Here is a 115,343-nt window from a genome sequence, read left to right on the forward strand (position 1 = left end):
TGGAAGGTCGGCGCCACGTGCTTCAGCGACTCGACCTCCAGGTTGGCGATCGCCTTGCCCGAGACGTCCGGCACGGACATGCCCAGAAGCAGCGAGTAGATGTAGTTCCCGACGACGACGTTCTTCCCGAAGTCGGTCGTCTGCTCCGCATAGTTGCTGTCCATGTGGAGGGGGTGGTGGTTCATCGTCAGGAGGCAGAAGAGGTGGTCGTCGTACTCGGTGACCGTCTTTCCGGGCCAGTGCTTGTAGACGTCCCCGACGGTGAACTCTTCGTAGGTGCGGCCGAACTGCATATCAGGCCTCCGGGGCTTCGAACTTGGAGGTACGGGTCATGCCCGCGGCGCGCCCCTTGCCGGAGATGACGAGCGCCATCTTGCGGCTCGCCTCGTCGATCATCTCGTCGCCGAGCATCGCCGAGCCCTTCTTGCCGCCCGCCTCGGACGTGTAGAAGTCATAGGCGTCCAGGATCAGCTCGGCGTGGTCGTAGTCCTCCTGGGAGGGCGAGAAGACCTCGTTGGCGGCGTCGACCTGGCCGGGGTGCAGGACCCACTTGCCGTCGAAGCCGAGCGCGGCGGCGCGGTTCGCGACCTCGCGGTAGCCGTCGACGTTCTTGATCTGGAGGTAAGGGCCGTCGATCGCCTGGAGGTTGTTGGCGCGGGCTGCCATCAGGATCTTCATCAGGATGAAGTGGTAGGCGTCGGCCGGGTAGCCGGGCGGCTGTTCGCCGACGACCAGGGACTTCATGTTGATGGACGCCATGAAGTCCGCCGGGCCGAAGATGATCGTCTCGACGCGCGGTGACGCCTGCGCGATCGCGTTGACGTTGTTGAGGCCCTGCGCGTTCTCGATCTGCGCCTCGATGCCGATCTTGCCGACCTCGAAGCCCATCGTCTTCTCGATCTGCGTGAGCAGGAAGTCCAGCGCGACGACCTGGTCGGCGGTCTGCACCTTCGGCAGCATGATGCAGTCGAGGTTCTGGCCCGCGCCCTCGACGACCGTGACGACGTCGCGGTACGTCCACTCGGTCGTCCAGTCGTTCACGCGCACGACCCGCGTCTTGCCCGTCCAGTCGCCCTCGTTGAGGAACTTGACGATGGTGTGCCTGGCCTCGGGCTTGGCGAGCGGCGCGCAGGCGTCCTCCAGGTCGAGGAAGACCTGGTCGGCGGGGAGGCCCTGGGCCTTCTCCAGGAAGCGCGGGTTCGACCCCGGTACCGCGAGACAGGAGCGACGCGGGCGGAGACGGTTGATGGGCGCGGTCATGCGGGGACCTCCAGAGGGTCGAGCTTGTTCGCTTTCCGGATCTCGTCGACGATACGGCCGATGATCTCGGTGATACCGAAGTCCTTGGGGGTGAACACGGCGGCCACACCCGCCGCCTTCAGGTCCTCGGCGTCGCTGTTGGGGATGATGCCGCCCGCGATGACGGGGATGTCGGGCGCGCCCGCCTCGCGCAGGCGCTCCAGCACGTCCGGCACGAGCTGCGCGTGCGAGCCGGAGAGGATCGAGAGGCCCACCGCGTGCACGTCCTCGGCGAGGGCGGCGTCGACGATCTGCTCGGGCGTGAGCCTGATGCCCTGATAGACGACCTCGAAGCCGGCGTCACGCGCACGCACCGCGATCTGCTCGGCCCCGTTCGAGTGTCCGTCGAGGCCCGGCTTGCCGACCAGGAAGCGCAGCTTGCCCGTGCCGAGATCGGCGGCGGTCCTTGAGACCTTGTCGCGGACGAGGGCCAGCGGCGTGCCCGCCTCCGCGGTGACGGCCACCGGAGCGCTGGAGACGCCCGTGGGAGCCCGGAACTCCCCGAAGACCTCCCGCAGGGCGCCGGCCCACTCCCCGGTCGTCACACCGGCGCGTGCGCACTCCAGAGTGGCCTCCATGAGGTTGCCGGTGCCCGCGGCGACCTCTTTGAGCTTCTCCAGGGCCTTGCAGGGGCGCGGGTGGTTGAACGGCGGCTGGTAGCGGGTGTCGCGCCAGGTGCCGAGCGCCTTCACGACGCGGTTCTCGACGGCCGGGTCGACCGTCATGATCGCGGTGTCCAGGTCGGATGTGAGCGGGTTCGGTTCGGTCGACTCGTAGGCGTTGACGCCGACGATCTTCTCCTCGCCCGACTCGATGCGGGCCCTGCGCTCGGCGTGCGAGGAGACCAGCTGCGACTTCAGGTAGCCGGACTCGACGGCGGCCATCGCGCCGCCCATCTGCTCGATGCGGTCCATCTCGGCGAGCGACTCCTCGACGAGGGACTCCACCTTGGCCTCGATGACGTGGCTGCCGTCGAAGATGTCCTCGTACTCCAGGAGGTCGCTCTCCAAGGCGAGCACCTGCTGGATGCGCAGCGACCACTGCTGGTCCCACGGCCGGGGCAGGCCCAGGGCCTCGTTCCACGCGGGAAGCTGCACGGCACGCGCGCGTGCGTCCTTGGAGAGCGTGACGGCCAGCATTTCGAGGACGATGCGCTGGACGTTGTTCTCGGGCTGCGCTTCGGTCAGGCCGAGGGAGTTGACCTGCACGCCGTAGCGGAACCGGCGCTGCTTGGGGTTGGTGATGCCGTACCGCTCGCGTGTGACACGGTCCCAGATGCGGCCGAACGCCCGCATCTTGCACATCTCCTCGACGAAGCGGACGCCCGCGTTCACGAAGAAGGAGATACGGGCGACGACATCACCGAACTTCTCCTCGGAGACCTGCCCCGAGTCGCGCACGGCGTCGAGCACGGCGACGGCGGTGGACATCGCGTAGGCGATCTCCTGCACCGGAGTGGCCCCGGCCTCCTGCAGGTGGTAGCTGCAGATGTTGATCGGGTTCCACTTGGGGATGTGCGCCACCGTGTACGTGATCATGTCGGTGGTGAGGCGGAGGGAGGGCACCGGCGGGAAGACGTGCGTCCCGCGCGAGAGGTACTCCTTGACGATGTCGTTCTGCGTCGTCCCCTGGAGCTGCGTGATGTCCACGCCCTGCTCCTCCGCGACCACCTGATAGAGCGCCAGAAGCCACATGGCCGTGGCGTTGATCGTCATCGAGGTGTTCATCTGGTCCAGGGGGATGTCCTGGAACAGCCGCCGCATGTCGCCCACGTGCGAGACGGGGACACCGACCCGGCCGACCTCACCGCGGGCGAGGATGTGGTCCGGGTCGTAGCCGGTCTGCGTGGGCAGGTCGAACGCGACCGACAGGCCCGTCTGACCCTTGGCGAGGTTGCGCCGGTACAGCTCGTTGGACGCCTCGGCCGTGGAGTGACCGGCATAGGTCCGCATGAGCCACGGCCGGTCCTTCTGACGCTCTGTCATGTGCGAACCCTCAGCCCTCAGACGTTACGGAAGCGGTTGATGGCGTCGATGTGCTGCGCGCGCTTCTCGTGGTCGCGCACTCCCATGCCCTCGCGGGGGGCGAGGGCGAGGACGCCGACCTTGCCCTGGTGGAGGTTGCGGTGCACGTCATAGGCCGCCTGGCCGGTCTCCTCCAGGGAGTAGACGCGGGAGAGGGTGGGGTGGATCTTGCCCTTGGCGATGAGGCGGTTGGCCTCCCAGGCCTCGCGGTAGTTCGCGAAGTGCGAGCCGATGATCCGCTTCAGGGACATCCACAGGTAGCGGTTGTCGTACTCGTGGTTGTAGCCCGAGGTCGAGGCGCAGGTGACGATGGTGCCGCCCTTGCGGGTGACGTACACGCTCGCGCCGAAGGTCTCGCGGCCCGGGTGCTCGAAGACGATGTCCACGTCCTCGCCGCCGGTCAGCTCGCGGATGCGCTTGCCGAAGCGCTTCCACTCCTTGGGGTCCTGGGTGTGCTCGTCCTTCCAGAACTTGTAGCCCTCGGCGTTGCGGTCGATGACCGCATCCGCGCCCATGGCCTCACAGATGGCGGCCTTCTCCGGGCTGGACACGACACAGATCGGGTTGGCGCCGCCGGCCAGGGCGAACTGGGTGGCGTACGAACCGAGTCCGCCGCTCGCGCCCCAGATCAGGACGTTGTCGCCCTGCTTCATGCCGGCGCCGTTGCGCGAGACGAGCTGGCGGTAGGCGGTGGAGTTCACCAGGCCGGGGGATGCGGCCTCCTCCCAGCTCAGGTGGTCCGGCTTGGGCATCAGCTGGTTGGACTTGACCAGGGCGATCTCGGCGAGTCCGCCGAAGTTGGTCTCGAAGCCCCAGATGCGCTGCTCGGGGTCGAGCATCGTGTCGTTGTGGCCGTCCGAGGACTCCAGCTCGACGCTCAGGCAGTGCGCGACGACCTCGTCGCCCGGGTTCCAGGCGTTCACGCCGGGCCCGGTGCGCAGCACGACGCCCGCCAGGTCGGAGCCGATGATGTGGTACGGCAGGTCGTGGCGCTTGGTGAGCTCGCTCAGCCGGCCGTAGCGCTCCAGGAAGCTGAAGGTGGACACCGGCTCGAAGATCGAGGTCCACACGGAGTTGTAGTTGACCGACGAGGCCATCACGGCCACCAGGGCCTCGCCCGGCCCGAGTTCGGGCACCGGCACGTCGTCCAGGTGGATCGACTTGCGGGGGTCCTTGTCGCGGGTCTCGAGCCCGGCGAACATCTCCGCCTCGTCCTTGTGCACGGTGATCGCGCGGTACGAGTCGGGGAGCGGAAGAGCGGCGAAGTCGGCGGGAGTGGAGTCCGGCGACTGGATCGCGTCCAGGATTTCCTTCACGGTGATGCCTCCGGCGAAGTGCGGGCCCCCTTTGAGGGGAGCACGCTCTTGAGGGTTACGTCGGGTGCTGCTGGTGCAGGTGGGGGTGTGCCGTCGGTTCGGCGAAGGTGGTGCTCGGCAGCGCTTGGTGTGGCGCGGGAGGTTGCCTGTGACGCAGGCGTCCGGGCGCACGAGCCGTGGCTTGTGGGGACAGCCGGCGTACGGAAGTTCTCTGCACGCCGGCCGCCCGGACAACATCAACGTATGACACCGCGTGCCAGTCGGCAAGACACTGAGTGCCATCAATTTTTGATGGATGATCGATCAGTGCAGGTCAGAGGGTGTGGCGGCATGACGAAGGGGGCGCTACCCGTGGGTAGCGCCCCCTCAAAAGCCCAGGACGAAAGGGCGGAAAACGGAATCTACGCCTCGCGCAGCGCCTTCTCGATCGTCCGCATGATCTCGTCCAGCGGTGCGTCCGTCCGGGCCACGGTGACCAGCACATCGCCCCCGGTGCTGACCGAGGCCGCCGGAGCGGTGGTGGTGTCACGGCCCGCCCCGATGCCCGAGCCGAAGGTCCTGCGGACGATGGCGAAGGCGTGGTCCAGTTGGGTCTCCACGTCGCCCTGGCCGCCCGCACGCAGCCACCGGCGCAGGACGTGGTTGTGCGCGGTCACCACCGCGGAGGCCGCCACCTCGGCGAGCAGCGGGTCGTCGTTGCCGTCGTGGTGCGCCTGCTCGTCGAAGTGGCCCAGGAGGTAGCGCGTGAAGAGCCGTTCGTAGCGGGCCACGGAGGCGATCTCCCGCTCGCGCAGCGTGGGCACCTCGCGGGTCAGGCGGTAGCGCTCGACGGACACGGCGGGCGAGGCCGCGTACATCTTCATGACTTCCTTGATGCCCCGGCACACCGTGTCGAGCGGGTGCTCGTGCGGCGGCGCCGCGTTCAGGACCGCCTCGGCACGGATCAACGTGTCGTCGTGGTCCGGGAAGATCGCCTCTTCCTTGGAGCGGAAGTGCCGGAAGAAGGTCCGGCGTGCGACACCGGCCTGCGCGGCGATCTCGTCGACCGTCGTCGCCTCGTACCCCTTGGACGCGAAGAGCTCCATCGCGGCCGCCGCCAGCTCCCGGCGCATCTTGAGGCGTTGGGCGGCGGCGCGGCTGCCGGCCGCGCTCTCCGGAGCGTCGGGCGTAGCGGGCGTACGTGAGGACTTGGCGGCCTTGGGCATGACCCGAACGTACTGCATATGCGCAGCCGAGTGCGCCTGTGGGACGGGGCCGCGCGACGGCGGGACGGGGCCGCCCGACGGTTCGAGCAGCCCGCCCCAGTCCGTGCGCGGTCTTCCGTCGGGCGCGCTCCCGTCCGCTTCCGGCCTACCGTCGGGCATATTCGCGGAAGCCGCGGCCGGTCTTGCGGCCGAGGCAGCCCGCGGCCACCAGGTGTTCGAGCAGGGGGGCGGGGGCCAGGCCCGGGTCGCGGAACTCGCGGTGCAGGACCTTCTCGATGGCGAGGGAGACGTCCAGGCCGACGACGTCCAGGAGCTCGAAGGGGCCCATGGGGTAGCCGCCGCCGAGCTTCATCGCGGCGTCGATGTCGTCGAGCGTCGCGTAGTGCTCCTGGACCATCTTGACCGCGTTGTTGAGGTAGGGGAACAGGAGCGCGTTCACGATGAAGCCCGCGCGGTCGCCGCAGTCCACCGGGTGCTTCTTGATGGTCGCGCAGACCTGGCGGACCGTCGCGTGCACGTCGTCGTCCGTGAGGACCGTGCGGACCACCTCGACCAGCTTCATCGCCGGTGCCGGGTTGAAGAAGTGCATGCCGATCACATCGCCCGGACGCGAGGTGGCACGGGCGCAGGCGACGACCGGCAGGGACGAGGTGGTGGTCGCCAGGATCGCCCCCGGCTTGCAGACCTTGTCGAACGCCGCGAACAGCTGCTGCTTGATCTCCAGGTCCTCGGCGACCGCCTCAAGGGCCAGGTCGACATCGGCGAACGCGTCGTACGTACCGGCCGGCGTGATCCGGTCCAGTGTCTTGGCCGCGGTCTCCGCCGTCATCCGCCCCTTGTCGACGGAGCGCGAAAGCGACTTGGCGATACGGGACTTGGCCTTCTCCGCCTTCTCCTCGCTGCGCGCGGCGAGCACCACGTCGTAGCCGGCCTTGGCGAAGACCTCGGCGATGCCGGACGCCATGGTCCCGGAGCCCGCGACACCGACCGAGCGGATGGTGCGCCCGCCGCCCTGTCGCCCGTCCTCCGGCGGGGTCAGCGCGTCCCGCACGACGACCGAACTGCCGGGCTGCTCGTACGAGTAGAAGCCGCGCCCCGACTTGCGTCCGGTCAGGCCCGCCTCGCTGAGCTGCTTGAGGATCGGGGCGGGCGCGTGCAGGCGGTCGTGGGACTCGGAGTACATCGCGTCCAGGACCGTGCGGGCGGTGTCGACGCCGATCAGGTCGAGCAGCGCGAGGGGGCCCATCGGCAGGCCGCAGCCAAGGCGCATCGCGGCGTCGATGTCCTCGCGCGAGGCGTACTTGGCCTCGTACATCGCCGCGGCCTGGTTGAGGTAGCCGAAGAGCAGGCCGTCGGCGACGAATCCGGGCCGGTCGCCGACCGCCACGGGCTCCTTGCCGAGCGCGTACGCGAGGTCGGTCACGGAGGCGACGGCCGCGGGCGCGGTCAGCACGGACGACACCACCTCGACGAGCTTCATCGCCGGGGCCGGGTTGAAGAAGTGCAGGCCGAGCACGCGCTCGGGGCGCTGCGACTCGGCGGCCAGGCGGGTCACGGACAGCGCGTTCGTGCCGGTCGCGATGATTGTCCCGGGGCGCACGACGCCGTCCAGCTCACGGATGATCTGCTGCTTGATCTCGTACGACTCCGGGGCGACCTCGATCACCAGATCGGCGTCGGCCGCTGCCTGCAGGTCGGTGAAGGTGCGGACCCGGGCGAGCGCGTCACGCCGCTCGTCCTCGGTGAGCTGCTCACGGCGCACGGCCCGCGCGGTGGACGACTCGATGGCGGCGACGGCCTGGGCGCCCGCTGCCTCGCTGATGTCGATGCCGATGACCTCGCGTCCAGCGCGGGCCAGGACCTCGGCGATGCCGGTGCCCATCGTGCCGAGACCGATCACGGCGACGGTGTTCAAGGGAGTGTCCATGCGTGGACTCCAGGAAGTGAGTGACGACTGAGGGGTGCACGCGGTGCGCGGCAACGGCGGCGCGGCGTACGGGAGGAGAGCTGCTGTGTGTCGTGACCGGGCGGCGAAGCGCGTACGCCCGTGAGGAGTCGACGGGCTCTGTCCCGGAGCCGCCGTACTGGGTGGAGCTGAGGTGCTCTGATCACCGAACCGACAAGCACTCGCTCGCATCGGCTGCGTCACCAGGCCGCTGCGAGTTCAGGTACTGCTGACGGGGAGTGTGCCCCGCTCACTTGAGATTAACCGGCGAGTAACGAGCGCGCCAGTCCCCAGGGTTTGTGATCTACATCGCGGATAAGCTCCCGTCATGGACGTGGAGTTGCGCACGGTGACGGAACGCTTACGCCGCGAGGCGGGAGTCTCGGAGAGTTACGAGAGGCTGGTCGCGACCGGCGATGTGGAGGAACTGGCGGAGGTGCTCGCCGCGGCGGGTCAGCCACTGTGGGCACGGGAGCTCGCGGCGGTCCGTCTCGGCGCCGCCGGGGACAGCCGGGCCTTCGAGTCCCTCGTCCTGCTCCTCAACCACCGTGATCCATCGCGCTGTGCGGCCGCCGCGTACGCCCTGGCCAGGCTGGGTGATCCCCGTACGGCACGGGCGGCAGCCGCCCTGGCCACCAATGAGCTGCGGGTCGCCTACGCCCTGCACCCCGTGCGTCTGCTCACCGAGCTGCGCGCGCCCGAGTCGGCGCCCGCCCTCATCACCACGCTGAAGCGCAGACTCGCCCCGCACGACCCCTACGGGAAGATCGCGCTGGCGTGCGTGGAGGGCCTCGGCGCACTGGGAGACCCACGGGCCCGCCCCGTCCTCACGGAGGCCTGCGGCTACCCACGTCTCGCGGCGGCGGCATCAGCGGCCCTGGCCCGGCTGCCGGGCTAGCGTCCTAGAGGACGGCGTACGCCTCGATCTCCATCAGGACCTGCGGCGATACCAGCGCGGAGACCTGGACCGCCGATGCGGCGGGGAGGCGGGCCGGGTCAAGGTACGTGTCCCGGGCGGCTCGTATGGCGGGCATGTACGCCATGTCCGTGACGTAGTACGTCAGCTTCACGACGTCCCGGAAGCTGCCGCCCGCGGCCACGAGGCAGTGCCACAGATTGTCGAACACCTGCCGTGCCTGCGCCGCCGGGTCGTCCTCGCCGACGAGCTGTCCCTCCTTGTCCAGGGGGAGTTGGCCGGCTATCGCCACGAAGCGGCCCGTGCCCATCACCACGTGCGTGTATTGGGTGGCGGGGAAGACGCCGTCGGGGGCGTTGATGTGGGTCAGTTGGCTCATCGCACCATCCTGGACCATGGGTTCAGAGCAGGGTGAGCTGCGTGCCGCCGGGTGGTGCGGGCTCGGGGGGCTCCGGGGTGGGGATGCGGCGGGTGGTGCTGGTGCGGGTGGGGCCGATGCCGAACTCCTCGGCCAGTTCGTGCACTTGGCGGGTGATCCGGCGCTGGTACCACTTGGGTGCGTAGGCGCCTTCCGCGTACAGCCGCTCGTAGCGCCGCACGAGATACGGGTGGTGCTGTTCCAGCCAGGCCATGAACCACTCGCGCGCTCCGGGCCGCAGATGCAGCACGAGCGGCGTCACGGACGTCGCCCCCGAGGAGGCGATGGCCCGCACGGTCGCCCGTAGCTGCTCGGGCCTGTCCCCGAGGAACGGGATCACCGGCGCCATCAGGACCCCGCACCCGATGCCGTGATCCGTCAGCGTCCGTACGACGTCGAGGCGTCGCTCCGGGGCGGGCGTACCCGGCTCCACGGTGCGCCACAGTTCCTGGTCGATGAAGCCCACCGAGACCGAGATGCCGACGTCCGTGACGTCGGCGGCCTGCCGCAGCAGGTCGAGGTCCCGCAGGATCAGCGTGCCCTTCGTGAGGATGGAGAAGGGGTTCGCGTGATCGCGCAGGGCGGCGATGATGCCGGGCATCAGGCCGTAGCGCCCCTCCGCCCGCTGATAGCAGTCGACGTTCGTGCCCATCGCGATGTGCTCGCCGTGCCAGCGGGGCGAGGCGAGGCGGCGGCGCAGCAGGTCGGGGGCGTTGACCTTGACCACGATCTGGCTGTCGAAGCCGAGCCCCGTGTCCAGGTCCAGATAGCTGTGGGTCTTGCGGGCGAAGCAGTACACGCACGCGTGCGTGCAGCCCCGGTACGGGTTCACCGTCCATTCGAAAGGCATGCGGGACGCCCCGGGCACCCGGTTCACGATCGTTCTTGCCCGGATCTCGTGGAAGGTGATCCCACGGAACTCAGGGGTGTCGAAGGTCCTCGTGGTGACCGCGTCCGCGCCGAACAGCGCGGCATCCGCGGCACCCCGTGAGGGCCCGTCGGCGAGGTTCTCCCAGCGCATGACGCCTCCTCGGTAGCACTGACCACAGAATAGAACATACGTTCCCTTGATCGTGCGACCCGGTGGCGGCCCGGTGGCGGCCCGGCCCCTCGGCGACCCCGATTTGGGGGCCCGGTACGCAGGGTGGTTGGCTTCCGGGGATCACCCTGAACAACCGAGTGCTGGAGGAAGTGCCATGGCGCAGGTCGAGGCGACCACGGAGCGGATCATCGCGGCGCAGCCGGAGGACGTCTTCGACGCGCTCGCCGACTACGAGGGCACGCGTCCGAAGATCCTCTCGGAGCACTTCAGCGAGTACGAGGTGCGTGAGGGCGGCGACGGCGAGGGGACGCTCGTCCACTGGAAGCTGCAGGCCACCAGCAAGCGCATCCGGGACTGCCTCCTCGAGGTGAGCGAGCCGACCGACGGGCAGCTCGTCGAGAAGGACCGCAACTCCTCCATGGTCACCACCTGGACCGTGACCCCGGCCGGGGAGGGCAAGGCGCGCGTGGTCGTCACCAGCGTCTGGAACGGCGCCGGCGGCATCGGCGGCTTCTTCGAGAAGACCTTTGCCCCCAAGGGGCTCGGGCGGATCTACGACGAGGTGCTCGGCAAGCTCGCCGCCGAGGTCCAGAAGTAGGACCACAGCTGACCGGCCCTCAACTCCGGTAGCCCATAAGGGTTGTTGTCACGCTCACCGTTTCGAGTGGTTTTCTGTTCGGGCCAGTTGTACGGCGTAGGGCTCCCACCGGCGCATACGTGTGCCGGACCCCGCGCAGGGGCGACTCGTCGCGCTTGCTCGCAGTTGTCGCGTAATGCGAGAAATGCGGCGCAGGCGCGACGAGGGGAGCAGGACGTGGGCGGCACGACGCTGGTGAAGGGCGCCGAGCAGGGGGACGTGGCGGCGGCGGTGGCGCCCCCGGGGATCGACGAGGCGCCACCACCTCAGGAGCATGTGTCGGCGACGGCGGGCCTCAGTCCCGGGCGCGTCCGCATGGTCTTCGTCGGACTCATGCTCGCCCTGCTGCTCGCCGCTCTCGAGCAGATGATCGTCGCCACCGCGCTCCCGAAGATCGTCGGAGAGCTGCACGGCCTGGACAAGATGTCCTGGGCGATCACCGCCTACCTGCTCACGTCCACCATCGGTCTGCCCATCTACGGCAAGCTCGGGGACCTCTTCGGGCGCAAGGGCGTCTTCCAGTTCGCGATCCTCATCTTCATCATCGGCTCCGCGCTCGCCGGTTGGTCGCGCACGATGGACCAGCTCATCGCCTTCCGCGCCATCCAGGGCATCGGCGCGGGCGGCCTCATGATCGGCGTACAGGCGATCATTGCGGACATCGTCCCGCCCCGGGAGCGCGGCCGGTACATGGGCCTGATCGGCGCCGCGTTCGGCCTCGCGTCGGTCGCGGGGCCCCTGCTCGGCGGGTTCTTCACCGACCACGTCACCTGGCGCTGGTGCTTCTACTTCAACGTCCCCTTCGGCCTGGTCACCTTCGCGGTCGTCAGCTTCGGCCTGAAGCTGCCCAAGCCCACCGCGAAGGCCCGACTCGACGTGCTCGGCGCGCTGTTACTCGCCTCCGCCTCCACCTGCCTTGTACTCCTGACCAGTTGGGGCGGCACCGAGCACGCCTGGGGTTCGCGCGTGATCCTGGGGCTCGCGGCCGGGGCCGTCGCCTCGGTCGTGCTCTTCGTCGTCGCCGAACACTTCGCCGCAGAACCGATCATCCCGCTGCGCCTGTTCCGCGATTCCGTCTTCAACATCACCGGCCTCGTGGGCGTGGTCGTCGGCATCGCCCTCTTCGGAGCGGCCAGTTACCTGCCGACCTTCCTCCAGATGGTGGACGGCGCGAGCGCCACCGAATCCGGCCTTCTCATGCTGCCGATGATGGGCGGCGTCGTCGGCGCCTCGATCCTCTCCGGCCAGCTCATCAGCCATACAGGGCGCTACAAGATCTACCCGGTCATCGGCGGCATCCTGTCCGTCATCGGCATGTGGCTGCTCTCGCGGCTCGAAGCCGACACGCCCCGGCTGCACTACAGCATCTGGATGGCCGTACTGGGCGCGGGCGTCGGCCTCGTCATGCCGGTGCTCGTCCTCGCCGTGCAGAACGCGGTGCGCCCCTCCGACCTCGGCACCGCCACCAGCGCCAACAACTACTTCCGGCAGATCGGCGGCAGCGTCGGCGCCGCGATCTTCGGCACGCTCTTCGCCGACCGGCTCGCGGACTCGCTCGCCGACCGCATCCCGGCCGGAGCCGGACTTCCCGACCCCGAGGCCATCACCCCGCAGCTCGTCCACGCCATGCCGCCCGCGCTGCGCGACGGCTACATCCAGGCGTACGCCGACGCGATGCCCCGGATCTTCCTCTACCTGGTGCCGGTGCTCGCCCTCGGCATGCTGATCACCTTCTTCCTCAAGGAGACTCCCCTGTTGTCCAGCGCAGCGTCCCAGGACGCCCCCACGGCCGAGCCCACGCCCATCCCCCAGGCCCGCACGTCGTACGCCGCGGGGGTGCCCGTCTGCGGCACCGTGCAGCATCCCGACGGCACCGTCGTGCCCCGCGCCGCACTGACCCTCATCGACGTCGGGGGCCGGCAGATCGGCCGCGGCGCGAGCGGCGATGACGGGCGGTACGCGCTGTCCACGCCGGGCTCGGGCTCGTTCGTCCTGATCGCCGCCGCGGGCGGCCACCAGCCGCAGGCCGTCACCGTCACCGTCGGCGAGCGCCCGGTGGAACTCGACGTGGTGCTCGGCGGCGCCGGACGCCTGGCCGGCAGCGTGGTCACCGCCGACGGCACACCGGTCAGGGACGCGGCGGTCACCCTCACCGACGTACGCGGAGAAGTCGTCGCCACCACCCGCAGCGGGCGCGAAGGCGGCTATGTGATCACGGAGTTGGTGGCCGGCGAGTACACCCTGGCCGCCAGCGCACCCGCCTTCCGGCCGGCGGCCCTGCCCGTCAGCGTGCAGGCCTCCCGCGAGACCCGGCAGGACGTCGAGCTCGCGGGCGGAGCCGTCCTGCGCGGCACCGTGCGGGCCAGCGGCGGGCGGCCCGTGGAGGACGCCCGCGTGACACTCCTGGACGCGGCGGGCAACGTCGTGGACACCCTCACGACCCGGGAGGACGGCACCTTCCGGTTCATCGACCTCTCGTCCGGCGAGTACACCGTCATCGCCGCGGGTTACCCGCCGGTGGCCACCGTGCTCCAGGTCGCGGGAGGGGGGCGCACGGAGCGGGATCTGCAGCTCGGCCACGAGGACTGACCGCCGGAGGCGCCCCGTGCGTCCCAATTCCCCTATTGCCCCGCACGGCAACCTGTGGCGGTCGTACGGTGGTTGGGGCGGCACAGGCCTTCGCGGTGCCGCCGGAAGGAGCGTTGGCCATGGAATACGGCACCCCGGACGGGCCGGTGGCGCAGCATGCCGTGGCCGGCCGGATCCCGCTCGCCGTGGTCGTGATCGACGGCGCGGGCCTCGTGTCGCACTGGAGCACCGGTGCGCGCAAGCTGTTCGGGTACGCCAAGGAGGCGGCCGTCGGAAGCCCGGCGGGCGATCTGCTTCCGGTGGCGGGCGCGATCCCCGAGGGCCACGCGGACTTCGGTGAGTACGACGGCCTCGGCCCCGACCTGGAAACCTCCCTCGACGGACGCATCTCCTACCCGGCCGCCGGGCGCGCACGGCTCTCCGTGCCCGGCGGCGAACACCACCGCGTGGACGTCCTGTGGTGGGCCTACCCCCTCGTCGGCCCCGGACCGGAGCGCCTGCTCGTGCTCGCGGCGGACGCCGACCGCCTCGCCGACGACGACCGTGAGCCGGGCCAGGTCGAGCGGATAGCGCCGGGGTTCGCCCTGCACACCGACTTCCCCGGAGCGGACGAACTGGCCGGCCGGCTGCCCGAGATCCTGCCCAGCATGAGCGTGGGCGAGAGTTCCCGCATCGTCGCGCAGATCCTCGAACTGGGCTATCCCGTCCTGGAGTACAGCAAGCACGACCGCGTGCCCGTCACCCCCGACTGGGGCGTGCCGCGCCGCGCCGAGCGCACAGCACGCAGGCTGCGCGCCCAGCGGGCCGCGGCCGAGGGCCTCACGCCCCGCCCCGTCGCCTCCGACGAGGCCGATGACCTCGAATACGCGGCGGTGCGCGAGCACCTGGAGTTCCTGAACGAGGTCAGCGGCCGCATCGGCTCCTCCCTCGACCTCTCCCGGACGATCGTCGAGGTCAGCCGGGCCGTCGTGCCGCGGTTCACGGACGTCGCGGGCACGTATCTGCGCGAACAGGTCGTCGCGGGCGAGGGCTTCCCCGAAGGGCCGCCGGACGAGACCACGATGTGGCACCGGGTCGCCCTGGAGCACACGGACGAGCCGGGCCGCTGGGACGACGTCGTACCCGTCGGCGAATCCATGCCCTTCCCGTCGCACACGCCGTTCTTCCAGTGCATGACCTCCGGTGATCCGGTGCTCGTGCCGCGCATCACCGAGGAGATGGGCAACGCGATCGCCTCGCAGTTCGAGAAGCGCGACATCCGCCCGCTCATCAACCACCGCTCGATGCTCGTCGTACCGCTGAAGGCCCGCAATGTGGTGCTCGGATTCATGATCCTGCTGCGCCACCGGGAGCGGCCCGTCTTCAACGACATGGACCGCGTCACCGGCGCCGAACTCGCCGCCCGCGCGGGCCTCGTGCTCGACAACGCCCGCATGTACACCTACCAGGAGAGCGTCGCCGACACCCTCCAGGACAGCATGCTGCCGCACATCGAGCCGCGCATGACGGGCTGCGACATCGCCACGCGCTATCTGCCGGGCACGCTCCTCGGCCGGGTCGGCGGCGACTGGTTCGACTCCGTGAAACTGCCCGGGTCGCGCACCGCCCTTGTCGTCGGCGACGTAATGGGCCACGGTCTCAACTCGGCTGCGATGATGGGTCAGTTGCGCACCGCCGTGCAGACCATGGCCGCCCTGGACCTGCCGCCCGCCCAGCTCCTGCGCAACCTCGACGACCTGGCACAGCGACTCGGCGAGCACTACCTCGCGACGTGCCTGTACGCGGTCTACGACCCCATCGCGAGCGAGCTGCACCTCGCCAACGCGGGCCACATCCCGCCCGTGCTCGTCCGCGCCGACGACGGCCGCAGCGAACTCCTCGACCTGCCCACCGGGGCACCCATCGGTGTGGGAGGCGTGCCCTTCGAGGCGGTCACCGTCCGCGTGGCGCCCGGCGACCGGCTCCTGATGTGCACCGACGGCCTCGTCGAGGTCCGCGGCGAGGACATCGGCGTCGGCCTCGCCACGCTCACCGAGTCCGCGGCCCACCCGGCCGCCTCCATGGACGCCGCCTGCGACGCCATCATCCGGGCCCTCAACACGCGCGGCGGCCGCAAGGACGACGTGGCGCTCCTGATGGCACGCCTGAACGGCGTCGCGGACGAGGACGTCGCGAGCTGGCGGCTCGCACTCGACCCGAGCGAGGTGAGCAGGGCGCGCGAGCTGGTCCGCGACCAGCTGGGCGCCTGGGCCCGGGACACCCTCGCCGAAACCGCCCAGCTCCTGGTCAGCGAACTTGTCACCAACGCCGTACGGCACTCGCGCGGCGGTCGCGTCGAACTCCGCCTCGTCCGCTCGGGGGCCACGCTGATCTGCGAGGTCGAGGACGACGACCACACCCTTCCCACGCTCCTGAACGCGGGCCCCGGCGACGAGTTCGGGCGCGGACTGCGGATCGTCACCGTGCTCGCCAAGGAGTGGGGCACCAGCCGTACGGCCTCCGGGAAGACCGTGTGGTTCGAACTGGGGCCACCGCGCAAGTGATTGATGGCGCCGGTGACTTGTCCATGCTCCCCGGCCGCGATAGACCGATCTTGCCGTCGGCTTCGGCGGTCGTCGTCGCACCCTGGGGAGCTGGGCATGAGCGTCACGAGTCGGTACAGGGAGGCCTGGGAAGGGTTCTGGCGGGAGGCTCCCGGCGAACCCGGGGCGGTCTTCTGGGACGCCGAACCCGCGCTCACCGTCGGCATCCACCTCGCCCTCTTCGAACCGCACCTGGTGGCTGCCGGCCTGCCCGTCGTCGACCTCGGCTGCGGCAACGGCACCCAGACCCGCTTCCTGGCCGACCGCTACCCACGCGTCCTGGGCGCCGACCTGTCCGCCGCCGCCCTGCGGCACGCACGGAACGCCGACCCGGCGGGACAGGCGGAGTTCCGGCAGGTCGACGCCGCGGAGAAGGCGGAGGCGGAGCAACTGCACGCGGAACTCGGCGACGTGAACGTCTATATGCGCGGTGTGCTCCACCAGTGCGATCCCGCCGACCGCCAGTCGCTCGTCGACGGCATCGCGGCGCTGGTCGGCGAGCGCGGCAGAGCGTTCGTCGTCGAGCTCGCCGAGGCCGCGGGGGCGGTCCTGAAAGGCCTCGCCCAGAGCGCCGAGGGCCCGCCGCCGAAGCTGGCTCCGGTGTTCGCGCACGGCATCGCGCCGGGTGAGGTCGCGGACGCCGCGGTGCCGCAGTACGTCGCCGCGGCGGGTCTCACGGTCCTCGCGAGTGGCGAACTCCCGCTCGCGACAACCGAGTTCACGGCGGCCGGCACGCGGATCGAGTTGCCGTCCAAGTGGCTGGTGGTGGGCCGCGCGGGGTGAACAGGGCCGCGCTGCTCGGGCTGGGCGGACCCGACGTGCCGTACCGCGTGCGCAACGGCACCCCGGCCGAGGGCGCCGATCTGGTGGCGGAGTGGCGGGTCCTGGAGCCCGCCTGGCGCACCTTCTTCGTCCCATCCGGGTCTTGAGCGTCCGGTCCAGCTGGGTGCGGAACTGGACGTACGAGCGGGGAGCCGACGGCAAGCTGCACAAGACGGAGACGTTCCGCTTCGGCCCCGCCGAGATGAAGGACCCCCTGCAAGCTCTGAGGGGTAACGGGCAGCGGGCCTGGCGGCTCCGTCCGCCGACGTGCCGGGGGCTCGCCGGCGTGTCAGGATCGCGGGCAGGGGCTCGTACGCCGATGGGGTCGCGCCATGCCGAGCGATGCAGCCAGCAGCCGAAGCCCGCGCCCGCGCTGGGCCGGCTGGGCCGACGGGCTGCCGCCGGCGTCGGGAGCCGTGGTCATGGCCACCGCCATACTCTCCGTCGGGCTGCACCTGCTCGGCGTGGAGTGGGCATCGCTGGCGCTGCTCGTGATCGCGGTGCTGGTCTGGGCGTTCCTCGCCACCGTCTTCGTCACGCATCTGCTGACCGAGCGGGACCGCTGGCTCCGCGAGACCGACACCGCGCCCGCCCTGACCGCCGTCGCCGCGACCGCCGTACTCGGCACCCGCCTGTCCCTGCTCGGCCACCAGCCGGTGTCCGTGGCGTTGCTCTGCCTCAGCGTGCTGCTCTGGCCCGTCCTGATGTCCCACGTCATCCGCCACTGGCAGAGCAAGGTGCCGGGCGCCGCCTATCTGGTGTGCGTGGCCACCCAGGCCATCGTCGTCCTCGCCGCCACCGTGGCCACCGCCGACCGGCAGGCATGGCTGATGTGGCCCGCCCTCGTCCTCTTCGCCATCGGCGTCGCCCTGTACGCGGTGGTGCTGCTGCGCTTCGACTTCCGCCAGCTCGCCACCGGCAGGGGCGACCAGTGGATCATCGCGGGCGCCATGGCCATCACCGCCCTCGCCGGATCGAAGCTGGTCGCCGCCGCCGTGCCGGACGGCGTTCTGCGCTGGGCCACCCCGGCCCACGACGCACTGCGCGTCATCACCCTCGTCGCGCTCGGCGTCGCCTTCGCGTGGTACGCGCTGCTCGTCGTCTGCGAACTGCGGTGGCCACGCCTCCACTACGACGTACGCCGCTGGGCCACGGTCTTCCCCCTCGGCATGACCGCCGTCGCCGCGCTGTCCACCGCCACGGCCACGGACGTTCCGGCGCTCTGGACTTGCGGAAAGGTGCTGCTCTGGGCAGCGCTCGCGGTCTGGGTCGTGGTGGCGGTCGCCGCGGTCCGCACGACGCACGACGCCACCGAGCCGCCCATCTCGGCCGGCGTCAGCCGGCCACGGTGACCCCCTTCAGCAGCCTCTGGCGACCGGCGCGCGACGCGGGTGTCGACGGATCTGGTCCAGGAGTTGACGAACGCGTAGCGTGAGGCCGCATGAAGATCCTGATCAGCGCAGACATGGAGGGGGCCACCGGCGTCACGTGGCCGGCCGACGTGCTGCCCGGTACGCCGCAGTGGGAGCGGTGCCGTTCGATGTTCACCTCGGACGTCAACGCCGCCGTGCTCGGCTTCTTCGACGGGGGCGCCGACGAGGTGCTCATCAACGAAGCGCACTGGACCATGCGCAACCTGCTCCTCGAGAACCTCGACGAGCGGGCCGAGATGCTCACCGGGCGGCACAAGTCCCTCTCCATGGTCGAAGGCGTCCAGCACGACGACGTGGACGGCATCGCCTTCATCGGCTACCACGCGGGCGCCGGCATGGAGGGCGTCCTCGCGCACACCTACCTCGCCAACTCGATCACCGGAGTGTGGGTCAACGGCGACCGGGCCAGCGAAGGGCTGCTGAACTCCCATGTCGTCGCCGAGTACGGGGTGCCCGTCGTCCTCGTCACCGGCGACGACCTGGCCTGTGAGGACGCTCTCGGCTATGCGCCCGGCGCGCTGAAGGTCGCCGTCAAGGACCACGTGTCGCGGTACGCGGCGGTCTGCCGCACCCCGCGGCGGACCGCGTCCGACATCCGGGCCGCGGCGAAGGAGGCGGCGCCGCTCGCGGTGCGGCACGAGCCGGTCCAGGGCGGACCCTTCACCGTAGAGCTCGAGTTCGATGCCGAGCACCTGTCGATGGCGTCCACCGTGGTGCCGGGCGTGCGGCGCACCGGCGAGCGGAAGATCGCATACACAAGCGAAACCATGTACGAGGGCATTCGTACGTTCAAGGCGGTCACGACGATCGCGTCGGCGGCCGTGGAGGAGCAGTATGGCTGAGGGGCAGGAACAGCCGGGGCATCGGGCCACCGGACACGTCGACGAGCAGGCGCTCGACGAGGTCGTCCGGTTCACCTCCGACCTCATCCGCATCGACACCACCAATCGGGGCGGCGGTGACTGCCACGAGCGGCCCGCCGCCGAGTACGCCGCCGAGTGCCTCGCCGGAGCCGGGCTCGAACCGAGGCTCCTGGAGCGGACACCGGGCCGCACGAACGTGGTCGCACGCATCGAGGGCACGGACCCCTCGGCGGACGCGCTCCTCGTGCACGGTCACCTGGACGTCGTGCCGGCCGAGGCCGCGGACTGGAGCGTGGACCCCTTCTCGGGGGAGGTCCGCGACGGCGTCGTATGGGGCCGTGGCGCCATCGACATGAAGAACATGGACGCGATGATCCTCTCCGTGGTGCGCGGCTGGGCGCGCGCGGGAGTGCGGCCCCGGCGGGACATCGTGATCGCGTTCACCGCCGACGAGGAGGCGAGCGCCGAGGACGGGTCCGGCTTCCTCGCCGATCAGCACGCGTCACTCTTCGAGGGGTGCACGGAAGGCATCAGCGAGTCGGGTGCCTTCACCTTCCACGACGGCCGCGGCAATCAGCTCTACCCCATCGCGGCGGGGGAGCGCGGCACCGGCTGGCTCAAGCTGACCGCGCGCGGCAAGGCGGGCCACGGCTCGAAGGTGAACCCCGAGAACGCCGTGAGCAAGCTGGCCGCCGCGATCTCCCGCATCGGGGAGCACCGCTGGCCGGTGCGGCTCACACCGACGGTCCGGGCCTCGCTGAACGAACTGGCCGCGCTGTACGGGGAACACGCCGACCTGGACGTGCCCGGATTCGACGTGGACGCGCTCCTGCTGAAGCTCGGCCGGGCCGCCGACCTGGTCGCGCCGACCGTCCGCAACAGCGCCAACCCGACGATGCTGCACGCCGGTTACAAGGTCAACGTGATCCCCGGGGAGGCCGTCGCCTACGTGGACGGCCGGTATCTGCCCGGTGGCGAGGAAGAGTTCGCCGCCACTCTTGACCGGCTCACCGGAGTGGACGTCGACTGGGAGTTCCACCACCGTGAGGTGGCGCTGCAGGCGCCGGTCCGCTCGTCGACGTACGCGAAGATGCGGGCGGCCGTCGAGGAGTTCGCACCCGAGGGGCGGGTCGTGCCGTACTGCATGTCCGGCGGCACGGACGCCAAGCAGTTCTCGCGACTCGGCATCACCGGCTACGGCTTCTCGCCGCTGAGGACACCGGAGGGCTTCGACTACCAAGCGCTCTTCCACGGAGTCGACGAGCGCGTTCCCGTCGACGCCCTGCACTTCGGAGTCCGTGTGCTCGACCGCTATCTGAGAACGGCCTAGGGAACACAACCGATCATGGGGGAAGAGAAGGACATGATGGAGACCCAGGCGTACGGATCATGGCCGTCGCCCATCGACGCGGTGCTCGCCGCGGCCCACGACGGCTCCCCGGCGCACGTGGGCTTCGTCGGGGACGAGGCATGGTGGACCGAGCCGAGGCCCGCAGAAGGCGGCAGGCGCGCCCTGGTGCGGCGGCGCCCGGACGGCACGGAGGAGTCCGTGCTGCCCGAGCCGTGGAACGTGCGCAACCGGGTCATGGAGTACGGGGGGCGTTCCTGGGCCGGGGCCGTCGGACCTGACGGGCCGCTCGTCGTGTTCGCCGACTTCGCGGACCAGCGCCTGTACGCGCATGCGCCCGACACTCCCCAAGCCGCGCCGCGCCCGCTGACCCCGCTCTCCGACGTGGGCGGCGGCCTGCGGTACATCGACCCGTGCGTGCACCTGGACCGGGGCGAGGTCTGGTGCGTCCTGGAGGAGTTCACGGGGGAGGGGCCGACCGACGTACGCAGAGTCGCCGTCGCCGTGCCGCTCGACGGCTCGGCGGCCGGTGACCGCGCGGCGGTGCGTGAACTCTCCGACGACCGGCACCGGTTCATCACCGGGCCGCGCCTCTCACCGGACGGTGCGCGCGTGGCGTGGATCGCCTGGGACCACCCCCGGATGCCGTGGGACGGCACGGAGCTGCTGGTCGCCGAGGTCCGTGCGAACGGCACGTTCGGCGCCCCGCGGGTCTTCGCGGGCGGCCCGGAGGAGTCGATCGCGCAGGTCGAGTGGGCCCCTGACGGGCGACTCCTCTTCGCGAGCGACCGCACGGGATGGTGGAACCTCTACCGCGGTGACGCGTCCGACGGCGGGAGTTTCTCGTCGGGAGTACCGCTCTGCCCGCGCGAGGAGGAGTTCGGCGGCCCTCTGTGGCAGGTCGGATCCAGCTGGTTCGCGCCCCTGGACAGCGGTCTCGTCGCCGTCGTGCACGGCAAGGGCGCCACCGCGCTCGGCGTACTCGACCCGGAGACCGGCGAGGTGGTCGACGCCGCCGGCCCGTGGACGGAGTGGGGTGCGGCCGTCGCCGTGAACGGCACCCGCGCCGTCGGAGTCGCGGCGAGCCCTCGCAGCGCGTACGAGGTCGTGGAGCTGGACACCAGCACCGGCCGGGCCCGCGTGATCGGCGCCGCGCACGACGACCCGGTGGACACCGCGTTCTACCCCGAGCCGCGCATCCGCACCTTCAGCGGCCCGGCGGGCCGCGAGATCCACGCGCACGTCTACCCCCCGCACCACCCGGCCCGCATGGCTCCCGACGAGGAACTCCCGCCGTACGTGGTGTGGGTGCACGGCGGGCCCACGGACCGCTCCCCTCTCGTGCTGGACCTGGAGATCGCCTACTTCACCTCGCGCGGCATCGGCGTCGCCGAGGTCAACTACGGCGGCTCGACCGGCTACGGCCGCGCGTACCGCAACCGCCTGCGCGAACAGTGGGGCATCGTCGACGTCGAGGACTGCGCCGCGGTCGCCCTGGCCCTGGCCGACGAGGGCACCGCCGACCGCGACCGTCTCGCGATCCGTGGCGGCAGCGCGGGCGGCTGGACCACGGCCGCCTCGCTGACCACGACGGACGTGTACGCCTGCGGCACGATCATCTACCCCGTGCTCGACCTCACCGAATGGGCCGCGGGCGGCACCCACGACTTCGAGTCGCGGTACCTGGACTCGCTGATCGGGCCGTTCGACGAGGTGCCCACGCGCTACGTGGAGCGTTCGCCCGCGGAACAAGCGGACCGGGTCACCGTGCCCTTCCTGCTGCTCCAGGGGCTCGACGACGTGATCTGTCCGCCCGAACAGGCCGAGCGTTTCGTCTCCGAACTGCAGGGGCGCGGTGTGCCGCACGCCTACATCGCCTTCGAGGGCGAGGGGCACGGGTTCCGCCGCGCGGACACGCTGATACGGGCCCTTGAGGCCGAACTCTCCCTGTACGCCCAGGTGTTCCGCCTGAAGCTGTCCGGTGCCGCGCCCACCTTGGAGCTCGCCAAGTGAAGTCCCTGACGCGTCCCGCGCGGCTCACCCCCGGTGCACGGGTCGCCGTCGTGGCGCCCAGCGGTCCCCTTCCGGAGGAGCGACTCCAGACGGGCCTCGACATCCTGCGCGGCTGGGACCTGGAACCGGTCGTCATGCCCCATGTCCTGTCCGTGGACGGGGAGTTCGGCTATCTCGCGGGCACGGACGCCGACCGTGCCCGCGACCTCCAGGAGGCGTGGTGCGACCCCTCCGTCTCCGCGGTGCTCTGCGCGCGCGGCGGCTATGGGGCCCTGCGGATGGTGGAATCGCTGGACTGGGCGGCGATGCGGGCGGCGGGCCCCAAGGTGTTCGTCGGCTACAGCGACATCACCACGCTGCACGAGGCGTTCGCGGCGCGGTTGGGCCTCGCGACGCTGCATGGTCCGATGGTGGCGGCCCTCGACTTTCTCAAGAGCGCCCGCGCGCAGGAGCACTTGAGGGCCACGCTCTTCGCGCCCGAGCAGGTCCAGGTGATCGCGTCGGGCGGGGCCGCGCTCGTGCCCGGCCGCGCGCGGGGCGTCACCCTCGGCGGCTGCCTCTCCCTGCTCGCTGCGGACGTCGGCGCCCCTGAGGTGCGTGCGTCGGCGCGGGGTGGGCTGCTGTTCCTGGAGGACACAGGCGAGGAGGCGTACCGCATCGACCGCTACGTCACGCAGCTGCTGCGCGCCGGGTGGCTGGAGGGGGTGCGCGGGGTGGCGCTCGGCTCGTGGGTGGACTGCGATCCGTACGACACGGTGCGGGCGCTGCTGCTCGACCGGCTCGGCGGCCTCGGGGTGCCCGTCGTCGAGGAGTTCGGGTTCGGGCACTGCGACGGGGCGCTGACGATTCCGTTCGGGGTGGCGGGTGAACTCGACGCGGGGGCAGGGACGTTGACGCTCGACGAACCCGCGCTGATGTGAGGCCGCGCTCCCGCGGTCAGCGCTGAATTTCCGTCAATTCCTGCCGAGAAACTCCTGTCACGAGCGTTGACCCGCACCTGACACGTGTCACAGCATGATCCTGGCCGGTTACTTACCGGTCGGTAGTCGGCTGTCGGCCGTCCTCAGCGTGGAGGTCTCGTGTCCCGTCGTACCGCACCCCGTCGTGCCCGCTCCCGCTCCCGCTCCCGCGCGCCGCTCGCCCTCGCCGTCGGCGCCGCGCTGGCCGCGCCCCTGGCCGTCGCGGTGCCCGCGCCCGCGAGTGCCACCGGTCAATTCACCGTGACCCCGCTGAAGTTCACGGTCGAGGCGGGCGGCAGGAACTGCACCGTCGACGCGGACCTCTACCGCCCCGCCGGAGTGGACGCCGCGCACCCCGCGCCCGCCGTCATGAGCACGAACGGCTTCGGCGGCAGCAAGTCGGACGGCGGGACGGCGGCCACCGGCAAGGCCTTCGCCGAGCGCGGCTATGTCGGACTCGTCTACTCCGGGCTCGGCTTCGGCAAGTCCGGCTGTCTGATCTCCCTCGACGACCCGAAGATCGACGGCAAGGCGGCATCCGGACTCGTCGACTTCCTCACGGGCAAGCGGGCGGCCGACGACGGCACGACGGTCGACTACGTCGCCAAGGATGCCGGGGCCGATCCACGCGTCGGCATGATCGGCGGCTCCTACGGCGGAGCGATCCAGCTGGCGACGGCCGCGGTGGACCACCGGGTCGACGCCCTCGTACCGATGATCACCTGGAACGACCTGGGTTACTCGCTCGACCCCAACAACGCGTCCGACCGCAGCGTGCCCGGCGCAGCCAAGTGGCAGTGGATGAACGGCTTCTACCTCATCGGCGAGGGGCAGCCGCTCCTCGAACCGAGCCTCGATCCCTCCCGCATCAACTCCCTCACCTGCCTGCACTTCGTCACCAAGGCCTGCGAGACGATCCGTACGCTCAACTCGGGCCGCTATCCCGCCGACAAGACCAAGGCCCTCCAGGAGTACGCGCGCAGCGTCTCGCCCGTCTCGTACCTGCCCCAGGTCAAGACGCCCACCCTGCTGATCCAGGGCCAGACCGACAGCCTCTTCAACCTCAACGAGGCGCAGGCGACGTACGAGACGCTCAAGGCGCAGGGCACCACGACGAAGATGATCTGGCAGTCCGGGGGCCACAGCGGCGGCCTGGCCGACGCGGCGTCCGGTGAACTCAACCTTTCCGAGGGCAACTTGGAGACCAGCTACGTCGGCAAGCGCGTCCTGTCGTGGTTCGACCGCTACCTCCGGCAGAACAAGGGTGCCGACACCGGCCCCGCCTTCGCCTACCACCAGGACTGGGTCCCGGCCGGCAGCGGACCGAACGGCTCCTACGCGACCGCGTCGAAGGTGCCCGCCCTCAGCCAGAAGCTGTATCTGTCGGGGGACGGCAAGCTCGTGGACGCCCGCAAGAAGGTCGCGCGCGGCAGCCGTGAGTACCGCAACTGGCTGATCCCCACCAGCCACTCCGAGAGTTCCCTCGCCGGTCTGATCGGCCTGCCCGACCCCGCACCGCGCGACACCAAGGGCACCTACCTCGACTGGACGACCCAGCCGCTGACCGCCGCCACGGACATGGTGGGCTCCGCGAAGGCCACCCTCAAGGTCGTCTCGCCGAGGACCGAGCGGGTGCAGAACTCCGGTGACGCGGCCGACAAGCTCGTCCTCTTCGCGAAGCTGTACGACGTCGCGCCCGACGGCAAGAAGACGCTGGTGCGCCGGCTGGTGGCGCCGGTGCGCGTGCCGGACGTGACGAAGCCGTTCACCGTGTCGCTGCCGGGGATCGTGCACCGGTACGAGGCGGGGCACAAGCTGCAGTTCGTGGTGGCGGCGAGCGACGACGCGTACGGGGGCAACAGGGGAGTGAAGCCGGTGACGGTCACCAGCGCCCCCGAGGACACCGGGGTGATCGAGCTGCCCGTGGTGGGCTGACCGGGCATCCGGGCTCACCCGTACGGCCCCCGCCCCCGCCCCCGGCGGGGCATCCACCGCGCGCAAACCGGTCCAGCTGCCCATGCTGGACCGGGGGAGGCCGGTCGAAGCTCCGAGGGAAGGTCCACGTATGAGTCCCAGCAGCTCCACGGGCGGCGCGCAGGGCGGCTCGGGCGGCCGCGGAGGCGTCATGACGCCCGGCAGGATCGCCGTCCTCGTGATCGCCGCCCTCACCCTGGTCTTCATCTTCGAGAACACCCGCCACACCAAGATCAGACTCCTGATCCCCGAGGTGCCGATGCCCCTGTGGGTGGCACTCCTCGGCACGGGCCTGATCGGCGCGCTGTGCGGGGCGTACTTCATGCGGCGACGGAAGTGAGGACGGGGCACGGGCCGGCCGGCGAGCGCTGGGCGCTGACCGCCGCGGAATAGCCGAACCGTGGGGCCGGCGCGTGTCTTTGCGTAATTCTGATCGCGATAGCCCCTGGTCGGGACGGCGTCGAGCGTGTTCCATGGTGATCGTGACGACCACCGTGCGACGTGACGTACTGACGCTGCCCGCGGCCCCGTTGGGCCCCGAGAATCCGCTGCCGCCGTTGCGGCCGCTCCGTGAGGTGCACACGCTGGACGAGCGCGGCAGAGAGGGGCTGCCGCGCGACATGGCGCGGCAGCTGGGGTATGCGCCGTTGCGCGGTGTCCTGCCGACGCGGGTGCTCGACGGGTACGGACGCGAGCGGACCGACACGGCGCTCGACAGCCTGGTCATCGAGAACGACCGGCTGCGCGCCACCGTCCTGCCGGGCTACGGCGGCCGTGTCCACTCCCTCTTCCACAAGCCGACCGGCCGTGAACTCCTCTACCGCAACCCGGTGTTGCAGCCCGCCGCCTTCGCGCTCAACGGCGCCTGGTTCTCCGGCGGCATCGAGTGGAACATCGGCGCCACCGGCCATACGACCCTGTCCTGCGCGCCCCTGCACGCCGCGCGCGTGACGGCGCCCGACGGCGGCGAGATGCTGCGCCTGTGGGAGTGGGAGCGGCTGCGGGACGTGCCGTTCCAGGTGGACCTGTGGCTGCCCGAAGGCTCCGACTTCCTCCACGTCGGCGTGCGGGTCCGCAACCCACACGAAAAGGCGGTGCCGGTCTATTGGTGGTCCAACATCGCAGTGCCCGAGGAGCACCGCGTCCTCGCCCCGGCCGAGGAGGCCTGGCACTTCGGCTACTCGGGCGTGCTGCGCAAGGTTCCGGTGCCGGAGACCGACGGGGTGGACCGGACCTATCCGCCGCGCAGCGAGTACGCCGCCGACTACTTCTACGACGTACCGGACCGCACGCGCCGGTGGATCGCCGCGCTCGACGACGACGGGCACGGCCTCGTCCAGACGTCGACCGACCTGCTGCGTGGCCGCAAGCTCTTCGTGTGGGGTTCGGGCGCGGGCGGCCGGCGCTGGCAGGAGTGGCTGACGGAGCCGGGCACCGGTGGGTACGCGGAGATCCAGGCGGGCCTGGCGCGGACCCAGCTGGAGCACGTACGCCTCGACGCGGAGGGCGAGTTCGCCTGGCTGGAGTCGTACGGGCCACTGTCGGCGGACCCGGCCTCGGTGCACGGTTCGGACTGGCGGGCCGCGCGCGAGGAGGTCCAGGTGCGGCTCGCGGACGCGCTGCCGCGCGGTGCCGTGGAGGAGGCGTACGACGCCTGGCGGCCGTGCGCGGACACCGAGCCCGGTGAGGTCCTGTCCACCGGGTCCGGGTGGGGCGCGCTCGAAGTCCTGCGTGCGGGCCACAAGTTGCCGGGCACGCCGTTCGCGGAGTCGACGCTCGGCCCCGAACAGGAGCCGTGGCTCGAGCTGTTGCACTCCGGCGCCGTCCCCGAGCCGCGCCGCGTGGCGCCGCCGGGGCCGACCCTGGTGGCCCGGCACTGGCGGGACATGCTGGAGACGGCGCCCGCGCGGCCGGTGGCCGAGTACCACCTGGGTGTGGCCCAGTGGCACGCGGGCGACCTGGCCCAGGCGGTGCGCAGCTGGGAGCGCGGCCTCGAACTCGCCCCGTCCCGCTGGCCGTTCCTCCGGTGTCTCGCGGTCGCCGATCAGGACGCGGGCCACTTCGAGCGCGCCGCCGACCGGTACGCGGAAGCCTTCGACGACCTGTGTCAGGAGCGGCGCGACGACGGTGTCCTGTGGACGTCCGCGGGCGCCGCCCTCGGCAGGGAGGCGATAGCCGTTCTGCTCGCGGCCGGGCGGACGGCGGTGGCGCGCGGAGTGTGGGAGCGCCTGCGTCCCGAGACGCGGGCCGAGGGCCGCTTCCGTCTGGTGGAAGTCCAACTGCTCGTCGCGGAGGGGGAGAAGACGCGGGCGCGGGCGATATTCGACGAGGGTTTCGAGGTGGCCGACCTGCGCGAAGGCGCCGAGATTCTCGGCGAGCTCTGGCACGCGGTGAGCGACGACCCGCTGCCGGCTCGGTACGACTACCGGATGCGGGCCGCTTCGGGGGAGTGAAGACCCCCGTGGGGGGCGGGGGCAGTCGCCCGCCCCCCACGCACACGTCCTGGTTACGCCAACTCACCGTTCCTGGCTACGACATGACCGCCGTGCACCACCATGTCCCGCTGCGGCATGTCCACCAGGACCTGCGGCAGGCACTCCCCGCGCACGAGGATGAAGTCGGCCGGGGCGCCGGGCTTCAGGTCCGCGTGGTCGAGGCCCATCACGTCGGCGCCGCCGTGCGCGCCCACGTTGTAGCAGTCGGCGAGCTCGGCGTCGAGGCGGACGTCGGTGACCCAGCCGAGGATGTGCGCACGGTGCAGCATGTCGGCGTTGCCGAACGGGCTCCACGCGTCACGCACCCCGTCCGAGCCGAGCCCCACCCGCACCCCGTGCTCGCGCAGCTTCGCGATCGGCAGGACCAGCGACTCGTTCGGCGCGACGGTGGTCAGGGAGATGTCCTGCTCGCCCAAGTCGGCCGCCATTCGGCCCAGTTCGGTGTCGGAGAGGTTCGGCAGGCAGAAGACGTGGCTGACCGTGACCTTGCCGCGCAGCGAGAGCGCGCGGGTGCGGTCGATGATGGCCCGCAGCACCTTCGTACCCTTCTCGTCGCGGTCGTGGAGGTGGATGTCCACGCCGACCCCGTGGCGGTCCGCGAGGCCGAAGACCAGGTCGAGCTGTTCGTCCATCGCGTGGTCGAAGCTGATCGGGTCGATGCCGCCGACGAGGTCGATCGCGCCGGAGCGGGCCGCTTCCTCCAGGAGCTCCGCCGTGCCCGGGGTCCGGACCACGCCGTGCTGCGGGAACGCCACGATCTGCACGTCCAGGGCGTCCCGCAGCCGCTCACGGGCCGCGTTCACGCCTTCGACGCCGGCCAGGTCGTAGGCGGGCGCCACGTCCACGTGGGCGCGCATCGCGCGGGTGCCGCGGGTCACGGCGTGCGCCATCAGACCGTAGGCGCGCTCGCCGACCGGCCGTGACTGGCTCTTGAAGATCTCCACGTCCTGGGCGCAGTAGTCGGCGATGCCGCTCGCGGGCTTCCGCGTGACCCAGTCGCCGCCCCACGTCGTCTTGTCCGGGTGGATGTGGGCGTCGACGAGCGAGGGCAGGGCGACCCGGCCACCACCGTCGATCACCTTGGCACCCTTGGGCGCCCGGCCGTCCGTGATCCGGCCGTCGACGACCGTGAGGTCCACGGGCGTCTTCGCGCCGAAGGGGCGGACATCGCGGAACACCACGGCCTTGGGGCGGCGACCGCCGCTGCCGCGGGACGATGCGGTGGCCGGGGAACCGGCCGACACGGCGGCTCCGGTGCCCGCGAACGCGGCGGCGGCGCCGAGTACGCCGCGACGGGAGAGAGGCGTCATGGGGGTCTCCTTCAAGAGGTGTGGTGCGCGGGCAAGAGGTGTGGCGCGCGGGAAATTCGATGTGGCGCGGGGCAGTTCAGAGCGCGAAGCCCGAACGGACCACGCGTACGGGCTTCTTGAGGACCGTCACGTCGGCCAGCGGGTCGCCGTCCACGAGGAGCACGTCACCGGCGAAGCCGCGCGCCAGGCGGCCCGCCGTGCGGTCGAGGCCGAGGAGCTTCGCCGCGCCGGTGGTGGCCGTGCGGATCGCGTCGAGCGCGGAGAGCCCGGCAGCCCGCATGAGCTCCACCTCACGGCCGATGGGCTTGATCTTCCCGCCGGATGAGTCCGTGCCCGCGGCCAGCGGCACACCCAGCTCGTGCGCGGCGAGCACAGCACGCTTCAAGGCCGGCAGGTACTGGCGGCCGCGCTCCGCGAGCACGGGGTCCGGCGAATCGGCGAGCCCGGCGATCGCGGTGAGGGTCGGAGTGAAGTACGTGCCCCTGCGCCGCATCTCGTGCAGCGTGCGCTCGCCGACGAACGCCCCGTGTTCGAGGGAGCGGACGCCCGCCATGACGGCGTCGTGGCAGCCCTTCTCGCTGTAGCTGTGGCAGAGCACGCCCTTGCCGCCGCGCCGGGCGGCCGCGACCACGGCGGACAGCTGCTCGCGGTCGTACACCTGGGCCAGCGGATCCTGCTCCGGCAGCCCGGCGCGCTCGTTGACCCGGGTCTTGATGACGTCGGCGCCCCGGGCGATGTTGACCTCGACGACGCGGCGCAGCGCCTCGGGCGAGCGCACGCCGCCCCGGAGCCTGGCCAGCGGGGTGAGATCCGGGTCGGCGAGGACCGTGTCGCCCAGGTCGGGCGTGACGAAGACACCGGCGGCGCGCAGCCTCGGCGCCTGCTCCGGAGCCTGGCGGGCCAGCTCCCGTACGGCGATGTCCTGGTAGAAGTTGGTCGAGCCGCTGCGCGCGCTGGTCGCCCCGTACTGAACCGCGTCGCGCGCCTCGGCCGCGGTGTTGAGGTGGATGTGCGCCTCGACGAGACCTGGCAGGATCCAGCGTCCGTGTGCGTCGAGCACCTCGGCCCCTTCGGGCACCGCGGCGCTCCCGCGCTCACCCGCCGAGCGCACGACTCCGTCCACGATGACGACCACCGCGTCCTCGGTCACCTCACCGGTCGCGGGGTCGAGGAGGGTGCCGCCCTCGATGACCAGATCGCCGCCGGCCGGCCGCCGCTCCTCGCTCGCTGCCGTGGCGTCCGCCCTGGGCGCGGCGGCGGTCAGCACGGCGGTGGTCCCGGCGAGCGCGGCGGCCCCCGCGAGGACACCGCGCCGGGTGAGCCGGGAGGAGGGCGGAGGGATGGACTCGACGCACATGAGGCTGCTCCAGGACGGGTTACGGAGGGAACGCGTCCGCAGTTTGTATACCAAGCTGGAGTGGCCCGCAAGGAGTGGCGGAGAAATGTGGAGGTATGGGCAAGGTGAGGCCTGTGGGCGTGGGCTGATGTAGAAGCTTGGTATACAGAGTCCTCGCGGATCTCTCCGTCAGGCGTCGCTGTCGCCGCGCTCGCCGCGCTCGCCGTTCTCTTCGAAGAGCGACCGCAGCGCCACCGCCTGGCTGTCCCGCACATGGAGCAGCGTGCTCGCCGCCGCCGTCTCCTCGTCGCCCGACGCGATCTGGCGGTAGATGAGGTCGTGCTGGGCCCGCATGTGGTCCGGCTCGGCGCGCATGCCGAACAGGAGCTGGAGCTGCCAGCTGAGCTGCTCCATCGTGCGGGCCAGGAGGGGATTGCCGGAGAGGGTCACGATGCCCTCGTGGAAGGCCGTGTGCGCCGCGACCTCGCGCGGTCCGTCGTCCACGTCCGACGCCTGCTCGGCCTGGTGGAGTGTGGCCCGCAGCGCGTCGAGACCCGGCGGCTCGTCCGGCGCGCTCCGTGCCACGCGGCGCGCCGCAAGCCGGGACGCCTGGACCGCGAGCGGCTCCCACACCTCGTACAGGTGCCGCACATCGGAACGTTCCAGGCGGCGCACCCGCACCCCGCTGTGCGGCAGGAGTTCGAGCAGGCCCTCCGCGACCAGCGCGCGCATCGCCTCCCGTACGGGGACCCGCGACATCCGCAGCTCCTCGGCGACCTCACGCTCCACGAGCCGGGAGCCCAGCGGGTAGCGGCGGTCCACGATGCGCTGCCGGACGGCCTCGCGGGCCTGGGCGCTCAGCGAAACCCGCTCCGTGCCGCCCGCCGTACTGCCCGCTGTACCGTCCGCCGTACTGCCCGCCACGTGCACCGTCCTCCGTTCGGCCGTCTGCCGTGGAGGATACGGGCAGACCGGTCAGGTCGCGGGGCGCCGGTCCGCGTACTCGAAGACCGTGCCGTCCGGGTGCACCGCGATGAGGTTGCGGCCCACCGGCGTAGGGACGGGGCCCGCGATGACCCGGGCACCCGACGCGTTCAGGACGGAGTACGCCTCGTCGACGTCCGGCACCGCGATCGTCGCCGAGACCTTCCGGAGGATCTCCAGCTCATGCTCGGGCCCGCTCATCAACAGAAAGCAGCCGACCGCCGCGACCGAGACGCCCTCTCGCTCGAAACGCTGCGCGGTGTTGCCCGCGAGGCGTTCGTAGAAGGCGACCGAGGACTCCAGGTCCTCGACGCAGATACGCAGCGTGGCTCCCAGGATCTCCATACGGGCGAGCCTAGTTGGCCCGGCCGCCGCGCGAGATCGTTTCGGGGGACTTCCGGGAGTTCCAGCCCGTGGCGGCCACCACATCGGCCGCGATGTCCTGGACGCGCCGTCCGTCCGTCGCCACCCGGCGGGTGCCGTCGGCCGCGTCCTCCTCCAGGCGTCGGGCCATCAACGCGCTGCGGCGCAGCTGCTGTTCGAGCTCCGAGCCCCGTTCACGCGCCCTCAGCCGCTCCTCGACGGTGGCGTCCGACGCCGTGAGAAGCACACGGATGATGCGCGGGCCGCGCAGGGCACTGGTGAACAGCCACTCCTCACTGGCCAGGACACTCGCCGTGTTCGTGTAGACGAGACGACGGCAGCCGAGGGCCGTGTAGTTCGCCCAGAGAGCCGCGAGATTGCGCTCGGTGATCCCGGAGCGGTGCGGATCGCCTTCCGGCGCCGGATGGACCGCGTCCAGGACATCGCCCTCGATGTACGCGTGCCCCACGTCGGCCGCTCGCAGCAGCGCCGCGACCTCCCAGCCGACCGAGGACTTGCCCGCCCCGGAACGGCCGCCGATGAGCAGGGCCTCGGTCATTCGCTCTCCCATGTGCCGAGCCTGGCAGGGCGGGGCGTACTCACGCGACCCGGTACTCCTCGACCTCCTCCGTGCGCCGCAGTTCCAGGCCGTGGCCGACGCCGCCGTCGGGGCGGACGTGGCCGCCCGTCGGGTCGAGGGCGCCGTCGAAGAACATCGACTCGATCCGCACATGGTCGTGCAGCCACTCGATGTGCCGCAGATTCGGTACGCACGCGGCCACCGCGGCATGCGCGTGCGGGGAGCAGCGGGCCGAGACCTCGATGCCGTGCGCCTGCGCGAGGGCCGCGGCGCGCAGCCATTCGGTCAGACCGCCGCAGCGCGTCGCGTCCAGCTGCAGGCAGTCCACGGAAGGGATCATCCGTGCGAAGTACGCGAGGTCGTAGCCGTACGCGCCGGCCGCCACGTCACAGACCAGCGCGTCCCGCACCAGCGCGAGCCCCCGCAGGTCGTCCGACGGGACCGGCTCCTCGAACCAGCCCACACCGTGCTCGGCGAGCACCCGGCCCACCCGTATCGCCTGCTTGCGGGTGTAGCCGCCGCTCGCGTCGACGTACAACTCGGCCTGCGAGCCGATGACGTCACGCGCGGTGCGCACCCGCAGCACGTCGCGGGCCGCGGCCCGACCCCAGGCCTCGCCGACCTTGATCTTGACGCGGGGGATGCCCTGACCGTGCACCCAGCCGTTCAGCTGCGCCGCCAGATGCGTGTCGTGGTACGTCGTGAAGCCGCCGCTCCCGTAGACGGGGACCTCGTCGCGGGCCGCGCCCAGGAGGCGTACGAGCGGGATCTCCAGGAGGCGCGCCTTCAGGTCCCACAGGGCGATGTCGATCGCCGAGACCGCGCCGGACGCGGCTCCGGGGCGGCCGGTGTTGCGGACCGCCTTCGTCATCGCCGTGTGGGCCGCGGGGATGTCGAGGGCGTCCATGCCGGTGACGACCGGCGCGAGCTGCTCGGCCAGCAGGGCGACGGTGGACGCGGGACCGTAGGTCCAGCCCGTCCCCGTCGCGTCGCCCGCGGTGATCTCGACGATCACGATGGTCGTGCTCTCCCACGCGAAGGTGCCGTCCGCCTCCGGGGCGTCCGCGGGGACCGAGTAGGCGGACAAGGCGGGGCTTTCGATGCGCACTGCGTCCTTCATCGGGACCGTCCTGGATGACGTGCGGGGTGGGGGCGCGGAGCGGGGCGGGGTCGACTCGAAACCCCCCCCACACCTGCGACGGCGCTCGGTGCGGGTATCCAGAAGCCCGCCGGGCAAACCGGGCCGGCGCCGGATCCGGCCCCGCGTCTCCCCGGTGTTGACGGCGGCGTGTGACGGCGGTGTTGGCGGCCGTGTTTGGCGGCGGTTCGCAAGGGCAACCCGAAGGGCCCGCGTGCCAGGGTCGTCGGAAGGCCGGGCGCGCCAGGAACCGACGGCCCGCGCGACCGGCGGACCGCCGGAGCCGAACGCACCAGGACCAAGGAGGGCCCCCATGACCACCAGCGAACTCGCCCCACTCGCCCGGCAGTTGCGGGTCGACTCCGTCCGCGCCGCGGACGCCGCGGGCTCCGGGCACCCCACGTCGTCGATGTCCGCCGCCGACTTGATGGCGGTGCTCCTGGCGCACCATCTGCGCTACGACTTCGACCGCCCCGACCATCCCGGCAACGACCGCTTCATCCTCTCCAAGGGGCACGCCTCGCCCCTCCTGTACGCGGCCTACAAGGCGGCGGGTGTCGTCACCGACAGCGAGCTGCTGACCTTCCGCGAACAGGGCAGCCGCCTCGAAGGGCACCCGACGCCGCGCCGCATCCCGTGGGTCGAGGTGGCCACCGGGTCCCTCGGCCAGGGGCTTCCCATCGGCGTCGGCATGGCCCTTTCGGGCAAGCGGCTCGACCGGATTCCTTACCGGGTCTGGGTGCTGTGCGGCGACAGCGAGCTCGCGGAGGGCTCGGTGTGGGAGGCCGTCGAACACGCGGGATATGAGCAGCTGGACAATCTGACGGCCGTCGTCGACGTCAACCGCCTCGGGCAGCGCGGCCCCACCCGTCACGCCTGGGATCTCGACGCCTACGCACGCCGCTTCGCCGCCTTCGGCTGGCATGTCGTCGAGGTTGACGGCCACGACCTGGAGGACGTCGACCGCGCCTTCCAGGAGGCCCGCTCCACCACACGGCAGCCCACGGTCGTCCTCGCCCGCACCGTCAAGGGCAAGGGCGTCGCCGCCGCTGAGGACCGCGAGGGCCTGCACGGCAAACCGCTGCCGGGCGCGGAAGCGGCGATCGAGGAGCTGGGCGGCGTCCGCGACGTACACGTCGAGGTGCGCAAGCCCGCCGCCGCGCGGGCGCTGCACGCGACGCGCAGCGGCCATCTGGAGCTGCCGCGCCACGAGGTGGGCGAAGCCGTCGCCACCCGCACCGCCTTCGGCCAGGCGCTGACCGCGCTCGGCACCGCACGCGGCGACGTCGTGGCACTCGACGGGGAGGTCGGCGACTCCACGCGCACCGAGTACTTCGCCAAGGAACACCCCGACCGCTATTTCGAGTGCTACATCGCCGAGCAGCAACTCGTCGCCGCAGCCGTGGGGTTGGCGGTGCGCGGCTGGGTGCCGTACGCGTCGACGTTCGCCGCGTTCCTCACCCGGGCCCACGACTTCGTGCGGATGGCGGCGGTCAGCGGCGCCGGCATCAACATCGTCGGATCGCACGCGGGGGTGGCCATCGGCCAGGACGGGCCGTCCCAGATGGGCCTCGAAGACCTGGCGATGTTCCGCGCCGTACACGGTTCGACGGTCCTGTATCCGTGCGACGCCCACCAGACCGGCAAGCTCGTCGCGCGGATGGCGGACCTGGACGGCGTGCGGTACCTGCGTACGTCACGCGGCGACGCGCCGGTCATCTACGGGCCGGGCGAGGAGTTCCCCGTGGGCGGCTCCAAGGTCCTGCGCTCCTCCGACGCCGACCGGCTCACGCTGGTCGCGGCGGGCGTGACCGTGCACGAGGCGCTGACCGCCGCCGAGTTCCTCGACCGCGAGGGCATCCAGGTGCGCGTCATCGACCTGTACTCGGTCAAGCCCGTCGACCGCGCCACCCTGCGCGAGGCCGCGGAACGCACCGGCTGCCTGCTCACCGTCGAGGACCACCGGCCGGAGGGCGGCATCGGGGACGCCGTGGCCGAGGCCTTCGCCGACGGCGGCCCTGTGCCACGCCTGGTGCGGCTCGCGGTGAACACGATGCCGGGCTCGGCGTCCCCCGACGAGCAGCTGCACGACGCCGGCATCGACGCCGAGTCCATCGCTGCGGCCGCACGGCTGCTCGTGGAGCAGGCGGTCGTGCGCTGACCCCGTACCCCCCCCCGAGAGCCGCAGGAAAGGAACCCCACATGACCAGCGCACGAACGCTGCGGGCGGGGCGTCGCACCGTACAACTGCACCGTCCCGACAAGGTCCTCTTCCCGGCCGGCGACGGAACGGGCCTGACGAAAGGCGACCTCGCGGACTACTACCGGGCCGTCGCTCCGTTCATGCTGCCCCACCTGCGCGGTCGCCCCCTGATGCTGGAGCGGCACCCGGACGGCGTCGACGGGCCGCGCTTCCTGCAGAAGGAAACCCCCGACCACTACCCGGAGTGGATCACCCGCGTCGAGGTCGCCAAGGAGGGCGGCACCGTCCACCACACGGTGTGCGACGACACCGCCACGCTCCTCTACCTCGCCGACCAGGCCTGCCTCACGCTGCACCGCTGGACGTCCCGCGCTGTCGGCGCCGGCGGCATCGCCCATCCCGACCGGCTCGTCTTCGACCTCGACCCGGCCAAGGACGACTTCGGCCCCGTCCGCGAGGCGGCGGGCCTCCTGGGCGAACTGCTCGACCACGTCGGCCTGCCGTCCGCCCTGATGACCACGGGCTCGCGCGGACTGCATGTCATCGTGCCCCTCAACGGCCGCCACGACTTCGACGACGTACGCGCCTTCGCCGGGGACGTCGCCGAGACCCTCGCCCAGGCCCATCCCGAGCAGCTCACCACGGCCGCCCGCAAGAAGGACCGAGGCGACCGCCTCTATCTCGACGTGCAGCGCAACGCGTACGCGCAGACCGCCGTCGCCCCGTTCTCGGTCCGCGCCAGACCCGGCGCGCCGGTCGCCGTGCCCGTCGCCTGGGACGACCTCGACGACCCCGCGCTCGGCGCCCGCCGCTGGACCATCGAGAACGCCGTCGAGCAGGCCCGCACCGATCCCTGGGCAGGCCTCCTACGGTCCGGGCGCGCCCTCGGCCCGGCCCGCCGCAAGCTGCGCGCCCTGAGCGGCTGAGGTACAGCTTCGTCGGCCCGGGCACGGCCGAGCCCGCGGGCTGGGGGCCCGCGGGCTCATGGACTTCCGGGTTCCGAGTGCGGCTACCACCGTGGGGCGGCTACCACCGGTACCAGCGGGACCTCGTCCCACTGGCCGTCGTGCTGCGCATCAGGAACCCGACCAGCCAGATGACGAGCACGGCGATGGCGATCCACCAGAGGATCTTCACGGCGAACCCCGCGCCGAAGAGGAGCAGGGCCAGCAGAAGGACCAGCAGAATAGGAACCATAGTGTCTTACCTCCTGCTGCTCCGTGTATCCCCAAAGGGTCGCTCTACGCGGCCAATCGCAAACCTGTGTCAGTTCATTCGGGGCGGAAGATCTCGTCACTCGCGGCGGAGGATCTCGTCACGTGCGGCAGAGGATCTCGCCGTGCAGCACGGTGAACCAGCCGTCGTCACGCGAGCCCCACTCCCGCCACGCGTCGGCGATCGTCCGCAGCTCCCCGGCGTCGGCGTGCCCGCCCCGCACGGCTCGTTCCGCGTAGGCGGAGGCGACCGTGCGGTCCGCCCAGAGCCCGCTCCACCAGGCGCGCTCATCGGGTGAGCTGTAGCACCAGGTGCCCGCGCTCGCGGTGACGTCGCTGAACCCGGCTTCCAGGGCCCAGGACTTGAGGCGGCGACCCGCGTCCGGCTCACCGCCGTTGGCGCGGGCCACCCGCAGATACAGCTCCAGCCAGTCGTCCATGGCGGGGGAGTTCGGGTACCAGGTCATCGCCGAGTAGTCCGCGTCGCGGGCTGCGACGATGCCGCCCGGTGCGCAGACGCGCCGCATCTCGCTCAGGGCGCGCACCGGGTCGCCGACGTGCTGGAGCACCTGGTGCGCGTGCACGACGCAGAAGGAGTCGTCGGGGTAGTCCAGGGCGTGCACGTCCGCGACGGCGAACTCCACGTTCTCCAGGCCGCGTTCGGCCGCCGTCGTCCGGGCCCGGTCCAGGATGCCGGGCGCGTGGTCGACCCCCGTGACGTGGCCATCGGGGACGAGTTCGGCCAGGTCGGCGGTGATGGTGCCGGGGCCGCAGCCGATGTCCAGGATCCGCATGTGCGGCTGCACCGCGTCGAGGAGGTAGGCGGCGGAGTTGGCGGCGGTCCGCCAGGTGTGGGAGCGCAGGACGGACTCGTGGTGTCCGTGCGTGTAGACGGCGGTCTCCTCCGGCATGACGGGAACTCCTTCGCGTTCGCTGCCGCTCGCTGCGGTGGATCGAACGCTACGCCGCCATGTCGAATAATGAGACCCGCGTATCAGTATGTGGGCGGGTGCTCATCCCGCGGAATGGGAGTGGCTCGTATACGTCGGCACCTCGGGCAGGGATCCGAAACGTATTTGCGGCGAGCGGCGCCCGCCACGGAGAATCCCCCGCATGGGACATCTGGAAGCCGCGCACATCGAGTACTACCTGCCGGACGGCCGAGCCCTGCTCGGCGATGTCTCCTTCCGTGTCGGTGAGGGCGCCATCGTCGCCCTCGTCGGGGCGAACGGCGCGGGCAAGACCACCCTGCTCCGCCTGATCTCGGGCGAGATCCAGCCCCACGGCGGCACGGTCACCGTCAGCGGCGGCCTCGGTGTCATGCCGCAGTTCGTCGGCTCCGTACGCGACGAGACGACCGTGCGCGACCTGCTCGTCTCCGTCTCGAACGCCCGCATCCGCGAGACCGCCAAGGCCGTGGACGTCGCCGAGCACCTGATCATGACGGTCGACGACGAGGCCGCCCAGCTCCAGTACGCCCAGGCGCTCTCCGACTGGGCCGAGGCGCACGGCTACGAGGCCGAGACCCTCTGGGACATGTGCACCATGGCCGCGCTCGGCATCCCGTACGACAAGGCGCAGTTCCGCGAGGTCCGCACCCTCTCGGGCGGTGAGCAGAAGCGCCTCGTGCTCGAGGCCCTGCTGCGCGGCGGCGACGAGGTGCTGCTCCTGGACGAGCCGGACAACTACCTCGACGTGCCCGGAAAGCGCTGGCTGGAGGAGCGGCTCAAGGAGACGCGCAAGACCGTCCTGTTCGTGTCGCACGACCGCGAGCTCCTCGCCCGCGCCGCCGAGAAGATCGTCAGCGTCGAGCCGGGCCCCGCGGGCGCCGACGCCTGGGTGCACGGCGGCGGCTTCGCCACCTTCCACGAGGCGCGGCGCGAGCGGTTCGCGCGCTTCGAGGAGCTGCGCAGGCGCTGGGACGAGAAGCACGCCCAGCTGAAGAAGCTGGTGCTCAGCCTGCGCCAGGCCGCCTCCATCAGCCACGAGCTGGCCTCGCGGTACGCCGCCGCGCAGACCCGCCTTCGCAAGTTCGAGGAGGCGGGGCCGCCGCCCGAGCCGCCCCGCGAGCAGGACATCACCATGCGGCTCCAGGGCGGGCGGACCGGCATCCGGGCCATCACCTGCAAGAACCTCGAACTGACCGGCCTGATGAAACCCTTCGACCTGGAGGTCTTCTACGGCGAGCGGGTCGCCGTCCTCGGCTCGAACGGCTCGGGCAAGTCGCACTTCCTGCGCCTCCTCGCCGGCGGCGACGTCACGCACACCGGCGACTGGAAGCTCGGCGCGCGCGTCGTGGCGGGCCACTTCGCGCAGACCCACGCCCACCCGGAGCTCTTCGGCCGCACGCTCCTGGACATCCTGTGGCGCGAGCACGCCCAGGCCAAGGGCCCCGCGATGTCGCGCCTGCGCCGGTACGAGCTCACCGGCCAGGCCGAGCAGCGCTTCGAGCGGCTCTCCGGCGGTCAGCAGGCGCGCTTCCAGATTCTGCTCCTCGAGCTGGAGGGCTCCACCGCCCTGCTGCTCGACGAGCCCACCGACAACCTCGACCTGGAGTCGGCCGAGGCGCTCCAGGAAGGCCTTGAGGCATACGAGGGTACGGTGCTCGCCGTGACGCACGACCGCTGGTTCGCCCGCTCCTTCGACCGCTATCTGGTCTTCGGCAGCGACGGACTCGTGCGCGAGACGCCCGAGCCGGTGTGGGACGAGCGGCGCGTGGAGCGGAAGCGGTAGCGCCTCCCGGCTCCAGGAGGACAATGGCGGGTATGGCAGACACGACTGGCACAGCCGGACCGTCCGACCTGAACGACCAGGAGCTCCTCGCCCGGCACGCCGCAGCCCTCGACCTGTTCGGCGACCGGGTGCACGCGATCGGGGCCGACCAGTGGGACGCGCCGACGCCGTGCACCGACTGGTCCGTGCGCGACCTCGTCGGCCACCTGACCACCGAGCAGCTCTGGGTGCCCTCGCTCGTCCGCGACGGTGCCACCATCGACTCCGTCGGTGACGCCTTCGACGGCGACGTGCTCGGCCCCGACCCCGTCGCCTCCTGGGACACGGCAGCCGCCGCCGCCCGTGAGGCGTTCGGCGAGCCGGGCGCCATCTACCGCACGGTGCATCTCTCCTTCGGTGACACCGCGGCCGACTTCTACTGCGGGCAGATGATCACCGACCTCGTCGTGCACGCCTGGGACCTGTCCCGGGCGATCGGCGCCGACGAAGAACTTCCGGAAGACCTCGTCGCCTTCTCCCTGCACGAAACGAAGCCGTACGCTGCTGACCTGGCGAAGAGCGGGCTCTTCGCACCCGCGGTGGAACCGCCGCAGGACGCCGACACACAGACGGAGTTGCTGAGTCTGCTGGGGCGCGAGGTGTAGCCGCGGGGGAGCGTCGGTGAGGTCGGGGGAGCGGGTGAGTCACGCGTGAGCGCCGAGGCGCCGAGGACGTCCTTCAGGACCGCGGACGTGGACGAGGCACGGCAGATGATCGGTGCCACGTTCTACAGCAACTTCATGGACGTCATCGAGGGGCCGCGCGCCTTCCGCGCCGAGTTCGACATCGGGCAGCTCGGTGCGCTCACCCTCGGCGAGCTCAGCTGCGGCGCCGATGTGCGGATGCGGCTCGGCGAACTGGGCGCGTACCACGTGAACATACTGCTCGGCGGACACATGCGCTTCCGGCAGGGCGGCGCCGCCGGGACCGTCGCGACGGCGGAGCGGGCCGGGGTCTTCCAGCCCGTCGGTGACACGGTGGTGGAGCGGTGGACCGGCGACTGCCGGGTCCTCGCCGTGAAGATGGACCGTGAGGCCCTCGACCGGCGGCTGGAACAGCTCATCGGCAGGCCCGTCCGCGTCCCGCTGACGCTCGCCCCCGCACTCGACACCACCCGTGGCCCCGGCCGCAGTTGGGCCCGGCTCGTCGCCACGGTCATCGAGGATCTGCGTACAGGGTCCGGCACAACCCCGCGGGGCCAGGCGTCGATGTACACGTCACCTCTGATCGTCGCGCCCCTCCAGGAGGCGATACTGAGCGGGCTGCTGCTCGCCGCGGAGCACCCCTACCGAGCCGAACTCGGCGCTCCGGCGCAGAGGTTGCGCCCGGCTCCCGTGAAGCGCGCGATGGACGCCGTCCAGGAGCGCCCCGAGCACCCGTTCACGACAACCGTCCTCGCCGCCGAGGCGCGGGTAGGGGTGCGCTGGCTCCAGGAGGCCTTCCGCCGCTACGTGGGCATGTCGCCCATGGCATACGTACGGGACGTGCGACTGACCCGCGTACGCGAAGAATTGCGCTCCGCGGAGCCCAGCACACTCAGCGTCAGCGAGGTGGCACACCGATGGGGCTTCGGCCACTTGGGCAGATTCGCCGAACAGTACCGGGATCGCTTCGGCGAGCTGCCTTCGCAGACGCTGCGGGGGTGAGGTGGCAGGGGGCGGGATTACTGATGCTGCCTCTCGGGTTTCTGGTGCCAGGCGTCATACCCAGGTCTGACGCCGGAATCCAGGCCCTGGTCCGATGCCTCGGGTGGTTCCTGCGAGGCAGGGTCGGGGAATGACCCTTCAGCCGCGGACCACCGCCCCTGACTCCTCGCCTGTAGCCGCCGCGTCGTCGGCCCTGACGGCCGTGCCCGCCCCGCCTTCTGCCTCCGGAGGACTCGGCCGCATCCTGCCGGTAGAGCGTATGGAGGCGTTTCCGGGGCGTTGGGTGGGTGGCGTCGCCATGGTCCTGGGCCCGGTGCTGATGCTGGCCGGGGCTCTGCTGCGCGTCCGCTTCGACTTCTTCTTTCCCGCTCAACTCGCCGCGTACGAGCGGCATCCCGGGCGGATGGCCACTTCGTACGCCCTCTTCGCCACGGGCAATCTGCTGCTCTGGCCCGCCGTGGCCCTGCTGGCCGCCCGGATCGGCATCCGTAGCCCTGGCTGGGGGTTGTGGGGCGGGGTGCTGGCCATGTCAGGGTTGCTCGCCCGGACCTTTCACGCCGGGGTGGACCATATGGCTTTCCGGCTGGCCGAGGCCGAGGGCGCCGCTGCCGCGACCCGGGCCGTCTCCGAGACGTACGGGGTCTTCCAGATCTTCTCCGCGCTGAACCTCGCCATCCTGGCCGGCTGGCTCGTGCTCGCCCTCGGCGCCTGGCGCACCCGGGTACTCGGCCCGGTACGTGCGCTCGCCCTCGCGCTGACGGCCGGACTGCCGCTCGGTGTCCTGAAGGGCACCACGCCGCTGTCGCTCGTGGCCCTTGCGGGGCTGACCGCCGCCCTGTTGCCGCTGGGTATCGGCCTGCTTCGCCAGGACCCGCGGCCCCGCCGGACCGCGGTGCTGCGCTGGGTGCCGCTAACGCTGGGGACGCTCGCGCTGATGGTGCTGCTGGGACAGGCGGGCTGAGTGGACCGGGCCCGATACGGTCGTGCCATGCGTCACACTGTCGGCCGACATCTCTACGCCATCGACTTGGCGACGGCCCTCGCCCTGACCCTGGTCTACGTCGGTTTCTCAGGCATGACCGCATCCGACGGACAGCCGGTCTACAGCGGTCCGGCCTGGCTCGCATGGCTGATCGGCGTGGCCGTCGGCCTGCCTGTCGCGTTCCGCCGCAGGTGGCCGCTGCCCGTACTGGGTGTCGTGCTCGCGGCTGTCACCGCCGCCTCGGTCCTCGACCTGACCCGGGAGCCGTACGCCGCGGTGGGCCTGGCCGCCTACCTGGTGGGCCTGGCCGAGCCCGTCCGCCGCTCGGTCACGGCGCTCGCTGTCGCGCTGCCGGTGGCCGCCGGCGGGGTGTACCTGGGCGAGGCGGTCATCACCCCGGCCGGTGGCCGGCAGGACGCGCTGGGCGTGGCCGCCCTTGCCCTGCTGGTGATCGGGGGCTCGTGGACGGCGGGCTTCGTCATCCGAGCCCGCCGGGCCGAGACGCGGCGGGAGGAGCGGCGGCGCGACGAGCGCGTACGCGACCAGGAGCGCCTGCACATGGCCCGGGATCTGCACGACATCGTGTCGCACAACCTCAGCCTGATCGCCGTTCGGGCGGGCGTTGCCGCCCACGTCGCCCAGGACGATCCGCAGGAGGCCCGGAACGCGCTCAGGGCCATAGAGGAGACCAGCAGGACCGCGCTTGCCGAGATGCGCCGAACTCTCGGCGTCCTGCGCACGGAAGGTGCCCCTCTGAGCCCGGCGCCGGACCTCAGCGGCCTCGGCCGGCTGGCAGAAGAAGCGCGGCGGGCCGGCGTTGACGTGGAACTGACGGTCCGCGGCGCGGAGTTCCTCGCGGAGGGATTGCAGCTGACGGTGTACCGGATCGTGCAGGAAGGTCTCACCAATACGGTCAGACACGCCGCCCCGACGCACTGTCGGATCAGGGTCACGGCGGACGGCGAGGCAGTCCGCGTCCACATGACCGACGACGGCCCGAAGGGCGGCCCCCGCCCGTCGCCCGGTGATCTGCCGGGCGGGCACGGCCTGTTGGGCATACGGGAGCGGGTGCTCGCGTACGGCGGGAGCGTCGAGGCCGGCCCCCGGCCGGAGGGCGGCTTCGCGGTGTCCGTACACCTGCCAGTCGAACGGAAGAGAGCGGCATGACCGCGCAGCCAGGGTCGGCCGGCCCGCCTCGTACGCCCGCAGGCCAAGGCCCCACCCGCGTCCTCGTCGCCGACGACCAGGCCATGGTCCGCGGCAGCTTTCGCATGCTCGTCGACCACACCCCCGGAATGACCGCCGTCGGCGAAGCCGCGGACGGTTCCGAAGCGGTCGAACTCGCCCGCCACGAACAGCCGGACGTCGTCCTCATGGACATCCGCATGCCCGGCCTCGACGGCATCGAGGCCACCCGCCGCATCTGCGCCGAACCCGCCACCAGCGGCGTCCACGTCCTCATCCTCACCACGTTCGACCTGGACGAGTACGTCTACGCCGCGCTCCGCGCGGGCGCGGCAGGGTTCCTCCTGAAAGACACCCCGCCGTCGGAGGTTCTGAAAGCCATCACCGTCATAGCCGCGGGCGACTCCCTGCTGGCCCCCTCGGTCACCCGCCGCCTGATCGCCGAGTTCACCCGCCGGCCGGAGCCGGGCCGTCCGCCGGCACGAACCCTGGACGGCGTCACCGACCGCGAGCTGGAGGTCCTCTCCCTCATCGCCCGCGGCCTCTCCAACACAGAACTGGCGGAGCACCTGCACCTGAGCCTCGCCACGGTCAAGACGCACATCGGGCGGCTGCTGGCCAAACTCCGGGCGCGCGATCGCGCGCAACTGGTGATCGTGGCCTACGAGACGGGCTTGGCGGGCGTGGACAGGCCAGGCCCGTGACAGCGCCCCCCTGCGGACCGTGCGTTATCCGGACAGTGGCCGCGCTCAGCGGATCGTGGGTGACGGGCGCCTGATTTACCGTTTCACCTGTCACCGGCTGGGCCGGTCGCTGCCCACGGGTCCATAACCCGCCCCAGGGGCGCGGCCGTGACGGACCACCGGGGACGTTCCGGCCCGGCCTCAGGCCGGGCCGGGCCCGCGCCGCGGGTCCGGTCGCTCCCCCTGCACCACCCGTGCAACCGGGCCCGCACCCTTCGACGCGTGCGCTCAGGCCGACGCCGCGAGATCCGTGAGGGTCACCATCCCGACCGGCTGTCCGTCCTCGACGACGGGCAGCCTGCGTACGGCGTTCTCCAGCATCAGACTGACCGCGGACGACACCGCGTCGTCCGGGGCGACCATCACGGGATTCGGCGTGCAGATGGCCTGCGCGCTGACGGTGAGGGGATCGGCGCCGTCGGCGACGGCCCGCAGCGTGATGTCCCGGTCCGTGAGCACGCCGACCAGCCGGTCGGACGTGGCCACCAGGACATGCCCGATGTCCTGCGCGCGCATCAGCTGTGCGGCTTCCACCAGCGAGGCATCGGGACCTACCGCCACGACGCCCGGAGTCATGACGTCCCTTACGACGACAGCCATGGTGGGGCCCTTCCTGTGGGGGGTGAGTCGCTGTGCCGCAGTACCCCTGCCGAGACGGTCCATGCGGGTTTGCCCGGAAGAAGTGGGGAGACCCGGCCCCTGTACCCCCACGGGCTGCGGGTGCCGCCCCTCGTCACGCACAGGTGTTTGCCTCGCGGGCCTCGGGGCAGGCGGAGTTGAACAGTGCTTCGGACCGGAGGCACGTCCGTGGGAGCAGTTCGCGCTCGCCCGGGTGTGCCCTTCGCGATGCCGCGCGCACCCCACGGTGACTCTTCAACCCAAGGCACCGACAAGGGAGTTGCGACGCATCATGCGATCCGACGCGCGCCAGACGAAGCGCCATCCGCACGACGACGCCCCCGACACCGCAGCCGCTTTCCGCAGGCTCACCGAGATGCCGCACGGTCCGGAACGAGACGCACTGCGCCAGGAGTTGGTCAAGGCCTGGCTGCCCATGGCCGAACGGCTCGCGGGCCGGTTCCGCAACCGCGGTGAGGCACTCGACGACTTGCGCCAGGTGGCGGCCCTCGGCCTGGTCAAGGCCGTCGACCGTTACGACCCCGAGCGGGGCAGTGCCTTCGAGAGCTACGCGGTGCCGACGGTCACCGGCGAGATCAAGCGTCACTTCCGCGACCACATGTGGACCCTCCATGTGCCGCGCCGGGTGCAGGACTTGCGCAACCGGGTGCGGTTCGCCCGCCAGGAACTGACCCAGACCGTTCCCGGGCGTGCGCCGACCCTCGTCGAGATCGCCGAGAAGGCGCAGCTTTCGGTGGAGGACGCGGCGGCCGGTCTCGAGGCGCTCGACAGCTTCACCGCCCTCTCCCTGGACGCCGAACTGCCGGGCAGCGAGGACGGTTACGCGCTGCGTGACGCCATCGGTTCGCCCGACCCCGCGCTCGACGTCGTCGTCGACCGCGAGGCCGTGAAGCCCCGCATCGCCGCGCTGCCCGAGCGGGAACGCGACATCCTCTACATGCGCTTCTTCGGCGACATGACGCAGAGCCGCATCGCCGAGCAGCTGGGCATCTCCCAGATGCATGTCTCGCGTCTGATCAGCCGCTGCTGTGACCGCCTGCGCGAGGAGGTCATGCAGGACGCGGCCTAGGCCGGCCCGCGCGTACGAGGACGGCACCCACCCGGCCGGAGGCCCCCGCGCGCGCCAAGCGGCAGGTCGCGTTTCGATTGATGTATGCGGACGGAACCAGAAGGGCATGGACCTGTCCGGTACGGGCCGCCCCTGCCGGAGCCGGGGCTTCCCGTCCTGCCTGAGTTGTCCGCCGTGCTCGCCGGTGCGGCGGGCCGCGCCCATGCCGAGCCGCCCGGCGGCAGCCCCGCCCTACGGGATGCCGCGAGCGGCTACTGGGGGCGGCGTGGCCTGCCGGTGGAGCGGGGTCACGTCGTCGCCGCGCCCGGCGCCGCGCCCCTGCTGCTCGCGCTGACCGCCGCGCTCGGCGGTGACGTGCTGCTCCCGCGGCCCTGTCCCGCCTGGTGGGCGCCGCAGGTACGGCTGCTGGGCCGGGCCGTGTACCCCGTGCCGACGCCCGCGGAGTGCGGTGGCGTGCCTGATCCCTACGCCCTGATGGAGACCGTTCGCCGTGTCCGCGCCGAGGGCGGCACCCCGCGGCTGCTCGTGCTCTCCGTCGCCGACGACCCGACGGCCACGGTTCCGCCGCCGGAAGTGCTGCACGAAGCCGTGGAGGCGGCCGCGGGCGAGGGGCTGCACATCGTCAGCGACGAGACCTGGCGCGACACCCTGCACCGCCCGCACGACACGGTCCTGGTCAGTCCGGCCGAGATGGCTCCGGAACGCGTGACGGCACTCGCCGATCTCTCCGGGGCGTTCCTGCCGCCGGGCTGGCCCGCCGCGGTCGCCCGCTTCCCGGCCGGTGCGCAGGGCGCCGCACTGCGGGCCCGCACCCTGGACGTCCTCACCGCGCTGGGCGCATGCGTCGCGGCGCCAGTCGGCGCGGCGGCGTCGTACGCCCTGGGCGAGCCGGACGAGATCACCGACCGCCTCGCCCGCGCGAGCAGCCTGCACGCGCGCGTGGCCGCCGCCGCGCACCACGCCGTGCTCGCGGCGGGCGCGCTGGCCCGGCCCCCGGCGGCCGGCCGCCACCTCTACGTGGACCTCGGCCCGCTGCGCACCGCCCTCGCCGCGCGCGGCGTCGGAGACTCACAGGACCTGGAGGATTACCTCGGCGAACGCCTCTCCATGCCCGCACCCGGCGGCCACCGCTTCGGCGACGACCTGGCGGCGCTGCACGTACGCCTGGCCACCGGGCCGCTGCTCGGCGCGGACCGGCAGGAGCGCCTGGCCTCGCTCACCGCGCCGGACGCGCTGGAACTGCCGCACGTGAAAAGGGCGTTGCGCAAGCTCGCAGCGGCCTTCGGCTAGGACTCGGCGGACCCCGCGGACCCCGCGTGCCGCACCTTGCGCCACAGCGTCGGCGCGACGCTGATCAGCACCGTCAGAGCGACCGCCACCACCACGCCCTGCCACGGCTCCTTGAAGAGGGAGCCGCCGAGAATGCCGATCAGCTGGTACGTCACGGCCCAGGCGAGGCACGCCGGAACGCTACCGCGGGCGAAATCGCGCAACGGCATCTTCGCCATCAGACAGGCCAGCATCACCGGAATCCGCCCGGCGGGCACGAGCCGGGACAGGACGAGGACCAGGACGCCGTGGTCATCGAGCTTCTCCTGCGCCTGCGCGAGACGGTCCTCGGGCGCCCGGTCCCGGATCGCCGCCAACCAGCGCGAGCCGTTCTTGGAGTGCATACCGCGCCGGCCGAGCCAGTACAGCGCCATGTCCCCGAGGAACGCGGCGAACGCCGAGACCCCGAACACCACGAGCAGCGCGAGGGGCGCGTCCTGGTGCACGGCCACCACGGCCGCCGAACTGACGAGCGCGCCCGTCGGCACCACCGGCACCAGCGCGCCCACCACGATGAGCAGGAACAACGACGGATAGCCGACCGCCTGGCCCGTGGACGTCGGCGACACCTGTATCGCCAGGGAGAGGATCACTGAGGGTCTCCCTTGCCGACCTCGGGCCGTACGCTCTCGCCGTGCCCAAGACGGTGCACGGCCACCTCGGGCGCGAGCCGCGCCGCCTGGCGTACGAACTCCTCACCCGGAGTGTGGAATTCATGCGGCCGTACGGCATCCATGCCGATCGGCCAGTACGTCCCGTAATGCACCGGCACCGCGCTGCGCGGCGCGATCCTGGAGAGGGCGAGTGCCGCGCGCCCCGCGTCGAGATGACCATGGCCGAGATACGGCCCCCAGCCCCCGACCGGGAGCAGCGCCACGTCGACATCCCCGACCTCGTCGGCCATCGAGTCGAAGAGCCCGGTGTCCCCGGCGAAATACGTCCGCGCCTCACCCCGCACCACGAAGCCGAGCGCGGGCGTGGCCTGCGGGCCCACGGGCAGCCGCCGCCCGTCGTGCCGCGCCGTCACCACCCGTACGGTGAGGTCGCCGATCCGCACCTCGTCCCCCGGCGCGACATCGACGAGGTGCAGATGGGAGAGCCTGCGCGCAAGCCCCGGCACCTGCCGGCGCGCGCCGCGTGGCAACAGCACCCGGGTGCCGGGGGCGATCCGCGCCAGGGAGGGCAGATGCAGATGGTCGGCGTGCAGATGGGACAGGAGCACGGCGTCGGCGACGGCCGCCTCGGGGGGCGGAAGCGCGCCTCTGCGCCGGCGCAGATGGGCGAGGCGACGGGTGAACAGCGGGTCGGTGAGCACCCGTAGCCCTGAATCCTCGACCGTGCAGGTGGCATGACCCCACCAGGTGATCTCCACCGGCACCTCGGTTCCTCCTTCGCGCGACTGTCTACGAGCCTACGGCCAGGAGTATGGTCTCCGGCTGACGCCAGTGGTGCGCAGGCCGGAGGTGAGGGGGACGCGATGGAGGACACCGCGAGTGTGACAGGGCTGCGGGTCGCGGCGATCGCCAGCCTGACCCCGCTGGAGGAGCTCGACGCCGATCCCTTCCTGGTGGACTCCCGGAGCCAGCACGCTATGTGCGCGCGGTGGGCCGCCGCCAGGGGCTACGTCATCACCCGGGAACTCGTCGTCCGCGGGCTGCCCGCCGACCACGCCGTGCTCTGGGCCGACGTCGACAAGGGGCTCGTGGACCTCTTCGTCGTGCCGAGCCGCCGGGTCCTCGACCTCGCGCTGCGTTCGCCGGACGAGTTCACCGCGGAGTGCGGGCGGCGTGGGGTGCGGATCGAGACGGCGGGCCTCGCCGAACCCTCGTACGACGCGGTGATGAAGGCCCACGTCCACCGGCGGCTCTCCATGCCGACAGCGGGGTACGACGGCCGCTGACCCGACCTCGACGGCCCCAGACCCGACCCCGCCCACCGACCCGTACACCCTGTGACACGCTGGTGTCCTGATCTGTCATGAAACGTGAGGCGGCACGGCGTGGGGCGAGAACGATGGCGGGCCATCGGCAGCGTGCTGTGGAGATCCGTCGCCGTGTGGCTGGTCAGCACGCTCACCATGCTCGCGCTCGCCGGCATCCTGCCCGACTTCCAGTTGCAGGCCGACGACGATGACAGCGCCACCCGCATCGCCAGCACGGCCGCCCTGGGCGCCGGCGCCTTCGGTCTGCTCTCCTCGCTGGTGTGGCCCCTGCTCGTGCGGGCGCTGCTGCTCGTGCCCGCGCTCGTGCTCGGGCTGCTCGCCTTCGCCCTCAACGGCTCACTGCTGCTGCTCGCCCTCAGTCTCATCCCCGACGGCCGCGGCGAGGCCAACCCCGAGACCGCCGTCGTCGTCGCCGCGGTCATGTCCGCGGTCGCCTCCGCCACCGGCGGCGCCCTCGCCGTCCGCGACGACGACGCCTACCGCCGCCGCCTCTACCGCCTCGCCGACCGCAGACGCCGCCGTCTCGCCGAGAGCCGGGTCGGCCCCGTACCGCCGGGCACCGTCTTCATGCAGCTCGACGGCGTCGGTCACGACGTCCTGTGCGCCGCCATGGACAAGGGCCTCATGCCGACCGTCGCGGGCTGGCTCGGCCAGGGGCGCGAAGCCACCCACCGGCTCACCCCCTGGCGCACCGACTGGTCGAGCCAGACCGGCGCGAGCCAGCTCGGCATCCTGCACGGCTCCAACCACGATGTCCCCGCCTTCCGTTGGTACGAGAAGGACACCGGGGAGGTGATGGTCTCCAACCGGCCGGCGTCGGCGGTCGAGCTCCAGCGCCGCGCCATCGAGCGCACCGGCGACGGCGGCCTCCTCACCGTCGACGGGGCCAGCCGCGGCAACCTCTTCAGCGGCGGCGCCGAGCAGGTCGCGCTCGTGCTCTCCATGGCCGCACGCCGCGGCAAGGAGAACCGCTCGCGCGCCGGGTACTTCGCCTACTTCTGCGACCCCGCCAACGCCGTGCGCACCGCCCTGTCCTTCGTCGCCGAAGTCGGCCGCGAGATCGGCGAGTCGACCCGCGCCCGGCTCGGGAAGCGGCGCCCCCGCGTCGGCAGGGGCGGGCTCTACCCCTTCATCCGCGCCTTCGCGACCGTCGTCGAGCGCGATGTCGTCGTCACCGCGGTCATCGGGGACATGCTCGCCGGGCGCAGCGCGGTCTACGCCGACCTCGTCGCGTACGACGAAGTGGCCCATCACTCCGGCCCCCGCGGCGGCGACGTGGACAAGGTGCTCCAGCGGCTCGACCGGTCCCTCGCGCTCATCGCGAAGGTCGCCGAACACGCCCCCCGCGCCTACCGCATCGTGGTCCTCTCCGACCACGGCCAGAGCCCCGGCGAGACCTTCCAGGCCCGCTACGGTCTCACCCTCGCCGACCTGGTCAGGGCCGGCTGCGGACTGCCCGTGCCGCGCAAGGCACAGCGCACGCACAGCGGCGCCGAGGCACGCTCGACGGTCCGCGCCGCCCTGCGCCGCCCGGTCGAGGAGGGCGCGGGGCAGCACCGCCCCGCCCACCGTGCGGAGCCCATCGTCCTCGCGTCCGGCAACCTCGGCCTCGTCTCGTTCCCCGACGTCGCGCACCGCATGACCCGCGAGGAGATCGAACTGCGCCACCCGGCGCTCCTGCCCACCCTCGCCAACCACCCGGGCGTCGGCTTCCTCCTCGTACACAGTCAGGAGCGCGGCGCGGTCGTCCTCGGCGCGCGGGGTGCGGAGGTGTACCTCGACGAGCGACCCGGTGACCTCGGGCCCCTGGCCGACTTCGGGCCGGGCGCAGCCGAGGCCGTGCGCCGCACCGACGGCTTCCCGCATGCCGCCGACATCATGGTCAACTCCTGGTACGACCCCCAGGAGGGCGAAGTGCTCGCCTTCGAGGAGCAGATCGGCTCGCACGGCGGACTCGGCGGCGCGCAGGCGCAGCCGTTCCTGCTCTCCCCCCTCGTGCTCTCCGCCCCGGTCGACGAGGGGGACGAACTCGTCGGCGCCGAGAGGGTCCACGACGTGCTCCGGCGCTGGCTCGGCGAGTATCTGGGACCAGAGATTCCGCTGGTCACAGGGGTTGCCCGGACTACGGACGATTCCCGGCCCGTCGACCCGGACGGCACAGCTTTTGCGGTCGTCGACCCTGCCGCACAGGACAAAACACACTGATTTTGTACGGCCCCCGCCGTGCCCGACCATGTCTCTCGCCCCGGCGATCCCGGGCGTCCCACGCGATGAGAGGCACCACCCCATGCACGACACCGGAACCGCGATCAAGCCGGCTCCGGCTCCCGACCAGGAAGAACAGCGGACAGAGCGGCACGCCGAACAGGCAGAGCACACGGAGCCCGGCAGCAGGCACGCTCGCCGTTTCGGCCTTCCCATCGCCACCTGCCTCGTCATGGGCAACATCATCGGCGGCGGCATCTTCCTGCTCCCGGCCTCCGTCGCCCCGTTCGGGACCATCAGCCTCGTCGCGTTCGGCGTCCTGACCGCGGGCGCCATCGCCCTCGCCCTGGTCTTCGGCAGGCTCGCGCAGCGCGACCCGCGCACCGGCGGACCGTACGTCTACGCACGCGCCGCGTTCGGCGACTTCGCGGGCTTCCTCGCGGCCTGGTCCTACTGGGCCACCACCTGGGTGTCGAACGCCGCGCTGGCCGTCGCCGCCGTCGGCTATCTGGACGTCCTGATACCGGTCAACGACCACAGGTGGACCGCCTGCCTGGCCGCCCTGGTGCTGCAACTCCTGCCCGCGCTCGCGAACCTCGCCGGCACCCGCTACGTCGGCGCGGTCCAACTCGTCGCCACCGTGCTGAAGTTCGTGCCCCTGCTGCTTGTCGCGATCGGCGGGCTGTTCTTCTTCGACAGTGCCAACCTCGGGCCCTTCCAGGCAGGCGACGGCAGCCCGGTCGGCGCGGTCTCCGCATCGGCCGCGATTCTGCTCTTCTCCTACCTGGGCGTCGAGTCGGCCGCCGTCAGCGCCGGAGAGGTGCGCGATCCGCGCCGCAACGTCGGCCGCGCCACCATCCTGGGCACGCTCGGCGCCGCCGTCGTCTACCTGCTCGGCACCCTCGCCGTCTTCGGCACCGTCGCCCACGACAAGCTCGTCGGCTCCACCGCGCCGTTCTCGGACGCCGTCAACGTCATGTTCGGCGGCTCCTGGGGCGGTACGGCCGTGGCGCTCGCCGCGCTCGTCTCGATGGTCGGCGCGCTCAACGGCTGGACCCTGCTGAGCGCCCAGGCGCCGTACGCCGCCGCCAAGGACGGGCTCTTCCCCGCCGCCTTCGGCAGGAAGAAGCGTGGAGTGCCGACCGTGGGCGTCGTCGTCACCGTCGTCCTGGCCTCGCTGCTCACCGTCTACAACTACACGGCGGGATCGAGCGGCGTCTTCGAGTCGCTGGTCCTGATCACCACGTTCACCGCCACCGTGCCCTACCTCCTGGCCACCGCCGCGCAGATCTACTTCCTCGTCTCCGGGCAGGGCGAGCGCGTCAACCGCGCCCGCCTGGCGCGGGACGGCATCCTCGCGGGCATCGCGTTCGGCTTCTCGATGTGGCTCGTCGCCGGGTCCGGATACGCGGCCGTCTACCAGGGCGTCCTGTTCCTCTTCGCGGGCGTGCTCGTCTACGCGTGGATGGCGGCCCGCAAGAAGCGGACCGCCACCCACTGATGTACTCGCCGGGAAGTCCTACCTGGCGAGCGGCGCGACCACCCAGCGGCGGGTGGTGAACATGCTGTCGGGCGACCCGATCTCGATCAGCTTGCGGGCGGCCGGGTAGGCCTCGTTGCCCTCGATCTCGTAGCCCACGTCGAACGTGCCCGGCACGTCCCTGACCTCGGGCTCCCGCTGGGCGGCGGCACCCTGGCCGCCCTGCTCGTCGGCCGTCACGGCGGCGAGCTCGGCGAGCAGCCTGCGCTGGGCCGCGGCGAGCGCCTCGTGCGGGTCGCGTGTCCGCGGCGCCGCGACCGTCGCCGACGCGCCCTCGGGCGGCGGCGAGACGTCCGTGCTCGGCTCGCGCGTCGTGCCGGTGGTCTCGCGCGTGGAGATCTGCGCCTGGACGACGGTCGCGTCATTGTCCAGGGCCACGCGGATGAGACCGCGGTCGGGCGTGATGACCGGGATGCCGTCGAAGACCTGCCGGAACGTCACATGGGTCTCCAGTGACACCGGCTCGCCCAGCTCGGAGCCGTCCTTCGCCCCGGAGTTCTGCATCAGGTCGTGCACGCTGTCCACGACGAGTTCGGCGCCGTCGGCGTGCTGCTCGGCGAACGCGCGCGCCGCCTCGACCGCCTGCTCCGTGGGCAGTTGCCGCAGGTTGCGGTGGTTGGCCTCGGCGAGCTTGACCCACCGGACGGCGTGCGGAGCAGTGGAGACGATCCGGTCGCCGGAGGTGGCGCTGAGCACGCCCTGCTGCTCGACCTGCACCTCTTGCAGGGCCGCCGACGGGAAGTCGGCGATGCGGCCCGCCTTGGTGAGCTCCTCGCCCGGGTCGCGCGGCGCGAGCTGCACGATCTGCGGGGTGGCCGGCGCCTGCGTCAGCGGCTCCCTGAGGCTTTCGCGCGCGTTGTACCAGCGCCACGCGTACCAGTTGTCCTGCACGTGCTCGCGGTACAGGGTGCGCTCGCCGTTGAGCCGCGCGTTGGCGTCGGCCTGGTTGACGCCGACCGCGCAGACCGAGGGCGCCTGGCCCTTGTGGATGTCCCAGCTGGCGTTCAGCCACGCGTCGGTGAAGGTCTGCCCGGCCCGCCACTTCTCCCAGAACTTCTTGCCGTAGTCCGGGCTGTCGATGCTGACGGTCTCGAAGCCGAAGATCATGCGGAAGCCGATGTTGGGCCCCGCCCAGGTGCGGATCGGGGAGTGCCCGCCAAGGACGCGCAGCGAGGTGCAGGTGGACCAGAAGACGTAGTTGGCCTTCTCGTTGCCCAGCGCCATCCGGTTGGAGATCGCGTCGCTGCGGCCGTCCCAGACCGCGCCGAGCGGCGCGAAGAACACGCCGTTGCCGTCCATGCCGCCGTGGCCCGAGTGGTACACGGCGACCACCGCGTCCATGCCGTAGCGGTCCTGCCAGTTGTCGTACGTCTCCTCGTACGCCCAGACCTGCGCCCCGCCGTCCGCGAACCAGAAGTTGCGGTCGTAGAACTGCTGGAGGTACGCCAGCCACCCCGTGGCGTCGGCGTGTGTGTGGAAGAGAGGTGACTGGTTGACGAACTTCTGGATGCTGAAGGCGCCCCACCAGCCGAACGTCGAGTCACGGTCACCGGCGGCTCCCGGCTTCGCACCTTCCAGCGGCGACGGGCCGCGTTCCGAGAAATTCATGCGCATGGCCAAACCCCCTGAGTGGTCTCCTCGTCCCGTGGGCGAGGGGGCCTCAAAGTGTCACCGCGGGCGCGCCTTGCACAGTTGTCATTTCGGCCATAGCGACCGCGCCCCGGGACTGCCGTGCCGCCTCAGGCACCCCCGCCTCCCCGTGGGCCGGTCTTCCATGTGCGCCGAGTCAGGGTGTGATCGGATGGGCCCACGGACGTTCCGCGACGCATCACGGAACCGCACTGAAGGGATCTACATCGTGGCTACCACGCGCTCCGCGCACACGGTCTGGGAAGGCTCTCTGACGGAGGGCTCGGGAACCGTCACCTTCGACTCCTCCGGGATCGGCGAGCAGGCGGTGTCCTGGCCGGCCCGCGCCGAGCAGGCCAACGGCAAGACCAGCCCGGAAGAGCTGATCGCCGCCGCGCACTCCAGCTGCTTCTCCATGGCGCTGTCGCACGGTCTGACGGGCGCGGGCACCCCGCCCACCCGCCTGACGACCTCCGCCGACGTGACCTTCCAGCCCGGCACCGGCATCACCGGCATCCACCTCACCGTCGAGGGCGAGGTGCCGGGCCTCGACGAGGCCGCGTTCGTCTCCGCCGCCGAGGACGCCAAGGCGAACTGCCCCGTGAGCCAGGCGCTGACGGGCACGACCATCACGCTGTCGGCGAAGCTGGCCTGAGGCCGGCCGGAAGCACTTTCCGGCCAATTCCGACCGTGCCGCCGTCCCTCCCGGGGCGGCGGCACAGTCATGGGCGGCATTGACAACACGCCGCTCAAGTTTTGTGATGGAGGTCGAAGTGCGCCGGGAAACGGGCTCGTGGTGGAAGGGGACTGGACATGGCACGTGCAGTCGGGATCGACCTCGGAACGACGAACTCAGTGGTGGCCGTCCTGGAGGGCGGTGATCCCACGGTCGTCGCCAACGCGGAGGGGGCGCGCACCACGCCTTCGGTCATCGCCTTCGCGAAGAACGGCGACGTACTCGTGGGAGAGGTCGCCAAGCGGCAGGCGGTCACGAACGTGGAGCGCACCGCGCGCTCCGTCAAACGCCATATGGGCGACGGGAGTTGGCGCTTCCCGGAGGGCGGTTCCGTGGACGGCACGCGGTACACCGCGCAGGAGCTGTCGGCCCGCGTCCTGCAGAAGCTCAAGCGTGACGCCGAGTCCTATCTGGGCGAGGACGTCACGGACGCCGTCGTCACGGTCCCCGCCTACTTCGACGACACGCAGCGCCAGGCGACCAAGGAGGCCGGCGAGATCGCGGGCCTGAACGTGCTCCGCATCATCAACGAACCCACGGCCGCGGCCCTCGCGTACGGCCTCGACAAGGGCGACGACCAGACGGTCCTCGTCTTCGACCTCGGCGGCGGCACCTTCGACGTCTCGCTCCTGGAGATGGGCGACGGCGTCATCGAGGTGAAGGCCACCAACGGCGACACGCAGCTGGGCGGCGACGACTGGGACCAGCGCATCGTCGAGTACCTCGTACGGCAGTTCAAGAACGCGTACGGGGTGGACCTCGGCAAGGACAAGATGGCGCTGCAACGGCTGCGGGAGGGCGCCGAGAAGGCCAAGATCGAGCTGTCGTCGTCGAGCGAGACGGACATCAACCTGCCGTACGTCACGGCGTCGGCGGAGGGCCCTCTGCATCTCGCGGAGAAGCTGACGCGCGCTCAGTTCCAGGAGCTCACAGCGGACTTGCTGGAGCGCTGTCGTGTCCCCTTCCATCAGGCGGTGAAGGACGCGGGCGTGCAGTTGTCGGCCGTCGACCACGTGATCCTGGTGGGCGGTTCGACGCGGATGCCCGCGGTGACGGAACTGGTCAAGGAACTCACCGGGCGCGAACCGCACAAGGGCGTCAACCCGGACGAGGTGGTGGCGCTCGGCGCGGCGCTCCAGGCCGGCGTGATCAGGGGCGACGTGAAGGATGTCCTGCTTCTCGACGTGACGCCGCTGTCCCTCGGGATCGAGACCAAGGGCGGCATCATGACCAAGCTCATCGAGCGCAACACGACCATTCCCACCCGGCGTTCGGAGACTTTCTCGACCGCCGAGGACAACCAGCCGTCGGTCGGCATCCAGGTCTTCCAGGGGGAGCGGGAGATCGCGGCGTACAACAAGAGGCTGGGTGTCTTCGATCTGACCGGACTGCCCCCGGCGCCGCGCGGCGTGCCCAAGATCGAGGTCACCTTCGACATCGACGCCAACGGCATCATGCACGTCTCCGCCAAGGACGAGGCGACGGGGCGCGAGCAGCGCATGACCGTCACGGGCGGCTCCGCCCTGCCCAAGGACGACATCAACCGCATGGTGCGCGAGGCCGAGGAGCACGCGGAGGAGGACCGCAAGCGGCGCGACGCGGCCGAGACCCGCAACCAGGCGGAGCAGCTCGTCTATCAGACGGAGCGTTTCCTGCGGGAGAACGAGGAGCGGATCCCCGCGGACACCAGGACCGAAGTGGAGGCGGCGGCCACGGAGTTGAAGGCCGTCCTCAAGGACAGGGCCGACGACACGGCGGCCCTCCGCGCCGGCGCGGAGAAGCTGGCCTCCGTCAGTCAGCGTATGGGCCAGGCCATGTACGCGGCCGCCGGTGAGGGCGCCCAGCAGGAGCAGGGGGCTCCGGGACCCGCCCCCGAGGAGGGCGTGGTCGACGCGGAGATCGTGGACGACGAGAAGCCGGGGGCGCAGGGCAAGGGAGGCGAGGGGTAGCCCACGCTAGGACCCCGTCTTCTCCCACCCCCGCCGCTCAGGTCGCGCACCGACCCGGCGGGGGTCCTTGCTGCGGTACACCACGTACGGCCGGAACAGATACTGCACCGGCGCGCTGAACATGTGCACGAGCCGCGTGAACGGGATCAGCGCGAACAGCGCCATCCCGACCACCGCGTGGATCTGGTACATGACCGGAACCCCCGCCATCCGGTCCGTGTCCGGCTGCAGGGTGAACAGGCTGCGGGCCCAAGGTGCCATCGACTCGCGGTAGTTGTAGCCCTCGCCCGAGGCGTGCGTCAGCTTGGCCACCATGCCCAGCACGATCGCCGCGAACAGCACGAGATACATCAGCTTGTCGTTGGCGGTCGTCGCGCGGAACACCGGCGCGTTCGTGCGCCGCCGGTAGAGCAGCAGCAGGATGCCGAGCACCAGCAGGATGCCCGCCGCCGTGCCCCCGTACAGCGAGAACAGGTGGTACGTGTGCTCGCTCACGCCCACCTTCTCCGTCCACGACTCCGGGATGAAGAGCCCCACCAGATGTCCGACGAGCACGAACAGGATCCCGTAGTGGAACATCGGCGACGCGATGTTGAGCAGCTTCGACTCGTACACCTGCGAAGAGCGCGTCGTCCAGCCGAACTTGTCGTAGCGGTACCGCCACAGGAGGCCCGCCACGAGAAGGACGAAGGCCACGTACGGGATGACGCCCCACAGCAGCGTTCTCATCAGTGCTCCCCGATCAGTGCGAAGGGTTCGAGGCCGACGTCCTCCCGCGGTGGCCCCGACCGGGCGAGTGCCTGCGCCTCGGCCCGGTCCTTCGGCGAGGGGCCGGGCAGTGTCGCGCAGACCGCCTGGAGGACGGACGCGTAGGGCGTGCCGAAGTCGGTGAGGGCGAGCCGCAGCAGCTCGAGGCCCGGCCGGTGCTCCTGAAGGAGGACGGGGCCCGCGTGCGCGGAGAACTCCAGGACGGCGGGCAGGAAGTCGGGCAGCTCCTCGCCGGTGAACTCCAGGCCGTGCTCCCGGTAGACCTCCTTGAAGCGGACGAGGGCCATCCCGCGCCGCCGTGTGTCACCGTCGCGCCACCAGCTCAGATAGAGGCTGTGGCGGTTCTTGAAGTCGAAGACCTGGACGTAGTGCGCGGCCATTTCGGAGGGGTCGGTCGCTTCCGCGTGGGCCAGGAAACTCCGCAACTCCGGTGCGGCAGCCGTCAGGTGCGGCAGCAGGCCACGGAACTCCTCGTCCGGGTAGGACAGACAGTGCGCGGCTGCCTGGTAGAACACGGCGTGGTCGCTCACAGGGTGTCCTTCTTGGTGGCGGATGGCTGCTCGTCGGCGGTCTGCCGGTCCCGCAGGGTGTGGAAGTTCTCGATGGTCACCAGAGGGAGCTGCTTGCGCCCCGAGTCCTGACCGAAAGGACCGTCCCCGCCCGCGCCCGGACCGCCCTCGAAGTCGAGGCTGCACGAGTCCGGCAGCGCGGACTCCTCCAGACGCTGCGCGTCACCGACGGCGGCGGTCGGGATGACGTAGCGGTCCTCGTACTTGGCGATGGCGAGAAGGCGGTACATCTCCTCGATCTCCTGGCCCGACATGCCCACGGACTCGGCGACCGAACGGTCGGGCCTGTCCCCGAGGTTGATGGCCCGCATGTGGGCCCGCATCGCCGCCAGCTTCTCCAGCGAGGACCGCACCGGGCCCATGTCACCGGCCGTGAAGATCTCCGCCAGGTATTCGAGCGGGATGCGCAGGGTGTCGATCGCGCCGAAGAGGTTGTCCAGGTCCTCGCCGTCGTGCCCGGTCTCGCTCAGCGCGTCCACGACCGGGGAGAGCGGCGGGATGTACCAGACCATCGGCATCGTGCGGTACTCCGGATGCAGCGGGAGCGCCACCTTGTACGTGCTGATCAGCGCACGCACGGGGGAGCGGCGTGCCGCCTCGATCCAGTCGTGGCCGATCCCGGCCTTCTCGGCCTCGCGCCGCACCTCGGGGTCATCCGGGTCGAGGAAGACCCCCAACTGGGCCTCGTAGAGCGCCTTGTCGTCCTGCACGGACGCCGCTTCCGTCACCTTGTCGGCGTCGTACAGGATCACCCCCAGATACCGCAGCCGCCCCACGCACGTCTCCGAGCAGACGGTGGGCAGACCCACCTCAAGGCGCGGATAGCACATCGTGCACTTCTCGGCCTTGCCGGTGCGGTGGTTGAAGTACACCTTCTTGTACGGGCACCCCGTCACGCACTTGCGCCAGCCGCGGCAGCTGTCCTGGTCGACCAGGACGATGCCGTCCTCCTCGCGCTTGTACATCGCGCCGGACGGGCAGGACGCCACGCATGACGGGTTCAGGCAGTGCTCGCAGATTCGCGGCAGATAGAACATGAAGGTCTGCTCGAAGGCGAACTTCACCTTCTCCGCGGCCTTTTCGCGGGTCTTGGCGACCATCGGGTCGAGGTCGCCGTACTCGGTGGCGCCGCCCAGGTTGTCGTCCCAGTTCGACGACCACTCGATCTTCATGGGCTTGCCGCTGATCAGCGAACGCGGCTCCGCCACCGGGTAGTCGTCGCCGAGCGGGGCGTCGGTGAGGTTCTTGTACTCGTACGTCCAGGGCTCGTAGTAGTCCTTGATCTCCGGCAGCTTCGGGTTGGAGAAGATCTCCAGGAGAGCCTTGATCCGGCCGCCGTTCTTGAGCTTCAGGGCGCCCTTCTTGTTCAGCTCCCAGCCGCCCTTCCACTTCTCCTGGTCCTCGTAGCGGCGCGGATAGCCCTGGCCGGGCCGGGTCTCGACGTTGTTGAACCAGACGTACTCCATGCCGTCCCGGTTGGTCCACGCCTGCTTGCAGGTGACGGAGCAGGTGTGGCATCCGATGCACTTGTCGAGGTTCATGACCATCGCGATCTGTGCCATGACGCGCATGTGTCAGTACTCCACCTTCTGCGAGCGGCGGCGGATGACCGTCACCTCGTCGCGCTGGTTCCCTGTCGGGCCCAGATAGTTGAAGGCCCACGACAACTGGGCGTAGCCGCCGATGAGATGGGACGGCTTGAGGATGAGGCGGGTCAGGGAGTTGTGGATGCCGCCGCGCTTGCCGGTGGTCTCCGTCTTGGGGACGTTGACCGTGCGTTCCTGCGCGTGGTGCATGTAGACCGTGCCGGCCGGCATCCGGTGCGAGACGACCGCCCGCGCGACCACGACGCCGTTGCGGTTGACCGCCTCGATCCAGTCGTTGTCCTTCACGCCGATCGCCTCCGCGTCCTGCGGCGACATCCAGATGCACTGCCCGCCCCGGGAGAGCGACAGCATGAAGAGGTTGTCCTGGTACTCGGAGTGGATGGACCACTTGTTGTGCGGGGTGAGGTAACGGACCGTCACTTCCTTCTCACCGTCCGGGCCGAGCTGGGGCTCCCCGAACAGACGGTTCATGTCCAAGGGTGGCCGGTAGACGGGCATCGCCTCGCCCAGCTCGTGGATCCAGTCGTGGTCGAGGAAGAAGTGCTGGCGCCCGGTGAGCGTGTGCCAGGGCTTGAGGTGCTCGGTGTTCAGCGTGAACGCCGTGTAGCGCCGCCCGCCCGCCTCGCTGCCTGACCACTCGGGCGAGGTGATCACGGGAACGGGCGCGGCCTGCGTGTCGGCGTACGTGATGCGCTTGCCCTCGTGCTCGGCGGCCAGGTGCGCCATCTCCTGTCCGGTGCGCGCCTCCAGGGTGTGGAAGCCCTGCGTGGCCAGGCGGCCGTTGGTCGTGCCGGAGAGGGCGAGGATGGTGTTGGCCGCCTTGATCGCCGTGTCCAGGGCGGGACGTCCGTCCGCGGGTCCACCGCGTACGACGCCGTTGCGTTCGCGCAGCTCGTCGACCTCCTGATCGGGTCGCAGCGCGATGCCCTTCGCGGGCAGGCCGAGCTTCTCCGCCAGCGGGCCGAGCGCCGCGAACTTCGCGCCGATCGCGGTGTAGTCGCGCTCGACCACCGTCAGGCCCGGCATCGTCCTGCCGGGGATCGCCTCGCACTCGCCCTTGCGCCAGTCCAGGACGACACCGCCGGGCTGGGCCGTCTCGCCGGGGGTGTCGTGCTGGAGGGCGGTGGCGACGAGGTCCTTGCGTACGCCGAGATGGTCCACGGACAGCTCGCTGAGCCGTTCCGCGATCGCCTTGAACGTGTCGAAGTCGGTGCGGGCCTGCCACGGCGGGTCGACCGCCGGGGTGAAGGAGTGGACGTAGGGGTGCATGTCCGTGGAGGACAGGTCGTGCTTCTCGTACCAGGTGGCGGCGGGCAGGACCACGTCCGAGAGCAGCGTCGACGACGTCTGGCGGAAGTCGAGCGAGACGAGCAGGTCGAGCTTCCCCTCGGGGGCCTCGTCGCGCCACGTCACCGTCGAGGGCCGCTCGTCGGGCGCCGCCTCCTCGGCCCGCAGCGAGGAGTGCGTGCCGAGCAGATGCTTGGTGAAGTACTCCGCGCCCTTGGCCGATGAGCCGAGCAGGTTGGCGCGCCACAGGGTCAGGACGCGCGGCCAGTTCTCGGGGGCGTCCGGGTCCTCGCAGGCGAAGTTGAGGGTGCCGGCCTTGAGCTCGTCGACGACATTGGCGACGGGGTCCTCGGTGGTCTCGCCCAGATCGAGGGAGTTGCGGTCGAAGGTCGGGTACGAGGGCATCCAGCCCGTGCGCGCCGACAGGGCCAGGCAGTCGGCGCCCGTCATCCCCGCGAACCGCCCCTCGCCGAGCGGCGAGGAGAGTACGTCCGCGGCGAACTTGTCGTAGCGCCACTGGTCGGTGTTCAGGAACCAGTACGCGGCGCCGATCATCTGCCGCGGCGGCCTGCTCCAGTCGTTGGCGCTCGCGAGGGTCGCCCAGCCGGTCGCGGGGCGGCACTTCTCCTGCCCCACGTAGTGCGCCCAGCCGCCGCCGTTGCGGCCCTGGCAGCCGGTGAGCTGGAGCAGCGCCAGGAACGCGCGGTAGATCGTCTCGGAGTGGAACCAGTGGTTGGTCCCCGCCCCCATGAGGATCATGCAGCGCCCGCGCGACTTCTCGGCGGTCTGCGCGAACTCCCGCGCGATCTTCACCGCCTTCGCGGCCGGGACCGAGGTGTGCGCCTCCTGCCAGCCCGGGGTGCCGGGTGCGTCGGCATCCTCGTACGAAGAAGGCCACTCGCCCGGGAGCCCCTCGCGCCCGACGCCGTACTGGGCGAGCAGCAGGTCGAAGACCGTCGTGACCAGCGGCCCGTCCTGGCCGCCGAGCCGCGTGGCGGGCACCCCGCGGCTGACGATCTCGCCCCGGCCCTGGCCGTGTGTGCCGCCCTCGGTGTCGAAGCGGGGGAGCAGTACCTCGACGCCGGTCGCCACGGCGGAGTCGTGCAGGGAGAGCTGCGGCTTGATGTTGCCGAGCTCCAGATTCCACTTGCCCTTGCCGGAATCGGTCCAGCGGAAGCCGAGCGAGCCGTTCGGGACCGCCGGCTGCCCGGTGTTCTCGTCCAGGACAGCTGTCTTCCAGTCGCCGCCCTCACCGCTCTGGCCGAGATCGGTCGCGCGCAGGAACTTCGACGGGACGTACGCGCCGTCGCGCTCGGTCAGCGTCACCAGGAACGGCAGGTCGGTGAACTTGCGCACGTAGTCCGTGAAGAAGTCCGTCTGCCGGTCGACGAAGAACTCCTTGAGGATGACGTGGCCCATCGCGATGGCGAGGGCGCCGTCCGTGCCGGGGTGCGGGTGCAGCCACTCGTCGGCGAACTTCGTGTTGTCCGCGTAGTCCGGCGAGACGGCGACGACCTTCTGACCTCGGTAGCGGGCCTCGGCCATCCAGTGCGCGTCCGGCGTCCGCGTCACGGGGACGTTCGAGCCCCACATCATCAGATACGCCGCGTCCCACCAGTCACCCGACTCGGGTACGTCGGTCTGGTCGCCGAAGACCTGGGGTGACGCGACCGGCAGGTCCGCGTACCAGTCGTAGAAGGACAGCATGGGAGCGCCGATCAGCGACATGAAGCGGGCGCCCGCCGCGTGCGACACCATCGACATCGCCGGGATGGGGGAGAAGCCCGCCACCCGGTCGGGGCCGTGCGTCTTGATCGTGTGGACGTGCGCCGCCGCGATGATCTCGACGGCCTCGTCCCAGGTCGCCCGCACGAGCCCGCCCTTGCCGCGCGCCTGCTGGTATCTGCGGCGCCGCTCGGGGTCGCTCTGGATGTCGGCCCACGCGAGCACCGGGTCCTTGAGTCGGGCCTTCGCCTCCCGGTACATCTCCAGGAGCACGCCGCGCAGGTACGGGTAGCGCACGCGGGTCGGCGAGTACGTGTACCAGGAGAACGCGGCGCCGCGCGGGCAGCCGCGCGGCTCGTACTCGGGGCGGTCGGGGCCGACGGAGGGGTAGTCGGTCTGCTGGGTCTCCCAGGTGATGATGCCGTCCTTGACGTACACCTTCCAGCGGCAGGATCCCGTGCAGTTCACGCCGTGCGTCGAGTTGACGACCTTGTCGTGGCTCCACCGGTCCCGGTAGAAGGCGTCCGCGTCCCGGCCGCCGACGAGTCCGATGCTGTGCAGGTCGGGGGCGGCGGTGCCGCGGCGGAAGAACTTCCCCGCACGCAGCAGCGCGGCGCCGGGCTCGGTCGTCTCTGTCACCCTTGAGCTCCCTAGGTCTGCCTTTCAACGAACCTAGGTGCGGGGCGGCGGGGGCACACGGCGGCGACCGCCGTACGGGTTGCGGGGACGCTCATGGCACGCGGGTTGCGGGGACGCTCGTGGCACCCGGCTTGCGGGGGCGTTCGTGGACCGGCGCTTACCCCTGAGGTAATCGACCCCCGCCCGCGGTCCCGGCAGGGTGGTCCCACCGGACCCGGTCCGGCGCACTCCGGACCGGATCCGGCCCCCCTTTCCCCTTCGCTGCCTGGAGGTCACCCGTCATGTCCACGTACTCCGCGCACCCGCTCACCGCACTGGCCCGCACGAACGACCCGACGACGATGCTGCGCCGCTTCCTCGCCCTCGACGCGGTGGTGACCACCGGGAACGGCCTCGCGTACGCAGCGGCATCGGGCCCGCTCGGCCGCTTCCTCGGGGTCGACGCGGGACTCCTGCTCGGCCTCGGTGTCTTCCTCACGCTGTACGGCGCGGGCGTCGCCTTCCTCGCGTCGCGCAAGAGCCCGCCCGCGCTGCCCGTCCGGGCGGTGATCGAGGCGAACGCGGCCTGGACGGTGCTCAGTGTCGTCGCCCTGATCGCCTGGCTGACGCCCAGCACCGCGGGCGCCGTGTGGATCCCGCTCCAGGCCGCGACGGTCGCAGGCTTCGCCGCACTTCAGTACGGGGCGCTGCGAGCCCCGCGCGGTTAGCGCCGGGCGTCGAAGCGGCTGCGGGCGGCCTCGATCTCGGCGAGGTACTGGTGCGTCCAGGCGCACATGCCGTCGACCGTGGCGAGCAGACCTTCGCCCGCTTCGGTCAGGCGGTACTCGACGCGGGGCGGCACGGTGGCGTACACCGTCCGGTGCACGACACCGTCGCGCTCCAGGCCGCGCAGGGTCTGGGTGAGCATCTTGTGGCTGATGCCGTCCACCGCGGTCCGCAGCTCGGTGAAGCGCAGCGTCCGGTCGGCCAGGGCGTTGATGATCAGGAGCGCCCATTTGTTGGCCACACCCGAGAAGATCTCACGGGCCAGCGAGTCGGCGCGTGTCAGGTCCGCGTCCTCGGGGCCGCCGCTGATCCGTTGGGTCCCCATGGTCACGACCCCGCCGACTGGAGGTACTTGACCGTCGCCGGGTCGGCCGGGAGCAGCGTCTCGATGGCCAGCTCGGCGACCGTCACGTCCATGGGGGTGTTGAAGGTCGCGATCGACGAGATGAAGGACAGCAGCTGACCGTCATGTTCGATGCGCAGGGGCAGCGCGAAGTAGGGGACGCTGCTCCGCGACCCATCGGCCTCCACGACGTCGATGACGTCGACACCGGGATCCGCCACCGGATAGGCCGCCACCTCCTCGTACACCGCACGCAGCGCGTCCGAACGCTGCAGCGCGATCTGCCGCTCCATCTGGTGCAGCAGATGCCCGCGCCACTCGCGCAGATTGCGGATCCTGGGGGCGAGGCCCTCCGGGTGGAGCGTGAGCCGCATGGCGTTGAGCGGTGGCTGGAGGAGGCGCTCGGAGATGCCGTCGAGGATCATGGCGATGCCGCGGTTCGCCGCGATCACGTCGTACGTCGCGTCGACGACCAGGGCGGGGTAGGGCTCGTAGCCGCGCAGGAGCTGCTCGAGGCCCTCCCGCAGGGTGCCCATCGAGGGGTCGTCCATCGGGGTCTCGCGGAACCGGGGCGCATAACCGGCCGCGAGGAGCAGCGAGTTGCGCTCCCGTACGGGCACGTCGAGGTGCTCGGCCAGGCGCAGCACGATCTCCTCGCTCGGGCGTGACCTGCCGGTCTCGATGAAGCTGATGTGCCGTGCCGAGGAGTCGGCGCGCAACGCGAGTTCGAGCTGGCTCACCTTGCGCCGCTCGCGCCAGCCGCGCAGCAGCGGGCCGATGCCGGTACTTTCCTTGGTGGACGCGGCAGTTGTCATACCCAGACAGTAATCCACCCCTCCTTGCCCGGCGGCGGCTTGATCAGGGCCTCGCGCGGAGTGCTGTGGCAGGCTGAGGGGCAAGGGCTACAGGCACATGCGCCGTACGCACACCACTCGGACGGGAAGGGGCGCGGCCATGCCGGTCGAACCACTGTCACAGAAGGACGTCGAGGAGCGGCTCGCGGAGCTGCCCGGCTGGTCGCTGGAAGGCGACCGGATCACCCGCTCCTTCCAGCTGGGCTCCCACTTCGCGGCGACCGCGATGGTGGTGCACATCGCGCAGATCCAGGAGGATCTCGACCACCACTCCGACCTGACACTGGGCTACAACACCGTCTCCCTGTCCGTGCACACGCACAGCGCGGGCGGCGCTCTCACCGCGCTCGACTTCGAACTGGCCAGCCGGGTGGAAGAGCTGGCGGCCGGACACGGGGCGGTCTGAGCGAGCATGCTGGACTACGGCAAGGAAGCGGACCGCTATGACGCGTCGCGCGGCGGCGAGCCGCGCGCCGACGCCGCTGCCGCAGCGGTCCTCGGCCTGCTGCCGCCGCACGCCCGCACGCTCCTGGACGTCGCCTGCGGCACGGGCCTCGTCACCCGGCGCCTGGCCGGGACGGGCCTGCGGGTGACCGGAGTGGACTCCGCGCACAACATGGCGCGCATGGCGTCGAGCCGGCTGCCGGGAGCCGTCGTCCTGGGCGACAGCCGCAGGCTCCCCTTCCCCGATGCCTCGTTCGACGCGGTGTGCACGGTGTGGCTGCTCCATCTGCTCTCCGGCGCGCAGGAGACGAGGGCGGTGGTCGCCGAGTGCGCCCGGGTGCTGCGGCCCGGCGGCGTGTTCGTCACCACCGTCGACAAGGCCGCGGCGCACGACGTGGGCAGCGACATCGACGCCGTGCTCGCCCCACGTCCGGTGCGTCCCGCGGTCGACCGCGGCCGGGCGGTCGAGGCGTACGCGACCGCGCGGGGCCTGGCCCCGTCAGGCGAGGCCCGCTTCCGGGGCCACGGCCAGGGCCGTACACCCCGCTCCACGATCGAGGACCTCCACCGGGGCTGGTTCACCAGCATCCCGCCGGAGGGCCCTCTGGCGGCACGCCTCACGGAGGGCCTGGCCGCCCTCCCCGACCAGGAAGTACCGCGCGCCGACCCGCGGTTCACGCTCAGGGCGTTCCGGATGCCGTCCCCGAGGCCGCCCGTCGCGTGAACCTGCCTCAGCCGGCCCGTCGAGTTTACCGAAACCGCAAGGCGACTGGCCGACGGGAAGGCACCGGAGCAAGGTGGACACGACCCCAGATCCCGACCCCCAAAGGCGGCGGCCCCAGATGGCTCACGACCACGGCCAGGACCACGGACACAGGCATGGCCACAACCACGAGGACATCGACTGGGCCGCCATGGGCCCGATGCTGGAGCGGAACGCGGAGCTCGCCGCCCCGCAGAACCGTGAGATCACCGAGTGGCTGCGCACCTGGCAGCCGGAACCGAAGCTGATCGCGGACGTGGGCAGCGGCTCGGGGAGCATCTCCTTCCTCCTCGCCGAGATCTTCCCCAAGGCAGAGGTGACGGCGGTGGACCCGGCGGAGCCGCTCCTGGAGCGCGCGAGGGAGCGGGCCGCCCGCGAGGGCCTGACGGACAGGTTCAGCACGCTCCTCGCTGAACTCCCGGCAGGGATCGCCGAGTTGCCGCCCGCCGACCTCCTCTGGATCGGCAGGGCCCTGCACCACGTGGGCGACCAGGAGGCGGCACTGAGCGCCCTCGCCGAGCGCCTGGCACCCGGCGGCGCGATCGCGCTCCTGGAAGGCGGCCTGAACCAGCGCAGCCTGCCCCGCGACATCGGCTTCGGCCGCCCTGGCCTCCAGACGCGCTTCGACCTGGCGGACGACATGTGGTTCACGCGGATGCGCGCGGAGCTGCCGGGAGCGAAGTCGGTCACGGAGGACTGGCCCACGCTCCTCACCGAGGCGGGCCTGCGCCACGCGGGCACCCGGACGTTCCTCCTGGACCTGCCGTCCCCGGTCTCCGCCCCGGCCCGCGCCCACCTGATCTCGGAACTCGCCCGCCGCCGCGAGATGCACGAGGAAACCCTGGACGCCGACGACTTGGCAACGGTCGACCGCCTCCTGAACGAGAACGACCCTCAGAGCCTGCACCACAGGCCCGACGTGTTCCTGCTGTCGGCGCAGACGGTGCATGTGGGGGTCAAGGGGTAGGCGGGCAGTGGCCGGGGCGGGCGTAGAGGGTGACACGCCAGCCGCGGCCGCTCCTGGTGACGCACTGTTGGAAGCGCTCCTTGAGTACGTCGCGCTTCAAGGTCTCGTCCTCGATCCGGTCACCAGGGTCCCGCGAAGGGTCTGTGACGAACACGATCCGGCGCTGCGCGAGCATCCTGGCGCGGATCACGGCGGCGGGGACCTCGGTGCCGTAAAGGGTGTGTGACGCGGCCGGACGCCGGTCGAGGGCGAGATCGTCGAGTCCGGCGACGTCCTGCGGATGCGGCAAGGACCAGATCCGGCGCCGCAACGGCATGTACAGCACGGCGTCGCCCTTGTGCCCTGTTTCACGGATTGCTTGCGCGGCCGCGGCGGTGTCGTCGAGGCGGCTCTCCGGAGTGCGCAGGTGCACGCTCATGGGCGCCAGCGCGACCAGGGCGGCAGCCGCGGCCACCACGGCGACGGCGGCTCGCCCGCGCCCACCGCGGGTGAGCTGATCGAGCAGCGCACCGAGGAGCAGGGCGAGTCCTGCGAGCCCGTACAGGACGTATCGGTCCGTGTAGAGAGGCTTGACCGGGGTGATGAGCAACAGCGCGAGGGTGGGGGCTACGAGCAGTGAAAGGGCCGGCCGACGCAACCCGATCGGCTGGGCAGCGTCCACTGCCCGCCTGCCGAGGAGCGCAGCGCAGACGGCCCCGGCCACGCACAGGCCGGTGGCCCCCGCGTACACGCTCAGGTTGAAGTGGAGCCACCCCACCTGGTCCTTCTGGCGTTGACTCAGGACGGCGAGCGGCGCGAGGCCGGCGACCACGACCGCGGCGGCGATGGACCATGGCCGGCGCGCGGCCCGTGGCACCGTCAGAGCGTGTGCGGGCAGTGCGAACACCGCGAACTCGTGCAGCAGGCACGACGCCAGCATCAGTGAGCCGTACCAATACCAGAGCCTTCGTGCCCGGCGCCCGTCGGCCGAGGCGGCGCGCACCAGCACGTACGTCGCCCAGACCACCATCGCGCACACCAGCGCGTACGAACGGCCCTCCTGCGCAAAGCGCTGGATCGACGGCACCACAGCGAACACGACCCCGGCGAACAGGCCCGCACGCGGGCCGGCGAGGCGTCGGCCGATCATCGCCACACCGGCCGCGGCCGTGCTCATCGCGAGGACGGACGGGACCCGCATCACGAGCAACGGGTCGGCACCACCGAAGAGTTCACAGAGCCGGAAGAGGCCGTACGTCAGCAGGTAGTAGAGCCCGTGGACGGCGTCCACGTTTCCCAACGTCTGCCAGAGGTCGGACAGGCCGCGGTGTGCGACGTCGTACGTGACGGCTTCGTCCCGCCACATGTGACCGCCGCGGCGTACGTCCCAGAGGCCGAGGGCGAGGGTGAGCAGCACCCCCGGCAGGATGGCGGGCAGCCATCGAGCCCGTTCCCGGAGTCGACGCGCGCGCTCTACTCCGGGTGGGAATCCCCGTGACGGGGGCGGAGGGTTGCTGTGCGTGAGGGTGGCGATGGCGGGGCTCCCGTGCGTGTGCGTCGGCTGTGCCGGGCACAAGGGCGGGCCCGGAAAGCACGAGTTCAGCCGCCCGCGGATTGATAGGCAGCCCTGTCCCGCCCCGCCTATCAATTGCTAGCGTGTGCCCGGATCTTGACCAGGCAGGGCCGGGAGAGGGGGAGCGGGGGATGGGGCGACGGGAGAAGCCGCTCGAACCTGCGGCCGGCCCCGTCCAGCGCCTGGCGCACGAACTGCGCAAGCTCCGCGTGGAAGCGGGCAGCCCCACCTACCGGTCGATGGCCGAGCGCGTGCCCTACTCGGCGCCCACACTCTCCGCGGCCGCCGCGGGGGAGCGGCTGCCGACCCTGCCCGTGCTGCTCGCCTATGTGTCCGTGTGCGACGGGGACGCCGAGGAGTGGACCGGACGCTGGTACGAGACGGTCGCCGAGGACGCCGAACGCGACACGGACGGAGGCGATTCGCCCTATCCGGGGTTAGCCCGATTCGGCACCGACGAGCGGGAGCACTTCCACGGGCGCGGTGATCTCGTGGCCGAACTGATGCGGCTCGTCTCGCAACACCGCGTCACGGCAGTGATCGGCGCATCGGGCAGCGGCAAGTCCTCGCTGCTGCGGGCCGGTCTCATCCCGGCCTTACGAGAGACCGCCGACGCCCGGCGCCCCGCCGCGATCCGCATCCTCACTCCGGGCGACCGGCCTGCCCGCACGCATCAGGGCCTCCTCACGCCCGCCGACGGCGAGGGCGACACGCTCCTCGTGGTCGACCAGTTCGAGGAGGTCTTCTCGCTCTGTCACGACCCGGCCGAACGGGCCGAATTCCTGGCCAGGTTGCTGGCGGTCCGTGCCCCGGAAAGCCGCCTGCGCGTGATCGTCGCCGTACGGGCCGACTTCTACGGCCGCTGCGCCGAACACGGCCCCCTCGCCGAAGCGCTGTCCGAGGCCGGCCTCCTCGTCGGGCCCATGTCGCCGAGCCGTCTGCGCGAGGCCATCGTCAGGCCCGCGGCGGCCGAAGGCCTCATCGTCGAGCGGACGTTGACGGCCAGGATCGTCGCCGATGTGGCGGACGAGCCGGGCGGCCTGCCGCTCATGGCGCACGCCCTGCGCGAAGTGTGGCGGCGGCGCACAGGCAAGACGCTGACGGAGGCGGCGTACGAGGCGATCGGCGGGGTGCGCGGCGCGATCGCGCACACGGCGGAGGAGGCGTTCGCACGCTTCACCGAGCCGGAGGCCATGACGGCCCGCATGCTCCTGCTGCGGATGGTCGCGCCGGGTGACGGCACGCAGGACACCCGCCGCCCCGTCGACCGCGCCGAACTGCCGGCCGGCTGCGACGACGTACTGGAGGCGCTGGTCGGGGCCCGCCTGCTCACCGTCGACGGAACGACGGTCGACCTCGCGCACGAGGCCCTGCTCAGCGCCTGGCCCAGACTGCGCGGCTGGATCGAGGAGGACCGGGAACGGCTGCGGCTGCATCGCGCACTGACCGAAGCTGCCGTCATATGGCGCGAGTTGGGGAGCGATCAGGGGGCGGTGTACCGAGGGACGCGGCTCACCGCGGCGCGCGAGACCTTCGGCGAAGACCCGGACACGGCCGAACTGACGCGCCTTGAGCGGCAGTTCCTCGCGGCGAGCGTCGCGGCACACGACGAAGGGGTGCGCGCGAAGGCACGCGCCGCTCGCCGCACCCGTACGCTGCTGTCCGGACTCGTCGTGCTCCTGTGCCTCGCGGTCGTCGCGGGGATGGCCGCCTGGCAGCAGAACCGTGACGGGGAGCGGCGCCGGGCGGAGGCCGAGGCTCGCCGGATCGTCGGCGTCGCGCGGACGCTGCGTTCGTCGGACCCGGTGACCGCGATGCGGCTGAGCGTGGCGGCGTGGCGCGTGGCGGACCTGCCCGAGACCAGGGAGGCGGTGCGCGGCGCCGCCGCGTGGCGGGAGCGGGACGTGTTCTCCGGCCTCGACGAGGGCACCGCGCCGAACGCGCCCCGCTTTCTGAGCGCGGATGGCCGCACGCTGACGTCGATGGCCCGTGATCGTGTGGTGCGCTGGGACATGCGCGACCGGCGCCGCATCGACGCGCACGCCAGGCCGGGCATTTACGAAAGAAACATGGACGTGAGCGCCGACGGGAGGCTGATCGCGCAGCACGGCGACGGCGGCGTTCAGGTGTGGGACATGCAACGGAGGCGAGCACTCGGCCGAACCTTCGGGCCAGGTGAATGGCGGGACACGGAAGGGGAGTTCGGACCCAGTGGGCGGACCTTCGTCCTCCGCTCGGGGACCCGAGGCGGAGCCACGGTCCAGGTGTGGGACGTCCGGCGCCACGAACTGCTCGACGAGATCTCCGGCAGAGCGACGGACAGCCCGGCCCCGGCGCTCAGCCCCGACGACCGGCTGCTCGCGACCTGTTCCGCCAAGGACGGCCGCCTCTCCCTCAGGGACACCGTGAAGGGACGGGAGATGCGACGGACGTGGCCGCGTGAGGTGGACGAACAGGCCTGTGGCGCTCCAGGGTTGATGTTCACGCCCGACAGCCGCGCGCTGGCGTTCGACGGGAAGGGCGGGCTCCGGACCTGGGAGCCGCGAACCGGACGGGAACGTCCGAAGATCAAGGTGCCGGGTCTCGACGAAGACAGCCTGTCCTTCAGCGCGGACGGTGACACGGCGGCTGCCCTCGGGGGTGGGGACATCACCCTGTGGCGGACCGAGGCGCCCGGCACCCCACTGCTGCGCCACCCCGTCCCCGACCGCGGGGCCACCGACGTGCGGTGGGACGCGGAAGCAGGCGTGATCCGCTACATGGCCAATGCGGAGGTCGTCAGAACCATCGAGGTCGGCACGGCCCTCTCGGCGCACCACCTGAAGCAGCCGCTCGCCGCGGCGCGCTTCAGCCCTGACGGGCGGACCTTGGCGTCCGTCGAAACCGGCGGCGACGGAGCCGAGTTCAGGCTGCGTGACGCGCGCGACGGCAGGGTGTCCCGGACGCTGCCGGGCCAGGCTTGCGGGGACTGCGGAGCACCGGCGTGGGCGTTCTCACCGGACGGGCGCAGATTCGCGTACGGGGTCGCGGGCCGGCACGGCACCACCGTGCGGCAGTGGAACGTCGGACGCGGCGAGGAGTCGTCCCGCACTCGAGTGCCGTCGTGGGTCGAGAGCCTCGTCGTCCCGGCCGAGGGGGCGGACGTGGTGACCGGGGGCGCGCCCCTGGAGGTGCAGGACAACGACAACTGGCACGTCGAGGTCTGGAAGGTGGAGGGCACCACCCGGACCAAGGAGCTGCGCCGCCGGACCGCCGGACATTCCGGCACCCTGGCTCCCGACGGCCTCTCGCTGCTCACCTGGGACGGTGTGCTGACAGACCTCGAGACGGGCCGGTCGGTGCGTGCGCTGCGCGGCGAGGACATGCTCGCCGCCGCCGTCTACAGCCCCGACGGCCGCCATCTCGCGGTGTCCGACACCAGCGGCAGGCTGACCCTGTGGGATGCGCGAGGCGCCCGCGTCCTCGGAGTGCTCTCACCCGGTTCGTACGAAGGGGGCAGTGCGAACGAGCCTCTCGGCTCCGTCCTGTCGTTCTCCGAGGACGGCCGCTACGTCGCCGCGGGCGGGGAGGACGGCACCGTACGCGTCTGGGAGACCGGCACGCCACGCCTGCAGGGCACCGAGTACCCCGGGACCGACGGGCCTGTCCTGGCACTCGGCTTCGCGGGCTCCCAACTGCGCGTGGCCACACCGCGCGTTCCGGCCCGTTCCCTGGCCGTCGACCCCGCGCGGGCGGCGCAGGCCGTGTGCGACAAGGCCCGCGGCGGCCTCACGCGGGCTCAGTGGCGGACGTATCTGCCCGGCCTCGGTCATCGGGAGGCCTGTACGGACTGAAGGGCCCCACCCCGGCTCGTGCCGGGGCGGCGCCCTCCTTCATGTCCGGTGGCGCGGGGCGGCTGCCTCAGGCCACGTCGAACGAAGCCGGGTCCGGGCCCAGGCGTCGGTCCTCGTTCAGGGCGCTGATCGCCGCCATGTCCTCGGGGTCGAGTTCGAAGCCGAAGACGTCGATGTTCTCCTTGATCCGCGACGGGGTCACGGACTTGGGGATCACCACGTTGCCCAGCTGGATGTGCCAGCGCAGGACGACCTGGGCCGGCGTGCGGCCGTGCTTCTGGGCGATCGCGATGATCGCCGGGACCTCGAGGAGGCCCTTGCCCTGGCCGAGCGGGGACCAGGCCTCCGTGGCGATGCCCTGTTCCGCGTGGAACTCGCGGGAGGCGTGCTGCTGGAGGTGCGGGTGGAGTTCGATCTGGTTGACCGCCGGGATGACCGACGTCTCCGCGAGCAGCTGCTCCAGGTGCTCGGGCAGGAAGTTCGAGACACCGATGGACTTCGCGCGGCCGTCGGCCTGGATCTTCTCGAAGGCCTTGTACGTGTCCACGGCGAGGCCCTTGGAGGGCAGCGGCCAGTGGATCAGGTACAGGTCCACGTGGTCGAGGCCGAGCTTGTCCAGGGACGCGTCGAAGGCGCGCAGCGTCGAGTCGTAGCCCTGGTCGGTGTTCCAGAGCTTCGTCGTGACGAAGAGCTCATCGCGGGCGATGCCGGAAGAGGCGATGGCCTTGCCGGTGCCCTCTTCGTTGCCGTAGATGGCAGCGGTGTCGATGCTGCGGTACCCGGCCTCCAGCGCCGTCGCGACAGCCGACCGGGCCTCGTCGTCCGGGACCTGCCAGACGCCGAAACCGAGCTGCGGCATCTCGACGCCATTGTTCAGGATGATCGGGGGGACCTTGCTCACGAGCTTTCGATCCTTAAGTCGTCGGGTGGTACTCCCATGGTCAACGATCAGAGGCGGTGCTGCATTCCTCGACCGCTTCCGGGTGAGGGCCGGGCGGTCTCGGCCCCACGACCGTTGACCGCGGTCCGTCATGACCCGACTCTATTGCACATCGCTGAACGCGGAACACTCATGTGAACGAGGGGTGAATGGCCTGCTAAGACGGGTGAATGTCCTGCTAAGGCGTGGCGGTCCCGAGGTACGCGTCCCGCACCCTAGGGTCCGCGCGGACCTCGGCCGCCGTGCCCTCGGCCAGGACGGTACCGAGGTCGAGGACCACGACGCGGGCGCAGAGTTCCATCACGAACGCGACGTTGTGCTCCACGAGGAGCACCGCGCAGTTCTCCTCGTCCGCGAGGTGCCGGATGACGGCCGACAGCTGGCCTCGCTCGTCGGCCGTCATCCCGGAGGCGGGTTCGTCCAGGAGCAGCACCCTGGGCGGGTCCGCCACCGCGCGTGCCAGTTCCACCATGCGGGCCCGGCCGACCGGGAGGGCGCCCGCGTAGTCCTGGGCCAGATGCTCAAGTCCGCACTCGCGCAGCACGGTTGAGGCACGTGCGCGTCTGTCCTTCTCGTGCGTACGCCGGGTGGGCGCCGCGAGGAGGTCGGCGGCGAACCCGCCACCGCCGCCGCGCCACTCCTGCGCGACGAGCAGATTGTCGGCGACCGTGAGCTGCCCGAAGAGCTGCTGGCGCTGGAAGGTGCGGCGCATGCCGTGGCGGGCGCGCCAGACGGGCGAGCGGCGGGTGACGTCGGTGCCGTCGAGCAGGACGCGCCCCCGGTCGGGGCGGCGGATGCCGGAGACGACGTCGAACAGGGTGGTCTTTCCCGCTCCGTTGGGGCCGATCAGGCCGCAGACCTCGCCGGGGCGCAGGCTCAGGTCCACACCGCCGAGTGCGTGGATTCCGCCGAAGCGGACCCCGATGCCGGACGCTTCGATGACGTGGTCGCTCATGGCCGGCCCACTCCCTCGGTGCTGTCCCGCGCGGCGATGCCCAGATAGGCCTCGGTCAGCTGGTCGGCCCGGACCTCGGAACGCGGGCCGCACCAGGAGACCCGGCCCTGCGCGAGGTAGGCGACGGTGTCGGCGATGCCCAGGATCTCCGCCGCCTTCTCCTCCACCAGGAGCAACCCCGTTCCGGCGTCCCGGAGTTCGGCGAGCAGCCGGAAGACCTCGTCGACCACGCGGGGGGCGAGACCGAGGGATGGCTCGTCCGCGATCAGGACCTCGGGCGGGCGCTGGAGGAGAGGTGCGAGGGCGAGCATCTGCTGTTCCCCTCCGGAGAGAGCACCTGCCGTGATCTTTCGCCGTGCCGCGAGGCCAGGGAAGCGGTCGTACACGGCGTCGCGGGCGTGCGCTTCCCGGAGGTGGAGGGCGAGGTTCTCGTCGATGGTGAGGGAGGGGAAGATGCCGCGGCCCTCGGGGGCGAGGACGACTCCCGCCCGGGAGCGGTGGACGGGGCCGCTGCGGGTGGCGTCGGCTCCGGCGACGTAGATCCGCCCTCCGGTGGGCGCGATCAGCCCTGCCGCGACTTGGCATGTCGTCGACTTGCCGGCGCCGTTGGGGCCGAGCAGGGCCAGGATCTCGCCCGGGTGGACGGTGAGGTCCACGCCGTGGAGGACGGGGGCGCCGTCGTATCCGGCGTGGACGTCGTGGAGGGCGAGGGAGGGCGGGTTCTCCTCCCTGGGCTCCTCCCCGGGCCCGCCCCTTCCCCGCAGCGGTTCCGCCGTCACCCGTGGCCGTCGATCACCGGCTCCGCCGAGTTCGTCCTCAAGCGCCGGACGGGCTGGAGCCTCCGCCACGCGCCTGCGATGCATCCGCACCGACACCGCCGCGCAGTACCCATCCGGATCATTGGCCAACGCCAACCCCGCCAGACCGAACAGGATCACCGGCAGCTGAACCGACTCCGTCACGTAGTCGGCGATCAGATGCGGCACGATCGCGAAGACGAGCCCTGCCACCACCGCGAACTGCGGCCTGCGCACGCCCGCGGCCACCACCACCGCGAGCCACACGAGCCCCGTCATGGCGGTGAAGTCCGTGGCCGTGATGCGGGTGTTGAACGACGCGTACATCACGCCGCCGAAGCCCGCGAGCCCCGCGGACAACGTGAAGAGGAGCAGCTTCGTGCGCACCACCGAGACCCCGGAGGCCATCGCGGCGGCCGGAGCGGACCGTACCGCCAGCATCGCCCGGCCCGTCGCCGACCCCCGCAGCGCACTCAGCGCGGCCACGGCCGCCGCCACGAGGACGACCATCGCGACGCCCATCGCGCGGTCGTCGCCCAGGTCGACGGGGCCGAAAACGGCGCGCGGGATCTCCCACCCGGTGTCGCCGTTCCTCAACCACCCCATCTGGAAGAGCACTTGGTCGGCGAGGAAGGCCAGGGCGAGCGTCGCGAGCGCCAGCGACCGGCCGCCCAGCCGCAGCGCGGGCAGCGCGACCAGGGCGCCGAGCACCGCCGCCCCGCACGTCCCCACCAGCGCCGCCGCGATGAACGGCCACCCATGGCTCATCAACAGGCCCGCCACGAGCGCCGCGCCCGTCACGAACGTCGCCTGCGCCAGGGACACCATCGCGCCGAGGCCCGTCACCACGGTGAAGGAGATGAAGACCAGGGAGATCGCCAGGCCCTGCGCGAGGATGCCGCTCCAGAACGGCGTGGTGACCGTGTAGAAGGACAGGGCGAGCAGCACACCGCCGACGGTCCACGGCCCCCAGCGCCGCAGCCACGACCGGCCCGCCAGATAGTCGATCGGCGGCGCGTCCACCGCCGCCGTGCCCGCCGTCCGCTGCCGCCGCGTCATCAGGAGCAGCCCGGCGAAGAGGATCAGGAAGGGGACCGCCGTACGGAAGCCGGTGATCCTCTCCGCGAAGTCCGCGTAACCGGCGACCAGGTTCTGCAGCACGCCGAGGCCGAGCCCGCCCGCGAACGCCAGCGGGATCGACATGAAGCGCCCGAGCACCGCCGCCGTGGCCGACACGAACAGGAAGAGGGTGAAGTCGTGCGAGGAAAGCCCGAGGAGGGGCGTGGCGAGGACGCCCGCGAGCCCGGCGAGCCCCGACGACAGCATCCACGCCACCGACGAGAGCCGGTCCGCGCTCATGCCCCGCAGCTCGACGAGCGAGCGGTTGTCCACCGCCGCCCGCAGCCGCAGCCCGAGCGGTGTGTGCCGCATCAGGATCCACAGCCCGATCGCGACCACGGCCGTCGCGACCCAGGTGATCAGCTGGTCCGAGTCGATGCCGACCCCGTCCATGAGCTGCCAGTTCTTGGCGGGGCTCGGCCCGACGCCCGGCAGTCCGAACTGGTTCTCGGCCGGTTTGATGGACGCCCCCGCGTCCTCGAGGAGCTCCACGACCCACAGGCCGAGCGCGGGCAGCGCGACGAGCAGCCCGATCGTCGCCACGATCTGCGCGGTCTCGCCCACCCTCGCCAGCTTGCGGAACATCAGCCGGTCGAGCCCCCAGCCGAGCGCCGGCGCCACGACGAGGACGAGCAGCAACGCCGTCGGTACGGCGGGCCAGCCGAAGCCGGAGTGCAGTTCGTAGAAGGCGAGCGCGCAGAGGTAGGCGGTCGCGCCGTGCGCGAAGTTGAAGAGGCCGGATGCGGAGTAGGACAGGACGAGCCCCGTCGCGAGCAGCGCGTACAGGGCGCCGGAGACGAGACCGCTCAGCACGAATCCCAGCAGGTCGGACACGAGTGGCCCGCCCTTCTACTTGAAGGGGATGGGTTCGTAGCACGTGAAGGGCGACGACACCGCGTACTTGCCGTCCTTCAGCTGTACGAGGGCTCCGCAGCCGAACGACTCCTTCTGTCCCTTGGGCAGGCTGCGGTCGCCGACCATCGTGTCCTGGTCGGAGAAGCCGTTCGCCGCCGCCTGGAAGGCGTCGACGGTCAGGTCCTTGCCCGCCTTCTCGGCGATCGAGAGGAAGAGGTCCGCCGACATATAGCCGGTCATCATGTGCATGTTGAGCGGGACGTCCTCTCCCGCCGTCTTCCTGATGTCCGCCTTGAACTGCTTCATCGCCGCCGTGTCCTGCTCGAAGGGCTGGAAGGACAGCAGGATGTGCACGCCGTCGAGCGCCTTCTTCGTCGCGCTCTTGGCGAGCAGACCGGGGTCGTAGTCGGTCGGGTCCGTGATCACACCCTGGAACCCGGAGCGCTTGACGGCCGTGAACAGGCCGATGTTGTACGGGGTCTGCATCACGGAGACGACGACGTCCGGCGCCTTGCCGCCGTCGGAGCGCAGGATCTCCTTGGTGTACGCCGACCAGTCGCTCGGCACGGAGGTCGCGGGCACGGTCGACTTGGCGTACGTGACCTTGTAACCGGCCGCCGCGAAGCTCTGCTTGTAGGTGCGGATGGCGAAGGTGCCCGCGTCGTTGTCGTTGGCGAGGATGGCCACGGACTTGCCCTTCGAGCCGTCCGTGACCTTCTTCAGGCCCTCGGGCCAGCTCTGGGTGATGGTGCCGCCCGGCATCGGGACCATGCAGCCGCCGAAGCCGTACATGTAACTCGGGCCGCAGAAGGGCGGGATGGTGCCCCAGCCGAACGTCGGCACCTTCTGCTTCTGGAGGAAGTCGGCGCCGGAGAAGGTGACCGAGCTCATCGGCGAGATCGCGAACACCTTGTCCTGCTGGACGAGTTTGCGTGCCGCCGCGAGATTCTTGCCGGGGTCCTGACCGTCGTCCTCCGCGCCCAGGTAGTCGATCTTCCGTCCGTGTACGCCGCCTTCGGCGTTCGCGCGGTCGAAGCGGGCCTTCGCGCCGAGGTCGGTGTCCTTCTTGCTGTAACCGCTCGCGGTCGTCATGGAGACGATGCCGCCGACCTTGATGGAGTCGGCGCTCACGCCGCGCACGGAGCCGCCTGCCTTGTCACCGCCGCTCGAATCGCTGCTGTTGGAGGCGGAGTTGCAGGCGGTGGCGAGCAGTAGCGCGGCCACGGCGGCGGTGATGGTGCGGATCGATCGCGACACGGGTCAGCCCCCTGAAGTCGAAGTGGGGCTGATTCTGTGCGGGACCTGATGAACCGTCAATAACTGGCGCGGCGGTAATTGATGAACCGTCAGAAACCCGCCCCGGACCCCTCAGGCCCGGTACAAGGCCTCGACCTCAGCCGAGTAAGCAGTCTCGATCGCCTTACGCTTGAGCTTCAGCGAGGGCGTGAGCAACCCGTGCTCCTCGGAGAACTGGTGCGCCAATATCCGGAACGTACGGATCGACTCGGCCTGCGAGACAAGGGTGTTGGCGGCCACCACGGCCCGCCGTACCTCGGTCTCCAGATCCGGGTCCCGCACCAGTTCCGTCGGGGACATCGACGGCTTGCGGCGCATGGTCAGCCAGTGCTCGACGGCCTCGCCGTCCAGCGTGACGAGCGCCGCGATGTAGGGGCGGTCGTTGCCCACCACGATGCACTGCGCGACCAGCGGATGGTCGCGCACCCGCTCCTCAAGCTGCCCCGGCGAGACGCTCTTGCCGCCGGAGGTCACCAGGATCTCCTTCTTGCGCCCGGTGATCGTGAGGTAGCCGTCCTCGTCGAGCGCGCCCAGGTCGCCGGTGGCGAGCCAGCCCTCGTGCAGGGTCGCGTCGGTGGCCTTGGGGTCGTTGAGATACCCCTGGAAGACGTTGCCGCCGTTCAGCCACACCTCGCCGTCCTCCGCGATGTACACGGTGGTGCCGGGGATGGCCTGGCCGACCGTGCCGTAGCGGGTGCGCTCGGGCGGGTTGGCGGTCGCGGCGGCCGTCGACTCCGTGAGGCCGTACCCCTCGTAGATCTCGACGCCCGCGCCCGAGAAGAACAGGCCGAGGCGCCGGTCCATCCCGGAGCCGCCGGACATCGCGTGCCGCACGCGGCCGCCCATGGCGTCGCGCACCTTGGCGTAGACGAGCTTCTCGAAGAGCGAGTGCTGCATGCGCAGGGCCGCCGAAGGCCCGGGGCCGGTGCCGAAGGCCTTGGCCTCCATCGCGTCCGCGTACCGCACGGCGCACTCCACGGCCTTGTCGAAGGGCCCCGTCTTGCCGTCCTTCTCGGCCTTGCGCCGCGCCGCGTTGAAGACCTTCTCGAAGATGTACGGCACGGCCAGGATGAAGGACGGGCGGAATGCCGCCAGGTCCGGGATGAGCGCCGCCGCGTTCAGGCTCGGCTGATGGCCCAGCTTGACCCCGCCACGGACCGCGGCGACCTGCACCATGCGCCCGAAGACGTGCGCGAGCGGCAGGAAGAGCAGCGTCGTCGCCTCGTCGCCGCGCCGGGAGTGGAAGACCGGCTCCCAGCGCTGGATGACGGTCTCCGCCTCGAACATGAAGTTCGCGTGGGAGATCAGACAGCCCTTGGGGCGGCCCGTGGTGCCCGAGGTGTAGATGATCGTGGCGATCGAGTCGGGGGTGACGGCGCGGCGGTGGCGGTTGACCACCTCGTCGTCGATGTCCTGGCCCGCGCGGTACAGCTCGTCCACGGCGTCGGCGTCCAGCTGCCACAGCCTGCGCAGCTGCGGCAGCCGGTCGATCACCGAGCCGATCGTCATCGCGTGGTCCTCGTGCTCGACCATGGCGGCCGACACCTGCGCGTCGTGCAGCATCCAGAAGACCTGCTCGGCGGAGGACGTGGGGTAGACGGGCACCACCTGGGCGCCGACCGACCAGAGCGCGTAGTCGAAGAGCGTCCACTCGTAGCGGGTGCGGCACATGATGGCCACGCGGTCACCGAAGCGCACGCCCTGGGCGAGCAGTCCCTTGGCGAGCGCCATCACCTGGTCGCGGAACTCCGCCGATGTGACGTCGCGCCACACACCGTCGGTCTTGCGGCCGAAGGCGACGTGGAGCGGATCCTCAAGGGCATGGTCGAACACGACGTCGGCAAGGCCGCCCACCAGCGGCGCCGACGCCAACGGAGGGTTCGTGAACTCGCGCAATGATGCTCCTTGTGGCGCTCCGCACAGCGCCGGTGACGGTACCCCACCGCGCAGCCCGGCGGGAGAGGGGTGACCGACCCCTCGGTACGTACCATCCACGCTGGTCAGCCGGTGAAATCCGGCCACAAGGGGAGAGGCGGGACAGAATACTTACGGTTCAGTAAGTTTCGGTGGCGTAATCTCCACCGAATCTGTACGCAGCGGTTACGGCTGTGGCTGCTTCTCGGAGACGGACCCGGCAGCAGCCGGAACCACCGCCTCCGGAGGCTTCCGCGCGGACCGCACCATGGCGAGAACCGCGACTCCGGCCACCAGACCCACCACCCCCGCGACGAGCGCCCCCGCGTTGAGGCCGGAGGCGAACGCCGCCCGCACTTCATGATCGGAAAGCGTGCCACGCAGGGCCGCCGCACCGCCGCCTGCGACCGTGTGAGCCGCGTCATGGCCGAGCGAGTCCTGCATCCGCGAGGTCAGCACGGTGCCGAAGGCGGCCACCCCGACCGCGTATCCGAGCTGCCGGAAGGTGTTGACCGCGCCGCCCGCCATCCCCGCGTTCGCGGGCGGCACCGCCGCGAGGGCCGCTCCTCCCAGGGCGGGCGAGACAAGGCCGGTGCCGATGCCCGCGAGCGTGAGCCCCGGGACGAGCGAGCCCCAGGACGACCCGGCGTCGAGCACCGCGAGGGCGACCCCGCCGGCGCCGATCAGGAGCAGACCCACGCCGATGGTCAGCCGCGCGGGCACCCCGTGCAGCAGCCGGCCGCCGATCGCGGCCACGACGAACGAGGTCGCGGCCAGCGGCAGCATGACGAGGCTGCCGGTCACCGGACTCATCCCGAGCACGGTCTGCAGCCAGATCGAGAGGTAGGGCATCAGACCGAACGCGGCCGCGTTGTAGCCGATCGCGCCGACCAGTACGCCCGTGAAGGCGGGCATGCGCAGGAGCCTCAGATCGAGCAGCGGATGCGCGACACGGCGTTCGACGGCCACGAAGGCGGCGAGCGCGAGCACCGCGATGCCGAGGGTCACCACGGTGGGCGCCGACGTCCAGCCCTCGGTGCCGGCCCGCACCACCCCGTACGTCAGCGCGCCCGCGAACAGCGCGAACGTCACCGTGCCCGCCCAGTCGACCCGGCGTCCAGCAGGAGCCTTCGACTCCGGCACCACGCGCAGGGTCAGCCACATCGAGGCGACGCTCACCGGCAGGTTCACGAAGAAGATCCACCGCCAGCCGGGCCCCTCGGTGAGCAGCCCGCCGACGATCGGCCCGAGCGCCGCCGCCGCCCCGCTGACCGCGCCCCAGACGCCGAGCGCGAACGACCGGTCCCGCCCCTGGTAGGCCGCGCCGAGCAGTGGCAGCGTCGTCGCGAACATCGCGGCGGCGCCGAGTCCCTGCAAGGCGCGGGCGGCCACCAGGGCATCCGCGTTCGTGGCGAGCCCGCAGCCGAGCGAGGCGAGCGCGAAGAGCGCGGTGCCCGCCACGTTGAGCCGCCGCCGGCCGAGCACGTCCGCCGCGGCGCCGACCCCGAGCAACAGCGCGGCGAGCGCGAGGGCGTAGCCGTCGATCACCCATTGCAGATCACTGAGCGAGGCATCGAGCGCTCTCGCCATGTCGGGTAGTGCCACCACCACGATGGTCACGTCCAGCAGCAGCATGAACGTCCCCAGGCATACCGCTGTGAGCGGCCCCCATGTACGCATCTTCGACTCTCTCCTCGTCCGATTCGTACGACGCGTGTATGTGCCTCGTACGGCTCGTACGATGGAGTTCGCCCGGACGATCCAGGGCATCAGTCACGAGAGAACGAAGGAATTCGACACCGATGGACAGTGCAGGAGTGGAATCCCCCACGTCGGGCATGCGGGACTCGTTCGACGCCAGACTCCTCCAGGCGCTGGAGATCGACGGCCGCGCGCCCTTCAGCAAGATCGCCGCCGTCCTCGGCGTCTCCGACCAGACCGTCGCCCGCCGCTACCGCAAACTGGTCTCCGACGGCAGCCTGCGGATCGTCGCCGTACGGGATCACGAGAAGCTCGGCCAGGACCAGTGGATGCTGCGGCTGCGCTGCGCCCCCGACGGCGCCGACGCCATCGCCACCGCCCTGGCACGCCGCCCCGACACCTCATGGATCGGCCTCACGTCCGGCGGCACCGAAGTCGTCTGCTGCACCCGGCCGCGCACCCGCACCGACCAGGACGAGCTGCTGCTGGCCAAGCTCCCGCGCACCCCGCACATCGTCGACATCCGCGCCCAGCAGATGCTGCACCGGTTCTTCGGCGGCCCCGACGGCTGGCTGATGAAACACGGGCCGCTGAGCGAGGAGCAGATCGCGGCCCTGCGTACCGCGCAGGCCGCGTCCGCCGTCCGCACCGATGTGCCCCAGCGGATCGAGCCGGAGGATGAGCCGCTCGTCGCCGCGCTCGAACAGGACGGCCGCGCGACCTACCCGGAGCTCCAGCGGGCGACCGGGCGTTCGGAGTCGGCGGTCAAGCGCCGCCTCGGCGCACTACTCGCCTCCGGAGCGATCTACATCGACCACGAGTACTCGAACGACCTCGTCGGGCTGCACGTCGGGGCGATGCTCTGGATCACCACGGCTCCGTGGGCCATGGACTCGGTGGGCAAGGCACTGGCGTCCCACGCCGAGATCGCCCACGCCACCGCCGTGGCGGGCCCCTCCAACATCATGGCGACGGCCGTGACCCGGGACATCCCCGCGCTCTACGCCTACCTCAGCGGAAAGCTGGGGCGGCTCGACGGCGTCCAGCACGTCGAAACGGCGCCTTTCATGCGCCGCGTCAAACAGCTCACGTACCGGCCCTATCTCCGGTGACCCGGCCCTGTCCCCGCTGATCGGCACCTATCCACGCTGACGCCGCCGGTGCAGCCGGTCGCCGCCCGCGAGGATCGAGGCCGCGAGCGCGTCCGCCGCGCCCTGCGCCGAGGCCCGCCGCTCCCCGTGCAGGAGTACGAAGTCGACCGCGCCCAGCTCCGGAAGGCCCGCCCGCTCCGGGACGCGGACCAGGCCGGGCGGGATCAGGCCATGGGAGTGCGCCATCACGCCGAGTCCCGCGCGGGCGGCGGCCACGAGGCCGTTCAGGCTGCCGCTCGTGCAGGCGATCCGCCAGGCACGGCCCCGCCGCTCCAGGGCCTCGAGGGCCAGCGCGCGGGAGATGCCGGGCGGCGGGAACACGATGAGCGGCACCGGCTTCTCGGGGTCAAGGCGCAGCCGCTGCGCGCCGATCCAGACCAGCTCGTCGTGCCAGACCAGCTCGCCACGCGGGTCCTCCGGGCGCCGCTTGGCCAGGACCAGATCGAGCTTGCCCGCGTCCAGCTTCTCGTGCAGCGTGCCCGACAGCTCGACCGTCAGCTCCAGATCCACGTCGGGGTGCTCGTGCCGGAACGACTCCAGGATGTCGGTGAGCCGGGTCAGGACGAAGTCCTCCGACGCCCCGAACCGCAGCCGTCCGCCGAGCCGCGTCCCGGTGAAGAACGCCGTCGCCTGCTCGTGCACCTCCAGGATCCGCCGCGCGAAGCCGAGCATCGCCTCGCCGTCCTCGGTCAGCTCCACGGAGTGGGTGTCCCGCGCGAAGAGCTGGCGTCCGGTGGCGTCCTCCAGGCGGCGCACGTGCTGGCTCACCGTGGACTGGCGAAGCCCCAGGCGCCGGGCGGCCTGCGTGAAGCTCAACGTCTGGGCCACCGCGAGGAACGTGCGGAGCTGGGCGGGGTCGTACATGGTCACGAGGTTATCGCGGAACGTGATGACAGTCAGAGCGGTATCCGGGATTCCCGATCGCGGTGATCAGGAGGATCATCGAGAGGGCACGACATGCACCGAACCGATGGAGCGAAGTGAAACGCCCGAGCTGGCCCACCTGGATGCCGATCGACCCCTACATCCTGGCGTTGCTCGGCACGGTGGGCATCGCCGCGCTGCTGCCCGCACGCGGCACCGGCGCCGACATCGCGGGCGGGGCGTCGACCGGGGCCGTGGCGCTCCTGTTCTTCCTCTACGGGGCGCGGCTCTCCACCCGTGAGGCCCTCGACGGACTCAAGCACTGGCGGCTCCATGTCACGGTCCTCGCCTGTACGTTCCTCCTCTTCCCGCTGCTCGGACTCGCGGCCAAGGGACTCGTTCCGTACGTCCTGACGCCCGCCCTCTACAGCGGATTCCTCTTCCTCACGCTCGTGCCCTCGACGATCCAATCGTCGATCGCCTTCACGTCCATGGCGCGCGGCAACGTCCCCGCCGCGATCTGCGCGGGCTCCTTCTCCTCGCTCGCCGGCATCGTCCTCACGCCGCTGCTCGCGGCCGCCCTGCTCGGCAACAGCGGGGGCGGATTCTCCGCGGACTCCGTCCTCAAGATCGTGCTCCAGCTCCTGGTGCCGTTCCTCGCGGGGCAGTTCCTGCGCCGGTGGGTCGGCGCTTTCATCGCCCGGAACAAGAAGGTGCTGAGCCTGGTCGACCGCGGCTCGATCCTGCTCGTCGTCTACACCGCGTTCAGCGAGGGCATGGTGCAGGGCATCTGGCACCAGGTGACGCCGCTGAGGCTCGGCGCGCTGCTCGGCGTGGAGGCGGTGCTGCTCGCCGTGATGCTCACCCTCACCTGGTACGGCGCCAAGAAGATGGGCTTCGGCCGCGGGGACCGCATCGCCATCCAGTTCGCCGGGTCGAAGAAGTCCCTCGCGGCCGGACTGCCCATGGCGAGCGTCCTGTTCGGCGCCCACGCCTCGCTCGCCGTACTGCCGCTGATGCTCTTCCACCAGATGCAGCTGATGGTCTGCGCGGTGATCGCCAAGCGCCGTTCGCGGGACCCCGAGAACGCCGAGGACCTCGTCACTGAGCCGTCGCGATCCGAAGAGACACGAACCGCGGTCGGTACAGGGACACGTTCCGGCTGACGTTCGCCTGCGCGCTCGCGGGAGCCGCGTCCAGCCAGTTGACGTCGTAACTCAGCAGCAGCCGCCCGTTCTCGCTGAGCGCGGGATGCGCCTGGGGGTTGTACGCGGCCGTGTCCTGCTCGGCCGAACCGTCCTTCGGGAGAGGCGGCGCGAACCCCTTCGCGGGCCCGTGCCAGGGGCCGGTGGGCGAGCACGACCAGTACGACGTCACGGTCGTCAGGCCCTCGGCCCCCGCGGCCATCGTGAACAGGACGTACGTCCCCTTCACGCGCACCACGGTGAACGCGCTGCCCACGCCCTTGCGTTGCCCGTCGCCCAGCACTGCCCGCGGTTTCCCCGACTCCGTCCAGTCCGCGCCGTCCCAGTACCGCCACGCGCCGGGCTCCGCCAGCCTGCCCTTGGGCACGCGCGCCACGTACGCGTGCGAGGCCGGGCGGGAGACCGCCTTGCCGTCGTTGCCCCCGAAGACGTACGTCCAGTCGCCGTCGTCGACCGCCGTCGTGCCGTACAGGACCCGCTGGTCGAGGTCTCGCACCGCGCTCTGGTCGGAGACCTTGACGATGCCCTCGACGCGCAGGTCGGGCAGGGAGAGCGTGGCGACCTCGGTGGCGGTCGGCACCCCGTAGATCCACGGGCCCGTGCCGGTGGCGCGGGTCCACAGCAGGACGCGTACGACCTTGTCGGACGAGCCGGGGGAGCGGGGTTCCACCTTCGCGGCGACCGGCCAGCGCCACTGCTGCGGTGCGGGGTCCGGGAAGAGCGGGGTGGGCAGGGTGCGCTCCAGGGTGCCCGAACGCGACATCACCACCGCCGAGTTGCGCACCATGGGCGCGGTCGCGTCACGCCAGGTGTGCGGCTGGCCCACCGGGTTGGGCGGGGCGTGCACCTGGCCGAGGAAGGTGTCGGAGAACAACCAGAGCAGCCGCCCGTCCGGCAGGCGCACCGAATGCGTGCCGTCGCCGCCGGTCCAGTCGTCCGCCCGCGCGGTGTCGTCGCCGTAACGGGCGAAGGCTCCGGTGACCTCGTCGTCGGCGGTCCAGGACGAGACGGTGCGTGCCTGACATGCGTCGCCGCCCTCCCGGTCGTCTTCCGGGAGGGCGGTGAGCAGCACGGCCGCGCAGGTCAGGGCGAGCAGCAGGACGATCCAGGTCCTGCGCGCGCTCCAGCCTCGGCGTTGACCTTGGTCGGCGGACACGTGCGGGACGTTAGTTGCTCCCGCGGACGTGGTCCATGGGGAGCCATGCGACGGTGTCCCGCGTCACAGGGGCCTTGGCCGCCCCGCTCCTGCCGAGGGCGGTCAACTGGTCGTCGCTCAAAGCGCGGTCGTAGACGCGCACTTCGTCGATGGAGCCGGTGAAGTGGGCGCGGCTGTCGACCCGTTGGCCGACATGGAATCCGTACCCGGAGGTGCGCGTGACCGTGCCGGGTACGTCCGCCGTGGTGACCGGCGTGCCGTCGACGGACAGCGTCAGCTCCCCGCCGCCGCGCCGCAGCGCGATGTGATGCCACTGGCCGTCGTTGTAGGCACCCGTGGTGCGCACGGAGGCGGACCTGGGGGGAGAGGAGCCCTCACGCGTGGTGATCAGACCCGTGACGCGGTTGCTCGCGGGTTCGCCGCGCAGCCACACCTGCGGCTGGTTGGTGCCGACGCCGCCCATCCAGAGCAGCGGCTGTTCACCGCTGGTGGCGGAGTACCGGAACCACAACGACGCCGTGAAGTCCTTCATCCCGAGCGGGAGTTGACTGCGGTAGGGGAGCCGTACGGCATCATTCGATCCGTCGAAGGCGATGGCCTTGCCGAACCGCCCGTCGGTGGTGGACGCCCCGCCGAGCACGGCCGCGGGCTTCGCGTGCGGCGCGCGGTCGGTGGTCTTCGGGTCCGGGCCCCGGCGTGGCCCCAGCCAGTCCTCGGTGAAGCGCGCGAAGCGGATCTCGTCGCGGGCGTCGACCGCCCCGCCCTCGTACATCAGGCCCACGTGCTCGTCGTCGGCCCGCACCATGTCCGAGTAGCCGGACCAGTCCGTGGTGACCGTCGTGCCGCGGTCCACGCTGTCCCAGGTGCGGCCGCCGTCGTACGAGGAGCGGATCTGCATCGTGCGGCGGCGGTCGGGGTCACCCGGGCAGGCGAGCAGCATCCGCTTGCCGAACTGGAGTGTGGCGCCCTGCACTTGAGGTGTGTAGAGATCGGGAATGGCCTTGAACGGCGCGACATAGGAATCACCCCCGTCGCGGCTGATCGTGTGCGTGCGGTGCCCCAGATCGGTGCCGTCCTGCTCGCGCCCGCTGACGTAGACCGCGCCGTCCGGGCGCTCCGTGATGGTCATCTCCGACGGCTTCTGCCGGAACGTGCCGTCCTGCGCTATCGGGTACGAGTCCTTGGCGCCGATCCTCCAGTTGTCGCCGCCGTCGTCGCTGACGATCAGGGACGCGTGGTTCGCGGTGACCCGACTGCCGTCCCACGTCTCGGTGTTGGCGGTGAAGACGAGACGCCCGGCATGCTTGCCACGGGTCAGCTGGAGGCCGTGCACGGGGCCGGTCGCGTACCAGGAGTTCCAGTCCTTGGGCAGGATCTGGTCGCTCAGGTCGCGCGGCGCCGACCAGCTGCGGCCGTCGTCGTCGCTGTACTGCAGGTGCGGGGTGCGGTCGCAGGGGACGGCGCAGTTCCCGCCGTCCGTGCGGCCGGTGTTGTACGTCTCGGCAAGGAGGATGCGGCCGGTCCTGCGGTCCACGATCGGCGCCGGGTTGCCGTGGGTGTCGCCCGCGCCTTCGTTCACCACCTGGAGCGGGCTCCAGGTGCGGCCACCGTCGTGCGACCGCTTGACGACGATGTCTATGTCGCCGGCGTCACTGCAGTCGTTCACCCGCCCCTCGGCGAAGGCGAGGAGCGTGCCCTTGACCGTCTTCACCACGGCGGGAATGCGATAGCAGGCATACCCGGGATCCTGCGAGGCCTTGAAAAGCACCTGCTGCTCGAACCCCGCGGCGCGGACGTCAGGCGCCGCCTGCGCGGCGGGCCCGGGAAGCAGGGCCCCGACGGCGACGACGGTCAGGGCGGCCGTGGCGGTACGGAGGGGTCTGAGGCGTACATGGAGAGCTGATGGCATGGCGCGGCCCACCCTTCAAGGTGACTGGACATCCTGACATCCCACGTCCAACGTTCGCGCCTCAGACGCTACTTGGACGGCTCGACACCCCACAAGAAGCGTGCGTGGCACGAATGGCTGCGGCCTGGTCAGGCTCAGGGAATCAATATGACTTTCCCGAGATTGCCCCGCGCCTCGATCACCGCATGCGCCTTCGCCGCGTCCTCGAGTGCGAACTCGGCGTGCACGGCGGGGCGAAGCTCGCCTGTCGCGAAGAGCCGCCACAGTTCTCGGCGCCACGTCTCGTACACCTTGGGCCTCCCGCGCGCGATGAGTGCCATCTGGAAGCCGATGACCGACTTCGCGCCCACGAGCAGGTCGTACGCCTGGACGGTGCCGCCGCCCGAGCTGTAAGCGACGAGCCGCCCGTGCGGCGCGAGTGCCCGCACCGCGGGCGTGAGCAGCTCGCCGCCGACCGCGTCGAGGACGTAGTCGACGGGCTCGCCCCACTTCTCCTCGTCGTACGCGATGACCTCGTCGGCGCCGAGCGCCCGCAGGAAGTCCGCCTTGTCGCTACCGGCTCCACCCGCCGACACGGCCCCCACGACCCGCGAAGCGCCCCTCAGTCTCGCCAGTTGCAGGGCAAGATGGCCGACTCCACTGGCTGCCGCCGTGACCAGCGCGGCCTCGCCCGGCGCCGGGCGGGCGGCGTCGAGCGCGCCGTACGCGACGAGTCCGCTGCGGACGAGGGCGACCGCGTCGACGGCACTCGCCCCCTCCGGGACGGTCGACGCCATCGCGGTGTTCAGGAGCGCGAACTCGGCATAGCCGTGGCCGAAGCAGAGCCCCGTGACGCGGTCGCCCGGCTTGTACCCGCTCGCGCCGTCGCCGGTGGACACCACCTCTCCGGCGATCTCCCCGCCGAGCGGGATCGGCTCCCGGGGCTCGCGGACCTTGCGTACGACGGGGAGCGTGACCCCTGCCGCGGCGACACGCACGAGGATCTCGCCGGGTCCCGGCACGGGAACCGGCACGTCCTCGGTGAAGAGGACCTCGGGGCCGCCACTGTGTTCGTACCGAACGCGACGCATGCTCACTCCAGCCAGGACAGGGGTCGTTGGGAGTCCCAACGGTACTCGTAGTTTCATTGGGAAGTCCAACGATTCTCGGATAGGCTCGCCCCATGCCCACGACCCCGCCCGCACCCAGCGGAATCCGCACCCTCCCCAGCTGGCTCCTTGGCCGCGCGGCGGCCAGGGGTCGGAGCCTTGTCGCCGAGGCCCTGGCGGGCGAGGACATGAAGATGTGGCACCACGTGGTGCTCTCGGCGGTCGCCGATCAGGGTCCTGTCGCGCAGGCGGCACTCGGCCGCAGCATCTCGCTCGATCCCAAGGACCTGGTCGGCGTCATCAACGACCTTCAGGACGCCGGGCTCGTCGTGCGCGCGCCCGACCCCGCCGACCGCCGCAAGAACGCGATCACGATCACGGAGGACGGCGAGCGGACCCTCGACCGCTGTGCCGAGGTGGCATGGCGCGCCAACAACGAACTCCTGGCGCCTCTTTCGGCCGCCGAACGCAAGCAGTTCCTGGCCCTGCTCACCCGGATCTCGGGCACCGAGGCGTAGCGAGCGGTTCTGGGACCCCGCCGGCGCAGGGGGCGCTCCCCGCCGGTCGGGGTCCCGCCGCCGTGCAGCGGGGAGTGAGCCGGTCAGCCCTGGGAGGCCGCGGCCCGCACGGCGATCCGGTGCTCGCCCGCGTACACGTTCATGGAGGAGCCGCGCAGGAAGCCGACCAGCGTCAGGCCCGTCTCGGCGGCCAGATCGACGGCGAGTGACGACGGCGCGGAGACGGCGGCGAGCACCGGAATGCCCGCCATCACCGCCTTCTGCGCCAGTTCGAACGAGGCGCGCCCCGAGACCAGGAGCACCGCCCGCGACAGGGGCAGCCTGCCCTCCTGGAGGGCGCGCCCGACGAGCTTGTCGACCGCGTTGTGGCGGCCCACGTCCTCCCGTATGTCGAGGAGTTCACCGTCCTCCGAGAAGAGCGCCGCCGCGTGCAGGCCCCCGGTCCGGTCGAAGACGCGCTGCGCCGCGCGCAGCCGGTCGGGGAGGCACGCGAGCAGCTCCGTCCCGAGCCGGACCGGGGGAGTGTCGGCGATCGGGAACCGGGCCGTCGTCCTGACCGCGTCCAGGCTCGCCTTGCCGCACAGACCGCAGGACGAGGTGGTGTAGACGTTGCGTTCGAGATTGATGTCGGGCAGGACGAGCCCCGGAGCGGTCCTCACGTCGACCACGTTGTACGTGTTCGAACCGTCCGCCGTGGCTCCGGCGCAGTAGACGATGGACTGGAGCTCATCCGCCGAGCCGAGCACCCCCTCGCTCACCAGGAAGCCCGCCGCGAGCGCGAAGTCGTCACCTGGCGTGCGCATGGTGATGGCCAGGGGCTTTCCGTTGAGCCGGATCTCCAGCGGTTCCTCCGCGACGAGGGTGTCCGGCCGCTCGGTGACGGCCCCGTCCCTGATGCGGATGACGCGGCGGCGCTCCGTGACTCGTCCCATGTCGATCAGTCCCGGTTCTGTACGTGCTGGTAGCCGAAGCGACCCTTGATGCAGAGGTTGCCGTGGGTCACCGGATTGTCGTGCGGCGATGTGACCTTCACGATGTCATTGTCCTGCACGTGCAGCGTCAGATTGCAGCCGACTCCGCAGTACGCGCACACCGTCGTCGTCTCGGTCTGCCGCTCCTCGTCCCAGGTCCCGGCGGCCCGCATGTCGAACTCGGACTTGAAGCTGAGCGCCCCGGTCGGGCAGACCTCGATGCAGTTCCCGCAGTACACGCACGCGGAGTCGGTCAGCGGCCCGTCGTGCTCGACGGCGATCCTGGCGTCGAAGCCGCGGCCCACCACGGAGATGGCGAACGTGTTCTGCCACTGATCACCACAGGCGTCGACGCACTTGTAGCAGAGGATGCACTTGTCGTAGTCGCGCACGTACAGGTCGTTGTCGACCCTGGGCTCCTCGTCGAGCCGCGCGGCGTCCGGACCGAAACGGTCGGGCTTGGCCTCGTACTCCTTAAGCCAGCCCGCGACCTTCGGCGTCGTCGACAGGTCCACGGACGAGGCGAGCAGTTCGAGCACCACCTTCCGGCTGTGGCGGGTGCGCTCGGTGTCGGTCAGGACGGTCATGCCCGGCTCGGCCCGGCGCGAGCAGGCCGGGGCGAGCATACGGGCGCCCTCCACCTCGACGACACAGACCCGGCAGGCGTTCTTCGGGGTCAGGGTGTCGCCCTCGCAGAGGGTCGGGACGTCCTTGCCCGCGGCCCGGCAGGCGTCCAGGAGAGTCGAGCCCTCCGGCACCCGGGTGGCCTGCCCGTCCAGCGTGAACTCGACGAGACGGCGTGGGATTCCCAGCGGTACGGCGGTCACTTGTACGCCCCCAGGCGGTCGATGGCGGATTCCACGGCGTTCCACGCGGTCTGGCCGAGCCCGCAGATCGAGGCGTCCCGCATGGTCCGCCCCACCTCGCGCAGGAGCGCGATGTCACCCGCGGCGTCCGCCCCCGTCCGCTCGACGATGCGGTGCAGTGCCTCCTCCTGCCGGACGGTACCGACCCGGCAGGGCACGCACTGACCGCAGGACTCGTCGCGGAAGAACTCGGCGATACGGAGCAGGACGCGGGGCAGTGGCACCGTGTCGTCCAGGGCGAGGACCACCGCGGAGCCGAGCGTGGTGCCGGCCTCCCTCGTCCCTTCGAAGGTGAGCGGGATGTCGAGCTCGTCGGGCCGTACGAAGCCGCCGGCCGCGCCGCCCAGGAGGACCGCGCGGAGGTTGTCCGGCTTCCCGGAGAGGGTGAGGAGCTCGCCGAGGGTGGCGCCGAAGGGGAGCTCGTAGATGCCGGGGCGCTCCACGCTCCCGGAGACGCAGAACAGCTTGGGCCCGGTGGATGTGGCGGTGCCGATGGCGGCGTAGGCCTGCGCGCCCATGGTGAGGATGGGGAGCACATTGACGAGGGTCTCGACGTTGTTCTCGGCGGTGGGCTTGCCGAAGAGCCCCTTCTCCACGGGGAAGGGCGGCTTGGACCGCGGCTCTCCCCGGTACCCCTCGATGGAGTTGAAGAGGGCGGTCTCCTCACCGCAGATGTAGGCGCCGGCGCCGCGCCTGATCTCGATGTCGAAGGCGTATCCCTGCCCGAGGACGTCGTCCCCGAGGAGGCCACGCGCGCGGGCCTGCGTGATGGCGTGCTCCAGCCTTTGGAGCGCGCGGGGGTACTCGCCGCGGAGATAGAGGTAGCCGAGGTGGGCGCCGGTCGCGTACCCCGCGATGGTCATCGACTCGATGAGCGAGTACGGGTCGCCCTCCATGATCACGCGGTCCTTGAAGGTGCCGGGTTCGGATTCGTCCGCGTTGCAGACGAGGTAGTGGGGGTGGTCCGGCTGGGAGGCGGTGGCCTGCCACTTCCTGCCCGTGGGGAAGGCGGCGCCTCCGCGGCCGAGGAGGCCGGAGTCCGTGACTTCGCGGATCACTTCGGCGGGGCCGATGGCGAAGGCTCGGCGCAGGGCGGTGTAGCCGCCGTGGGCGCGGTAGTCGTCGAGCGAGGTCGGGTCCACCGTGCCGATGCGTTTGAGGAGGATCAGCCCTTCCTGCCCTTCCTGCCCTGCCTGCGGGACGGCCAGGGCCGCGGGGGGCTCCGAGGGGGCGGATTCTGGAGCGAGGGCGGCCTGGGCGAGGGTGTCGGGTGCGGCGGGGGCGACGGTTGCGGTGACATAGGTTTTCTCCCCAACCCCGCCCCTTCCCGAAAACCCGCTAGCGCGGGGGCCTTGCTTGCCGTCATCACCGGCTCCGCCGAGTTCGTCCTCAAACGCCGGACGGGCTGAGACCCCTCCAGCCCCTCGCGCCAGCGAGTTTTCGGGAAGGGGCGGGGTTGGGGAAAGAAGCGCCGCAGGCGCACCGGCCCGCACCACCAACGCCGCCGGAGCCCTCTCGCACAAGCCCAGGCAGGGGCTTCGCTCGACAATGACCCCGGACTCCGGGGCGAGCCGCGCCTCCACCTCCCCGCAGAGCGAGGCCCCGCATGCGAGGTCCGTACACACCCGCACCACCGTCGCGGGACGCGGCCGCACCGAGAACATGGAGTAGAACGTGGCCACCCCGTACCCCTCCGCAGGCGGCACCATCAGCCGCCGGCAGAGGTAGTCGAGGCCCCCCTCGCTCACCCACCCCACACGGTCGTTGAGCGCGTGCAGCCCCGGCAACAGCTCATCCCGCCGCTCCCGCGCCGCCCGGCCACCCCGCGCCCACCGCAGATCCGCGTCGCTGCGGTCATCGGCCCCCTCCCACGCGGACTCCGGAGGCCCGAGCACCGCGTCGACCGCCGCCCGCTCCTCGTCCGTCGGCTTGCTGTCACCGAAGTGCAGATCCATACGTCACCCTCACCCTCGCCTCAGTGGCGGACCGGCTCGGCCAGCTTGTCGATTCGTATCGCCGACGCCTTGAACTCCGCCGTGCCCGCGATCGGGCAATTGGCCTCGATCGTGAGCTGGTTGGTGTCGACCTCGTCGGGAAAGTGCATGGTCATGAAGGCCAGACCGGGGCGAAGGCCAGGGTCCACCCACACCGGCGCCGTCACCGTGCCGCGCCGCGAGGACACCCGGACCTCCTCGCCGACCACGACCCCGTACCGCTCGGCGTCCTCCGGGCACAGCTCGACGTACTCGCCGCGCCGCAGCGGCGAGGCGAAACTCCCGCTCTGTACACCGGTGTTGTAGGAGTCGAGGCGCCGTCCCGTCGTCAGCCGGATCGGGTACGAGTCGTCGGTGAGGTCGACCGGCGGGTCGTGCTCGACGAGCCCGAAGGGCGCCAGCACGCCGCGTCGTGCGGGGTCCGCTTCCCACAACCGGCCGTGCAGGTACGTCGGTTCGACCCGCTCTTCCGAGGGGCAGGGCCACTGGATGCCCTGCAGGGATTCGAGGCGGTCGTACGTCATGCCCCAGTGGTCCGGCGACACCGACCGCAGCTCGTCCCACACCGCCTGCGCGTCCGCGTACTTCCAGTCGTGGCCGAGCCGTTCGGCGAGGTCGCAGAGGATGTCGATGTCCTCGCGCGCCTCGCCGGGCGGCCGCACGGCCTTGCGTACCCGCTGCACGCGCCGCTCGCTGTTGGTCGTCGTGCCGTCGGTCTCCGCCCAGGCGGCGGTCGCGGGAAGGACCACGTCGGCCAGCTCGGCGGTCTTGGTGAGGAAGATGTCCTGGACCACGAAGAAGTCCAGGGCCCGCATCCGCCGCATCGCCTGCTCGCTGTCCGCCTCCGACTGCGCGGGATTCTCGCCGATGCAGTAGACGGCCTTGAGCGCGCCCTCCTCCATCGCCTCGAACATCTCGGTCAGGTTCAGTCCGTAGCGCGGCTGGATGACCGTGCCCCACGCCGTCTCGAACTTCAGCCGTGACTCCGGGTCGAGGATGTCCTGGAAGCCGGGCAGGCGGTTGGGGATCGCCCCCATGTCGCCGCCGCCCTGCACGTTGTTCTGCCCGCGCAGGGGTTGCAGGCCCGAGCCGAAGCGCCCGACGTGGCCGGTCAGGAGCGAGAGGTTGATCAGGGCGCGGACGTTGTCCGTGCCGTTGTGGTGCTCGGTGATGCCGAGGGTCCAGCACAGCTGGGCCCGTTCGGCGCGCGCGTAGGCGTGCGCCAACTCCTTGATGGCGGCGGCCGGTACGCCCGTCACCTTCTCGGCGAGCGAGAGGGTCCATGGCTCGACCAGGGCCGCGTACTCCTCGAATCCGGACGTGGCCCGCTCGACGAACGCCCGGTTGGCCAGGCCCGCGTGGATGATCTCGCGGCCGATCGCGTGCGCCATCGGGATGTCCGTGCCGACGTTCAGGCCGAGCCAGCTCTCCGCCCACTCGGCGGTCTTGGTGCGGCGCGGGTCGACGGCGTACATGCGGGCGCCGTTCCTGATCCCCTTCAGGACGTGCTGGAAGAAGATCGGGTGCGCGAAGCGGGCGTTGGAGCCCCACATCACGATCAGGTCGGTGTGCTCGACCTCCTCGTAGGACGAGGTGCCGCCGCCCGAACCGAAGGCCGCGGAGAGGCCCGCGACGCTCGGCGCGTGACAGGTGCGGTTGCAGGAGTCGACGTTGTTCGTGCCCATCACCACACGGGCGAACTTCTGCGCCACGTAGTTCATTTCGTTGGTCGCGCGAGCGCAGGAGAACAGTCCGAACGCGCCGCGTGCCGCGTCGAGACCCGCCGCCGTGCGGGCCAGCGCCTCGTCCCAGGTGGCCCGGCGGAACGGCTCGTCGCGCGAGTCGCGGACGAGGGGATGGGTGAGCCGGGTGTACGTCGTGGGCACCCGGTCCCGTTTCCTGCTCATGCCACGCTCCATGTCTTCTCGTTCATGGCGCGCTCCTCGTGTTCTCGCTCATGCCGCGCTCCTCATGCGGTCGGCCAGCAGGTCCGAGATGGCGTGGACGGTCCGGAGCGTCGGCACCGGAACCCCGGTGATCTCCGCGAGTTCGACGACGGCCGCGAGCAGCACGTCGAGTTCAAGCGGTTTGCCGCGCTCCAGGTCCTGGAGTGTGGAGGTGCGGTGGTCTCCGACGCGCTCGGCGCCGGCCAGGCGCCGCTCGACGGAGATGTCGGGGCGGCAGCCGAGCGCCGCCGCGACGGCGAGCGTCTCGTTCATCATGATCTCGATGACGCGGCGCGTGCCGCCGTGCAGGCACATCTCGCGCATCGTGGCGCGGGAGAGCGCGCTGATCGGGTTGAAGGAGATGTTGCCGAGCAGCTTGATCCAGATGTCGCCGCGCAGGTCGGGTTCGACGGGACACTTCAGGCCGCCCGCCTGCATGGCCTCGCTGAAGGCGAGACAGCGCTCGGAGCGCGAGCGGTCCGGCTCCCCGACGGAGAACCGCGTGCCCTCCAAGTGCCGTACGACTCCCGGCCCTTCGAGCTCGGTCGCGGCGTACACCACACAGCCGATGGCCCGTTCGGGCGCGATCACCGCACTGACCGCGCCCTCGGGGTCCACGCTGCTGACGCGGTGGCCGTCGTGCGGGCCGCCGTGCCGGTGGAAGTACCACCAGGGGATGCCGTTCTGGGCGGCTATCACCGCTGTTTTGTCGTGCAGCAGAGGCTCGATCAGCGGCCCGCACGCCGCGTACGAGTTGGCCTTCAGGCCCAGGAAGACATAGTCGACGGGGCCGATGTCGGCCGGGTCGTCGGTGGCGTGGGCGCGCGCGGTGAAGTCGCCGCGCGGGCTGTGGACACGTACTCCGTGCTGCCTCATGGCCGCCAAATGCGGTCCACGGGCGACGAGATGGACGTCGGCACCGGCGCGGTGCAGCGCGGCTCCGACGTAGGCGCCGATAGCACCGGCGCCGAGGACTGCGACTTTCACGGTGGCGCGCTCCGTTCGGTTGAGGGATCCGAAGAAGGCTCAGAGATCGACATCGCACGGCCATGCCGCGTACCGCGTCGTGGGCCGCATCGTGTGCCATGAGTGTCGATGGAATATTGTCTACAGTATGGAAGTTGGCCCAGCAAGGGGTCGCGCGGCACATTGCATACCGTCGACGGAATCGCGCTCGCCTCTTCCCAACTCCCCTTCCCGCTTCCTACTGTTCGGGATCATGAGGCCCCCCGTCGCACCCCCGGGCTGGAGCCGCTGGCTCGTACCGCCCGCCGCCCTGTCCGTCCACCTCTCCATCGGCCAGGCCTACGCCTGGAGCGTCTTCAAGCCCCCACTCGAATCAGCCCTCGACCTCAGCGGCACCCAGAGCGCGCTCCCCTTCCAGCTCGGCATCGTGATGCTCGGCCTCTCGGCGGCCTTCGGCGGCACGCTCGTGGAGCGCAACGGTCCGCGCTGGGCGATGACGGTCGCCCTCGTCTGCTTCTCGTCCGGCTTCCTGATCGCCGCGCTCGGCGCGGCGATCAGCCAGTACTGGCTGATCGTCCTCGGCTACGGCTTCGTCGGCGGCATCGGCCTCGGCATCGGCTACATCTCGCCCGTCTCGACCCTGATCAAGTGGTTCCCGGACCGCCCCGGCATGGCGACCGGCATCGCGATCATGGGCTTCGGCGGTGGCGCGCTCATCGCTTCGCCGTGGTCCGCGCAGATGCTGGACTCCTTCGGCGCGGGCTCCGACGGCATCGCGCTCGCCTTCCTCGTGCACGGCCTCACGTACGCCGTCTTCATGGCGCTCGGCGTGCTCCTGGTACGCGTGCCGCGTACGGAGGGGGCGCGCAAGCCCGGGGTTCCCGGCGCCCTGGACGGGCCGCAGGTCTCCGCGCGGGCGGCCGTGCGGACACCCCAGTTCTGGTGTCTGTGGATCGTGCTCTGCATGAACGTGACCGCGGGCATCGGCATCCTGGAGAAGGCGGCGCCGATGATCACCGACTTCTTCTCCGACACCTCGACGCCGGTCACGGCCGCCGCCGCGGCGGGCTTCGTCGCCCTGCTCTCCGCGGCGAACATGGCCGGGCGCATCGGCTGGTCATCGACGTCCGACCTGATCGGCCGCAAGAACGTCTACCGCGTCTACCTGGGTGTCGGCGCGCTGATGTATCTGCTGATCGTCCAGTTCGGGGACACCTCGAAACCGCTCTTCATCGTCTGCGCGCTCGTGATCCTCTCCTTCTACGGAGGCGGCTTCGCGACGATCCCCGCGTATCTGAAGGATCTCTTCGGGACCTACCAGGTGGGCGCGATCCACGGCCGCCTGCTGACCGCCTGGTCGACGGCCGGTGTTCTCGGTCCGCTGATCGTCAACTGGGTCGCCGATCACCAGGAGGAGGCGGGCAAACGCGGGGCGGGGCTCTACGGCCTCTCCCTCACGATCATGATCGGACTGCTCGTCGTCGGCTTCGTCGCGAACGAGTTCGTCCGGCCCGTCCACGCCCGCCATCACATCCCCGCACCCAGGGAGGCCGCCCATGACGGCTCGGACCAGCACGCCGCCCAGTAGTCCACCTCGCCGCAGGGGGCTGATCGTCGCCGCCTGGCTCTGGGTGGGGGTTCCGCTCGGATATGGGCTGTATGAACTCGTACACAAGGCCACTCAGCTCTTCACCGGGTGACACCATGAGAGAAGTGACCAAACCCGACGCCCGATTCCTGTTGCTTTACGCGTCCTGTTACCGGTGAGTCGCTGAGCAGACTGGACGGTCCCGCATCTCCGGCAATAAGAGGGGACCCGTTCATGCACGGCTCACGCATCGCCGCCGTCGGCCACTATCAGCCCGCCAAGATCCTCACCAACGAGGACCTGGCGGGCATGGTCGACACCAGCGACGAGTGGATCCGCTCCCGCGTGGGCATCCGCACCCGCCACATCGCCGGACCCGACGAGCCGGTCGACGAGCTCGCCGCGCAGGCCGGGGCCAAGGCCCTCGCCGCGGCGGGCCTCGCGCCCGACGCCGTCGACCTCGTCCTGGTCGCCACCTCCACCGCGATCGACCGCTCGCCGAACATGGCGGCCCGGGTGGCGGCCCGCCTCGGCATCCCCTCGCCGGCGGCCATGGACATCAACGTGGTCTGCGCGGGCTTCACCCACGCGCTCGCCACGGCCGACCACGCCGTGCGGGCCGGGGGCGCCACCCGTGCCCTGGTGATCGGCGCGGACAAGATGTCCGAGGTGGCCGACTGGACGGACCGCACCACGTGCGTCCTGGTCGGGGACGGCGCCGGTGCGGCGGTCGTCGAGGCGTGCGGCCCCGGCGAGGAGCCCGGCATCGGTCCCGTGCTCTGGGGCTCGGTGCCCGAGATGGGCAACGCCGTACGGATCGAGGGCACGCCCCCGCGGTTCGCGCAGGAGGGCCAGAGCGTCTACCGGTGGGCGACGACACAGCTGCCGCCGCTCGCCCGCAAGGCTTGCGAGAAGGCCGGCCTCACGCCGGAGGACCTGGCCGGTGTCGTCCTGCACCAGGCCAACCTGCGCATCATCGAGCCGCTCGCCGAGCGGATCGGCGCGGTCAACGCGGTCGTCGCGCGCGACGTCGTGAACTCGGGCAACACCTCCGCGGGCAGCATCCCGCTCGCCCTGTCCAAGCTGGTGGAACGCGGCGAGATCAACCACGGCGACCCGGTGCTGCTCTTCGGCTTCGGCGGAAACCTGTCGTACGCGGGCCAGGTCATCCGCTGCCCGTAGCGCGGCCGGACGCCGTGAGGTGCGAGGTGTGACGGGAGCGACTCCCCCTGGTGCTGGCCATTGTGCTCAGTAGACTGTAGACAAAAGGCAATCGTCGAGGAGGGGACCGCGATGTTGTCCACAGGACTGCCGCAGGGGGCGGTGCCCAAGCTGGAACGCCCTGGTCCGCTCCGTGAGCGGGTCTACGAAGCGTTGCTCGAGCTCATCACGACCCGCGCGCTGCAGCCGGGTCAGCACCTCGTGGAGAGTGAACTGGCCGGGCATCTGGGCGTGTCGAGGCAGCCGGTGCGCGAGGCCCTGCAGCGGCTGAACACTGAGGGCTGGGTCGATCTGCGGCCCGCCCAGGGCGCGTTCGTGCACGAGCCCACCGAACAGGAGGCGGACCAGCTGCTCACGGTCCGCACGCTCCTGGAGGCGGAGGCCGCCCGGCTCGCCGCGGCCAACACGGGCACCGCGGGGATCACCGCCCTGGAAGAGCTGTGCGCCAAGGGGGAGAAGGCCGTCGCCGACGGCGAGGTGGACCTGGTGGTGGCCACGAACGCGGCCTTCCACGCCAAGGTCATGGAGCTCGCCGGCAATGTCGTCCTCGCCGAACTCGCAGGGCAGGTGGACCGCCGCGTGCGCTGGTACTACACACCGGTGGCCCGCCAGCGCGGCAAGCAGTCCTGGATCGAGCACCGCCAGCTGATCGCGGCGATCGCGGAACGCGACGAGAGCCGGGCCACGGAGATCATGCGCGCGCACACGGAACACACGCGGGAGACCTACCACCGGCGCCAGCGCGACGCCTGACGAGCACCCCGAGGGTCATGCGTGGGACACGCCTGTCCCCACCTTTGTCCTGTGACTGGAGAAAGTCATGGGTAATTCGTGCGCAACTTCTTCCCACTCCCGGCACGCGCTGCTACGTTCCCCTCGAAAGCCCGGCGAGCCGAACGAAAGCCGGGCGTGACGACATGAGTTGCCCACGAGGCGGGGAGGGGCGCGTGAGACGTATGACGGCTCGACCCGCCAATGCGCACCAGGCGCGACTGCTGCGGCTGCTGCGTGACGGAGGGCCCAACTCCCGTGCCCAGCTGGGCGATCAGGTCGACCTCTCGCGGTCGAAGCTGGCCGTCGAGGTGGACCGGCTCCTGGAGACCGGACTCGTGGTCGCCGACGGACTCGCCGCCTCGCGCGGTGGCCGCCGCTCCCACAACATCCGCCTGGCCCCCGCCCTCCGCTTCCTCGGCGTGGACATCGGCGCGACCTCGGTCGACGTAGCGGTGACCAATGCCGAGCTGGAGGTCCTCGGTCACATCAACCAGCCCATGGACGTGCGCGAGGGTCCCGTCGCGGTCTTCGAGCAAGTCCTCGCCATGGCAGCCAAGTTGAAGGCCTCCGGGCTCGCGGAAGGGTTCGACGGCGCCGGCATCGGTGTCCCGGGTCCCGTCCGCTTTCCCGAGGGCGTCCCGGTCGCCCCGCCGATCATGCCGGGGTGGGACGGCTTTCCCGTACGGGAGGCCATCAGCCAGGACCTGGGCTGCCCCGTCATGGTCGACAACGACGTGAACCTGATGGCGATGGGGGAACAGCACGCGGGCGTCGCACGCTCCGTGGGCGACTTCCTCTGCGTCAAGATCGGCACCGGCATAGGGTGCGGGATCGTCGTCGGCGGTGAGGTCTACCGAGGCGTGACCGGCAGCGCGGGCGACATCGGCCACATCCAGGTCGAACCGGACGGGCGGCCCTGCGCCTGCGGCAACAAGGGCTGTCTCGAAGCGTACTTCAGCGGTGCGGCACTCGCCCGCGACGCGGAGGACGCCGTCGGTGCCGGGCTCTCGATGGAGCTCGCCACCCGTCTGGAAGCGGCCGGGAAGCTCAGCGCGGTCGACGTCTCCGCGGCTGCCGCCGCGGGGGATTCCACCGCACTCGACCTGATCCGCGCGGGCGGCAACCGCACCGGCCAGGTCATCGCGGGACTCGTCAGCTTCTTCAACCCGGGCCTAGTGGTGATCGGCGGCGGTGTGACCGGCCTCGGCCATACGCTGCTCGCCGCCATCCGCACCCAGGTCTACCGCCAGTCGCTGCCCCTGGCGACCGGCAACCTCCCCATCGTCCTGGGCGAGTTGGGGCCGACCGCCGGAGTCATCGGCGGCGCCCGGCTCATCAGCGACCACCTGTTCTCGCCGGCCTGACGGCCGGTCCGCCCGACCGCACGACCCCGCACCACTCCGTACGGCACCGCACACCTTCTGAGAACACCTCACCCAGCACAGCGCCCTGCTCTGCCCTGCCCTGCCCGAAAATCGTCGGCCGCACCCGCCCAAGGGAACCGTCATGGCACCAGAACCACCGCTGCTCACCATGTCCGGCATCACCAAGTCGTTCCCCGGCGTCCGCGCCCTCGACGGCGTCGACCTCCAGGTCCTGGCCGGCGAAGTGCACTGCCTCCTCGGCCAGAACGGCGCCGGGAAGTCCACGCTCATCAAGGTCCTCGCCGGGGCCCACCAGCCCGACGACGGCGAGATCGCCTGGCGCGGCGAGCGCACCACGCTCAAGTCGCCCATCGCCGCCATGCGCCTCGGCATCGCCACCATCTACCAGGAGCTCGACCTGGTGGAGGGTCTGTCCGTCGCCGAGAACGTCCACCTCGGACACGAGCCGACGGCGGCCGGGTTCGTCGTGAAGGGGCGCACGGCGAGGACATCAACGGCCGCTCTGCTCAAGCGACTTGGGCATGGTGAGATCGACCCGGGCACGCTTGTCGGCGATCTCTCCGCCGCCCAGCAGCAGATCGTCTCCATGGCCCGCGCGCTCTCCCACGAAGTGCGCCTCATCGTCATGGACGAGCCGTCGGCCGCCCTCGACCCGGACGAGGTCGACAACCTCTTCCGCATCGTCGGGGACCTCACGGCCGAAGGCGTCGCCGTCGTCTACATCTCCCACCGCCTCGAAGAGATCCGCCGCATCGGCGACCGCGTCACCGTCCTCAAGGACGGCCGCGCGGTGGCGGGCGGACTGCCCGCCAAGGAGACGCCGACCCGCGAGGTCGTCGCCCTGATGACGGGCCGCAACGTCGAGTACGTCTTCCCGGACCGGCCCACCGAACCACCGCTCACCGAACCGGTGTTGAAGGTGTCGGGACTCGCCCGCGAGGGCGAGTTCGAACCCCTCGACCTCGAACTGCGCCCCGGAGAGATCGTCGGCCTCGCCGGACTCGTCGGCTCCGGGCGCTCCGAGATCCTGGAGACCATCTACGGCGCGCGCAAGCCTTCCCACGGTCAAGTGACGGTGGAGGGAAGGGTGCTGAAGCCCGGCAGTGTCCGCGCCGCCGTCCGCGCGGGGCTCGGGCTCGCCCCCGAGGAGCGCAAGGCGCAGGCCCTGCTGATGCTGGAGTCCGTCACCAACAACGTGTCGGTCTCCTCCATGTCCCGCTTCTCGCGCGGCGGTTGGCTGGACCGGGGAGCGGAGAGGAAGGCCGCGCAGTCCGCGACCCGCGAGCTCTCCTTGCGACCCGACAACCCCGGCGCCCCCGTGCGCACGCTCTCCGGAGGCAATCAGCAAAAGGCCGTCCTGGCCCGCTGGCTGCTCCGCGGCTGCCGCGTCCTGCTGCTCGACGAGCCGACCCGCGGCGTGGACATCGGCGCCCGCGCCGAGCTGTACGCCGTGATCCGCAGGCTCGCCGACGACGGCCTGGCCGTCCTGCTCGTCTCCAGCGAAGTGCCCGAAGTCCTGGGCCTCGCCGACCGTGTCCTGGTCCTTCGCGAGGGCCGCGTCGTCCATACGGCGCCCGCCCGCGACCTCGACGAACACCGCGTACTCGACCTCGTACTCGAAGGGAGCCCGGCGTCATGACGCAGCCCGCATCGCCGCCACGGCCCGCCGCATCGAAGAGCCAACCGGCGGACAGTGCAAGCCCGTTGCGGACACTCACCGCACGTGTCGACGTGCGGACGCTGTCCCTTCTCGGCGTGCTCGCCGCCTTGATCCTCATCGGCGGCATCACTCAGCCCGACTCGTTCCTGGACACCGACAACGTCCAGCTGATCCTCACCCAGGCGTCCGTCATCGGTGTCGTCACGGTGGGCATGACCTTCGTGATCATCTCCGGCGGCATCGACCTGTCGGTCGGCGCGATCGTCGCCCTCGCCTCGGTCTGGGCGACGACGGTCGCCACCCAGGAGTACGGCTTCGCGGGCATCCTGTTCACCGCGGTGATCGTCGGCATGGCCTGCGGCCTCGTCAACGGCATGCTCATCGCGTACGGCGCGATGGTGCCGTTCATCGCGACGCTCGCGATGCTGGCCGCCGGCCGCGGACTCGCCCTGCAGATCACCGACGGCAAGACGCAAATGGTCACCGTGGACAGCGTGTTGAAGCTCGGCGAACGCGACTCCTACATCCTCGGCATCCCGCCGCTCGTGCTGGTCTTCGCGGCCGTCACCGTCGTCGGCTGGCTGCTCCTGAACCGCACCACCTTCGGGCGGCGCTCGGTCGCGGTCGGCGGCAACGCGGAAGCGGCACGCCTCGCCGGCATCGACGTACGCAGGCAGCGCCTCTACCTCTACCTGCTCTCCGGGCTCTGCTGCGGGATCGCGGCCTTCCTGCTGATCATCCTCTCCGGGTCCGGCCAGAACACGAACGGCAACCTCTACGAGCTCGACGCGATCGCCGCCGCGATCATCGGCGGCACCCTGCTCAGCGGCGGCCGGGGCACCATCACCGGCTCCGTGCTCGGCGTACTGATCTTCATGACGATCCAGAACATCTTCGCGCTGAACAACCTCCAGAGCGACGTCCAGCAGATCGCCAAGGGAGCGATCATCGTCGCCGCGGTGCTCGTCCAGCGGCGCACGTCATCCCATACCTGACCCGCAGACCCGAAGGGTTCACCGCCATGCCAGACACCTCCCCATTCGCGAGCCGCAGAGGCCTGCTCTTCGGAGCGGCGGCCCTGTCGTCCGGTGCCCTCATCACGGGGTGCACCAGCAACGAGCCCAAGGACGACGACTCGGACGACAAGAGCCAGCAGGTCGCCGACGACAAGCCCGGCAAGAAGGTCACCATCGGCTTCGCGGGCCCGCAGGCCGACCACGGCTGGCTGAACGCGATCAACGACAACGCCAAGGAGCGGGCGAAGAAGTATTCGGACGTCACGCTGGAGTCCACCGAGGGCTCGAACGACACCGCCGCCCAGATCGGCCAGGTCGAGACGCTGATCAACAAGAAGGTCGACGTCCTGGTGATCCTGCCGGCCGACGGCAAGGCGCTCACCCAGGTCGGCCTGAAGGCGATGCGCGCGGGCATCCCCGTCGTCAACCTCGACCGGGTCTTCGCGTCGCCGCAGGCCTACCGCTGCTGGATCGGCGGCGACAACTACGGCATGGGCCTCAGCGCCGGCCACTACATCGGCGAGAAGCTCAAGGACAAGAAGAACGCCAAGGTCGTCGAGCTGGCCGGACTCGACAACCTGGAGCTCACCAAGCAGCGCACGAAGGGCTTCGACGACGCCCTGAAGAACTACTCGAACATCGAGAAGGTCGCCCGGCAGGCCGCCGAGTTCACCGTCGAGTCGGGCCAGTCGAAGATGTCCCAGCTCCTTCAGGCGCAGAAGAACTTCGACGCCCTGTGGAACCACGACGACGACCAGGGTGTGGGCGCCCTGCGCGCCATCAAGCAGGCCGGGCGCGACGACTTCCTGATGGTCGGCGGCGCGGGCGCGCTCTCCGCCATGCAGGCCATCGAGTCCGACGACAGCGTGCTCAAGGCCACCGTCCTGTACCCGCCGTCGATGGCCGCGTCGGCGATCGACCTGGCCCGCGCACTGGGCCAGAGCAAGGGTGTCAGCGGGATGGCGGAGTTCGAGATCCCTGCCTTCATCACGCTCTACTCGGCCGTGGTCGACAAGGAGAACATCAGCAAGTACATGTCCACCGGCTTCAAGTGATGCGCGCGTCCGCACCCCCCACCGAGCGTCGACGAGGAGGAGTACCGCATGCGTGAGACGGAACACGAGGCCGGGACAGGGAAGCAGCGGCTGGGGGTGGGCATGGTCGGATACGCCTTCATGGGCGCCGCCCACTCCCAGGGCTGGCGCACGGTCGGACGTGTCTTCGACCTGCCGGTGCAACCGGTCCTTTCGGCGGTCTGCGGGCGCGACGCGGTCGCCGTGCGCGCCGCGGCGGACCGCCTCGGGTGGGCGGGCGCCGAGACCGACTGGCGCGCGCTCGTGGCCCGTGACGATGTCGACCTCATCGACATCTGCACCCCCGGTGACAGCCATGCGGAAATCGCGATCGCCGCGCTCGAAGCGGGCAAGCACGTGCTGTGCGAGAAGCCCCTCGCCAACACCGTCGAAGAGGCCGAGGCGATGGTCGAGGCCGCCGAGCGGGCGCGCGCACGGGGGCAGGTGGCGATGGTCGGCTTCAACTACCGGCGCGTCCCCGCCCTCGCGCTCGCCCGGCAGATGGTCGCCGACGGGCGCCTCGGCACGCTGCGGCACGTCCGGCTCACGTACCTCCAGGACTGGCTGGTCGACCCCGGCTTCCCGCTGACCTGGCGGCTGCTCAAGGAACGCGCGGGTTCGGGCGCGCTCGGCGACCTGGGCGCGCACATCGTGGACCTCGCGCAGTATCTGGTGGGGGAGCCGGTGGCGGGTGTCTCGGCGCTGACGGAGACGTTCGTACGGGAGCGGCCGTTGCTCGACGGGGCGTCGAGCGGGCTCACCGCGGAGGGCGGAAGCGCTCACGGCCAGGTCACGGTGGACGACGCGGCTGTCTTTACGGGCCGCTTCTCGTCGGGCGCCCTCGCCTCCTTCGAGGCGACCCGTTTCGCCGCGGGGCGCAAGAACGCACTGAAGGTCGAACTCAACGGCTCGGACGGGTCGTTGGCCTTCGACCTGGAGCGTCTGAACGAGCTCTCCTTCCACGATCACACGGAGCCGGCCACCTCGTCGGGCTTCCGCCGCATCCTGGTGACCGAGCCGGGCCATCCGTACCTGGAGGCCTGGTGGCCGCCGGGGCACGGACTCGGTTACGAGCACACGTTCGTGCACCAGGCCCGCGACCTGCTGCACGCGATCGCCACGGGGGAGCAGCCCGAACCGTCCTTCGCCGCGGGCCTTTCGGTGCAGCGGGTGCTCGCCGCGGTGGAGGAGAGCGCGGCGAAGAACTCGGTCTACACCCCGATAGCCGCCAACCCCGTCACGGTCTGAGGAGGCCTGTCCATGCCCCGCGACTTCACGCTCTTCACCGGCCAGTGGGCCGACCTGCCGCTCGAAGAGGTCTGCCGCCTCGCCCGCGACTTCGGTTACGACGGCCTCGAACTCGCCTGCTGGGGCGACCACTTCGAGGTCGACAAGGCGCTGAGCGACAGCAGCTATCTGGACTCGCGCCGCCAGCTCCTCGACAAGTACGGCCTCAAGTGCTGGGCCATCTCCAACCACTTGGTCGGGCAGGCCGTCTGCGACGCGATCATCGACGAGCGGCACCAGGCGATCCTGCCCGCCCGTATCTGGGGCGACGGGGACGCCGAGGGCGTACGGCAGCGGGCCGCCCGCGAGATCGAGGACACGGCGCGCGCGGCGGCCGCCTTCGGCGTCGACACGGTCGTCGGCTTCACCGGCTCGGCGATCTGGCATCTGGTGGCGATGTTCCCGCCCGCGCCCGAGTCGATGATCGAGCGCGGCTACGACGACTTCGCCGAACGGTGGAACCCGATCCTCGACGTCTTCGACGTACAGGGCGTGCGCTTCGCCCATGAGGTGCATCCCTCGGAGATCGCGTACGACTACTGGACAACACAGCGCGCTCTGGAGGCGGTCGACCACCGCGCGGCCTTCGGGCTGAACTTCGACCCCTCGCACTTCGTGTGGCAGGACCTGGACCCGGTCGGCTTCCTCTACGACTTCCGGGACCGCATCTACCACGTCGACTGCAAGGAGGCGCGGCGCCGTCTGGACGGCCGCAACGGCCGGCTGGGCTCCCACCTCCCGTGGGGTGACCCGCGCCGCGGCTGGGACTTCGTGTCGGCGGGCCACGGCGACGTCCCCTGGGAGGACGTGTTCCGGATGCTGGGCTCGATCGCGTACGAGGGCCCGATCTCGGTGGAGTGGGAGGACGCGGGGATGGACCGCCTCCAGGGGGCGCCGGAGGCGCTGAAGCGTCTGAAGGCGTACGACTTCGAACCGCCGACGGCGTCGTTCGACGCGGCGTTCGGCGGCAACTGAGCCGCCACGGCAGGCGGCCGGGCGGAGCCACTTTGTCCTGGACAAGGAAAAAGCTGAACTCTATTGCTGTGCAAGGGCTTTCCGTCCAAGACAAACGTGGCTACCGTCCCTGATGTGTACAGGACATGAACCTTCCCGGGGTGACGGCGCACCCCGGCGCCCAGCGCCCACCCCCGCACCACACCCGCGTACGACCGTCCCCCTTCCGGAGGAACTCCGTGCACAGGAAACGCCTCAGACTCCGCAAGTCCCTCGCGCTCCTCACCGGCACCCTGCTGGCCGGCGCCACCCTCAGCCTCACCGCCCCCACCGCGAACGCCGCCGACCCGGAGGCCGTCCGCGCCGCCCAGGAGCAGGCCGCCAAGGAAGCGGCGGCTCCGGTGGCCGAAGACTTCCAGCAGGTGACGCTCGCCAAGGGGGAACCCGAGACGGGCGAGCCCATGACACTCGCCGTCCTGCCCGACCGCTCGGTCCTGCACACCTCCCGTGACGGAACGCTCCGCCTCACGGACGCCGCGGGCAACACGAAGATCGCGGGCAAGATACCGGTCTACTCGCACGACGAAGAGGGCCTCCAAGGCGTGGGCCTCGACCCGAAGTTCAGCGAGAACCGCGCGATCTACCTCTACTACGCGCCCCCGCTCGACACCCCCGCGGGCGACGCCCCGGAGACCGGCACTGCCGAGGACTTCAAGAAGTTCGACGGCGTCAACCGCCTCTCCCGCTTCGTCCTGAAGACCGACGGCACCCTGGACAACGCCAGCGAGAAGAAGGTCCTCGACGTCCCCGCGAGCCGCGGCATCTGCTGCCACGTCGGCGGCGACATCGACTTCGACAAGGACGGCAACCTCTACCTCTCGACGGGCGACGACTCCAACCCCTTCGCCTCCGACGGCTTCTCGCCGCTCGACGAGCGCGCGGACCGCAACCCCGCCTTCGACGCCCGCCGCAGCGCCGGCAACAGCAACGACCTGCGCGGCAAGATCCTGCGCATCAAGGTCGCCGACGACGGCACGTACACCGTCCCGGACGGCAACCTCTTCGCGCCGGGCACCGAGAAGACCCGCCCCGAGATCTACGCGATGGGCTTCCGCAACCCCTTCCGCATGAGCGTCGACAAGCCCACCGGCACGGTCTACGTCGGTGACTACGGCCCCGACGCCGGAGCGGCCGACCCCAAGCGCGGCCCCGCGGGCCAGGTCGAGTTCGCCCGCGTGACCAAGCCGGGCAACTTCGGCTGGCCGTACTGCACCGGCAAGAACGACGCGTACATCGACTACGACTTCGCCACGCAGACCTCCGGCGCCGCCTTCGACTGCGCGGCGCCGAAGAACGATTCCGTGCACAACACCGGCATCACCGACCTGCCGGCCGCGCAGGAAGCCTGGATCCCGTACGACGGTGACTCCGTCCCCGAGTTCGGCTCCGGCTCGGAGTCCCCGATGGCGGGCCCCGTCTACCGCTATGACGCGGCGAACACCTCCCCGGTGAAGTTCCCGGAGGCGTACGACGGCGACTTCTTCGCCGGCGAGTTCGGGCGGCGCTGGATCAAGCGCATCGAGCAGGGCGCGGACGGCGCGGTCTCGAAGATCAACCCGTTCCCGTGGACCGGCACGCAGATCATGGACATGGAGTTCGGCCCCGACGGCGCGCTGTACGTCCTCGACTACGGCACCGCGTGGTTCGGCGGCGACGAGAACTCCGGCCTCTTCCGCATCGAGAACGCCACCGAAGGCCACTCCCCGGTCGTCGAGGCGAGCGCCTCCGTGACCAGCGGCCAGGCACCCCTCAAGACCAAGTTCACCGCGAAGGCCACCGACGCCGACGGCGGCACGCTGACCTACGCGTGGGACTTCGGTGACGGCGGCAAGTCGACCCAGCAGAACCCCTCGTACACGTACAAGAAGAACGGCGTCTACACCGCGACCGTGACCGTCAAGGACTCCACCGGACGCACCGGCTCGGCCAGCGCACACGTCACCGTCGGCAACACCGCGCCCAAGGTGACCCTGGAACTCCCGGGCGACGGCCAGCTGTTCACCTTCGGCGACAAGATCCCCTTCAAGGTCAAGGTGACCGACAAGGAAGACGGGCCGATCGACTGCACGAAGGTCAAGGTCACCCACATCCTCGGCCATGACAGCCACGGCCACCCGGTGACGTCGGCCAACGGCTGCGAAGGCACCCTCCAGACGTCGGCGGACGGCGAGCACGACCCGAACGCCAACATCTTCGGGGTCTTCGACGCCGAGTACACCGACAAGGGCGCCAACGGCCAGCCCGCGCTGACCACCCACGACCAGAACGTCGTCCAGCCCAAGCACCGCCAGGGCGAGCACTACAACGACTCCAAGGGCGTCTCCGTGGTGAACCACACTTCGGCGCACGGCGGAAAGGCAGTCGGTGAGATCAACAACGGCGACTGGATCGCCTTCAAGCCCTACATCCTCGGCAACGCCACCAAGCTGACCGCGCGCGTCGCGTCGGCCGGCGAGGGCGGCACGCTGGAGGTCCGCAGCGGATCGGCCAAGGGCACCCTGCTCGGCAAGGCCAAGGTCGCGCCGACCGGTGGCTGGGAGACGTACAAGGACGTGAGCGCCACCCTCAGCAAGGCACCGAAGAAGACGACAACGCTCTTCCTGGTCTTCAAGGGCAAGGGCACCGGAGCCCTGTACGAGGTCGACGACTTCACGTTCACCACGAGCTGAGGAAGGGGCCACGCCACCATGCGGGCATCCGCACGCATCACCATCGCCACCGCTACGGCCGCCTTGCTCATCGGCTGCGTATCGGGTCCGGCGGTCTCCAGTCCGGACGGCAAGCACGAGGGGGCCGCGGGGAAGGCCGTCGGCGAGAAGGTCCTGGTCTTCTCCAAGACCGCGGGCTTCCGCCACGACTCGATCCCTGACGGCATCGCCGCCATCAAGGAACTCGGCGCGGCGAACGGCTTCACCGTCGACGCCACCGAGGACGCCAAGGCCTTCACGGCCAAGAACCTCGCCAAGTACGACGCCGTGATCTGGCTCTCCACGACCGGTGACGTCCTCGACGGCAAGCAGCAGGCGGCGTTCGAGGGCTACATCAAGAAGGGCGGCGGGTACGTGGGCGTGCACGCCGCCGCCGATACCGAGTACGACTGGCCCTTCTACGGCGGACTCGCGGGCGCCTACTTCCAGTCGCACCCCGCGATCCAGCCCGCGAAAGTGCAGGTCGAGGACCACGGGCACCCGTCCACGGCGCATCTGCCGGGGATCTGGGACCGGACCGACGAGTGGTACAACTACCGCTCCAACCCCCGGGACCGCGCCCACGTCCTCGCCTCGCTCGACGAGTCGTCCTACTCGGGCGGCTCCATGTCGGGCGACCACCCCATCGCCTGGTGCCAGGATTACCAGGGAGGCCGCTCCTTCTACACGGGCAGCGGCCACACCAAGGAGTCGTTCGCCGACCCCGCGTACCGCACGCATCTGCTCGGCGGAATCCGCTGGGCGACGGGCGCCGCGCAGGCCGACTGCCGTCCGGAGAAGGGCTACACGCCGATTTTCGACGGTACGGCCACGTCACTGGAGGCCTGGAAGCAGGCGGGCCCCGGCTCGTTCGAGCTGGACGAGGGCGACGGGACCCTGACCACCGTCGGCGGCATGGGCATGCTCTGGCACGACGGGGCGAAGGAGCTCGGCTCCTACTCCCTCAAGCTGGACTGGCGCATGGACGGCGACGACAACTCCGGGATCTTCGTGGGCTTCCCGGCCTCCGACGACCCCTGGTCGGCCGTGGACAACGGCTACGAGATCCAGATCGATGCCACCGACGTCCCGGAGAAGACCACGGGCTCCGTCTACGGCTTCAAGTCCGCCGACCTGAAGAAGCGCGACAAGGCGCTGAATCCGGTGGGGGAGTGGAACACCTACGAGCTCCGGGTCGAGGGCGAACGCCTTCGGATCTATCTCAACGGAGTGAAGATCAACGACTTCACCAACACGGATCCGGCGAGGAGCCTGAAGGACGGTCACATCGGCATCCAGAACCACGGTGCCGATGACCAGGTCTCCTTCCGCGACATCCGGGTGAAGGACCTGCCGGCCCGCACCGCGTCGGGCGTGGGCCGCTAGACGACGGCGGGCGGAGGACGCCGGACCTCCGCCCGCCGTCTCATCCCCGTCCGCCGTCCTGTCCCATCCGCCGTCACTTTCCCTGTCCGCCGTCTCTTTCCCTGTTTCTTCCCTGCGCGTTCGCCGCGTGTACGACAGGAGGCAGCCATGTCCAACTCTTCCTCTACCGGTTCCTCTGGTTCACCCGGCTCATCGGGCGGCGGTCCTACCGGGGTGTGGCTGATCGGGGCGCGCGGTTCGGTCGCCACGACGGCTGTCGCGGGGTGCGCTGCCGTGACGGCCGGTCTGCACCCGCCGACCGGCATGGTCACGGAGACCTCGGCGTTCGCGGACTGCGGTCTGCCAACGTTGTCGTCGCTGGTCTTCGGCGGACACGATGTGATGGAGTGCCCGCTGCCCAAGCGGGCGGAACAGCTGGCCGCCGGGGGCGTGCTCCCGCACGGCGTCCCCTCGGCGGTGGGCGCGGAACTGGCCGCGGCGGACGCGGAGATCCGCATGGGCGGGCCGCGCAGCGGGGACTCGGACACCAGGACGGATGAGGAGCTGATCGACTCCTTCGCCGCCGACCTCCGCGATTTCGTACGCCGCCGGGGGCTCGCCCGTGCGGTGGTGGTGAACGTGGCGTCGACGGAACCGGTGCCGGTGGAGGGCGAGGACCGGCTGCCCGCCAGCTCCCTCTACGCCGCGGCGGCGCTGCGGGCGGGCTGCCCGTACGTGAACTTCACCCCGTCGGCGGGCCTGCACCACCCTGCGCTCGCTTCTGCGGCCGCCTCGTCCGGGCTTCCCTACGCGGGCCGGGACGGCAAGACGGGCCAGACGCTCCTGCGCTCGGTCCTCGGCCCGATGTTCGCCCAGCGTGCGCTGGCCGTCCGGGCTTGGTCCGGCACCAACCTCCTGGGCGGCGGTGACGGCGCCGCCCTCGCGGACCCGGCCGCCGCGGCGGCGAAGAACGCGGGCAAGGAACGGGTCCTGGCCGACACGCTGGGCTCCGCCCCGGAGGGCGAGGTCCACATCGACGACGTCCCGTCGCTCGGCGACTGGAAGACCGCGTGGGACCACATCGCGTTCGACGGCTTCCTCGGCGCGCGGATGGTCCTCCAGACGACCTGGCAGGGCTGCGACTCGGCCCTGGCCGCACCGCTGATCCTGGACCTGGCCCGCCTGACGGCCCGCGCCCACGAGGCGGGGCTGACCGGCCCGCTGGGCGAGCTGGGCTTCTACTTCAAGGACCCGGACAACGGCTCCTCATCGGCCCTGGCCGAACAGTACGAGGCCCTCATGGGCTTCGCTGCAAGGCTTCGGGGGGTGGGTGCGTGAGTGACTCCGGGGCGGAAGCTGAGGGGGTTGGTGCGGGTGCGGGTGCGGGTGCGGGTGCGGGCGTAGGTGTGGGTGTGGGGGGCGGGGCTTCTCGTGATGGGCGGGGGGCTGGTGTTGGGGGTGAGGTTCCTCGCGATGGGCAGGGGCAGGGGCAGGGGCGGCAGGGGGCGGGTGCGAGTCGTGAGGCTTCTCGCAGTGGCCTGCGTCTGGGCACCGGCCGTGACTGGGCCGAACTGCTGCGCGTCTCCGCCCTGTTCACCGTCCCCGGGGACGCCCTCGCAGGCGCGGCTGCGGCAGGGCTGAGCCCCAACCGCCGCACGCTCCTCGCCGTTGCCGCTTCGCTCTCCCTCTACGAGGCGGGCATGGCCCTCAACGACTGGGCGGACCGGGCGGAGGACGCGATCGAACGCCCGCACCGCCCGCTGCCGTCCGGCCGCATCTCCCCGTCGGCCGCACTGGGCGCGGCAGCGGCTCTGACGGCAGGGGGCCTGGCCCTGGCCGCCGGCGCGGGGCGCCCCGCCCTGGCGGTGGCGAGCGGCTTGGCGGCCACGGTATGGGCCTACGACCTGGGCCTGAAGCACACTCCCGCAGGCCCGTCAGCCATGGCCACGGCCCGCGCCCTGGACTTGCTCCTGGGGGCGGCGGCTACTTCGGCGGGGGTTGATGCGGCCGGGGCTACGTCGGCGGGGGTGACGTCTACTGGGCCGCGGGGCTCGGGCGCGGGCGATGGTCTGGGTTCGGGTTCGGGCTCGGGCGATGGTCTGGGTTCGGGTTCTGGGTTTGGCTCGGGGCATGCTGTGGGCTCGGGTTCTGGATCCGGGCCGGGCCTTGCACTTGGCCCCGGTCGTGGTTTCGGCTCGGGTCACGCTCGGGGCTCCGGTCGTGGGCCCGGCACGGTCCTTGCTCGCGGTTCGAGTCCGGGACACGTGCTCGGCTTCGTTCGGGGTGTCGGCCCACGCCTCGCTCTCGGTTCCGGTCGCGGTCTCACGTCCAGTCACGCCCCCCGGCTTCTCGCTGCCGTGCCCGCCGCCCTGGTCCTGGGCGCCCATACCCTCGCGGTGACCGCGGTCTCGCGACGTGAGGCGCAGGGCGGTTCGACGGCGGTCCCACTGGGCGCACTCGCCGCGACAGTCGCGCTCGCGCAACTGCTGGCCCGAGGTGGTGGCGCTGCCGGAGGTCCTGGCGGCATCGATGGCACCGGCGGTACCGGTGGCACCGGCGGTACCCGAAGCCC

At 71.0% G+C, this 115,343-nt stretch carries 92 protein-coding genes and 1 pseudogene (2 of these 93 only partly in view); 51 read left to right on the plus strand and 42 right to left on the minus strand.

All coding sequences use genetic code 11. The features are described 5' to 3' along the window. The 6 genes from ACIBCK_RS17135 to ACIBCK_RS17160 all read right to left on the minus strand — a co-directional run. Positions 1-293, minus strand: partial view of a MaoC family dehydratase gene (locus ACIBCK_RS17135; protein ID WP_399390971.1) — the 5' portion only. Its footprint begins 235 nt before the window's first position; the window shows 293 of its 528 coding nt (coding positions 1-293); its start codon is at positions 291-293; the stop codon falls past the left edge of the window. Position 294: 1 nt separating this feature from the next. Continuing rightward, a complete protein-coding gene (locus ACIBCK_RS17140; RefSeq protein ID WP_160508253.1) occupies positions 295-1,260 on the minus strand; it encodes a CoA ester lyase in 966 nt (321 codons plus the stop codon). Next, a complete protein-coding gene (locus tag ACIBCK_RS17145) occupies positions 1,257-3,284 on the minus strand; it encodes a protein meaA (RefSeq protein ID WP_399390973.1) in 2,028 nt (675 codons plus the stop codon). The genes ACIBCK_RS17140 and ACIBCK_RS17145 overlap by 4 nt, the downstream gene beginning before the upstream one ends. A 17-nt stretch (positions 3,285-3,301) precedes the next feature. Continuing rightward, a complete protein-coding gene (gene ccrA, locus ACIBCK_RS17150; RefSeq protein ID WP_399390975.1) occupies positions 3,302-4,639 on the minus strand; it encodes a crotonyl-CoA carboxylase/reductase in 1,338 nt (445 codons plus the stop codon). Between the two features lie 401 nt (positions 4,640-5,040). Next, complete coding sequence (locus tag ACIBCK_RS17155; protein WP_367046343.1) at positions 5,041-5,844, minus strand: TetR family transcriptional regulator; 804 nt, start codon at positions 5,842-5,844, stop codon at positions 5,041-5,043. A 145-nt stretch (positions 5,845-5,989) separates the two neighbouring features. Continuing rightward, positions 5,990-7,771: a 3-hydroxyacyl-CoA dehydrogenase family protein gene (locus ACIBCK_RS17160; RefSeq protein ID WP_399390977.1), complete on the minus strand. Its 1,782-nt coding sequence runs from the start codon at positions 7,769-7,771 to the stop codon at positions 5,990-5,992. Between the two features lie 346 nt (positions 7,772-8,117). Between ACIBCK_RS17160 and ACIBCK_RS17165 the strand changes: the two genes are divergently transcribed. Beyond that, the gene (locus tag ACIBCK_RS17165; protein ID WP_399390979.1) at positions 8,118-8,687 is read left to right on the plus strand and encodes an adenylosuccinate lyase; all 570 of its coding nucleotides are present in this window, start codon (positions 8,118-8,120) and stop codon (positions 8,685-8,687) included. Positions 8,688-8,691: 4 nt separating this feature from the next. Here ACIBCK_RS17165 and ACIBCK_RS17170 read toward each other — a convergent pair whose 3' ends face one another. Then, positions 8,692-9,084: a RidA family protein gene (locus tag ACIBCK_RS17170; protein ID WP_367046349.1), complete on the minus strand. Its 393-nt coding sequence runs from the start codon at positions 9,082-9,084 to the stop codon at positions 8,692-8,694. Between the two features lie 22 nt (positions 9,085-9,106). Beyond that, positions 9,107-10,144 (minus strand): Rv2578c family radical SAM protein, encoded by a 1,038-nt coding sequence (locus ACIBCK_RS17175; protein ID WP_399390981.1) that lies wholly within the window; start codon positions 10,142-10,144, stop codon positions 9,107-9,109. 175 nt (positions 10,145-10,319) lie between these two features. Between ACIBCK_RS17175 and ACIBCK_RS17180 the strand changes: the two genes are divergently transcribed. The 13 genes from ACIBCK_RS17180 to ACIBCK_RS17240 all read left to right on the plus strand — a co-directional run bounded on the left by ACIBCK_RS17180 (position 10,320) and on the right by ACIBCK_RS17240 (position 27,838). Further along, a complete protein-coding gene (locus ACIBCK_RS17180) occupies positions 10,320-10,763 on the plus strand; it encodes an SRPBCC family protein (RefSeq protein WP_399390983.1) in 444 nt (147 codons plus the stop codon). Between the two features lie 216 nt (positions 10,764-10,979). Then, positions 10,980-13,391, plus strand: a complete 2,412-nt coding sequence (locus ACIBCK_RS17185; RefSeq protein ID WP_399390985.1) for an MFS transporter — start codon at positions 10,980-10,982, stop codon at positions 13,389-13,391. Positions 13,392-13,510: 119 nt separating this feature from the next. Continuing rightward, positions 13,511-15,934 carry a SpoIIE family protein phosphatase gene (locus ACIBCK_RS17190; RefSeq protein WP_399390986.1) on the plus strand — a complete coding sequence of 808 codons (2,424 nt, stop codon included), beginning with the start codon at positions 13,511-13,513 and terminating at the stop codon, positions 15,932-15,934. Positions 15,935-16,030: 96 nt separating this feature from the next. Continuing rightward, a complete protein-coding gene (locus tag ACIBCK_RS17195) occupies positions 16,031-16,756 on the plus strand; it encodes a class I SAM-dependent methyltransferase (RefSeq protein WP_399390988.1) in 726 nt (241 codons plus the stop codon). Beyond that, positions 16,753-16,902 (plus strand): hypothetical protein, encoded by a 150-nt coding sequence (locus ACIBCK_RS17200; protein WP_399390990.1) that lies wholly within the window; start codon positions 16,753-16,755, stop codon positions 16,900-16,902. Before ACIBCK_RS17195 ends, ACIBCK_RS17200 begins: the two co-directional genes overlap by 4 nt. 225 nt (positions 16,903-17,127) lie before the next feature. Continuing rightward, the gene (locus ACIBCK_RS17205; RefSeq protein WP_399390992.1) at positions 17,128-18,147 is read left to right on the plus strand and encodes a tellurite resistance/C4-dicarboxylate transporter family protein; all 1,020 of its coding nucleotides are present in this window, start codon (positions 17,128-17,130) and stop codon (positions 18,145-18,147) included. An 89-nt stretch (positions 18,148-18,236) separates the two neighbouring features. Continuing rightward, the gene (locus ACIBCK_RS17210) at positions 18,237-19,070 is read left to right on the plus strand and encodes a M55 family metallopeptidase (RefSeq protein WP_367046361.1); all 834 of its coding nucleotides are present in this window, start codon (positions 18,237-18,239) and stop codon (positions 19,068-19,070) included. Next, positions 19,063-20,421 carry a M20/M25/M40 family metallo-hydrolase gene (locus tag ACIBCK_RS17215; RefSeq protein WP_399390994.1) on the plus strand — a complete coding sequence of 453 codons (1,359 nt, stop codon included), beginning with the start codon at positions 19,063-19,065 and terminating at the stop codon, positions 20,419-20,421. Before ACIBCK_RS17210 ends, ACIBCK_RS17215 begins: the two co-directional genes overlap by 8 nt. Positions 20,422-20,457: 36 nt before the next feature. Then, complete coding sequence (locus ACIBCK_RS17220) at positions 20,458-22,452, plus strand: LpqB family beta-propeller domain-containing protein (RefSeq protein ID WP_399391518.1); 1,995 nt, start codon at positions 20,458-20,460, stop codon at positions 22,450-22,452. Then, the gene (locus ACIBCK_RS17225) at positions 22,449-23,372 is read left to right on the plus strand and encodes an LD-carboxypeptidase (protein WP_399390996.1); all 924 of its coding nucleotides are present in this window, start codon (positions 22,449-22,451) and stop codon (positions 23,370-23,372) included. Before ACIBCK_RS17220 ends, ACIBCK_RS17225 begins: the two co-directional genes overlap by 4 nt. 240 nt (positions 23,373-23,612) lie before the next feature. Then, a complete protein-coding gene (locus ACIBCK_RS17230) occupies positions 23,613-25,346 on the plus strand; it encodes an alpha/beta fold hydrolase (protein ID WP_399391520.1) in 1,734 nt (577 codons plus the stop codon). 130 nt (positions 25,347-25,476) lie between these two features. Next, entirely contained in the window at positions 25,477-25,725 is a 249-nt protein-coding gene (locus tag ACIBCK_RS17235; protein ID WP_399390998.1) for a DUF1049 domain-containing protein, read from the plus strand. A gap of 133 nt (positions 25,726-25,858) precedes the next feature. Further along, positions 25,859-27,838: a DUF5107 domain-containing protein gene (locus ACIBCK_RS17240; RefSeq protein WP_399391000.1), complete on the plus strand. Its 1,980-nt coding sequence runs from the start codon at positions 25,859-25,861 to the stop codon at positions 27,836-27,838. Positions 27,839-27,891: 53 nt separating this feature from the next. Here ACIBCK_RS17240 and ACIBCK_RS17245 read toward each other — a convergent pair whose 3' ends face one another. The 6 genes from ACIBCK_RS17245 to ACIBCK_RS17270 all read right to left on the minus strand — a co-directional run bounded on the left by ACIBCK_RS17245 (position 27,892) and on the right by ACIBCK_RS17270 (position 33,573). Then, a complete protein-coding gene (locus ACIBCK_RS17245) occupies positions 27,892-29,190 on the minus strand; it encodes an amidohydrolase family protein (RefSeq protein ID WP_399391002.1) in 1,299 nt (432 codons plus the stop codon). A 76-nt stretch (positions 29,191-29,266) separates the two neighbouring features. Continuing rightward, the gene (locus tag ACIBCK_RS17250) at positions 29,267-30,547 is read right to left on the minus strand and encodes an amidohydrolase family protein (protein ID WP_399391004.1); all 1,281 of its coding nucleotides are present in this window, start codon (positions 30,545-30,547) and stop codon (positions 29,267-29,269) included. A gap of 168 nt (positions 30,548-30,715) precedes the next feature. After that, positions 30,716-31,450 (minus strand): GntR family transcriptional regulator, encoded by a 735-nt coding sequence (locus ACIBCK_RS17255; protein WP_399391006.1) that lies wholly within the window; start codon positions 31,448-31,450, stop codon positions 30,716-30,718. Positions 31,451-31,501: 51 nt separating this feature from the next. Next, complete coding sequence (locus ACIBCK_RS17260) at positions 31,502-31,855, minus strand: VOC family protein (protein WP_399391007.1); 354 nt, start codon at positions 31,853-31,855, stop codon at positions 31,502-31,504. A 10-nt stretch (positions 31,856-31,865) separates the two neighbouring features. Next, a complete protein-coding gene (locus tag ACIBCK_RS17265) occupies positions 31,866-32,444 on the minus strand; it encodes a hypothetical protein (RefSeq protein ID WP_399391009.1) in 579 nt (192 codons plus the stop codon). Between the two features lie 28 nt (positions 32,445-32,472). Beyond that, positions 32,473-33,573, minus strand: coding sequence for an enolase C-terminal domain-like protein (locus ACIBCK_RS17270; protein ID WP_399391011.1), 1,101 nt, complete (start codon positions 33,571-33,573; stop codon positions 32,473-32,475). Positions 33,574-33,904: 331 nt separating this feature from the next. On the opposite strand from ACIBCK_RS17270, the gene ACIBCK_RS17275 reads away from it, so the two are divergent. Together ACIBCK_RS17275 and ligD are read left to right on the plus strand one after the other, a co-directional pair. Next, entirely contained in the window at positions 33,905-35,752 is a 1,848-nt protein-coding gene (locus ACIBCK_RS17275; protein ID WP_399391013.1) for a transketolase, read from the plus strand. 41 nt (positions 35,753-35,793) lie between these two features. Beyond that, positions 35,794-36,720, plus strand: coding sequence for a non-homologous end-joining DNA ligase (gene ligD, locus ACIBCK_RS17280; RefSeq protein ID WP_399391015.1), 927 nt, complete (start codon positions 35,794-35,796; stop codon positions 36,718-36,720). A gap of 100 nt (positions 36,721-36,820) precedes the next feature. On the opposite strand, the gene ACIBCK_RS17285 is transcribed toward ligD, so the two are convergent. Further along, entirely contained in the window at positions 36,821-36,991 is a 171-nt protein-coding gene (locus ACIBCK_RS17285; RefSeq protein ID WP_190080846.1) for a hydrophobic protein, read from the minus strand. Between the two features lie 118 nt (positions 36,992-37,109). Next, positions 37,110-37,919 carry a class I SAM-dependent methyltransferase gene (locus tag ACIBCK_RS17290; RefSeq protein ID WP_399391017.1) on the minus strand — a complete coding sequence of 270 codons (810 nt, stop codon included), beginning with the start codon at positions 37,917-37,919 and terminating at the stop codon, positions 37,110-37,112. Positions 37,920-38,121: 202 nt separating this feature from the next. Here ACIBCK_RS17290 and ACIBCK_RS17295 point away from each other — a divergent pair, with 202 nt between their 5' ends. From ACIBCK_RS17295 to ACIBCK_RS17320, 6 genes are all read left to right on the plus strand, one after another. Continuing rightward, a complete protein-coding gene (locus ACIBCK_RS17295; RefSeq protein WP_399391019.1) occupies positions 38,122-39,741 on the plus strand; it encodes an ABC-F family ATP-binding cassette domain-containing protein in 1,620 nt (539 codons plus the stop codon). A gap of 32 nt (positions 39,742-39,773) precedes the next feature. Further along, positions 39,774-40,385, plus strand: a complete 612-nt coding sequence (locus ACIBCK_RS17300) for a TIGR03086 family metal-binding protein (protein WP_399391021.1) — start codon at positions 39,774-39,776, stop codon at positions 40,383-40,385. 45 nt (positions 40,386-40,430) lie between these two features. Further along, the gene (locus ACIBCK_RS17305; RefSeq protein ID WP_399391023.1) at positions 40,431-41,426 is read left to right on the plus strand and encodes an AraC family transcriptional regulator; all 996 of its coding nucleotides are present in this window, start codon (positions 40,431-40,433) and stop codon (positions 41,424-41,426) included. Positions 41,427-41,556: 130 nt separating this feature from the next. Then, positions 41,557-42,387, plus strand: coding sequence for a hypothetical protein (locus ACIBCK_RS17310; protein ID WP_399391025.1), 831 nt, complete (start codon positions 41,557-41,559; stop codon positions 42,385-42,387). 27 nt (positions 42,388-42,414) lie between these two features. Continuing rightward, positions 42,415-43,575, plus strand: coding sequence for a sensor histidine kinase (locus ACIBCK_RS17315; protein ID WP_399391026.1), 1,161 nt, complete (start codon positions 42,415-42,417; stop codon positions 43,573-43,575). Beyond that, entirely contained in the window at positions 43,572-44,297 is a 726-nt protein-coding gene (locus ACIBCK_RS17320; protein WP_399391028.1) for a response regulator, read from the plus strand. Before ACIBCK_RS17315 ends, ACIBCK_RS17320 begins: the two co-directional genes overlap by 4 nt. A gap of 267 nt (positions 44,298-44,564) precedes the next feature. Here the strand turns inward: ACIBCK_RS17320 and ACIBCK_RS17325 are convergent, their stop codons facing one another. Then, positions 44,565-44,936, minus strand: coding sequence for a CBS domain-containing protein (locus ACIBCK_RS17325; protein WP_399391029.1), 372 nt, complete (start codon positions 44,934-44,936; stop codon positions 44,565-44,567). A 310-nt stretch (positions 44,937-45,246) separates the two neighbouring features. On the opposite strand from ACIBCK_RS17325, the gene ACIBCK_RS17330 reads away from it, so the two are divergent. Continuing rightward, entirely contained in the window at positions 45,247-46,044 is a 798-nt protein-coding gene (locus ACIBCK_RS17330; RefSeq protein ID WP_399391032.1) for an RNA polymerase sigma factor SigF, read from the plus strand. A gap of 84 nt (positions 46,045-46,128) precedes the next feature. Beyond that, positions 46,129-47,334: an aminotransferase class I/II-fold pyridoxal phosphate-dependent enzyme gene (locus ACIBCK_RS17335; RefSeq protein ID WP_399391034.1), complete on the plus strand. Its 1,206-nt coding sequence runs from the start codon at positions 46,129-46,131 to the stop codon at positions 47,332-47,334. Here ACIBCK_RS17335 and ACIBCK_RS17340 read toward each other — a convergent pair. Then, positions 47,331-47,966 carry a DedA family protein gene (locus ACIBCK_RS17340; RefSeq protein ID WP_399391036.1) on the minus strand — a complete coding sequence of 212 codons (636 nt, stop codon included), beginning with the start codon at positions 47,964-47,966 and terminating at the stop codon, positions 47,331-47,333. The genes ACIBCK_RS17335 and ACIBCK_RS17340 overlap by 4 nt on opposite strands. Next, complete coding sequence (locus tag ACIBCK_RS17345; protein ID WP_399391038.1) at positions 47,963-48,751, minus strand: MBL fold metallo-hydrolase; 789 nt, start codon at positions 48,749-48,751, stop codon at positions 47,963-47,965. The genes ACIBCK_RS17340 and ACIBCK_RS17345 overlap by 4 nt, the downstream gene beginning before the upstream one ends. Before the next feature lie 99 nt (positions 48,752-48,850). Between ACIBCK_RS17345 and ACIBCK_RS17350 the strand changes: the two genes are divergently transcribed. The 3 genes from ACIBCK_RS17350 (at position 48,851) to ACIBCK_RS17360 (ending at position 53,021) form a co-directional block, all read left to right on the plus strand. Beyond that, positions 48,851-49,273, plus strand: a complete 423-nt coding sequence (locus ACIBCK_RS17350; RefSeq protein WP_399391040.1) for a hypothetical protein — start codon at positions 48,851-48,853, stop codon at positions 49,271-49,273. Positions 49,274-49,372: 99 nt separating this feature from the next. After that, positions 49,373-51,520: a phage holin family protein gene (locus tag ACIBCK_RS17355; RefSeq protein ID WP_399391042.1), complete on the plus strand. Its 2,148-nt coding sequence runs from the start codon at positions 49,373-49,375 to the stop codon at positions 51,518-51,520. A gap of 82 nt (positions 51,521-51,602) precedes the next feature. Then, positions 51,603-53,021 (plus strand): amino acid permease, encoded by a 1,419-nt coding sequence (locus tag ACIBCK_RS17360; protein WP_399391044.1) that lies wholly within the window; start codon positions 51,603-51,605, stop codon positions 53,019-53,021. 18 nt (positions 53,022-53,039) lie between these two features. Here ACIBCK_RS17360 and ACIBCK_RS17365 read toward each other — a convergent pair whose 3' ends face one another. Then, entirely contained in the window at positions 53,040-54,674 is a 1,635-nt protein-coding gene (locus tag ACIBCK_RS17365; protein ID WP_399391046.1) for a DUF6345 domain-containing protein, read from the minus strand. A gap of 244 nt (positions 54,675-54,918) precedes the next feature. Between ACIBCK_RS17365 and ACIBCK_RS17370 the strand changes: the two genes are divergently transcribed. Together ACIBCK_RS17370 and dnaK are read left to right on the plus strand one after the other, a co-directional pair. Next, entirely contained in the window at positions 54,919-55,344 is a 426-nt protein-coding gene (locus tag ACIBCK_RS17370; RefSeq protein ID WP_399391048.1) for an OsmC family protein, read from the plus strand. A 158-nt stretch (positions 55,345-55,502) separates the two neighbouring features. Then, a complete protein-coding gene (gene dnaK, locus ACIBCK_RS17375) occupies positions 55,503-57,374 on the plus strand; it encodes a molecular chaperone DnaK (RefSeq protein WP_399391050.1) in 1,872 nt (623 codons plus the stop codon). 6 nt (positions 57,375-57,380) lie between these two features. On the opposite strand, the gene narI is transcribed toward dnaK, so the two are convergent. From narI to ACIBCK_RS17395, 4 genes are read right to left on the minus strand one after another with little or no spacing between them, the layout of a single operon-like run. Further along, entirely contained in the window at positions 57,381-58,103 is a 723-nt protein-coding gene (gene narI / locus ACIBCK_RS17380) for a respiratory nitrate reductase subunit gamma (RefSeq protein ID WP_399391052.1), read from the minus strand. Then, positions 58,103-58,672 carry a nitrate reductase molybdenum cofactor assembly chaperone gene (gene narJ, locus ACIBCK_RS17385; protein WP_399391053.1) on the minus strand — a complete coding sequence of 190 codons (570 nt, stop codon included), beginning with the start codon at positions 58,670-58,672 and terminating at the stop codon, positions 58,103-58,105. The genes narI and narJ overlap by 1 nt, the downstream gene beginning before the upstream one ends. Then, entirely contained in the window at positions 58,669-60,282 is a 1,614-nt protein-coding gene (gene narH, locus ACIBCK_RS17390; RefSeq protein ID WP_399391055.1) for a nitrate reductase subunit beta, read from the minus strand. The genes narJ and narH overlap by 4 nt, the downstream gene beginning before the upstream one ends. 3 nt (positions 60,283-60,285) lie before the next feature. After that, a complete protein-coding gene (locus ACIBCK_RS17395; RefSeq protein ID WP_399391057.1) occupies positions 60,286-63,969 on the minus strand; it encodes a nitrate reductase subunit alpha in 3,684 nt (1,227 codons plus the stop codon). 281 nt (positions 63,970-64,250) lie between these two features. Between ACIBCK_RS17395 and ACIBCK_RS17400 the strand changes: the two genes are divergently transcribed. Then, positions 64,251-64,676, plus strand: coding sequence for a hypothetical protein (locus tag ACIBCK_RS17400; protein ID WP_399391059.1), 426 nt, complete (start codon positions 64,251-64,253; stop codon positions 64,674-64,676). On the opposite strand, the gene ACIBCK_RS17405 is transcribed toward ACIBCK_RS17400, so the two are convergent. Next, positions 64,673-65,059, minus strand: a complete 387-nt coding sequence (locus ACIBCK_RS17405; protein WP_399391060.1) for a winged helix-turn-helix transcriptional regulator — start codon at positions 65,057-65,059, stop codon at positions 64,673-64,675. The two genes, ACIBCK_RS17400 and ACIBCK_RS17405, sit on opposite strands and share 4 nt — an antisense overlap. 2 nt (positions 65,060-65,061) lie before the next feature. Then, on the minus strand, positions 65,062-65,892 hold the full coding sequence (locus ACIBCK_RS17410) for a helix-turn-helix domain-containing protein (RefSeq protein ID WP_399391061.1): 831 nt from the start codon (positions 65,890-65,892) through the stop codon (positions 65,062-65,064). A 139-nt stretch (positions 65,893-66,031) separates the two neighbouring features. On the opposite strand from ACIBCK_RS17410, the gene ACIBCK_RS17415 reads away from it, so the two are divergent. The 3 genes from ACIBCK_RS17415 (at position 66,032) to ACIBCK_RS17425 (ending at position 68,105) form a co-directional block, all read left to right on the plus strand. Then, entirely contained in the window at positions 66,032-66,337 is a 306-nt protein-coding gene (locus ACIBCK_RS17415) for a 4a-hydroxytetrahydrobiopterin dehydratase (RefSeq protein ID WP_399391063.1), read from the plus strand. A gap of 6 nt (positions 66,338-66,343) precedes the next feature. Next, positions 66,344-67,099, plus strand: coding sequence for a class I SAM-dependent methyltransferase (locus tag ACIBCK_RS17420; protein WP_399391065.1), 756 nt, complete (start codon positions 66,344-66,346; stop codon positions 67,097-67,099). A 118-nt stretch (positions 67,100-67,217) separates the two neighbouring features. Beyond that, positions 67,218-68,105, plus strand: coding sequence for a class I SAM-dependent methyltransferase (locus ACIBCK_RS17425; protein ID WP_399391066.1), 888 nt, complete (start codon positions 67,218-67,220; stop codon positions 68,103-68,105). Here the strand turns inward: ACIBCK_RS17425 and ACIBCK_RS17430 are convergent. Further along, positions 68,095-69,501: a glycosyltransferase family 39 protein gene (locus ACIBCK_RS17430; RefSeq protein ID WP_399391068.1), complete on the minus strand. Its 1,407-nt coding sequence runs from the start codon at positions 69,499-69,501 to the stop codon at positions 68,095-68,097. The two genes, ACIBCK_RS17425 and ACIBCK_RS17430, sit on opposite strands and share 11 nt — an antisense overlap. 287 nt (positions 69,502-69,788) lie before the next feature. On the opposite strand from ACIBCK_RS17430, the gene ACIBCK_RS17435 reads away from it, so the two are divergent. Continuing rightward, positions 69,789-73,490 (plus strand): hypothetical protein, encoded by a 3,702-nt coding sequence (locus ACIBCK_RS17435; RefSeq protein ID WP_399391070.1) that lies wholly within the window; start codon positions 69,789-69,791, stop codon positions 73,488-73,490. Between the two features lie 67 nt (positions 73,491-73,557). On the opposite strand, the gene ACIBCK_RS17440 is transcribed toward ACIBCK_RS17435, so the two are convergent. From ACIBCK_RS17440 to ACIBCK_RS17465, 6 genes are all read right to left on the minus strand, one after another. Further along, positions 73,558-74,391 carry an aldo/keto reductase gene (locus tag ACIBCK_RS17440; RefSeq protein WP_399391072.1) on the minus strand — a complete coding sequence of 278 codons (834 nt, stop codon included), beginning with the start codon at positions 74,389-74,391 and terminating at the stop codon, positions 73,558-73,560. Positions 74,392-74,608: 217 nt separating this feature from the next. Then, positions 74,609-75,385 carry an ABC transporter ATP-binding protein gene (locus ACIBCK_RS17445; RefSeq protein WP_399391074.1) on the minus strand — a complete coding sequence of 259 codons (777 nt, stop codon included), beginning with the start codon at positions 75,383-75,385 and terminating at the stop codon, positions 74,609-74,611. Further along, entirely contained in the window at positions 75,382-78,135 is a 2,754-nt protein-coding gene (locus ACIBCK_RS17450) for an ATP-binding cassette domain-containing protein (protein WP_399391075.1), read from the minus strand. The genes ACIBCK_RS17445 and ACIBCK_RS17450 overlap by 4 nt, the downstream gene beginning before the upstream one ends. A 15-nt stretch (positions 78,136-78,150) precedes the next feature. Further along, positions 78,151-79,413 carry an ABC transporter substrate-binding protein gene (locus ACIBCK_RS17455; RefSeq protein ID WP_399391077.1) on the minus strand — a complete coding sequence of 421 codons (1,263 nt, stop codon included), beginning with the start codon at positions 79,411-79,413 and terminating at the stop codon, positions 78,151-78,153. A gap of 111 nt (positions 79,414-79,524) precedes the next feature. Then, complete coding sequence (locus ACIBCK_RS17460) at positions 79,525-81,348, minus strand: AMP-dependent synthetase/ligase (protein ID WP_399391079.1); 1,824 nt, start codon at positions 81,346-81,348, stop codon at positions 79,525-79,527. A gap of 204 nt (positions 81,349-81,552) precedes the next feature. Then, a complete protein-coding gene (locus ACIBCK_RS17465; RefSeq protein WP_399391081.1) occupies positions 81,553-83,046 on the minus strand; it encodes an MFS transporter in 1,494 nt (497 codons plus the stop codon). A 122-nt stretch (positions 83,047-83,168) separates the two neighbouring features. On the opposite strand from ACIBCK_RS17465, the gene ACIBCK_RS17470 reads away from it, so the two are divergent. Next, complete coding sequence (locus ACIBCK_RS17470; protein WP_399391082.1) at positions 83,169-84,179, plus strand: Lrp/AsnC family transcriptional regulator; 1,011 nt, start codon at positions 83,169-83,171, stop codon at positions 84,177-84,179. A 27-nt stretch (positions 84,180-84,206) separates the two neighbouring features. Here the strand turns inward: ACIBCK_RS17470 and ACIBCK_RS17475 are convergent, their stop codons facing one another. Beyond that, positions 84,207-85,082, minus strand: coding sequence for a LysR substrate-binding domain-containing protein (locus ACIBCK_RS17475; RefSeq protein WP_399391084.1), 876 nt, complete (start codon positions 85,080-85,082; stop codon positions 84,207-84,209). Positions 85,083-85,198: 116 nt separating this feature from the next. Between ACIBCK_RS17475 and ACIBCK_RS17480 the strand changes: the two genes are divergently transcribed. Further along, on the plus strand, positions 85,199-86,248 hold the full coding sequence (locus ACIBCK_RS17480) for a bile acid:sodium symporter family protein (RefSeq protein ID WP_399391086.1): 1,050 nt from the start codon (positions 85,199-85,201) through the stop codon (positions 86,246-86,248). Here ACIBCK_RS17480 and ACIBCK_RS17485 read toward each other — a convergent pair. From ACIBCK_RS17485 to ACIBCK_RS17495, 3 genes are all read right to left on the minus strand, one after another. Next, positions 86,184-87,443, minus strand: coding sequence for a DUF4185 domain-containing protein (locus tag ACIBCK_RS17485; protein ID WP_399391088.1), 1,260 nt, complete (start codon positions 87,441-87,443; stop codon positions 86,184-86,186). The genes ACIBCK_RS17480 and ACIBCK_RS17485 overlap by 65 nt on opposite strands. Before the next feature lie 10 nt (positions 87,444-87,453). After that, positions 87,454-89,352 (minus strand): exo-alpha-sialidase, encoded by a 1,899-nt coding sequence (locus tag ACIBCK_RS17490; RefSeq protein ID WP_399391089.1) that lies wholly within the window; start codon positions 89,350-89,352, stop codon positions 87,454-87,456. A 134-nt stretch (positions 89,353-89,486) separates the two neighbouring features. Further along, a complete protein-coding gene (locus tag ACIBCK_RS17495) occupies positions 89,487-90,422 on the minus strand; it encodes a zinc-binding alcohol dehydrogenase family protein (protein WP_399391091.1) in 936 nt (311 codons plus the stop codon). 92 nt (positions 90,423-90,514) lie between these two features. Here ACIBCK_RS17495 and ACIBCK_RS17500 point away from each other — a divergent pair, with 92 nt between their 5' ends. Then, complete coding sequence (locus tag ACIBCK_RS17500; RefSeq protein ID WP_399391093.1) at positions 90,515-90,958, plus strand: MarR family winged helix-turn-helix transcriptional regulator; 444 nt, start codon at positions 90,515-90,517, stop codon at positions 90,956-90,958. Between the two features lie 83 nt (positions 90,959-91,041). Here the strand turns inward: ACIBCK_RS17500 and fdhD are convergent, their stop codons facing one another. Genes fdhD through ACIBCK_RS17525 form a run of 5 tightly spaced genes read right to left on the minus strand, consistent with a single transcriptional unit; the run spans position 91,042 to position 97,722 of the window. After that, the gene (gene fdhD, locus ACIBCK_RS17505; RefSeq protein ID WP_399391095.1) at positions 91,042-91,890 is read right to left on the minus strand and encodes a formate dehydrogenase accessory sulfurtransferase FdhD; all 849 of its coding nucleotides are present in this window, start codon (positions 91,888-91,890) and stop codon (positions 91,042-91,044) included. A gap of 5 nt (positions 91,891-91,895) precedes the next feature. After that, positions 91,896-92,756: a 2Fe-2S iron-sulfur cluster-binding protein gene (locus tag ACIBCK_RS17510; RefSeq protein ID WP_399391097.1), complete on the minus strand. Its 861-nt coding sequence runs from the start codon at positions 92,754-92,756 to the stop codon at positions 91,896-91,898. Continuing rightward, the gene (locus ACIBCK_RS17515; RefSeq protein WP_399391098.1) at positions 92,753-94,750 is read right to left on the minus strand and encodes an NADH-ubiquinone oxidoreductase-F iron-sulfur binding region domain-containing protein; all 1,998 of its coding nucleotides are present in this window, start codon (positions 94,748-94,750) and stop codon (positions 92,753-92,755) included. Before ACIBCK_RS17515 ends, ACIBCK_RS17510 begins: the two co-directional genes overlap by 4 nt. A 20-nt stretch (positions 94,751-94,770) precedes the next feature. Then, entirely contained in the window at positions 94,771-96,696 is a 1,926-nt protein-coding gene (locus ACIBCK_RS17520; RefSeq protein ID WP_399391099.1) for a molybdopterin oxidoreductase family protein, read from the minus strand. Between the two features lie 48 nt (positions 96,697-96,744). Then, on the minus strand, positions 96,745-97,722 hold the full coding sequence (locus ACIBCK_RS17525; RefSeq protein ID WP_399391101.1) for a 2-dehydropantoate 2-reductase: 978 nt from the start codon (positions 97,720-97,722) through the stop codon (positions 96,745-96,747). 232 nt (positions 97,723-97,954) lie between these two features. On the opposite strand from ACIBCK_RS17525, the gene ACIBCK_RS17530 reads away from it, so the two are divergent. From ACIBCK_RS17530 to ACIBCK_RS17595, 14 genes and pseudogenes are all read left to right on the plus strand, one after another. After that, a complete protein-coding gene (locus tag ACIBCK_RS17530) occupies positions 97,955-99,289 on the plus strand; it encodes an OFA family MFS transporter (RefSeq protein ID WP_399391102.1) in 1,335 nt (444 codons plus the stop codon). A gap of 234 nt (positions 99,290-99,523) precedes the next feature. After that, positions 99,524-100,471, plus strand: a complete 948-nt coding sequence (locus ACIBCK_RS17535; protein ID WP_399391104.1) for a beta-ketoacyl-ACP synthase III — start codon at positions 99,524-99,526, stop codon at positions 100,469-100,471. Positions 100,472-100,582: 111 nt separating this feature from the next. Beyond that, a complete protein-coding gene (locus tag ACIBCK_RS17540; RefSeq protein WP_367046466.1) occupies positions 100,583-101,263 on the plus strand; it encodes a GntR family transcriptional regulator in 681 nt (226 codons plus the stop codon). Between the two features lie 203 nt (positions 101,264-101,466). Further along, the gene (locus ACIBCK_RS17545; protein ID WP_399391106.1) at positions 101,467-102,648 is read left to right on the plus strand and encodes an ROK family protein; all 1,182 of its coding nucleotides are present in this window, start codon (positions 101,467-101,469) and stop codon (positions 102,646-102,648) included. 142 nt (positions 102,649-102,790) lie between these two features. Continuing rightward, positions 102,791-104,308, plus strand: a complete 1,518-nt coding sequence (locus ACIBCK_RS17550; RefSeq protein WP_399391108.1) for a sugar ABC transporter ATP-binding protein — start codon at positions 102,791-102,793, stop codon at positions 104,306-104,308. Further along, entirely contained in the window at positions 104,305-105,324 is a 1,020-nt protein-coding gene (locus ACIBCK_RS17555) for an ABC transporter permease (RefSeq protein ID WP_399391110.1), read from the plus strand. The genes ACIBCK_RS17550 and ACIBCK_RS17555 overlap by 4 nt, the downstream gene beginning before the upstream one ends. Positions 105,325-105,350: 26 nt before the next feature. Beyond that, positions 105,351-106,400 carry a substrate-binding domain-containing protein gene (locus ACIBCK_RS17560; RefSeq protein ID WP_399391112.1) on the plus strand — a complete coding sequence of 350 codons (1,050 nt, stop codon included), beginning with the start codon at positions 105,351-105,353 and terminating at the stop codon, positions 106,398-106,400. Between the two features lie 48 nt (positions 106,401-106,448). Continuing rightward, positions 106,449-107,666, plus strand: a complete 1,218-nt coding sequence (locus ACIBCK_RS17565) for a Gfo/Idh/MocA family protein (protein WP_399391114.1) — start codon at positions 106,449-106,451, stop codon at positions 107,664-107,666. Positions 107,667-107,678: 12 nt separating this feature from the next. After that, positions 107,679-108,680, plus strand: coding sequence for a sugar phosphate isomerase/epimerase family protein (locus ACIBCK_RS17570; RefSeq protein WP_399391116.1), 1,002 nt, complete (start codon positions 107,679-107,681; stop codon positions 108,678-108,680). A 218-nt stretch (positions 108,681-108,898) separates the two neighbouring features. Next, on the plus strand, positions 108,899-111,388 hold the full coding sequence (locus ACIBCK_RS17575) for a PQQ-dependent sugar dehydrogenase (RefSeq protein ID WP_399391118.1): 2,490 nt from the start codon (positions 108,899-108,901) through the stop codon (positions 111,386-111,388). Positions 111,389-111,406: 18 nt separating this feature from the next. Next, the gene (locus ACIBCK_RS17580; protein WP_399391120.1) at positions 111,407-112,792 is read left to right on the plus strand and encodes a ThuA domain-containing protein; all 1,386 of its coding nucleotides are present in this window, start codon (positions 111,407-111,409) and stop codon (positions 112,790-112,792) included. 147 nt (positions 112,793-112,939) lie between these two features. Continuing rightward, entirely contained in the window at positions 112,940-114,109 is a 1,170-nt protein-coding gene (locus ACIBCK_RS17585) for an inositol-3-phosphate synthase (protein WP_399391122.1), read from the plus strand. 200 nt (positions 114,110-114,309) lie between these two features. After that, positions 114,310-114,780 (plus strand): annotated as a pseudogene (locus ACIBCK_RS17590) (UbiA family prenyltransferase); the annotation flags it as partial. A gap of 348 nt (positions 114,781-115,128) precedes the next feature. Further along, positions 115,129-115,343: the 5' end (the start) of a hypothetical protein gene (locus ACIBCK_RS17595; protein WP_399391547.1), read on the plus strand. 469 nt of this gene lie beyond the right edge of the window; the window shows 215 of its 684 coding nt (coding positions 1-215); its start codon is at positions 115,129-115,131; its stop codon lies beyond the right edge, outside the window.

Source organism: Streptomyces sp. NPDC051218, assembly GCF_044455475.1.
In the GTDB taxonomy this organism is placed as follows: Bacteria; Actinomycetota; Actinomycetes; order Streptomycetales; family Streptomycetaceae; genus Streptomyces.

What these genes read in the sequence shown, in the direction of transcription:
- ligD (WP_399391015.1), top strand. Translation starts at nt 35,794, where the DNA reads ATGACCAGCGCACGAACGCTGCGGGCGGGGCGTCGCACCGTACAACTG.
- ACIBCK_RS17240 (WP_399391000.1), top strand. Translation starts at nt 25,859, where the DNA reads ATGGTGATCGTGACGACCACCGTGCGACGTGACGTACTGACGCTGCCC.
- ACIBCK_RS17530 (WP_399391102.1), top strand. Translation starts at nt 97,955, where the DNA reads ATGAGGCCCCCCGTCGCACCCCCGGGCTGGAGCCGCTGGCTCGTACCG.
- ACIBCK_RS17550 (WP_399391108.1), top strand. Translation starts at nt 102,791, where the DNA reads ATGGCACCAGAACCACCGCTGCTCACCATGTCCGGCATCACCAAGTCG.
- ACIBCK_RS17190 (WP_399390986.1), top strand. Translation starts at nt 13,511, where the DNA reads ATGGAATACGGCACCCCGGACGGGCCGGTGGCGCAGCATGCCGTGGCC.
- ACIBCK_RS17215 (WP_399390994.1), top strand. Translation starts at nt 19,063, where the DNA reads ATGGCTGAGGGGCAGGAACAGCCGGGGCATCGGGCCACCGGACACGTC.
- ACIBCK_RS17540 (WP_367046466.1), top strand. Translation starts at nt 100,583, where the DNA reads ATGTTGTCCACAGGACTGCCGCAGGGGGCGGTGCCCAAGCTGGAACGC.
- ACIBCK_RS17425 (WP_399391066.1), top strand. Translation starts at nt 67,218, where the DNA reads ATGGCTCACGACCACGGCCAGGACCACGGACACAGGCATGGCCACAAC.
- narI (WP_399391052.1), bottom strand. Translation starts at nt 58,103, where the DNA reads ATGAGAACGCTGCTGTGGGGCGTCATCCCGTACGTGGCCTTCGTCCTT.
- ACIBCK_RS17335 (WP_399391034.1), top strand. Translation starts at nt 46,129, where the DNA reads ATGCGGACGGAACCAGAAGGGCATGGACCTGTCCGGTACGGGCCGCCC.
- ACIBCK_RS17545 (WP_399391106.1), top strand. Translation starts at nt 101,467, where the DNA reads ATGACGGCTCGACCCGCCAATGCGCACCAGGCGCGACTGCTGCGGCTG.
- ACIBCK_RS17495 (WP_399391091.1), bottom strand. Translation starts at nt 90,422, where the DNA reads ATGCGTCGCGTTCGGTACGAACACAGTGGCGGCCCCGAGGTCCTCTTC.
- ACIBCK_RS17580 (WP_399391120.1), top strand. Translation starts at nt 111,407, where the DNA reads ATGCGGGCATCCGCACGCATCACCATCGCCACCGCTACGGCCGCCTTG.
- ACIBCK_RS17285 (WP_190080846.1), bottom strand. Translation starts at nt 36,991, where the DNA reads ATGGTTCCTATTCTGCTGGTCCTTCTGCTGGCCCTGCTCCTCTTCGGC.
- ACIBCK_RS17535 (WP_399391104.1), top strand. Translation starts at nt 99,524, where the DNA reads ATGCACGGCTCACGCATCGCCGCCGTCGGCCACTATCAGCCCGCCAAG.
- ACIBCK_RS17160 (WP_399390977.1), bottom strand. Translation starts at nt 7,771, where the DNA reads ATGGACACTCCCTTGAACACCGTCGCCGTGATCGGTCTCGGCACGATG.
- narH (WP_399391055.1), bottom strand. Translation starts at nt 60,282, where the DNA reads ATGCGCGTCATGGCACAGATCGCGATGGTCATGAACCTCGACAAGTGC.
- ACIBCK_RS17300 (WP_399391021.1), top strand. Translation starts at nt 39,774, where the DNA reads ATGGCAGACACGACTGGCACAGCCGGACCGTCCGACCTGAACGACCAG.
- ACIBCK_RS17475 (WP_399391084.1), bottom strand. Translation starts at nt 85,082, where the DNA reads ATGTACGACCCCGCCCAGCTCCGCACGTTCCTCGCGGTGGCCCAGACG.
- ACIBCK_RS17235 (WP_399390998.1), top strand. Translation starts at nt 25,477, where the DNA reads ATGAGTCCCAGCAGCTCCACGGGCGGCGCGCAGGGCGGCTCGGGCGGC.
- ACIBCK_RS17205 (WP_399390992.1), top strand. Translation starts at nt 17,128, where the DNA reads ATGCCGAGCGATGCAGCCAGCAGCCGAAGCCCGCGCCCGCGCTGGGCC.
- ACIBCK_RS17555 (WP_399391110.1), top strand. Translation starts at nt 104,305, where the DNA reads ATGACGCAGCCCGCATCGCCGCCACGGCCCGCCGCATCGAAGAGCCAA.
- ACIBCK_RS17570 (WP_399391116.1), top strand. Translation starts at nt 107,679, where the DNA reads ATGCCCCGCGACTTCACGCTCTTCACCGGCCAGTGGGCCGACCTGCCG.
- ACIBCK_RS17180 (WP_399390983.1), top strand. Translation starts at nt 10,320, where the DNA reads ATGGCGCAGGTCGAGGCGACCACGGAGCGGATCATCGCGGCGCAGCCG.
- ACIBCK_RS17140 (WP_160508253.1), bottom strand. Translation starts at nt 1,260, where the DNA reads ATGACCGCGCCCATCAACCGTCTCCGCCCGCGTCGCTCCTGTCTCGCG.
- ACIBCK_RS17420 (WP_399391065.1), top strand. Translation starts at nt 66,344, where the DNA reads ATGCTGGACTACGGCAAGGAAGCGGACCGCTATGACGCGTCGCGCGGC.
- ACIBCK_RS17400 (WP_399391059.1), top strand. Translation starts at nt 64,251, where the DNA reads ATGTCCACGTACTCCGCGCACCCGCTCACCGCACTGGCCCGCACGAAC.
- ACIBCK_RS17220 (WP_399391518.1), top strand. Translation starts at nt 20,458, where the DNA reads ATGGAGACCCAGGCGTACGGATCATGGCCGTCGCCCATCGACGCGGTG.
- ACIBCK_RS17145 (WP_399390973.1), bottom strand. Translation starts at nt 3,284, where the DNA reads ATGACAGAGCGTCAGAAGGACCGGCCGTGGCTCATGCGGACCTATGCC.
- ACIBCK_RS17560 (WP_399391112.1), top strand. Translation starts at nt 105,351, where the DNA reads ATGCCAGACACCTCCCCATTCGCGAGCCGCAGAGGCCTGCTCTTCGGA.
- ACIBCK_RS17515 (WP_399391098.1), bottom strand. Translation starts at nt 94,750, where the DNA reads ATGGATCTGCACTTCGGTGACAGCAAGCCGACGGACGAGGAGCGGGCG.
- ACIBCK_RS17445 (WP_399391074.1), bottom strand. Translation starts at nt 75,385, where the DNA reads ATGAGCGACCACGTCATCGAAGCGTCCGGCATCGGGGTCCGCTTCGGC.
- ACIBCK_RS17490 (WP_399391089.1), bottom strand. Translation starts at nt 89,352, where the DNA reads ATGCCATCAGCTCTCCATGTACGCCTCAGACCCCTCCGTACCGCCACG.
- ACIBCK_RS17500 (WP_399391093.1), top strand. Translation starts at nt 90,515, where the DNA reads ATGCCCACGACCCCGCCCGCACCCAGCGGAATCCGCACCCTCCCCAGC.
- ACIBCK_RS17410 (WP_399391061.1), bottom strand. Translation starts at nt 65,892, where the DNA reads ATGACAACTGCCGCGTCCACCAAGGAAAGTACCGGCATCGGCCCGCTG.
- ACIBCK_RS17315 (WP_399391026.1), top strand. Translation starts at nt 42,415, where the DNA reads ATGCGTCACACTGTCGGCCGACATCTCTACGCCATCGACTTGGCGACG.
- ACIBCK_RS17250 (WP_399391004.1), bottom strand. Translation starts at nt 30,547, where the DNA reads ATGTGCGTCGAGTCCATCCCTCCGCCCTCCTCCCGGCTCACCCGGCGC.
- ACIBCK_RS17320 (WP_399391028.1), top strand. Translation starts at nt 43,572, where the DNA reads ATGACCGCGCAGCCAGGGTCGGCCGGCCCGCCTCGTACGCCCGCAGGC.
- ACIBCK_RS17520 (WP_399391099.1), bottom strand. Translation starts at nt 96,696, where the DNA reads ATGAGCAGGAAACGGGACCGGGTGCCCACGACGTACACCCGGCTCACC.
- ACIBCK_RS17210 (WP_367046361.1), top strand. Translation starts at nt 18,237, where the DNA reads ATGAAGATCCTGATCAGCGCAGACATGGAGGGGGCCACCGGCGTCACG.
- ACIBCK_RS17265 (WP_399391009.1), bottom strand. Translation starts at nt 32,444, where the DNA reads ATGGGAGAGCGAATGACCGAGGCCCTGCTCATCGGCGGCCGTTCCGGG.
- ACIBCK_RS17175 (WP_399390981.1), bottom strand. Translation starts at nt 10,144, where the DNA reads ATGCGCTGGGAGAACCTCGCCGACGGGCCCTCACGGGGTGCCGCGGAT.
- ACIBCK_RS17245 (WP_399391002.1), bottom strand. Translation starts at nt 29,190, where the DNA reads ATGACGCCTCTCTCCCGTCGCGGCGTACTCGGCGCCGCCGCCGCGTTC.
- ACIBCK_RS17465 (WP_399391081.1), bottom strand. Translation starts at nt 83,046, where the DNA reads ATGCGTACATGGGGGCCGCTCACAGCGGTATGCCTGGGGACGTTCATG.
- ACIBCK_RS17155 (WP_367046343.1), bottom strand. Translation starts at nt 5,844, where the DNA reads ATGCCCAAGGCCGCCAAGTCCTCACGTACGCCCGCTACGCCCGACGCT.
- ACIBCK_RS17270 (WP_399391011.1), bottom strand. Translation starts at nt 33,573, where the DNA reads ATGAAGGACGCAGTGCGCATCGAAAGCCCCGCCTTGTCCGCCTACTCG.
- ACIBCK_RS17405 (WP_399391060.1), bottom strand. Translation starts at nt 65,059, where the DNA reads ATGGGGACCCAACGGATCAGCGGCGGCCCCGAGGACGCGGACCTGACA.
- ACIBCK_RS17565 (WP_399391114.1), top strand. Translation starts at nt 106,449, where the DNA reads ATGCGTGAGACGGAACACGAGGCCGGGACAGGGAAGCAGCGGCTGGGG.
- ACIBCK_RS17295 (WP_399391019.1), top strand. Translation starts at nt 38,122, where the DNA reads ATGGGACATCTGGAAGCCGCGCACATCGAGTACTACCTGCCGGACGGC.
- ACIBCK_RS17195 (WP_399390988.1), top strand. Translation starts at nt 16,031, where the DNA reads ATGAGCGTCACGAGTCGGTACAGGGAGGCCTGGGAAGGGTTCTGGCGG.
- ACIBCK_RS17330 (WP_399391032.1), top strand. Translation starts at nt 45,247, where the DNA reads ATGCGATCCGACGCGCGCCAGACGAAGCGCCATCCGCACGACGACGCC.
- ACIBCK_RS17360 (WP_399391044.1), top strand. Translation starts at nt 51,603, where the DNA reads ATGCACGACACCGGAACCGCGATCAAGCCGGCTCCGGCTCCCGACCAG.
- ACIBCK_RS17415 (WP_399391063.1), top strand. Translation starts at nt 66,032, where the DNA reads ATGCCGGTCGAACCACTGTCACAGAAGGACGTCGAGGAGCGGCTCGCG.
- ACIBCK_RS17290 (WP_399391017.1), bottom strand. Translation starts at nt 37,919, where the DNA reads ATGCCGGAGGAGACCGCCGTCTACACGCACGGACACCACGAGTCCGTC.
- ACIBCK_RS17470 (WP_399391082.1), top strand. Translation starts at nt 83,169, where the DNA reads ATGGACAGTGCAGGAGTGGAATCCCCCACGTCGGGCATGCGGGACTCG.
- ACIBCK_RS17170 (WP_367046349.1), bottom strand. Translation starts at nt 9,084, where the DNA reads ATGAGCCAACTGACCCACATCAACGCCCCCGACGGCGTCTTCCCCGCC.
- ACIBCK_RS17350 (WP_399391040.1), top strand. Translation starts at nt 48,851, where the DNA reads ATGGAGGACACCGCGAGTGTGACAGGGCTGCGGGTCGCGGCGATCGCC.
- ACIBCK_RS17165 (WP_399390979.1), top strand. Translation starts at nt 8,118, where the DNA reads ATGGACGTGGAGTTGCGCACGGTGACGGAACGCTTACGCCGCGAGGCG.
- ACIBCK_RS17325 (WP_399391029.1), bottom strand. Translation starts at nt 44,936, where the DNA reads ATGGCTGTCGTCGTAAGGGACGTCATGACTCCGGGCGTCGTGGCGGTA.
- ACIBCK_RS17435 (WP_399391070.1), top strand. Translation starts at nt 69,789, where the DNA reads ATGGGGCGACGGGAGAAGCCGCTCGAACCTGCGGCCGGCCCCGTCCAG.
- ACIBCK_RS17260 (WP_399391007.1), bottom strand. Translation starts at nt 31,855, where the DNA reads ATGGAGATCCTGGGAGCCACGCTGCGTATCTGCGTCGAGGACCTGGAG.
- ACIBCK_RS17310 (WP_399391025.1), top strand. Translation starts at nt 41,557, where the DNA reads ATGACCCTTCAGCCGCGGACCACCGCCCCTGACTCCTCGCCTGTAGCC.
- dnaK (WP_399391050.1), top strand. Translation starts at nt 55,503, where the DNA reads ATGGCACGTGCAGTCGGGATCGACCTCGGAACGACGAACTCAGTGGTG.
- ACIBCK_RS17275 (WP_399391013.1), top strand. Translation starts at nt 33,905, where the DNA reads ATGACCACCAGCGAACTCGCCCCACTCGCCCGGCAGTTGCGGGTCGAC.
- ACIBCK_RS17585 (WP_399391122.1), top strand. Translation starts at nt 112,940, where the DNA reads ATGTCCAACTCTTCCTCTACCGGTTCCTCTGGTTCACCCGGCTCATCG.
- ACIBCK_RS17365 (WP_399391046.1), bottom strand. Translation starts at nt 54,674, where the DNA reads ATGCGCATGAATTTCTCGGAACGCGGCCCGTCGCCGCTGGAAGGTGCG.
- fdhD (WP_399391095.1), bottom strand. Translation starts at nt 91,890, where the DNA reads ATGGGACGAGTCACGGAGCGCCGCCGCGTCATCCGCATCAGGGACGGG.